The 115343-nt window shown below is 37.9% G+C and carries 128 protein-coding genes and 1 other annotated feature (2 of these 129 cut by a window edge); of the genes, 104 read left to right on the forward strand and 24 right to left on the reverse strand.

Annotated features, from left to right (window positions below):
- Window positions 1–1180 carry the 5' portion of an ATP-dependent Clp protease ATP-binding subunit gene (locus tag ACI3K6_RS06030; RefSeq protein WP_435554127.1) on the reverse strand. The gene continues 971 nt to the left of window position 1, outside the view, so only the first 1180 of its 2151 coding nucleotides appear in the window; its start codon is at window positions 1178–1180; its stop codon lies beyond the left edge, outside the window.
- A gap of 187 nt (window positions 1181–1367) precedes the next feature.
- Here ACI3K6_RS06030 and ACI3K6_RS06035 point away from each other — a divergent pair, with 187 nt between their 5' ends.
- The gene (locus ACI3K6_RS06035) at window positions 1368–2420 is read left to right on the forward strand and encodes a YkvI family membrane protein (protein ID WP_435554128.1); all 1053 of its coding nucleotides are present in this window, start codon (window positions 1368–1370) and stop codon (window positions 2418–2420) included.
- Between the two features lie 32 nt (window positions 2421–2452).
- Here the strand turns inward: ACI3K6_RS06035 and ACI3K6_RS06040 are convergent, their stop codons facing one another.
- Window positions 2453–3064 (reverse strand): CPBP family intramembrane glutamic endopeptidase, encoded by a 612-nt coding sequence (locus tag ACI3K6_RS06040; RefSeq protein WP_435554129.1) that lies wholly within the window; start codon window positions 3062–3064, stop codon window positions 2453–2455.
- A 113-nt stretch (window positions 3065–3177) separates the two neighbouring features.
- Between ACI3K6_RS06040 and ACI3K6_RS06045 the strand changes: the two genes are divergently transcribed.
- Entirely contained in the window at window positions 3178–3297 is a 120-nt protein-coding gene (locus ACI3K6_RS06045; protein WP_335475924.1) for a DUF6254 family protein, read from the forward strand.
- A gap of 67 nt (window positions 3298–3364) precedes the next feature.
- Here ACI3K6_RS06045 and ACI3K6_RS06050 read toward each other — a convergent pair whose 3' ends face one another.
- A complete protein-coding gene (locus ACI3K6_RS06050; protein WP_335476034.1) occupies window positions 3365–3553 on the reverse strand; it encodes a YkvS family protein in 189 nt (62 codons plus the stop codon).
- 217 nt (window positions 3554–3770) lie between these two features.
- Here ACI3K6_RS06050 and ACI3K6_RS06055 point away from each other — a divergent pair, with 217 nt between their 5' ends.
- From ACI3K6_RS06055 to ACI3K6_RS06105, 11 genes are all read left to right on the forward strand, one after another.
- Complete coding sequence (locus ACI3K6_RS06055; RefSeq protein WP_335482355.1) at window positions 3771–3965, forward strand: hypothetical protein; 195 nt, start codon at window positions 3771–3773, stop codon at window positions 3963–3965.
- Between the two features lie 19 nt (window positions 3966–3984).
- Window positions 3985–4530 (forward strand): glycerol-3-phosphate responsive antiterminator, encoded by a 546-nt coding sequence (locus ACI3K6_RS06060; RefSeq protein WP_335482353.1) that lies wholly within the window; start codon window positions 3985–3987, stop codon window positions 4528–4530.
- Window positions 4531–4811: 281 nt separating this feature from the next.
- Window positions 4812–5636 carry an MIP/aquaporin family protein gene (locus ACI3K6_RS06065; protein WP_435554130.1) on the forward strand — a complete coding sequence of 275 codons (825 nt, stop codon included), beginning with the start codon at window positions 4812–4814 and terminating at the stop codon, window positions 5634–5636.
- A gap of 33 nt (window positions 5637–5669) precedes the next feature.
- A complete protein-coding gene (glpK, locus tag ACI3K6_RS06070; RefSeq protein ID WP_435554131.1) occupies window positions 5670–7160 on the forward strand; it encodes a glycerol kinase GlpK in 1491 nt (496 codons plus the stop codon).
- A 183-nt stretch (window positions 7161–7343) separates the two neighbouring features.
- Complete coding sequence (locus ACI3K6_RS06075) at window positions 7344–9032, forward strand: glycerol-3-phosphate dehydrogenase/oxidase (RefSeq protein WP_435554132.1); 1689 nt, start codon at window positions 7344–7346, stop codon at window positions 9030–9032.
- 277 nt (window positions 9033–9309) lie between these two features.
- A complete protein-coding gene (locus ACI3K6_RS06080) occupies window positions 9310–9576 on the forward strand; it encodes a phosphocarrier protein HPr (protein ID WP_335482546.1) in 267 nt (88 codons plus the stop codon).
- On the forward strand, window positions 9576–11288 hold the full coding sequence (gene ptsP / locus ACI3K6_RS06085; protein ID WP_435554133.1) for a phosphoenolpyruvate--protein phosphotransferase: 1713 nt from the start codon (window positions 9576–9578) through the stop codon (window positions 11286–11288). Before ACI3K6_RS06080 ends, ptsP begins: the two co-directional genes overlap by 1 nt.
- 113 nt (window positions 11289–11401) lie before the next feature.
- Complete coding sequence (locus ACI3K6_RS06090; RefSeq protein ID WP_335481463.1) at window positions 11402–12187, forward strand: SDR family oxidoreductase; 786 nt, start codon at window positions 11402–11404, stop codon at window positions 12185–12187.
- 82 nt (window positions 12188–12269) lie between these two features.
- Window positions 12270–12734: a hypothetical protein gene (locus ACI3K6_RS06095; protein WP_435554134.1), complete on the forward strand. Its 465-nt coding sequence runs from the start codon at window positions 12270–12272 to the stop codon at window positions 12732–12734.
- A 359-nt stretch (window positions 12735–13093) separates the two neighbouring features.
- Complete coding sequence (locus tag ACI3K6_RS06100) at window positions 13094–13972, forward strand: NAD(P)-dependent oxidoreductase (protein ID WP_435554135.1); 879 nt, start codon at window positions 13094–13096, stop codon at window positions 13970–13972.
- A gap of 74 nt (window positions 13973–14046) precedes the next feature.
- On the forward strand, window positions 14047–14226 hold the full coding sequence (locus ACI3K6_RS06105; protein ID WP_335481469.1) for a hypothetical protein: 180 nt from the start codon (window positions 14047–14049) through the stop codon (window positions 14224–14226).
- Window positions 14227–14251: 25 nt separating this feature from the next.
- Here ACI3K6_RS06105 and ACI3K6_RS06110 read toward each other — a convergent pair whose 3' ends face one another.
- The 4 genes from ACI3K6_RS06110 to ACI3K6_RS06125 form a co-directional block, all read right to left on the reverse strand.
- Complete coding sequence (locus ACI3K6_RS06110; RefSeq protein ID WP_435554136.1) at window positions 14252–15409, reverse strand: aminotransferase A; 1158 nt, start codon at window positions 15407–15409, stop codon at window positions 14252–14254.
- A gap of 29 nt (window positions 15410–15438) precedes the next feature.
- The gene (locus ACI3K6_RS06115; protein ID WP_435554137.1) at window positions 15439–15918 is read right to left on the reverse strand and encodes a YkyB family protein; all 480 of its coding nucleotides are present in this window, start codon (window positions 15916–15918) and stop codon (window positions 15439–15441) included.
- 117 nt (window positions 15919–16035) lie between these two features.
- The gene (locus tag ACI3K6_RS06120; protein ID WP_435554138.1) at window positions 16036–16905 is read right to left on the reverse strand and encodes a metallophosphoesterase; all 870 of its coding nucleotides are present in this window, start codon (window positions 16903–16905) and stop codon (window positions 16036–16038) included.
- A gap of 156 nt (window positions 16906–17061) precedes the next feature.
- On the reverse strand, window positions 17062–17895 hold the full coding sequence (locus tag ACI3K6_RS06125; protein ID WP_435554139.1) for a C39 family peptidase: 834 nt from the start codon (window positions 17893–17895) through the stop codon (window positions 17062–17064).
- A 142-nt stretch (window positions 17896–18037) separates the two neighbouring features.
- On the opposite strand from ACI3K6_RS06125, the gene ACI3K6_RS06130 reads away from it, so the two are divergent.
- The 11 genes from ACI3K6_RS06130 to ACI3K6_RS06180 all read left to right on the forward strand — a co-directional run bounded on the left by ACI3K6_RS06130 (window position 18038) and on the right by ACI3K6_RS06180 (window position 27266).
- A complete protein-coding gene (locus ACI3K6_RS06130; RefSeq protein ID WP_335481479.1) occupies window positions 18038–19249 on the forward strand; it encodes an EAL domain-containing protein in 1212 nt (403 codons plus the stop codon).
- 75 nt (window positions 19250–19324) lie between these two features.
- On the forward strand, window positions 19325–19561 hold the full coding sequence (locus ACI3K6_RS06135) for a hypothetical protein (RefSeq protein ID WP_335481481.1): 237 nt from the start codon (window positions 19325–19327) through the stop codon (window positions 19559–19561).
- Between the two features lie 226 nt (window positions 19562–19787).
- Window positions 19788–20024, forward strand: a complete 237-nt coding sequence (locus ACI3K6_RS06140; protein ID WP_335481483.1) for a YkuJ family protein — start codon at window positions 19788–19790, stop codon at window positions 20022–20024.
- A 103-nt stretch (window positions 20025–20127) separates the two neighbouring features.
- Complete coding sequence (cbpB, locus tag ACI3K6_RS06145; protein ID WP_335481485.1) at window positions 20128–20574, forward strand: cyclic-di-AMP-binding protein CbpB; 447 nt, start codon at window positions 20128–20130, stop codon at window positions 20572–20574.
- Window positions 20575–20637: 63 nt separating this feature from the next.
- Window positions 20638–22146 (forward strand): MDR family MFS transporter, encoded by a 1509-nt coding sequence (locus tag ACI3K6_RS06150; protein ID WP_435554140.1) that lies wholly within the window; start codon window positions 20638–20640, stop codon window positions 22144–22146.
- Window positions 22147–22177: 31 nt separating this feature from the next.
- Window positions 22178–23059 carry a LysR family transcriptional regulator gene (locus ACI3K6_RS06155; protein ID WP_335481489.1) on the forward strand — a complete coding sequence of 294 codons (882 nt, stop codon included), beginning with the start codon at window positions 22178–22180 and terminating at the stop codon, window positions 23057–23059.
- A gap of 69 nt (window positions 23060–23128) precedes the next feature.
- Window positions 23129–23839, forward strand: a complete 711-nt coding sequence (gene dapD / locus ACI3K6_RS06160) for a 2,3,4,5-tetrahydropyridine-2,6-dicarboxylate N-acetyltransferase (protein ID WP_435554253.1) — start codon at window positions 23129–23131, stop codon at window positions 23837–23839.
- A gap of 49 nt (window positions 23840–23888) precedes the next feature.
- Entirely contained in the window at window positions 23889–25019 is a 1131-nt protein-coding gene (locus ACI3K6_RS06165) for an N-acetyldiaminopimelate deacetylase (RefSeq protein ID WP_435554254.1), read from the forward strand.
- Between the two features lie 21 nt (window positions 25020–25040).
- Window positions 25041–25490, forward strand: a complete 450-nt coding sequence (locus tag ACI3K6_RS06170; protein WP_435554141.1) for a TlpA disulfide reductase family protein — start codon at window positions 25041–25043, stop codon at window positions 25488–25490.
- Window positions 25491–25625: 135 nt separating this feature from the next.
- A complete protein-coding gene (locus ACI3K6_RS06175; RefSeq protein WP_435554142.1) occupies window positions 25626–26516 on the forward strand; it encodes a DUF4349 domain-containing protein in 891 nt (296 codons plus the stop codon).
- Between the two features lie 90 nt (window positions 26517–26606).
- Window positions 26607–27266 (forward strand): potassium channel family protein, encoded by a 660-nt coding sequence (locus ACI3K6_RS06180; RefSeq protein WP_335477320.1) that lies wholly within the window; start codon window positions 26607–26609, stop codon window positions 27264–27266.
- A 33-nt stretch (window positions 27267–27299) separates the two neighbouring features.
- Here ACI3K6_RS06180 and rnjA read toward each other — a convergent pair whose 3' ends face one another.
- From rnjA to def, 3 genes are all read right to left on the reverse strand, one after another.
- Complete coding sequence (rnjA, locus tag ACI3K6_RS06185; RefSeq protein WP_335477319.1) at window positions 27300–28967, reverse strand: ribonuclease J1; 1668 nt, start codon at window positions 28965–28967, stop codon at window positions 27300–27302.
- A 6-nt stretch (window positions 28968–28973) separates the two neighbouring features.
- Window positions 28974–29183: a DNA-dependent RNA polymerase subunit epsilon gene (locus ACI3K6_RS06190; protein WP_335477318.1), complete on the reverse strand. Its 210-nt coding sequence runs from the start codon at window positions 29181–29183 to the stop codon at window positions 28974–28976.
- A gap of 445 nt (window positions 29184–29628) precedes the next feature.
- Window positions 29629–30183, reverse strand: coding sequence for a peptide deformylase (def, locus tag ACI3K6_RS06195; RefSeq protein WP_435554143.1), 555 nt, complete (start codon window positions 30181–30183; stop codon window positions 29629–29631).
- Between the two features lie 160 nt (window positions 30184–30343).
- Here def and ACI3K6_RS06200 point away from each other — a divergent pair, with 160 nt between their 5' ends.
- The 6 genes from ACI3K6_RS06200 (at window position 30344) to ACI3K6_RS06225 (ending at window position 36744) form a co-directional block, all read left to right on the forward strand.
- Window positions 30344–30994, forward strand: a complete 651-nt coding sequence (locus ACI3K6_RS06200; RefSeq protein WP_435554144.1) for a YkyA family protein — start codon at window positions 30344–30346, stop codon at window positions 30992–30994.
- Window positions 30995–31367: 373 nt separating this feature from the next.
- Window positions 31368–32483: a pyruvate dehydrogenase (acetyl-transferring) E1 component subunit alpha gene (gene pdhA / locus ACI3K6_RS06205; protein WP_435554145.1), complete on the forward strand. Its 1116-nt coding sequence runs from the start codon at window positions 31368–31370 to the stop codon at window positions 32481–32483.
- A gap of 3 nt (window positions 32484–32486) precedes the next feature.
- Window positions 32487–33464, forward strand: coding sequence for an alpha-ketoacid dehydrogenase subunit beta (locus ACI3K6_RS06210; protein ID WP_335477314.1), 978 nt, complete (start codon window positions 32487–32489; stop codon window positions 33462–33464).
- Window positions 33465–33576: 112 nt separating this feature from the next.
- Entirely contained in the window at window positions 33577–34905 is a 1329-nt protein-coding gene (locus ACI3K6_RS06215) for a dihydrolipoamide acetyltransferase family protein (protein WP_435554146.1), read from the forward strand.
- A 4-nt stretch (window positions 34906–34909) separates the two neighbouring features.
- The gene (lpdA, locus tag ACI3K6_RS06220; protein WP_435554147.1) at window positions 34910–36325 is read left to right on the forward strand and encodes a dihydrolipoyl dehydrogenase; all 1416 of its coding nucleotides are present in this window, start codon (window positions 34910–34912) and stop codon (window positions 36323–36325) included.
- Between the two features lie 176 nt (window positions 36326–36501).
- The gene (locus tag ACI3K6_RS06225; RefSeq protein ID WP_335477311.1) at window positions 36502–36744 is read left to right on the forward strand and encodes a hypothetical protein; all 243 of its coding nucleotides are present in this window, start codon (window positions 36502–36504) and stop codon (window positions 36742–36744) included.
- A 223-nt stretch (window positions 36745–36967) separates the two neighbouring features.
- Here ACI3K6_RS06225 and ACI3K6_RS06230 read toward each other — a convergent pair whose 3' ends face one another.
- Complete coding sequence (locus tag ACI3K6_RS06230; RefSeq protein ID WP_435554148.1) at window positions 36968–37402, reverse strand: DUF1885 family protein; 435 nt, start codon at window positions 37400–37402, stop codon at window positions 36968–36970.
- Window positions 37403–37559: 157 nt separating this feature from the next.
- Here ACI3K6_RS06230 and ACI3K6_RS06235 point away from each other — a divergent pair, with 157 nt between their 5' ends.
- Together ACI3K6_RS06235 and ACI3K6_RS06240 are read left to right on the forward strand one after the other, a co-directional pair.
- Window positions 37560–37859 (forward strand): DUF3055 domain-containing protein, encoded by a 300-nt coding sequence (locus ACI3K6_RS06235; RefSeq protein WP_435554149.1) that lies wholly within the window; start codon window positions 37560–37562, stop codon window positions 37857–37859.
- Window positions 37860–38017: 158 nt separating this feature from the next.
- A complete protein-coding gene (locus tag ACI3K6_RS06240) occupies window positions 38018–38140 on the forward strand; it encodes a GapA-binding peptide SR1P (RefSeq protein ID WP_335477308.1) in 123 nt (40 codons plus the stop codon).
- A 54-nt stretch (window positions 38141–38194) separates the two neighbouring features.
- Here ACI3K6_RS06240 and ACI3K6_RS06245 read toward each other — a convergent pair whose 3' ends face one another.
- On the reverse strand, window positions 38195–39667 hold the full coding sequence (locus tag ACI3K6_RS06245; protein WP_435554150.1) for an aminotransferase class I/II-fold pyridoxal phosphate-dependent enzyme: 1473 nt from the start codon (window positions 39665–39667) through the stop codon (window positions 38195–38197).
- A 203-nt stretch (window positions 39668–39870) separates the two neighbouring features.
- Between ACI3K6_RS06245 and ACI3K6_RS06250 the strand changes: the two genes are divergently transcribed.
- Complete coding sequence (locus tag ACI3K6_RS06250) at window positions 39871–40830, forward strand: NAD(P)H-dependent flavin oxidoreductase (RefSeq protein ID WP_435554151.1); 960 nt, start codon at window positions 39871–39873, stop codon at window positions 40828–40830.
- Window positions 40831–40859: 29 nt separating this feature from the next.
- The gene (locus ACI3K6_RS06255) at window positions 40860–41135 is read left to right on the forward strand and encodes a UPF0223 family protein (RefSeq protein WP_435554152.1); all 276 of its coding nucleotides are present in this window, start codon (window positions 40860–40862) and stop codon (window positions 41133–41135) included.
- A 20-nt stretch (window positions 41136–41155) separates the two neighbouring features.
- Here the strand turns inward: ACI3K6_RS06255 and ACI3K6_RS06260 are convergent, their stop codons facing one another.
- Window positions 41156–41785, reverse strand: a complete 630-nt coding sequence (locus ACI3K6_RS06260) for a YktB family protein (protein ID WP_435554153.1) — start codon at window positions 41783–41785, stop codon at window positions 41156–41158.
- A 178-nt stretch (window positions 41786–41963) separates the two neighbouring features.
- Here ACI3K6_RS06260 and ACI3K6_RS06265 point away from each other — a divergent pair, with 178 nt between their 5' ends.
- Window positions 41964–42158: a hypothetical protein gene (locus ACI3K6_RS06265; protein ID WP_335477303.1), complete on the forward strand. Its 195-nt coding sequence runs from the start codon at window positions 41964–41966 to the stop codon at window positions 42156–42158.
- 259 nt (window positions 42159–42417) lie between these two features.
- Window positions 42418–43215 carry an inositol monophosphatase family protein gene (locus ACI3K6_RS06270; RefSeq protein WP_335477302.1) on the forward strand — a complete coding sequence of 266 codons (798 nt, stop codon included), beginning with the start codon at window positions 42418–42420 and terminating at the stop codon, window positions 43213–43215.
- A 30-nt stretch (window positions 43216–43245) separates the two neighbouring features.
- On the opposite strand, the gene ACI3K6_RS06275 is transcribed toward ACI3K6_RS06270, so the two are convergent.
- On the reverse strand, window positions 43246–43431 hold the full coding sequence (locus tag ACI3K6_RS06275) for a YlaF family protein (protein WP_435554154.1): 186 nt from the start codon (window positions 43429–43431) through the stop codon (window positions 43246–43248).
- Window positions 43432–43584: 153 nt separating this feature from the next.
- Between ACI3K6_RS06275 and typA the strand changes: the two genes are divergently transcribed.
- Genes typA through ACI3K6_RS06290 form a run of 3 tightly spaced genes read left to right on the forward strand, consistent with a single transcriptional unit; the run spans window position 43585 to window position 46079 of the window.
- A complete protein-coding gene (gene typA / locus ACI3K6_RS06280) occupies window positions 43585–45423 on the forward strand; it encodes a translational GTPase TypA (protein ID WP_335477300.1) in 1839 nt (612 codons plus the stop codon).
- 34 nt (window positions 45424–45457) lie between these two features.
- Window positions 45458–45772, forward strand: coding sequence for a YlaH-like family protein (locus ACI3K6_RS06285; RefSeq protein WP_335477299.1), 315 nt, complete (start codon window positions 45458–45460; stop codon window positions 45770–45772).
- Window positions 45773–45785: 13 nt separating this feature from the next.
- A complete protein-coding gene (locus tag ACI3K6_RS06290; RefSeq protein WP_435554155.1) occupies window positions 45786–46079 on the forward strand; it encodes a hypothetical protein in 294 nt (97 codons plus the stop codon).
- A 58-nt stretch (window positions 46080–46137) separates the two neighbouring features.
- Here the strand turns inward: ACI3K6_RS06290 and ACI3K6_RS06295 are convergent, their stop codons facing one another.
- Entirely contained in the window at window positions 46138–46338 is a 201-nt protein-coding gene (locus ACI3K6_RS06295) for a YlaI family protein (protein ID WP_335477297.1), read from the reverse strand.
- Window positions 46339–46507: 169 nt separating this feature from the next.
- Here ACI3K6_RS06295 and ACI3K6_RS06300 point away from each other — a divergent pair, with 169 nt between their 5' ends.
- Window positions 46508–46963, forward strand: a complete 456-nt coding sequence (locus ACI3K6_RS06300; RefSeq protein ID WP_435554156.1) for a pyridoxamine 5'-phosphate oxidase family protein — start codon at window positions 46508–46510, stop codon at window positions 46961–46963.
- Window positions 46964–46984: 21 nt separating this feature from the next.
- On the opposite strand, the gene ACI3K6_RS06305 is transcribed toward ACI3K6_RS06300, so the two are convergent.
- Window positions 46985–47575 (reverse strand): YhcN/YlaJ family sporulation lipoprotein, encoded by a 591-nt coding sequence (locus ACI3K6_RS06305; protein WP_435554157.1) that lies wholly within the window; start codon window positions 47573–47575, stop codon window positions 46985–46987.
- A gap of 148 nt (window positions 47576–47723) precedes the next feature.
- Here ACI3K6_RS06305 and ACI3K6_RS06310 point away from each other — a divergent pair, with 148 nt between their 5' ends.
- Window positions 47724–49106, forward strand: coding sequence for a PhoH family protein (locus ACI3K6_RS06310; RefSeq protein WP_435554158.1), 1383 nt, complete (start codon window positions 47724–47726; stop codon window positions 49104–49106).
- Window positions 49107–49144: 38 nt separating this feature from the next.
- Here ACI3K6_RS06310 and ACI3K6_RS06315 read toward each other — a convergent pair whose 3' ends face one another.
- Window positions 49145–49642, reverse strand: coding sequence for a peptidyl-prolyl cis-trans isomerase (locus tag ACI3K6_RS06315; protein WP_335477293.1), 498 nt, complete (start codon window positions 49640–49642; stop codon window positions 49145–49147).
- Window positions 49643–49811: 169 nt separating this feature from the next.
- Between ACI3K6_RS06315 and ACI3K6_RS06320 the strand changes: the two genes are divergently transcribed.
- The 3 genes from ACI3K6_RS06320 (at window position 49812) to pyc (ending at window position 54994) form a co-directional block, all read left to right on the forward strand.
- Window positions 49812–50093, forward strand: coding sequence for an Fpa/YlaN family protein (locus tag ACI3K6_RS06320; protein WP_435554159.1), 282 nt, complete (start codon window positions 49812–49814; stop codon window positions 50091–50093).
- A gap of 194 nt (window positions 50094–50287) precedes the next feature.
- Window positions 50288–51490 carry an FtsW/RodA/SpoVE family cell cycle protein gene (locus tag ACI3K6_RS06325; protein WP_335477291.1) on the forward strand — a complete coding sequence of 401 codons (1203 nt, stop codon included), beginning with the start codon at window positions 50288–50290 and terminating at the stop codon, window positions 51488–51490.
- A 60-nt stretch (window positions 51491–51550) separates the two neighbouring features.
- A complete protein-coding gene (gene pyc / locus ACI3K6_RS06330; RefSeq protein WP_335477290.1) occupies window positions 51551–54994 on the forward strand; it encodes a pyruvate carboxylase in 3444 nt (1147 codons plus the stop codon).
- A 38-nt stretch (window positions 54995–55032) separates the two neighbouring features.
- Here pyc and ACI3K6_RS06335 read toward each other — a convergent pair whose 3' ends face one another.
- Complete coding sequence (locus ACI3K6_RS06335; protein ID WP_435554160.1) at window positions 55033–55941, reverse strand: COX15/CtaA family protein; 909 nt, start codon at window positions 55939–55941, stop codon at window positions 55033–55035.
- Between the two features lie 559 nt (window positions 55942–56500).
- Between ACI3K6_RS06335 and cyoE the strand changes: the two genes are divergently transcribed.
- From cyoE to ACI3K6_RS06370, 7 genes are all read left to right on the forward strand, one after another.
- Entirely contained in the window at window positions 56501–57418 is a 918-nt protein-coding gene (gene cyoE, locus ACI3K6_RS06340; RefSeq protein WP_435554161.1) for a heme o synthase, read from the forward strand.
- Between the two features lie 177 nt (window positions 57419–57595).
- The gene (gene coxB, locus ACI3K6_RS06345) at window positions 57596–58651 is read left to right on the forward strand and encodes a cytochrome c oxidase subunit II (RefSeq protein WP_435554162.1); all 1056 of its coding nucleotides are present in this window, start codon (window positions 57596–57598) and stop codon (window positions 58649–58651) included.
- Between the two features lie 34 nt (window positions 58652–58685).
- On the forward strand, window positions 58686–60557 hold the full coding sequence (gene ctaD / locus ACI3K6_RS06350; RefSeq protein WP_435554163.1) for a cytochrome c oxidase subunit I: 1872 nt from the start codon (window positions 58686–58688) through the stop codon (window positions 60555–60557).
- A complete protein-coding gene (locus tag ACI3K6_RS06355; RefSeq protein WP_335477285.1) occupies window positions 60557–61189 on the forward strand; it encodes a cytochrome (ubi)quinol oxidase subunit III in 633 nt (210 codons plus the stop codon). The genes ctaD and ACI3K6_RS06355 overlap by 1 nt, the downstream gene beginning before the upstream one ends.
- A 4-nt stretch (window positions 61190–61193) precedes the next feature.
- On the forward strand, window positions 61194–61529 hold the full coding sequence (gene ctaF / locus ACI3K6_RS06360; protein WP_335477284.1) for a cytochrome c oxidase subunit IVB: 336 nt from the start codon (window positions 61194–61196) through the stop codon (window positions 61527–61529).
- A gap of 141 nt (window positions 61530–61670) precedes the next feature.
- Window positions 61671–62576: a cytochrome c oxidase assembly factor CtaG gene (ctaG, locus tag ACI3K6_RS06365; RefSeq protein ID WP_335477283.1), complete on the forward strand. Its 906-nt coding sequence runs from the start codon at window positions 61671–61673 to the stop codon at window positions 62574–62576.
- 352 nt (window positions 62577–62928) lie between these two features.
- On the forward strand, window positions 62929–63393 hold the full coding sequence (locus ACI3K6_RS06370; RefSeq protein ID WP_335477282.1) for a DUF420 domain-containing protein: 465 nt from the start codon (window positions 62929–62931) through the stop codon (window positions 63391–63393).
- 42 nt (window positions 63394–63435) lie between these two features.
- Here the strand turns inward: ACI3K6_RS06370 and ACI3K6_RS06375 are convergent, their stop codons facing one another.
- Window positions 63436–63795 carry a YugN family protein gene (locus tag ACI3K6_RS06375; protein ID WP_435554164.1) on the reverse strand — a complete coding sequence of 120 codons (360 nt, stop codon included), beginning with the start codon at window positions 63793–63795 and terminating at the stop codon, window positions 63436–63438.
- A gap of 176 nt (window positions 63796–63971) precedes the next feature.
- Between ACI3K6_RS06375 and ACI3K6_RS06380 the strand changes: the two genes are divergently transcribed.
- Both ACI3K6_RS06380 and ACI3K6_RS06385 read left to right on the forward strand, forming a co-directional pair.
- Complete coding sequence (locus tag ACI3K6_RS06380) at window positions 63972–64406, forward strand: CBS domain-containing protein (protein ID WP_435554165.1); 435 nt, start codon at window positions 63972–63974, stop codon at window positions 64404–64406.
- Window positions 64407–64580: 174 nt separating this feature from the next.
- A complete protein-coding gene (locus ACI3K6_RS06385; protein ID WP_435554166.1) occupies window positions 64581–65654 on the forward strand; it encodes a CAP domain-containing protein in 1074 nt (357 codons plus the stop codon).
- A gap of 35 nt (window positions 65655–65689) precedes the next feature.
- Here the strand turns inward: ACI3K6_RS06385 and ACI3K6_RS06390 are convergent, their stop codons facing one another.
- Complete coding sequence (locus tag ACI3K6_RS06390; protein ID WP_435554167.1) at window positions 65690–66049, reverse strand: hypothetical protein; 360 nt, start codon at window positions 66047–66049, stop codon at window positions 65690–65692.
- A gap of 19 nt (window positions 66050–66068) precedes the next feature.
- Window positions 66069–66551 carry a PaaI family thioesterase gene (locus tag ACI3K6_RS06395; RefSeq protein ID WP_335477277.1) on the reverse strand — a complete coding sequence of 161 codons (483 nt, stop codon included), beginning with the start codon at window positions 66549–66551 and terminating at the stop codon, window positions 66069–66071.
- A gap of 145 nt (window positions 66552–66696) precedes the next feature.
- Between ACI3K6_RS06395 and ACI3K6_RS06400 the strand changes: the two genes are divergently transcribed.
- The 7 genes from ACI3K6_RS06400 to coaD all read left to right on the forward strand — a co-directional run bounded on the left by ACI3K6_RS06400 (window position 66697) and on the right by coaD (window position 70207).
- Entirely contained in the window at window positions 66697–67101 is a 405-nt protein-coding gene (locus ACI3K6_RS06400; protein WP_435554168.1) for a YlbD family protein, read from the forward strand.
- A 16-nt stretch (window positions 67102–67117) separates the two neighbouring features.
- Window positions 67118–67357 (forward strand): YlbE-like family protein, encoded by a 240-nt coding sequence (locus tag ACI3K6_RS06405; protein WP_335477275.1) that lies wholly within the window; start codon window positions 67118–67120, stop codon window positions 67355–67357.
- A gap of 90 nt (window positions 67358–67447) precedes the next feature.
- The gene (locus ACI3K6_RS06410; RefSeq protein ID WP_435554169.1) at window positions 67448–67873 is read left to right on the forward strand and encodes a hypothetical protein; all 426 of its coding nucleotides are present in this window, start codon (window positions 67448–67450) and stop codon (window positions 67871–67873) included.
- A 58-nt stretch (window positions 67874–67931) separates the two neighbouring features.
- Window positions 67932–68369, forward strand: a complete 438-nt coding sequence (locus ACI3K6_RS06415) for a YlbF/YmcA family competence regulator (protein ID WP_435554170.1) — start codon at window positions 67932–67934, stop codon at window positions 68367–68369.
- Between the two features lie 104 nt (window positions 68370–68473).
- Window positions 68474–68749: a YlbG family protein gene (locus ACI3K6_RS06420; RefSeq protein ID WP_335475538.1), complete on the forward strand. Its 276-nt coding sequence runs from the start codon at window positions 68474–68476 to the stop codon at window positions 68747–68749.
- Window positions 68750–69149: 400 nt separating this feature from the next.
- Entirely contained in the window at window positions 69150–69719 is a 570-nt protein-coding gene (gene rsmD, locus ACI3K6_RS06425) for a 16S rRNA (guanine(966)-N(2))-methyltransferase RsmD (RefSeq protein ID WP_435554171.1), read from the forward strand.
- 2 nt (window positions 69720–69721) lie between these two features.
- The gene (gene coaD, locus ACI3K6_RS06430; RefSeq protein WP_335475518.1) at window positions 69722–70207 is read left to right on the forward strand and encodes a pantetheine-phosphate adenylyltransferase; all 486 of its coding nucleotides are present in this window, start codon (window positions 69722–69724) and stop codon (window positions 70205–70207) included.
- A 22-nt stretch (window positions 70208–70229) separates the two neighbouring features.
- On the opposite strand, the gene ylbJ is transcribed toward coaD, so the two are convergent.
- Window positions 70230–71456, reverse strand: a complete 1227-nt coding sequence (gene ylbJ, locus ACI3K6_RS06435) for a sporulation integral membrane protein YlbJ (RefSeq protein ID WP_435554172.1) — start codon at window positions 71454–71456, stop codon at window positions 70230–70232.
- 219 nt (window positions 71457–71675) lie between these two features.
- Between ylbJ and ACI3K6_RS06440 the strand changes: the two genes are divergently transcribed.
- Together ACI3K6_RS06440 and ACI3K6_RS06445 are read left to right on the forward strand one after the other, a co-directional pair.
- Window positions 71676–72461, forward strand: coding sequence for a patatin-like phospholipase family protein (locus ACI3K6_RS06440; protein WP_435554173.1), 786 nt, complete (start codon window positions 71676–71678; stop codon window positions 72459–72461).
- Window positions 72462–72523: 62 nt separating this feature from the next.
- Complete coding sequence (locus ACI3K6_RS06445) at window positions 72524–73492, forward strand: SepM family pheromone-processing serine protease (protein ID WP_435554174.1); 969 nt, start codon at window positions 72524–72526, stop codon at window positions 73490–73492.
- Between the two features lie 10 nt (window positions 73493–73502).
- Here the strand turns inward: ACI3K6_RS06445 and ACI3K6_RS06450 are convergent, their stop codons facing one another.
- Window positions 73503–74723 (reverse strand): nucleotidyltransferase, encoded by a 1221-nt coding sequence (locus tag ACI3K6_RS06450; protein ID WP_435554175.1) that lies wholly within the window; start codon window positions 74721–74723, stop codon window positions 73503–73505.
- A gap of 221 nt (window positions 74724–74944) precedes the next feature.
- Here ACI3K6_RS06450 and ACI3K6_RS06455 point away from each other — a divergent pair, with 221 nt between their 5' ends.
- The 4 genes from ACI3K6_RS06455 (at window position 74945) to ACI3K6_RS06470 (ending at window position 77291) form a co-directional block, all read left to right on the forward strand.
- Window positions 74945–75472: a YceD family protein gene (locus ACI3K6_RS06455; RefSeq protein ID WP_435554176.1), complete on the forward strand. Its 528-nt coding sequence runs from the start codon at window positions 74945–74947 to the stop codon at window positions 75470–75472.
- Window positions 75473–75546: 74 nt separating this feature from the next.
- The gene (gene rpmF, locus ACI3K6_RS06460; protein ID WP_066368365.1) at window positions 75547–75720 is read left to right on the forward strand and encodes a 50S ribosomal protein L32; all 174 of its coding nucleotides are present in this window, start codon (window positions 75547–75549) and stop codon (window positions 75718–75720) included.
- A 97-nt stretch (window positions 75721–75817) separates the two neighbouring features.
- The gene (locus ACI3K6_RS06465; RefSeq protein WP_435554177.1) at window positions 75818–76597 is read left to right on the forward strand and encodes an enoyl-CoA hydratase/isomerase family protein; all 780 of its coding nucleotides are present in this window, start codon (window positions 75818–75820) and stop codon (window positions 76595–76597) included.
- Window positions 76598–76661: 64 nt separating this feature from the next.
- Window positions 76662–77291: an RsfA family transcriptional regulator gene (locus ACI3K6_RS06470; protein WP_435554178.1), complete on the forward strand. Its 630-nt coding sequence runs from the start codon at window positions 76662–76664 to the stop codon at window positions 77289–77291.
- Window positions 77292–77583: 292 nt separating this feature from the next.
- On the opposite strand, the gene ACI3K6_RS06475 is transcribed toward ACI3K6_RS06470, so the two are convergent.
- Complete coding sequence (locus ACI3K6_RS06475; RefSeq protein ID WP_435554179.1) at window positions 77584–78057, reverse strand: N-acetyltransferase; 474 nt, start codon at window positions 78055–78057, stop codon at window positions 77584–77586.
- A 327-nt stretch (window positions 78058–78384) separates the two neighbouring features.
- On the opposite strand from ACI3K6_RS06475, the gene ACI3K6_RS06480 reads away from it, so the two are divergent.
- The 38 genes from ACI3K6_RS06480 to pyrR form a co-directional block, all read left to right on the forward strand.
- Window positions 78385–78597, forward strand: coding sequence for an acetyl-CoA carboxylase biotin carboxyl carrier protein subunit (locus tag ACI3K6_RS06480; RefSeq protein WP_335475503.1), 213 nt, complete (start codon window positions 78385–78387; stop codon window positions 78595–78597).
- 12 nt (window positions 78598–78609) lie between these two features.
- Complete coding sequence (locus ACI3K6_RS06485; protein WP_435554180.1) at window positions 78610–80151, forward strand: acyl-CoA carboxylase subunit beta; 1542 nt, start codon at window positions 78610–78612, stop codon at window positions 80149–80151.
- Window positions 80152–80432: 281 nt separating this feature from the next.
- On the forward strand, window positions 80433–81338 hold the full coding sequence (locus ACI3K6_RS06490) for a 2-dehydropantoate 2-reductase (protein WP_435554181.1): 906 nt from the start codon (window positions 80433–80435) through the stop codon (window positions 81336–81338).
- A gap of 38 nt (window positions 81339–81376) precedes the next feature.
- Entirely contained in the window at window positions 81377–81727 is a 351-nt protein-coding gene (locus ACI3K6_RS06495) for a DUF3397 domain-containing protein (RefSeq protein WP_335475530.1), read from the forward strand.
- Window positions 81728–81815: 88 nt separating this feature from the next.
- Window positions 81816–83450, forward strand: coding sequence for a bacillithiol biosynthesis cysteine-adding enzyme BshC (gene bshC, locus ACI3K6_RS06500; RefSeq protein WP_435554182.1), 1635 nt, complete (start codon window positions 81816–81818; stop codon window positions 83448–83450).
- Window positions 83451–83602: 152 nt separating this feature from the next.
- Window positions 83603–84034 carry a division/cell wall cluster transcriptional repressor MraZ gene (mraZ, locus tag ACI3K6_RS06505; RefSeq protein WP_335475494.1) on the forward strand — a complete coding sequence of 144 codons (432 nt, stop codon included), beginning with the start codon at window positions 83603–83605 and terminating at the stop codon, window positions 84032–84034.
- A 72-nt stretch (window positions 84035–84106) separates the two neighbouring features.
- On the forward strand, window positions 84107–85039 hold the full coding sequence (rsmH, locus tag ACI3K6_RS06510) for a 16S rRNA (cytosine(1402)-N(4))-methyltransferase RsmH (protein WP_335475491.1): 933 nt from the start codon (window positions 84107–84109) through the stop codon (window positions 85037–85039).
- A 55-nt stretch (window positions 85040–85094) separates the two neighbouring features.
- Window positions 85095–85457 carry a cell division protein FtsL gene (gene ftsL, locus ACI3K6_RS06515; protein WP_435554183.1) on the forward strand — a complete coding sequence of 121 codons (363 nt, stop codon included), beginning with the start codon at window positions 85095–85097 and terminating at the stop codon, window positions 85455–85457.
- Window positions 85454–87688: a penicillin-binding protein gene (locus ACI3K6_RS06520; protein WP_435554184.1), complete on the forward strand. Its 2235-nt coding sequence runs from the start codon at window positions 85454–85456 to the stop codon at window positions 87686–87688. Before ftsL ends, ACI3K6_RS06520 begins: the two co-directional genes overlap by 4 nt.
- 118 nt (window positions 87689–87806) lie before the next feature.
- Window positions 87807–89726: a stage V sporulation protein D gene (locus ACI3K6_RS06525; protein ID WP_435554255.1), complete on the forward strand. Its 1920-nt coding sequence runs from the start codon at window positions 87807–87809 to the stop codon at window positions 89724–89726.
- A gap of 159 nt (window positions 89727–89885) precedes the next feature.
- A complete protein-coding gene (locus ACI3K6_RS06530; protein ID WP_435554185.1) occupies window positions 89886–91349 on the forward strand; it encodes a UDP-N-acetylmuramoyl-L-alanyl-D-glutamate--2,6-diaminopimelate ligase in 1464 nt (487 codons plus the stop codon).
- The gene (locus ACI3K6_RS06535) at window positions 91349–91798 is read left to right on the forward strand and encodes a hypothetical protein (protein WP_335475481.1); all 450 of its coding nucleotides are present in this window, start codon (window positions 91349–91351) and stop codon (window positions 91796–91798) included. Before ACI3K6_RS06530 ends, ACI3K6_RS06535 begins: the two co-directional genes overlap by 1 nt.
- A gap of 1 nt (window position 91799) precedes the next feature.
- Complete coding sequence (gene mraY / locus ACI3K6_RS06540; protein WP_335475479.1) at window positions 91800–92774, forward strand: phospho-N-acetylmuramoyl-pentapeptide-transferase; 975 nt, start codon at window positions 91800–91802, stop codon at window positions 92772–92774.
- Window positions 92775–94127, forward strand: a complete 1353-nt coding sequence (murD, locus tag ACI3K6_RS06545) for a UDP-N-acetylmuramoyl-L-alanine--D-glutamate ligase (RefSeq protein ID WP_435554186.1) — start codon at window positions 92775–92777, stop codon at window positions 94125–94127.
- 68 nt (window positions 94128–94195) lie between these two features.
- Window positions 94196–95296 carry a stage V sporulation protein E gene (gene spoVE, locus ACI3K6_RS06550; RefSeq protein ID WP_335475475.1) on the forward strand — a complete coding sequence of 367 codons (1101 nt, stop codon included), beginning with the start codon at window positions 94196–94198 and terminating at the stop codon, window positions 95294–95296.
- A 160-nt stretch (window positions 95297–95456) separates the two neighbouring features.
- Window positions 95457–96560 carry an undecaprenyldiphospho-muramoylpentapeptide beta-N-acetylglucosaminyltransferase gene (murG, locus tag ACI3K6_RS06555; protein WP_435554187.1) on the forward strand — a complete coding sequence of 368 codons (1104 nt, stop codon included), beginning with the start codon at window positions 95457–95459 and terminating at the stop codon, window positions 96558–96560.
- A 61-nt stretch (window positions 96561–96621) separates the two neighbouring features.
- On the forward strand, window positions 96622–97530 hold the full coding sequence (gene murB / locus ACI3K6_RS06560) for a UDP-N-acetylmuramate dehydrogenase (protein ID WP_435554188.1): 909 nt from the start codon (window positions 96622–96624) through the stop codon (window positions 97528–97530).
- A gap of 231 nt (window positions 97531–97761) precedes the next feature.
- A complete protein-coding gene (locus ACI3K6_RS06565; RefSeq protein ID WP_435554189.1) occupies window positions 97762–98553 on the forward strand; it encodes a cell division protein FtsQ/DivIB in 792 nt (263 codons plus the stop codon).
- On the forward strand, window positions 98537–99232 hold the full coding sequence (locus ACI3K6_RS06570) for a DUF881 domain-containing protein (protein ID WP_335475528.1): 696 nt from the start codon (window positions 98537–98539) through the stop codon (window positions 99230–99232). The genes ACI3K6_RS06565 and ACI3K6_RS06570 overlap by 17 nt, the downstream gene beginning before the upstream one ends.
- Window positions 99233–99278: 46 nt before the next feature.
- Window positions 99279–100001 carry a DUF881 domain-containing protein gene (locus ACI3K6_RS06575; RefSeq protein WP_435554256.1) on the forward strand — a complete coding sequence of 241 codons (723 nt, stop codon included), beginning with the start codon at window positions 99279–99281 and terminating at the stop codon, window positions 99999–100001.
- Between the two features lie 5 nt (window positions 100002–100006).
- Complete coding sequence (locus tag ACI3K6_RS06580; RefSeq protein ID WP_223596025.1) at window positions 100007–100369, forward strand: small basic family protein; 363 nt, start codon at window positions 100007–100009, stop codon at window positions 100367–100369.
- Window positions 100370–100492: 123 nt separating this feature from the next.
- Window positions 100493–101791, forward strand: a complete 1299-nt coding sequence (gene ftsA / locus ACI3K6_RS06585; protein WP_335475464.1) for a cell division protein FtsA — start codon at window positions 100493–100495, stop codon at window positions 101789–101791.
- A gap of 43 nt (window positions 101792–101834) precedes the next feature.
- Window positions 101835–102971, forward strand: a complete 1137-nt coding sequence (gene ftsZ, locus ACI3K6_RS06590) for a cell division protein FtsZ (RefSeq protein WP_335475462.1) — start codon at window positions 101835–101837, stop codon at window positions 102969–102971.
- 199 nt (window positions 102972–103170) lie between these two features.
- A complete protein-coding gene (spoIIGA, locus tag ACI3K6_RS06595; protein WP_435554190.1) occupies window positions 103171–104109 on the forward strand; it encodes a sigma-E processing peptidase SpoIIGA in 939 nt (312 codons plus the stop codon).
- Window positions 104110–104153: 44 nt separating this feature from the next.
- On the forward strand, window positions 104154–104873 hold the full coding sequence (gene sigE / locus ACI3K6_RS06600; protein ID WP_335475458.1) for an RNA polymerase sporulation sigma factor SigE: 720 nt from the start codon (window positions 104154–104156) through the stop codon (window positions 104871–104873).
- Between the two features lie 166 nt (window positions 104874–105039).
- Window positions 105040–105819, forward strand: a complete 780-nt coding sequence (gene sigG / locus ACI3K6_RS06605) for an RNA polymerase sporulation sigma factor SigG (RefSeq protein WP_335475456.1) — start codon at window positions 105040–105042, stop codon at window positions 105817–105819.
- A gap of 88 nt (window positions 105820–105907) precedes the next feature.
- Window positions 105908–106171: a YlmC/YmxH family sporulation protein gene (locus tag ACI3K6_RS06610; protein ID WP_435554191.1), complete on the forward strand. Its 264-nt coding sequence runs from the start codon at window positions 105908–105910 to the stop codon at window positions 106169–106171.
- Between the two features lie 77 nt (window positions 106172–106248).
- A complete protein-coding gene (gene pgeF, locus ACI3K6_RS06615) occupies window positions 106249–107067 on the forward strand; it encodes a peptidoglycan editing factor PgeF (protein ID WP_435554192.1) in 819 nt (272 codons plus the stop codon).
- 8 nt (window positions 107068–107075) lie between these two features.
- Complete coding sequence (locus ACI3K6_RS06620; RefSeq protein WP_435554257.1) at window positions 107076–107753, forward strand: YggS family pyridoxal phosphate-dependent enzyme; 678 nt, start codon at window positions 107076–107078, stop codon at window positions 107751–107753.
- Window positions 107754–107764: 11 nt separating this feature from the next.
- Window positions 107765–108205 carry a cell division protein SepF gene (locus ACI3K6_RS06625; RefSeq protein ID WP_435554193.1) on the forward strand — a complete coding sequence of 147 codons (441 nt, stop codon included), beginning with the start codon at window positions 107765–107767 and terminating at the stop codon, window positions 108203–108205.
- Between the two features lie 4 nt (window positions 108206–108209).
- Window positions 108210–108470: a YggT family protein gene (locus ACI3K6_RS06630; RefSeq protein ID WP_335475445.1), complete on the forward strand. Its 261-nt coding sequence runs from the start codon at window positions 108210–108212 to the stop codon at window positions 108468–108470.
- An 18-nt stretch (window positions 108471–108488) separates the two neighbouring features.
- A complete protein-coding gene (locus tag ACI3K6_RS06635) occupies window positions 108489–109262 on the forward strand; it encodes a YlmH family RNA-binding protein (RefSeq protein WP_435554194.1) in 774 nt (257 codons plus the stop codon).
- Between the two features lie 82 nt (window positions 109263–109344).
- Complete coding sequence (locus ACI3K6_RS06640; RefSeq protein WP_335475441.1) at window positions 109345–109860, forward strand: DivIVA domain-containing protein; 516 nt, start codon at window positions 109345–109347, stop codon at window positions 109858–109860.
- A 54-nt stretch (window positions 109861–109914) separates the two neighbouring features.
- Window positions 109915–110157, forward strand: a binding site (T-box leader).
- 73 nt (window positions 110158–110230) lie between these two features.
- Window positions 110231–113002 carry an isoleucine--tRNA ligase gene (gene ileS, locus ACI3K6_RS06645; RefSeq protein ID WP_435554195.1) on the forward strand — a complete coding sequence of 924 codons (2772 nt, stop codon included), beginning with the start codon at window positions 110231–110233 and terminating at the stop codon, window positions 113000–113002.
- A gap of 129 nt (window positions 113003–113131) precedes the next feature.
- Window positions 113132–113425 (forward strand): hypothetical protein, encoded by a 294-nt coding sequence (locus ACI3K6_RS06650; RefSeq protein ID WP_435554196.1) that lies wholly within the window; start codon window positions 113132–113134, stop codon window positions 113423–113425.
- Window positions 113426–113508: 83 nt separating this feature from the next.
- A complete protein-coding gene (gene lspA, locus ACI3K6_RS06655) occupies window positions 113509–114000 on the forward strand; it encodes a signal peptidase II (protein WP_335475435.1) in 492 nt (163 codons plus the stop codon).
- Window positions 113972–114883 (forward strand): RluA family pseudouridine synthase, encoded by a 912-nt coding sequence (locus tag ACI3K6_RS06660; RefSeq protein WP_335475433.1) that lies wholly within the window; start codon window positions 113972–113974, stop codon window positions 114881–114883. The genes lspA and ACI3K6_RS06660 overlap by 29 nt, the downstream gene beginning before the upstream one ends.
- Before the next feature lie 180 nt (window positions 114884–115063).
- A protein-coding gene (gene pyrR / locus ACI3K6_RS06665; RefSeq protein ID WP_335475431.1) for a bifunctional pyr operon transcriptional regulator/uracil phosphoribosyltransferase PyrR crosses the window boundary here: on the forward strand, window positions 115064–115343 show its 5' portion. The gene runs 263 nt beyond the window's last position; only the first 280 of its 543 coding nucleotides appear in the window; it begins with the start codon at window positions 115064–115066; its stop codon lies off the right edge, out of view.

Consider the following 115343-nt stretch of genomic DNA (forward strand, 5'->3'; position numbering starts at 1 on the left):
TTATTTCCTGAATATGAGCGACAGTTACAACTGGACGATTAATACCCGATACCTGATTTAGTGATTTTTCCAATTTGACTTCCTCATCGCGAAGTTTTGCCGCCTTTTCATAATGTTCTTGTTTAAGAGCTTCTTCCTTCTCTTTAGCAATTTCCGCTAAACGGGCCTCAAGATCTTCACTATCCTTATATTCGGAAGAAAGATTTAATTTTGATCCAGCTTCATCAAGTAAATCTATCGCTTTATCAGGGAGGAAGCGGTCTTGGATATAGCGCTGTGATAAGTTTACACAGGCTATAATGGCTTCTTCTGAGTAGGTTACTTCATGATAATCCTCATACTTTTTCTGCAAGCCTGTTAAGATAGCAATGGCAGCCTCTGTAGTAGGCTCCAAGACATGTACTGGCTGAAAGCGGCGTTCTAATGCAGAATCTTTTTCAATTTGTCGATATTCTTTTAATGTGGTGGCACCTACCACTTGGAGTTCGCCACGGGCTAGTGCCGGTTTTAAAAGGTTTCCAGCATCCATGGAGCCTTCAGCAGAACCTGCCCCAACAAGCAGATGAATTTCATCGATGAACAGGATGATATTTTTTCTTTCTTGTAACTCGGAAATTAATTGCTTCATCCGTTCCTCAAATTGTCCGCGAATGCCGGTGTTCGCTACCAATGAAGCAACGTCGAGCAAATAGACTTCTTTGTTTAAAAGCTTGCTCGGAACGTCTGAATCAGCGATTTTCTGTGCAAGGGCTTCAGCAATAGCTGTTTTACCCACGCCGGGCTCCCCGATTAAAACTGGATTATTTTTATTTCTTCGGTTAAGAATTTCGATCACTCTTTTGACTTCTTCATCACGCCCAATCACAGGATCAAGTAAACCCGCTTTAGCCATTTGCGTTAAGTTTCGGCCAAACTGATCAATAATTCCACCATGTCCTTGTTTTCCTTCTTTATGTGGTGCAAACTGACCAGATTGATTTGGATTATTATTTTTTTCCTTAAAAAGCTCTTCAAAAGGGAATCCCTGAAAAGGATTCGTATTCATGGAAAAACCTGTGCCCAGTGCTTGTTTTTCCTTTACATAACAATCATGACATAGTTTTAATTCTTTTCGTTGTCCATTCACGCTTATATTTAATTGGATATTTGCTTGATTTTGATTGCATCTTTGGCAAAGCATTACTCAAAACCTCCTTAGTTATTTACTTGATCAATTTGACTTTGACTATCTTTGACCTTGTGAACCTAGTATACTCTGACCTTTTTTGACTTTCAAGAACTTTGCTTATAGTAATTCTTGCCAAGATGGAAAATGCTCGTCATTGTTTGTCCCTTCATTCATATATTTGTGTTAAGGGGGAGATGATGTGAAAAGAAAATGGAATCAGGCCTTTCAAATTGCAGCAGTTTATGTTGGGACTGTTGTAGGCGCAGGATTTGCAACCGGAAAGGAAATCGTAGAATTTTTTTCTCGATTTGGTTTCTTTGGTTTTATAAGTATATTAATGAGTGGTTACCTTTTTGTGGTGATCGGTTCAAAAATGATGCGAATGGCAGCACAAATAGAAGCTAGGTCTTATCAGGAATTTAATGAGTACCTATTTGGAAGATGGCCTGGGAGAATTATCAACTTTTTCATGTTGATTATGCTTGTAGGGGTGAGTGCTGTTATGCTTTCCGGGGCAGGGGCCGTTTTTGAGGAGCAGCTGGGGCTACCTAAAAATGCTGGTATTGTTTTGACAATTTTCCTTTCTTATTTTGTCATGCTAGTTGGGTCAAGAGGCCTGTTTGCAGTCAATACCTTCGTAGTCCCGTTAATGATTACCTTTAGCTTAATTTTGATGGTATTATCGGTTCAAAACCCGCAGTTTGTTTCTAAGTTTTTATATATTCCTTATGTTGATGATGGTTGGAAAAGTGTCATTGCCCCTTTTTCCTATGCTGCTTTGAATCTGGGACTTGCCCAAGCTGTTTTAGTTCCAATCGCAACAGAGGTTAAAGACGACTGGACCATCAAATGGGGCGGAATCATGGGGGGATTGGCGTTAACCTTAATATTAATGGCGAGTCATTTTACATTAATAATGCTGCCCAACCTAGAGTTTTATGAAATACCAATGGCCATCATAATGAAGAATTTGGCCCCTTTTTTGTATGGGATATATGTTTTAATTATTTATGGAGAAATCTTTACTTCAGTAATAGGAAATGTTTTTGGGCTGGACAGACAAATTCAGCAATTGTTTCCGGTTCATACAATCTTATCAGTTTCAGTCATTTTTGCTTTGTCCTATCTTGTAAGTTTAGTAAATTATGGAACATTATTGTCTTATTTATATCCATCTTTTGGTTATGTTTGTATGACGTTTTTTATTTTATTGTGGATGAAGCCGTTTCACCCTATAAGCAACAGGAAATAATAAGGCAGCTGTGATGATGAACAGCTGCTTGTTCATTTAAAGGGAAGGATAATAAAAATCATTAAATCAAATATAATATGCGAAATGATAACTAGCGGCATGCTCTTCTTGCGAAAATAGAGAAATCCCCAAACTAATCCAGAGATAAACGATGAAAAAACCAGAAGGATTGAACCTGAGTATATTTGGACAGAGGCATATAGGATAGAAGCAGCCAGAATGCTCAGTGATGGTTTCCGGTAGTTCATCAGCCTTTTCTGGACAAATCCTCTCCAAAAGATTTCTTCACCGGGGGCAGCAACCAAAACCAAAGCTAAATACTCCCAGAAAAGGACCGGAGCATATGACTTATACAACTTTTTAATTTCTTTTGTTATAGGGATGTTTAACAAGTCAATGAGTTGATCTCCCAACCAGAAAATGATAAAAAGCAAAGCCCCTGATAGTATGCCGAAAAAAATATATTTAAAAAATGGCAGCTGGTCATCTACTTCTCCTTGAAACATAGTGAAAGCAATTAGTAAGAGGATAGATCCTGAGAAGATATACCAAAAAATTGTATTATCATGGAAGGAAAAATAGATAAGGATATGAGCCAATAACAAACCGATAATTAGACGAAAATCCAAGATGAGCTGTTTCATAATTAGTACTCCTTTATCTAAAGCAATTCAAAGATTCATTTATCATTTTGTCCAAATTCTTTGATAAGAACATAGGAAATTGAAAAAAATAAATGCGGAAGGGAGTGAAAATCATGAGTAAATCAAAAAGCCAGCAAGAGCGGGAGTGGACAGTTAGAAAACAAGATCAAAACCCACATGGAAAAATTAAATCATTAAAGCAGATATCGAAGGAAACTGGACAAAATCCATAAATTTGGAAAAATAGTATAAATAGAAAAAGGCGGATAACAATTATCAGCCTTTTTCTATAAAAATGTATTAATAAGCGCTTTCTTTTATAATTCTATAATTTTTATGATTAACAACAGTGCGTTGGTCTAGTTCTAAATCACGGTAATTATCCATGTATGTGAGGTCAACGATTACTGAATTTTCATTCACTTTTTCAACTATTCCTTGCAGGCCGCCGCGGAATTCGATGATATTCCCTACATCTGCTTTTTTCAAATTGCCTCTCTCCTTTTTTAGATAACTATTAAACTATTTAAATAACAGTTTGCACCAATTTTTGTATTTCGTAAAGGCTTTAATATTACAATTTTGTTAAAAACAGTGTAATATTAATGAAAATTTACTTCTGTACACGATAAACCGTTTTTTATAGAATATGTTAATGAAGCAAAGTTGGCATTGACAAGCATGCCCAAAAGAAGGGGTTGGTAAAATGAATGCGGACCATATAAATGATATTTTGAATAGGTTGATGTCAGGGGAACTGTCTGAGTATTATGTGAAAAACGAAGATTTTATGGTGTTTCGTGAGGTTCTTGTGAAAAGAGAGGACTTTAAGCATTTTCGCGGAATCGGACAACGAGGCGGAGATGTTTTGTACAAATATTTAAAAGAGCCCAGAAGTTAATGGAAAGGGGGCTAAAAACATGGAACAAAAGATATTACCTGCATCCGCAGATATGAAAGATTTTGAGAGGTTCTTGAAAAGTCCCTATGAAATTGGTGTATTCCTGGACATGCACATTGCCCAGTTGAAAAATGTCCATATGCTGGCAAAAATCCATGGTAAGAAAATGATTTATCATGTGGATTTGATTCATGGTATAAAAAATGATGAATACGCCACAGAATATATCTGTCAGGAATATAAACCATATGGGTTAATTTCCACCAAAAGTGGAGTTATTCAAAAGGCAAAGCAAAAAGGAGTAATGGCTGTCCAACGTTTTTTCTTAATTGACAGTCATGCCCTTGAAAAAAGCTATAAACTGATCGAGAAAACGAGACCGGATTATATCGAAGTACTGCCAGGGGCCATGCCATGGATGATAAAAGAGGTCAAAGAAAGAGTCAACATCCCTATTTTTGCAGGAGGGCTAATTAGAACTGAAGCTGAGGTCCGTAATGCATTAGATGCCGGAGCAGCGGCCATAACCACATCAAAACGCGATCTATGGGACCTTTTTCTGTGATTAAATAAATTTTTACTATAATTATATTTAAAAACTTGTTGACAACGTTTTCATGAGTTTCTATACTAGAATTAACAAGTTAATAGTTTAGTGACGGAGATAAGGAGATTCACGCAAAAAATCCAAATGAATGGATTGTTTTGCTATGAATCTCTTTTTTTTGTTGGAAATTAGCTACTATTTCCAACTGTGTCGCCAGATTTTGCTTAGAGGGCGCGCTAATAGGCAAATCCGTTAACTTGAAGTGGAGTAATCATTTTAAAAGGGGAGAGGTAAAAAAGATGACACCATTTTGGGGAGAACTGATTGGAACGATGATTCTTATAGTCTTCGGTGCAGGGATTGGCGCAGGAGCTTCGCTTAAAAAATCCTATGCCAATAATCCTGGTTGGATTGTGATTACGATTGCATGGGGGCTAGCTGTTACGATGGGCGTTTTTGCTGTAGGTTCAATAAGTGGGGCGCATTTAAATCCTGCAGTAACCGTAGCACTGGCATTAAACGGAGATTTCCCATGGGCTGATGTTCCAAGCTATATTGCAGCCCAAATGTTTGGAGCGATCCTTGGATCTGTTCTGGTATACTTACATTATTTGCCTCATTGGAAAGAGACAAATGATCCTGCCGTAAAGCTTGGTGTTTTTGCAACAAGTCCGGCGATTCCACATACGTTTTCAAATTTATTAAGTGAAATTTTTGGAACATTTATCCTTGTATTAGGATTAAACTTTATTGGGGCCAATAAGTTTACAGAAGGGTTAAATCCACTTGCAGTAGGTACGTTAATTGTTGTAATCGGTATGTCTTTGGGAGGGACAACTGGATATGCCATTAATCCGGCAAGGGATCTTGGCCCACGAATAGCACATTTCTTATTGCCAATCCCTGGTAAGGGAGGTTCCAATTGGGGATATTCCTGGATTCCAGTGGTAGGTCCTATCCTTGGGGGATGCTTAGGAGCAGTCTTCTATAAGGCAGTTTTTGTTGGAAAAATAAACGGATCACTTTGGAGTGTTGTGGGGGTCACTCTGCTTGTACTGATTCTAGCCTATTTTATTGGAAAAAAACAGACTGTAAGCGTAGACCAATCACAAAACGCGGCTTAATATAAGGTTATCAAGTTAAATGGGGGAATGTTTATGGAAAAGTATATTTTATCTCTAGATCAGGGGACAACCAGTTCTCGTGCGATCCTTTTTAATAAAAATGGGGAAATTGTTCATACAGCTCAAAAGGAATTTACGCAACTCTTTCCAAAACCAGGTTGGGTAGAGCACAATGCAAATGAAATTTGGGGTTCTATTTTATCGGTTATTGCCGAAGTGTTATCTGAAGCCGGTATAAAGCCGGATCAAATTGCTGGAATCGGTATTACCAATCAACGTGAAACAACTGTTGTTTGGGATAAGGAAACAGGAAATCCTGTCTATAATGCCATTGTGTGGCAATCCAGACAAACCAGTGAAATTTGTGATGAATTAAAAGAAAAAGGATATGATCAGCTTTTCCGGGACAAAACCGGATTGTTAATTGATGCCTATTTTTCGGGCACAAAAGTGAAATGGATCCTTGATCATGTTGAAGGCGCACGGGAGCAGGCTGAAGCTGGTAAACTATTATTCGGAACGATCGATACATGGTTAATTTGGAAGCTATCAGGTGGCAGGGCACATGTTACTGACTACTCGAATGCATCAAGGACACTAATGTTTAATATTTATGATCTAAAATGGGACGAAGAGCTACTGGATATTCTTGGGGTTCCAACATCCATGCTTCCTGAAGTTCGTCCATCCTCTGAAATCTATGCCAATACGGTTGATTACCATTTCTTTGGGAGAGAGGTTCCGATTGCCGGAGTAGCTGGAGACCAGCAGGCAGCATTATTTGGTCAGGCTTGCTTTGAAAAAGGAATGGCTAAAAATACGTACGGTACAGGCTGCTTTATGTTAATGAATACTGGTGAAAAGGCTGTCAAATCTGAACATGGTCTGTTAACAACCATTGCCTGGGGGATCAATGGCAGGGTTGAATATGCCCTTGAAGGAAGTATTTTTGTGGCAGGTTCGGCCGTTCAATGGCTTCGTGACGGGCTAAGATTAATTAAGGACGCTCCGCATACCGAAAGACTGGCTAAAAAAGTTGAATCTACAGAGGGTGTATATGTAGTACCAGCTTTTGTTGGCTTAGGTACTCCTTATTGGGATAGCGATGTTAGAGGGGCTGTATTTGGATTAACACGTGGAACATCGAAAGAACATTTTGTCCGTGCTACCCTGGAATCTTTGGCCTATCAGACCAAAGATGTGTTATCGTCCATGGAGGCAGATTCTGGAATTGAGCTAAAGACACTTCGTGTTGACGGGGGAGCCGTAAAGAATAATTTCTTAATGGATTTCCAAAGCGATATTCTTAATGTTCCAGTTGAAAGACCAATCATCAATGAAACAACTGCGCTGGGAGCAGCCTATCTAGCTGGATTGGCGGTCGGTTTTTGGCAAAGCCAAGAAGAAATTTCTCAGCAATGGGCCATTGATCAACAGTTTAATCCAAAAATGATCGAGGAAGACCGAACCAAATTATATGACGGCTGGAAAAAGGCCGTTAAAGCGGCTATGGTATTTAAATAAATATATTCAAATCGGAATACTTATGATATTATAATGATAAGTTAATATTTTGGCAGGAGATTAGGAGAGACCACAAAAACATTACCGAAGAAGGTAGTGTCTTTTGTGGTCTCTTTTTATTTGCCCTGATAAATAAATTTGCATATTAAATAATATGTTCTTTAAAACTGGGAGGAAGAGACCATGAAATTTTCAAACTTAAACCGCAATGAAATCGTTCAACAACTAAAAACTGAAGCATTTGATGTGTTAGTCATTGGAGGAGGAATCACTGGAGCCGGAATTGCCCTAGATGGACAGACAAGAGGAATGAAAATGGCTTTAGTAGAAATGCAGGATTTTGCAGCAGGAACGTCCAGCAGGTCGACAAAATTGGTTCATGGCGGACTAAGATATTTAAAACAATTCGAAGTAAAAATGGTAGCGGAAGTCGGCAAAGAAAGAGCCATTGTTTTTGAAAATGGTCCTCACGTCACTACACCAGAATGGATGCTGCTTCCTATGCATAAAGGTGGTACATTCGGCAAGTTTAGTACATCAATTGGCTTAAGAGTTTATGATTTTTTGGCAGGTGTCAAAAAATCAGAAAGACGCACCATGTTATCTATTCCAGAGACCTTAAATAAGGAGCCGTTAATCAAAAAAAATGGGCTGAAAGGCGGAGGTTATTATGTAGAATATCGAACTGATGACGCTAGATTAACAATTGAGGTTATGAAGGCTGCAGTAGAGCAAGGTACAATCGCAGCAAATTATACAAAGGTACTGAATCTTATGTATGAAAATGGCAAGGTTGTAGGTGTTTTAGTGCAGGATCTGTTGTCTGGAGAAAAATACGAAGTGCGAGCGAAAAAAATTGTAAATGCTGCAGGCCCGTGGGTTGATTCCATCCGCGAAATGGATCAATCAAAAAAAGGGAAAACCTTACAGCTTTCCAAAGGAGTCCATCTTGTAATCGATCAGTCCCGCTTCCCGCTTAAGCAGGCCGTTTATTTTGATACTCCAGATGGAAGAATGGTTTTTGCCATTCCAAGAGAAGGCAAAACATATGTAGGTACAACCGATACATTCTATAATCAAGATGCCATCAATCCAATGATGACTATAAGTGATCGAAGCTATATTATCAATGCGATTAATTACATGTTCCCGGATGTGAAAATCAATGAAAAGGATATTGAATCAAGCTGGGCAGGAGTTCGCCCACTCATCTATGAAGAAGGGAAAAATCCATCGGAAATTTCTCGGAAAGATGAAATCTGGGAATCACATTCAGGCTTAATTACCATTGCAGGTGGAAAATTAACCGGTTATCGGAAAATGGCCGAAACGGTTATAGATCTAATCGCCGGTAATTTTAATGTAGAAGATGGGAGACATTTTCCTGCTAGCAAAACCAAAAAAATGCCAATTTCTGGAGGAAATGTAGGGGGATCATCGAACTACCGGAACTTTGTTTCGAAGAATATAAATAAGGGCGTTGAATTAGGGCTAACCAATGAACAAGCTGAGCTGCTAGCTGGAACCTATGGTTCCAATATCGACCGAGTGTACCAATTGGTAAAAAACAATAAAAAAGATGCACAGTCCTTCGGAATTCCATTAGATTTATTTGCTAAACTGATCTATGGAATTGAAGAAGAAATGGTAATGACTCCAATAGATTTCTTTAATCGACGAACTGGTGCCATTTTATTCGACATTCAGACAGTAAAGAAGTCAAAGGTTCAGGTCATTAATTATTTAGCTCATAAACTAAATTGGACGGACACAGAAAAGAAAAACTATTTCAACGCACTCGAAGAGGCATTATTAGCCGCTACCATCCCGGCTGATGATCAAAAAAGTATTCCAGACGCCGTCAATGAATAAACTGCCGCTTGGCAGTTTTTTTCATATTTCATGAAAGTTTGACAATATTGTGAACAAATAGTTTGAAGTAACGACATTTCTTGTGAAATCAGTCATAATACCAAAATGAAATATTTTTTCGTTCGATATTTCACAAATAGTGATATTTTTAGTTGTCTACTAAGGACGAAAAGTGCTATTCTATCAATTGTATGAATGGAAAAACAACAACAAAGCCAAAATATGAGAAAAGCCTCCTATATTGGCTTATTTTAATTTTAAAGGAGTTTGATTTATCATGGCAGAAAAGCAATACAAAGTAATTGCCGACACAGGAATACACGCAAGACCCGCAACATTACTAGTACAAACGGCCAGTAAATTTGATTCTGAAATTAATTTAGAATATAAAGGAAAAACCGTTAACCTAAAGTCAATCATGGGCGTTATGTCACTGGGAATTGGCCAAGGTGCGGAAATTAAGATTACTGCAGAAGGCAGTGATGCTGACACAGCTCTAAGCAGCTTAGATGAAACTATGAAAAAAGAAGGACTGGCAAAATAATGGCATTCTTAAATGGGATAGCAGCTTCTAATGGTATCGCGATCGCAAAGGCATATCGGCTTGTAGAGCCAAATTTAACTTTTGATAAAAAATCTGTTGATGATGTGACAGCAGAGGTAGAACGCTTCCGTCAAGCAATCTCTAAATCCAAAACTGAACTGGAAGCAATTCGTGACCGTGCCCGTGTTGAGCTCGGTGAAGATAAAGCAGCTATTTTTGAAGCGCATCTTCTTGTCTTAAGTGACCCTGAATTAAATTCCCCAATCGAGGATAAAATCCAATCCGAAAAAGTAAATGCAGAATCAGCGTTAAAAGAAACAGCAGATATGTTTGTTATGATGTTTGAACAAATGGACAATGAGTATATGAAGGAACGTGCAGCTGATATTCGTGATGTCACAAAGCGCGTGTTATCTCACTTACTAGGCGTCCAATTACCGAACCCAAGCATGATCGCTGAAGAGGTTATTATTGTGGCAGAGGATTTAACTCCATCAGATACTGCACAATTAAACCGAGATTTTGTGAAAGGTTTTACAACTAATATTGGAGGCCGTACTTCACATTCTGCCATCATGGCACGTTCGTTGGAAATCCCTGCTGTTGTAGGAACGAAATCAGCTACTGAGGAAATCAATAATGGTGACCTTGTCATTGTTGACGGATTAAAGGGAGAAGTACATATCAATCCGACACCTGAAGTAGTGGCACAATATCGTAAAATCCATGAAGATTATGAAACTCAAAAAGCAGAATGGGCAAAATTAGTGAATGAGCCTACTGTATCTGCAGACGGTCACCATGTTGAACTAGCTGCAAACATCGGGACTCCAAATGATTTAAAAGGTGTTATTGCCAATGGTGGCGAAGCAGTTGGATTATATCGTACCGAGTTCCTTTATATGGGCAGAGACCAGCTTCCAACAGAAGAGGAACAGTTTGAGGCGTATAAAGCTGTTTTAGAAGGAATGAACGGTAAACCAGTTGTTGTCCGTACACTGGATATTGGCGGAGACAAAGAGCTCCCATATTTGGAATTACCTAAAGAAATGAATCCTTTCTTAGGCTTCCGTGCGATTCGTTTATGTTTAGAAGAGCAGGGAATCTTCAGAACACAACTGCGTGCATTGCTGCGTGCAAGCATCTATGGTAACTTAAAAATTATGTTCCCAATGATTGCAACTCTAGATGAGTTCAGGGATGCAAAAGCCATTCTTGAAGAAGAAAAACAAAACCTTCAAGCAGAAGGTCAAAAAGTATCTGACAAGATTGAACTCGGAATCATGGTAGAAATCCCTTCAACTGCGATACTTGCTGACCAATTTGCTAAAGAAGTTGACTTCTTCAGTATTGGTACCAATGATTTAATTCAATATACTATGGCTGCTGACCGTATGAATCAACGTGTATCCTATTTATATCAGCCTTACAGCCCATCTATATTAAGATTGGTTAAAATGGTTATTGATGCGGCCCATGCTGAAGGAAAATGGGCAGGAATGTGTGGAGAAATGGCAGGAGATGAAACAGCTATTCCTGTTTTACTAGGATTAGGACTTGATGAATTTTCCATGAGTGCTACTTCTATCTTAAAAGCACGTTCTTTAATCAAGAACTTGAACAAAGCAGATATGGAATCATTAGCACAAAAGGTGTTAAATATGCAAACGACTGGACAAGTTGTTGAAGCTGTTAATGCAGCAATTAAATAACGTTTTTACCTATTAAAGAACCGATTTCAATTATCGGTTCTTTTTTTCTAAGTTTTCACTCTATTTATTGTATAATATAGAATAGTGCTAAGTAGAGAGGGGTTATTATACTTATGGATTTGAATTTAAAAGGTAAAACAGCTTTAGTTGCCGCATCAAGCCAGGGATTAGGCTTTGCGATTGCCGAACAATTAGTGAGAGAAGGGGCAAACGTCATGATTTCTGGACGTGAAGAGGACAAGCTCCTGAAAAAGGTAAAGGAATTAGAAGCGATTGGACCAGGAAAGGCTGCCTTTCAGACAGCAAACATAACAAAGGTAGAGGATCTTAAACAGCTTGTTACCAAAACTGTAGAAAGATTTGGTAGTATTCAGTTACTGGTTAATAATGCAGGTGGGCCGCCCGCTGGTTCATTTGAGGACTTGAACGATGAGGCATGGCAGGCATCGTTTGAATTAAATTTATTATCCTATGTTCGCTTAATAAGAGAAGCATTACCCTACTTAAAGCAGCACGGCGGTAAAATCCTAAATATCGCTTCCTCTTCTATTAAAGAACCGATTCCGGGATTAATCCTATCGAATACTTTCCGGACTGGTATTATCGGTCTTTCCAAGACTCTTGCTTCTGAATTGGCTTCCTATAATATTTTGATAAATACTTTAGCACCTGGCAGAATTGCCACGGATCGCGTTAAACACTTAGATCAAATTAATGCTGACAGACAAGGTGTCTCCATTGAGGCCATTGAAGCACAGGTTAAAGCAGGAATACCGTTAAAGCGATATGGAACACCAGAGGAATTTGCGAGTGTCGCTGTTTTCTTATTGTCAGATGCCAATTCCTATATGACAGGAAGTGCATTTCTCGTCGACGGAGGAATGGTAAAGTCAATCTAGAACTTTTCCCCTCAATTAACCTCCATTAACGTTTATTACCAATATTTTTTGTCTATGGTAAACATATAAGGGAGGGTTAAACATGCAAAAAAATATTCGAGTAGCGTTGGTTTTGACTGTTACAATGTTAATGAGTGGCTGTGGAATGTTGATTTCAAATGAGTTAATTGTAAATAGGTATGCAGATACCTTACTAACAAAAAATAATGAACTTCAATTTCGGTTTCGGATTAATGATGAACTTTTAGAAGGAACCCAATCATTATACAAAGTAAAGATCACCATCCATGATGAAAAATTAGCTGCCGCAATTGGTAAGTCGGAAATCATTTATGGTGAAGACCAAGTACGCAACGGCGAATATTTGGATGTGGGTGAAAAAGAAGAAAAATATATTTTTATGGACCCGATACCATTAAAAAAAGATTTACACATTCATGAACTTGAGACGATGATTGAGAAGAACCATGCGGTTTCGATTGAAGTCTTTAATAATGAAGAGGTATTTGGCCGAGTTTATCTCACTAATTTTTCATCAGAACTATAGAAGAATCTTGTTGACCGGGGCCACAAGTGGTTCCGGTATTTTTTATAAAATTAGAATTATTTTTAGTGCTAAAATAAAGGCTGTGTTAGAGAGCAGTGTTGATTTTTTACACTCTGTTGATTGTAGTGGAAGGTGCGAAGACTCCTAGAAAATGCTAACGCATTTCCTTCGTGCGTGGGAGATTTCCAAGAAGAAAATCAATGTCCTGTGGGAGTACGGTTCTGGAGAGACCCCGCAGGCGGAAGCGCCGAGGAGGCTCACCGAAACGCCCACGGAAAGCGAAGCACTAGAGCGAAAATCAACAGACAAGTTTAACACAGCCAAAATAAAAAAGATTATATATATAGGGAGGATGCAAGATGCTTACGAAAGAGAATACTGTTATTGGGTTTATCGGCACAGGTGTAATGGGGAAAAGCATGGCGGAACATTTATTGAAAGCTGGATACCCGTTGGTGATTTATTCAAGAACTAAAGAAAAGGCAAATAGTTTATTGGAAAGTGGCGCGAAATGGGCCGATACTCCGAAAAAGGTTGCAGAGGAAGCAAACGTTGTATTTACCATTGTGGGTTATCCGGCAGATGTGGAAGAAGTGTATCTTGGTGAAAATGGACTAATCACAAATGGGAAAACTGGGAGTATTTTCATTGATATGACTACTTCTTCACCGACTTTAGCTATTAAAATCCATGAGGAAGCGAAAAAAAATGGTATTCAGACACTGGACGCTCCTGTTTCAGGTGGTGACATAGGGGCAAGAAATGCAACACTCTCTATTATGGTTGGTGGTGAAGAGGAAACGTTTGTTGCTGTTCAGCCACTTCTTGAGTTGCTGGGAAGTAATATCGTTCATCAAGGGAAGCCAGGCGCTGGACAGCATACAAAAATGTCAAACCAAATTGCCATTGCAACCAATATGATTGGGGTTTGTGAGGCAATCATCTATGCAGAAAAAGCTGGACTGGATCCTGAAAAAGTGCTCAAAAGTATCACCTCAGGGGCTGCCGGCAGCTGGTCATTAAGTAACCTTGCACCTAGAATGCTGCAAGGAAATTTTGAACCGGGCTTTTATATTAAGCATTTTATTAAAGATATGAAGATTGCCCTAGACGAGGCTGAACAAATGGGGATGGAGGTTCCAGGGTTAGAGCTGGCCAAATCACTTTACAGCCAGTTAGCGGAAAATGGTGAAGAAAATAGCGGCACCCAGGCACTATATAAATATTGGAAAAATTAAGTGCAACCCCTCTAGAATAAATTTCTCCTATCAAAAGGAAACTATGATTGTTACTTAGATAGGAGGAGTTTTTTATGGCAAAAAGGACTAAAAAAAATGATGCAAAACAAAAAAATAAAAAAGGTTTTGATTCTGCGGTATTAAATGAAGAATTTGCCCATGAAATGGGTTCGGCTGCAACCAATAAAATCCACAAAGACAAGGCCAAAAAGGTTAAAGCAGCAAAAAATAATGGGAAGTACGAAGGACAATAGAACCCTCACATTGTGAGGGTTCGTTTTAACTGTCTATATTTTTTATAAACTGTTCAATTCGATTAAGTCCAAGTTCAAGAGTTTCCATGGAACAGGCAAAGGAAAGGCGGAAATACCCTTCTCCATATTCAGAAAATGCGCTGCCAGGAACAACAGCCACTTTGGTTTCATGAACCAGCTTTAGGGCAAAATCAAAGCTATTTAATGAAATAGTATGTGGAATTTTAACAAAGAAATAAAAAGCGCCATCCGGTTTGACTGCTTCAAGTCCCATTGAACGTAAGCGATCATCCACATAATCTCTTCGCGATTGATACTCTTTTTTCATGGAGAGGGCATCATCAATTCCAATCGTCAAGGCTTCCAAGGCTGCTTTTTGAGCAATAGAAGTCGCGCAAGAAACATTATATTGGTGAACCTTTAACATATGTTTCGAAATGCCTTCTGGAGCAAACAAAAAGCCGATTCTCCATCCTGTCATAGAATGAGACTTTGAAAGACCGTTAATAACGATGGTCTTACTTTTTAAAAATGTGGCAATGGATTGATGTGGGCGATCATAGGTGAGCTCACTATAAATCTCATCTGCAAGAACAAATATATCTCTTTCTTGTAAATAATCGGCAATTTCTTTTAACTCTTCACCGGTAAGGCTAACCCCTGTAGGGTTTGATGGATAGGGAAGTACGATACATCGGGTCTTTTCGGTAATATAGGGTTTCATTGCTTCCAATGTAAAACGGAACTTAGTTTGGCGTATATCAACATGGATCGGAACAGCTCCCATCATACGGATAATCGGTTCATATCCAGGATAGATAGGCCCTGGCAGGATCACCTCCACCCCTTCCGACAAAATGGTTCTAAAGGCTATATCGATGGCTTCACTTGCTCCTACCGTAACAATTACTTCTGATTCGGCTTTATAATGCAAATTATATTTTTTTGCAACGAAATCACATGCAGCTTGTCTTAATTCCATGGTGCCTGCATTATGGGTATAAGAAGTAAAATCCTCATTAATAGCGTTAATTCCTGCTAGTTTTACATGTTCAGGTGTAGGGAAATCCGGTTGACCAATTGTAAATGAAATGAGGCCATCGAGGTCGGCCACCATATTAAAAAATTTACGAATTCCTGATATTTCAATCTCTTTTATTCGTTGATTAATGAAATGCTCCAACTCTTGTCCTTCCTCTCTATGCTGGTAAATTAACTATAGCGTTCTCCTAATTTTTTGAAAACTGGCTTTTGGTATCGCTGTTGATTTTTCTGATTAGGTGCCGATTGTTTTTCCAATTCGGTAAAACCTGTATATCTTTGTAATAAGGTTTTAGCTGTATTTAAAGATAGAACCGCTTTTGGATTCCTTACATGCTCATCCAATTTCCCAAGATGAGGAAGATCATGAAAATCCGATTTAGCGGGCGGGATATGGAATAAGTAGTTGCCGCATTCAACTAATACATCAGATTGCTGTTGACTGTTCCGTGGATTTTCTGAAAAATGGAGACCTATTTTTCGAGCTTTACCTTCTTCAATTAATTTTTTTAATGCTTCTTGTTTTAATTTGTATAAAAACTTGGGGTTTGGTGCCGTTTTGGCATGCCGATTCACAATAAAGACGGCTTGTGAGAGGTTATCGATGGTTAAATTCAGGTTTTTATGGGGATATTTCTGGTCGGGATTCAAAATAGAAACTCCTTTCAAATTTATAAGAATTAATTTTTATTATACCTTTTTTTCTTGAAAATAGAAACAAAGTCGCAGGAATTGAAAAATCCTTATCATTTTCGGAAGATAAGGATTTTAAAAACTCCTAAGGGTGAAGACGGTTAATTCCGGTTTTGCCATAAAGCGAAATGGAAGACGTGTTGTCCCTAACCCCCTATTGACATAAAGCATCAATGGTTTATTATTGCCGATCTTATACAGACCTTCCTGATAAATTCTTGCAAATGGCGGAATCACAAGGGCACCCAAAAAGGGAATTTTCACTTGTCCACCATGACTGTGTCCGCTCAACTGCCATTGAACCGGATATTGTGAAGCGTCATCAGCTACATCGGGAGCATGGGATAAAAGAATAGAAAATGTATTAGAAGGCACATTTTTTAATGCTAAAGGCAAATCAGGCCTACCAAGCATTCGATCATCAATTCCAGTCAAATAAATTTTACTGCTACTATCAAAGTGAATTGGAACTGATTGATTTAACAGAACAGTAAATCCAGCAGACTCCATAATGTCACGATAGATTTCTGAACCATAGCCGCCATGATCGTGATTTCCATAAATACAGTACTTTCCAAGGGGAGCATGTAATTTTTGTAAAATGGACCTCAGCTGATTAATCTGCATGAATTTGTTTGGCTCGTCCATTAAATCTCCAGTAAATAGAATAATATCTGGTGCAAAATCATTTATAGTACTCACTAATTCGTTCAATTGATGCAAATTATATTGAAAACCTAAATGGGTATCACTAAATTGAACGATTTTTTTGCCATTGAACCCAAAAGGAATGAGAGAATGGGACATCTCCAAGTGGTTGATCTCAAGCATTGAAGGCTCGATTCGATGAGCATACACATACCCTACGGAACTAATCCCCAGAAGGGTAAACATGGTACCGGCTATTCGTTTTATAAATTTTCTCCTCGTTAATGGTTTAGTCATTTTTATAATCATTCCTAATTTTATTTAGCCCAATTGTAATTGTCGTTAATTTATCTCATGTTTGCAAGAGAAAAAGGAACTTTATTAGTGTTTATTCAAAAAAAAAGGATTGATACCTAAAAAAGCAGCCTAAAATCGGCTGCAAAAAAGGAACTTTTACTTATAACTGACTGCTCTGGACTGTAAAGCATGCCAGGATGAGATGAATCGCCTTTTATCAACCTTAACATGTTTTCGTCCTGAAAGCGGGTCATTGAGATACACATAATCGGCATCATAACCAACCAGTAACACTACATGAAGATCCAGCGGTGTTTTAATTTGCTCCTTTCCGTGATTCCAAGCTTCCCAACGATCAGGAAGTCGAAAATCACCGGTGGTCCAAACAACTACAGGGAAGCCATTTGAAACATGCTGCAAAATCTGCTCAAATGGCTGTCCGGTTAAGTTGACCGCACGGCCTGGAAGCTTTTGATTAATTAAATTAATCATCGGTTTATCGAAAACAGCATATCCTGGGCGCCTCCCCGTCATATCACCGACAAAGCCACTTGCTGGATTGCCCCAATGCAGAATATCACCAGTTGGTGATTTTATAAGAGGATCCGGATCCTTTTCAATGGCGTGGTACAGATCCATTTTGTTTGTCGGTACTCCAGCATAGTGAAGCATCATTGCAAGACTGGTCACTTCACAGCCAAACTTTAATTCAGGATTTTGACTTATTAAAACCACATCAAGTAAGGTATGCCCCTTAACAGGTGACTTGGTGGAATTCTCTATTTGCTCATTAGGAACCTCTTTGTTAATCCGATGATTTAATGGTTGATCTAAACCACGTTGAGTATAACTCTTTTCTGAAGCAGTTTCATTTTTTCTATCATCCCTGAAAGGGCTTTCTACTGTAACATTTTCTAAAGGCTCCTTTGCTTCGAAATGATTACAACCAAACACAGGCAGAATGGAAGCAATTAAGCAAAGTTTTTTCAAATGAAGTACCCTCCTTAAGAAGAGCTTTCTTTATTGTGCGACGGTTTCATCCGCTCTATATTGGTATCCTGTTGGCAAATAATAAGCAGTGGTTAGGAGGGGTATGGTATAATGAGATAAATTTGAAAATGGAGGTACTTAAATGGATGCATTGGAAATCTTATCAGATTTACAGAATGTTTTTCCTTATTTCCAGCCGATTTTTAGTGCCGATGAACAGCGTGTTATAGCCTATGAGGTTTTGGGAAGATATCAATCTGATGAGGAGATCATTAGTCTAGGTCCTTTTTTTCTGGATGACCAAATTCCGGATGAATATAAATATGAGGTAGACTTAATTATCGTTAAAAGTGCTTTAGAAAAAGCATTATTGACTGATGAAGATGTTTGTTTTTTTCTGAATCGAAATGCTGAACTTCTTATGTATGAACACGGGGAGCCATTTTTACAGGAATTACTGGCATTTGAAAAAAGAGGATTGAATTTAAGTCGGATTGTATTAGAGATCTCAGAGCAAAAGTACAGTGGAAATTTGGGTCAATTCGATAATCTTTTGCAATATTACCGAACATATGGAATGAAGATTGCGATAGCTAGACTGGATAGTGAAAGCCGTATTTTTGAGCGGATTGGCAAATTGGAACCTGATATCCTTAAAATTAATTTGGAGGCACTAAAATCAACCTCAACAAGAACGAACTTTAATGATATATTATATTCACTTTCTTTACTGGCCAGAAAAATCGGTGCAACCTTGTTATTTGAGAATATTGAAATGAGTTATCAACTGCAATTTGCTTGGAAGAATGGTGGCCGCTATTATCAAGGTTTTTATTTACACCCGCCAGAGGCTGATTTTATTGATCGTGATTTTTTAAAATGTCGATTAAAGGAAAAGTATCATGATTTTATTTCCTATGAGAAAAAAAAGCTGGAAACCGTTTATCTAACTGCTGAATTTTTTCAAAATAAAGTCCAGGAAATTATTATGAAAAACAAAAAGGCTAATTATGAAGACTTGCTTCAAGTTATTGGAAAGGAAATGGATCAAATAGCCTTTCGAATGTATATATGTGATGAGGATGGGTTTCAAAAATCAGCAAACTTGTATAAGGGAAAAGAAGGTTGGTATTCACAAGAGGAATATCTCCATAAAAATTGGAGTTGGCGTCCCTATTTTTTAGAGAATATTATAAAGATGCGAAATGAACGTAAGGGTATTTTATCTGATTTATACTGCGATATTGAAACGGGAGAAAACATCCGGACATTTTCATTCCCGATTAATGGAGAGGATTATCTCTTTTTTGATATTTCCTATCAATATCTTTTTGAACATGATCAGTTATTGTAATAATTCACCTGTATAGAATATGGATGCCCGTGGCAATTTAAGGGTAACTTTTTGATGTTGAGAGGAGTTATACTCATGAATCTTTTTGAAATGACTATTGCCATTCTCATTGCAGGCATTCTTGCGATTTCGCTTATCTATACTCTTGCTGTTGGCAGACAACAAAAAACAGTTGAAGGTGAGATGGATACCCAATTGGCAAAGCCAATTCAGAAAAATGTTTATATAAAAAATCCAATTTTCCTGTCTTATGGAATCTTTTTTGCCTTGGTTTTATTTATCATCCTGTTTATTGCGGTTACTTTTTATTAATGGTCTCGAGCGTAATTGGAGGCCATTTTTTGTTTTTTGATGAAAAAAAAAGGCTTTTTCTTAAATTTTGTTTGGACAAATAGATACTGTTAATTTATTCTTTTTATATTGGCATCTAAACGAATGGTGTTTCCATATGGTGGAAATGCTCCTTTTGGATAGAATATTGCCAAATAGGAAACCTAAAAGTAGAAAGCTTGTTTTTGGTTGAAAGGAGTAGGAGCAAATGTCACAGCTTCAAGGAATATTAACAAGGTTAAAAAACCTTCAAGAACAATCTAATAATGGTGAACCCACTCAGCGGTATTTCGAGGTTAATGGAGATAGAAAATGTCAGGTAACTTATCATCCAAAAACTGAGACATATGAGTTAGAAGTGTATTTCGAAAAAGAAAAACCAAAACGTTATCAATTTGATAATATTGATATGATTACCATTGAAATTTTTGACTTAATCCAATAGGGACCTTTTAGGTTCCTTTTTTTCATATCATTACATTATACATACCAACTTGAACTATGATAGAATAATCATGAAATAAATCATACATGAGGAGTTTTCGGAGATGATCAATCTTCCAAGCGGGGAATTTTTGAAATTAACGATTAAAGAACTAATGATTCCATCTGAGCGGGTTGCACATGTACAAGTGGGGAATAATCTTGAGCATGCCTTATTGGTATTAACAAAAAGCGGATATACAGCCATACCTGTCTTAGATCCTCACTATAAGCTACATGGGTTAATAAGCACTCCAATCATAATGGATTCCATTCTCGGGCTTGAAAGAATTGAGTTTGAGCAGCTTGAAAAAAAACGAGTGGAAGAGGTTATGAAACAATCTATACCTCGGGTCACTTTGTCTACTCCCATTAATAAGTGCTTAGAATTATTAGTTTCTCAACCTTTTCTTTGTGTGGAAACGGATGATGGATTTTTTGAAGGTATTTTACCAAGAAGTACTGTGCTAAACCAGATCAATGGATTGTTGAGAAGAATGAATGGTAAATAAATCTAAGCAGCTCCCGTTATGGGGGCTGTATTTTTGAACAAAAGGTTCTGAGGGGGTGGATGTATGGTAGAAGTAAGCAATCAAGGAGCAATGGGAGCACCCAGAAAGCAAACAAAAAGGCCTTTTGTATTGGCTGCAGTTATGTTGGCTATGTTTATGGGCGCCATTGAAGCAACCATCGTTTCGACGGCTATGCCAGCCATTGTTGCAGATTTAGGGGGATTTAAACTTTATAGTTGGGTCTTTTCAGCCTACCTTTTAATGAACTCTGTTACAGTATTGATATACGGAAAACTTTCAGACCTTTTTGGAAGGAAGCCTATTCTTACAATTGGAATCAGTTTCTTTTTAATAGGATCCATTCTTTGCGGGTTTGCCTCTTCCATGAAAATGCTGATTGTTTTTCGGTTAATTCAAGGATTTGGGGCAGGGGCGGTTACCCCAATTGCCACTACGATTGTTGGTGACATATACAATACGGAGGAAAGAGCCAAGATTCAAGGTTATTTATCGAGTGTGTGGGGAATTTCTGCAGTTACAGGGCCTGCAATTGGAGGGTTGCTTGTTCAATACGTTAGCTGGAGATATGTGTTTTGGATTAATGTCCCGTTAGGAATATTATCTTTAATTGGCTTATGGATGTTTTTACATGAAAATATCAGAAAGAAGCTGCATGAAATAGATTATATAGGGGCAGTGCTGATCACGATTGCCATTTCTTCAATCATGTTTGTCCTGGTCGAAGGGGGAGTTCACTGGTCGTGGGGCTCTTGGCAGATCATAGGTTTACTTGCAGCAGTGGTTCTTTCATTAATTGGGTTTATTTATCAAGAGGGTCGGGCAAAAGAGCCGATTATGCCGTTTTCAATCTGGAGACAGAAATCTATTTTTATTGCGAACATAACCTCGTTAACAACAGGTATCATGTTAATTGGTATTTCTAGCTTTTTACCAACGTTTGTACAGGGAGTAATGGAGCAACCCCCTATCATTGCTGGTTTTACTTTAACAACTATGTCAATTGGTTGGCCAATTGCCTCGGCACTCTCCGGGAAAATGCTTAACACAATTGGATATCGAAAAACTTCCTTGATTGGTGGCGTATTCTTAATCATTGGCAGTGTAACGTTCGTAACAATGACCGCTTCGGTTGGTCCGGTCTGGGCAGCGACTGGTTCTTTTTTCATAGGTGTTGGTATGGGACTAACCTCTACTGCTTTTATTGTTTCAATTCAGAGCACGGTTAGCTGGGAGCAGCGGGGAATTGCCACCGCAGCTAATATGTTTATGCGAAATTTGGGAAATACCATTGGTGCAGCTTTGCTTGGAGGAATATTAAATAATCGATTAACTCAATATTTAAGTCAGCATGATCGGTCACTGACCGTCAATGACACAAATCTTCTCCTAAAAGTAGCTGATCGGGAAAAACTGTCAAATGCAATCCGAAATATCTTGCAGGACGGTTTGACCCTTTCCTTGCATTATGTATATGACGTAGTCCTTGCTTTTTCTGTTTTAAGCTTATTTCTAATCTTATTTATACCGAAATCAAACAACAGCTCTGTGTGATGATCACAGGGCTTATTTAGAAGGTGTCAACATGTCCTCGCTATCTGAATTTCAATTATTATCTGTTTTGGCTCAGGAAATGAATATGAGAAAGGCTTCTGAGCGTTTATTTGTATCACAGCCCGCCCTTTCTCAACGGCTTCAAACAATAGAGAAAGAATGGGGAGCAAAATTGTTTATTCGCTCACAAAAAGGGCTATCTCTTACCCCTGCGGGAGAGCATGTAATCGGTTTTGTTAATGAAGTGCTTAAAAAGCAAGAAAAAGTCCGTGAAACAATTTATTCCCTGCATGAAGGCGTTTCAGGTACGTTAAAAATAGCTGTTGCTTCTATTGTTGGACAAAACTGGCTGCCACAAGTGTTGAAAAAATTTATTGATAAATATCCACAGGTGAAAATATCATTAGTAACAGGTTGGAGCAGTGAAATTTTGCATTCCTTATATGAGGATCAAGTACATGTTGGTATTATTCGTGGTACTCCAGATTGGAAGGGGGTAAAGGTCCATTTATTTCATGACCCGCTTTATTTGGTGGATCGGGAAATTACCCGCCCTGAGGAGGTATTGGAAATAGATCGGCCGTTTATCCAATTTAAAAGTGATTCAAGCTATTATCAGGAGATACAGGATTGGTGGATGATGAACTTTCACACATCACCAAAACGTACAGTTGTGGTTGACCAAATTGAAACATGCAAACAAATGGCATTTAACGGAATTGGCTATGCGATCCTGCCTGGCATAACCATAACGAAGGCAGAAAAAGGGATTTTTAAGATTCCGTTGGTTAATGAAAAAAATGAGCCACTTAAACGTGATACATGGCTGCTTGGTTATGAATCTGCATTCCAATTAAAACAGGTACAAGCCTTTGTTGAGGTGGTGAAAGAGCATATATCCGATTCTGATTAATCCAGTGCTTTTTCTCTTGTTTTCATTGCTTTTGTCTGATAAAGTATTTTTTAGTACATAATAGGGGGTATTTATATAATGGATGCATACGAAATTATTTCCTTTATCCAAAATAGTAAAAAAACAACTCCGGTTAAGGTATATGTAAAAGGCGACCTATCAGGGATTGACTTTGGTGCCGATACAAAAACCTTCATAAATGGCTCTACTGGCGTTGTTTTTGGAGAATGGTCTGAGATTCATGCAATTCTAGAAGAGAATAAAGCGAAAATTGAAGATTATGTGATTGAAAATGATCGTCGTAATTCTGCCATTCCTTTATTGGATACAAAAAATATTAATGCTCGTATTGAGCCGGGTGTCATCATTCGTGACCAGGTAGAAATCGGTGATAATGCTGTCATTATGATGGGGGCAGTTATCAATATTGGTGCCGTTATCGGTGAAAAAACAATGATCGATATGGGCGTCGTACTTGGTGGAAGAGCAACTGTAGGAAACAACTGTCATATCGGGGCTGGAACTGTCTTAGCAGGTGTGATTGAGCCTCCTTCAGCTAAGCCGGTTATTGTGGAGGATGATGTTTTGATTGGAGCTAATGCAGTCGTTCTTGAAGGGGTTACGATCGGAAAAGGTTCGGTTGTTGCAGCTGGAGCAGTTGTAACTCAAGATGTAGCTCCTTACACAGTTGTGGCTGGTACACCGGCTAGAAAAATTAAAGACATTGATGAAAAAACCAAGTCTAAAACTGAAATCATGCAGGAACTTAGACAATTATAAGATCGTAGAAGCGTGGCATTGTCCACGCTTCTTTAATATAAAGGAGAAAATCAAGATGAATCCATTTATTAAAATACGCCGTGACCTTCATCAAATTCCAGAGCTGGGCTTTAAGGAATTTAAGACACAGAGTTATTTATTAGAGTACATCCAATCATTGTCACAGGATCGTCTTTCGATAAAAAAATGGAAAACGGGTCTTCTTGTAAAGGTAAACGGGTTAAATCCCATACAAATCATTGGCTATAGAACAGATATTGATGGTCTTCCGATAACCGAAGAAACCGGACTGCCGTTCTCCTCTGAAGATGATTCAAGGATGCATGCGTGTGGTCATGATGTTCATATGAGTATTGCATTGGGTATTTTGACGCACTTGGTTGAGAATCCAATTGATGATGATGTACTGTTTATTTTTCAACCGGCAGAGGAAGGCCCAGGTGGTGCAGAACCAATGCTAAGATCGGCAGAAATGCAAGACTGGATGCCCGATCTAATATTTGCGCTGCACATTGCTCCGGAATACCCAGTGGGTACAATTGCCATAAAAGAAGGATTGTTATTTGCGAACACATCCGAGCTATTCATTGATTTAAAAGGAAAAGGTGGACATGCTGCCTACCCCCATCAGACCAATGATATGGTTATTGCTGCCTGTACATTAGTGAATCAATTGCAGACAGTCATTTCCCGGAATGTGAATCCCCTTGATAGTGCCGTTATAACGATTGGAAAAATTACCGGAGGAACAGTACAAAATATTATTGCTGAAAAGGCGAGATTAGAGGGGACCATACGAACCTTATCTCCTGAATCAATGGCTAAGGTAAAACACCGGATTGAGGCACTAGTTAAAGGCATCGAGACAGGGTTTGAGTGTGAAACAATTATTGATTATGGTTGTATGTATTATCAAGTCTATAACTCAGAACCTATTACGAAGGAATTCATGGAGTTTATTAGACATGAAACGGACTTCGAGCTGATTGAATGTACGGAAGCTATGACTGGTGAGGATTTCGGATATATGCTAAAAGAAATTCCAGGATTTATGTTTTGGTTAGGTGTTGATTCTCCTTTTGGATTACACCATTCCAAACTAACCCCGGATGAAAAATCAATAGATGTTGCTATAACCGTCATGACCAAATTTATGTCTATTAAAGGGAAACGTGTTTAAGTTCTTAGGAGGGAAAAACGGGTGAAATTGCGTGAATCTATGCCTGAATTAACCGGTGCTACTGAATGGCTAAATGGTGAGGTGACCAGAGATCAATTAGTGGGGGAAAAGCCTACTCTTTTTCATTTTTGGTCCATCAGCTGCCATCTTTGTAAAAAAGACATGCCTCAAATAAATCAGTTTCGGGACAATTTTAAAGACCGATTACAGGTAGTGGCAGTTCATATGCCAAGATCAGAGCAGGATTTAAATATGGAAGAAATCAAACAAGTAGCTGACGAGCATGATCTTACTCAGCCTATTTTTATTGATAATGAACGGAGATTAACTGCTGCTTTTGAAAATCAATACGTACCAGCTTACTATCTCTTTGATAAAGATGGGAATCTTCGTCATTATCAAGTTGGTAGCTGTGGGAAAATGCTGGAAAAGCGTGTATTACGGGTTATCGATGAAATGGAAAAGGCATAAAGAATAATGAAAACTGTCCGTACACTTTGACGGGCGGTTTTTTTAATATCAAGATTTCCTGCTTTTTTGTAACCTTATACCCTTATAGTCGTCCGTATAAATAAATATGGAAATTTATTCAAGGGGTGATTGAGGATGTGGAAACAGAGAAATTTTATCATAATGTCTATATTGATTTTTGTACTGGTCTTAACAGGTTGCAGTTCAACAAAAAATGAGGAAAGTAAAGTCGCTATGGATTCTGCAAAAAGTGAGAGCAGTGGAAAAATAGCTTTAAATTCAAAAGAATTGGACAATACAAAAAACGATTCAGACTCCGTAAAAATAGACCTTCCTACTAAAAAGGTGATCTATCAAGCACAGTTACACCTACGGGTAAAAAGGTTTGATCGGACGATCAGCAATTTAGAAGAAAAAGCTCAATCTTACGGCGGATACATTGCTGAATCAACTGTAGCCAGAGAAGGGAAGGAACAAATAACAGGCAGTATGACAATCAGAATTCCCCAGAAAAACTTTCAAAGCTTTTTACATGATGCAGAAGGTCAATCGGCCGAAGTACTTTCACGGAATATTACCGGGCAGGATGTAACCGAGGAATTTGTCGATCTGGAATCGCGCTTAAAATCAAAACGAACAGTAGAAGAACGTTTACTTTCGTTTATGAAAAATGCCACAAAAACTGAAGATTTATTAAAAATTTCTGCAGATCTGGCAGCCGTTCAAGAGGAAATTGAAACAATTGAAGGAAGAATGAAATTTCTTGAAAATCAAACGGACTTTTCGACCATTACCATAACTTTATACGAAAACAAAGTGGTTGTGCCAAATCTAGATGATGATCAACTTAACACATGGGATAAGACGAAAAAACAATTTATGAAAAGTACAAACCTGTTATTAGTCGGAATGTCCGATATAGTCGTTTTTATTTTCGGCAATTTGCCTATCCTGGCGATATTGATCTTTATTGCAGTATGGGTGATTCTTTATTATAAAAAAAAGAAACGAAAACAGCACGAATAATAATACAATTAAACTCTATATATTTAGACATTAAAAAATGCTAAAATGGAATTCATATTAGTGGAAATGATATGGTTGGGGGAATAGTTAGTGAAGAAAAGTTTTGCAGTAATTGGTCTCGGTCGTTTTGGGGGTAGTATTTGCCGTACCTTAACAGATGAAGGAATGGAAGTATTGGCAATTGATGTTAATGAAGAACGAGTCAATGAGTTTGCGATGATTGCCTCCCATGCAGCGGTAGGAGATACTACAGACGAATCGGTATTAAAAAGTTTAGGGATTCGTAACTTTGACCATGTTATAGTGGCTATTGGAGATGATATCCAATCGAGCATTCTGACGACCTTAATTCTCAAGGAACTTGGTGTGAGCAGGGTAACGGCCAAGGCACAGAATGATTATCATGAGAAGGTTTTACGAAAGATTGGGGCAGACCATGTTGTTCATCCGGAACGCGACATGGGCAGGAGAATTGCTCATAATATGGCATCTAGCAATGTGGTTGATTATCTGGAGCTTTCTGAAGAACATAGTATCGTCGAGATCGTTGCGAATGGGAAAATTGGTGGACATACCATCATGGATTTAGATATCCGTAAAAAATATGGGCTAAATATCGTAGCGATCAAAAGAGGGGAGGATATTATCGTATCCCCGCTAGCTTCAGAAATGATCCTGGTCAAGGATGTATTAATTGTAATCGGGACAGACAGTGATATCGATCGATTTGAAAAGAAGGTAATGGAATAAAAAATAGAGAAGCAATTTGCTTCTCTGTTTTTTTTATACTTCCATGATAATAGGCAGAATCATAGGTCTTCGCTTTGTTTTTTCATAAAGGAATGGAGCCAATGTTTCGGTAATTTCATTCTTAATTTCAGACCATTGACTGGTTTTTCGCTCCATAATTTTATTTAAGTGCTTCGTGATAAGATTTTGTGCATCATTAATCAAATCCCCTGATTCGCGCATGTAGACAAAGCCTCTTGAAATAAGATCAGGACCGGATGCAATTTTAAATTCTTTCATATTAATGCTTACCACTACGACCACTAATCCTTCTTCAGAAAGAATTCTGCGATCCCTTAGAACGATGTTTCCAATGTCGCCAACACCGCTGCCATCAATATATACATTACCTGAAGGGATTTTACCAGCAACTTGTGCAGTACTGTCTGACAGGGCTAAGACTTCCCCATTTTCCATGATGAAACAATTTTCTTCCTCTACTCCACAATCTACAGCAAGCTTTGAATGCATTTTCTGCATTCTGTACTCGCCATGGATTGGCATAAAGAATTTTGGTTTAATGAGCCTTAGCATTAGTTTTTGCTCTTCTTGTCCGCCATGTCCAGAGGTGTGAATGTTGCTTAATTTACCATGGATCACTTCAGCCCCTGCTTTGTACAGCATATTAATGGTTCTGCTGACACTGATTGTATTACCAGGGATCGGTGAAGACGAGAATACAACCGTATCTCCAGGGATAATTTGAATTTGCCTGTGTGTACCATTGGCAATTCTTGAAAGTGCTGCCATGGGTTCTCCTTGGCTGCCCGTACATAAAATGGTTACCTTATCTGCTGGAAGTCGGTTGATTTGACTAGCATCGACAAAGGTGTCTTTCGGCGCTCTTATATATCCTAAATCAAGACCTATATTAATTGCAGCTTCCATACTGCGGCCAAATACTGCAACTTTACGTCCATTCGTTATGGCTGCCTCCGTTACTTGCTGGAGGCGATGGATATTTGATGCAAATGTCGCAAAAATAATCCGACCATCCACTTTTCGAAAAATGTCCTGTATGCTTTCACCGACGCGACGTTCTGACATCGTGAATTCTGGAATCTCACTATTAGTACTGTCTGATAGTAAACACAGAACGCCTTCTTTTCCGATTTCTGCCATTTTTGTTAAATTGGCAGGTTCACCAACAGGTGTAAAGTCAAACTTAAAGTCACCGGTATGGACGATTTGACCAGGAGGGGTCTTCACAACGATTCCATAGGAATCCGGGATACTATGAGTGGTACGGAAGAACGAGACAGAGGTTTTTCTAAATTTAATAATGTCGTCTTCTTTAATTTCGATTAATTTTGTGTTTCTTAAAAGTCCGTGCTCTTCTAGTTTATTTTTTATTAATCCCAGTGCAAGCTTACCGCCATAGATTGGAATATTCACTTCTCTTAATAGATAGGGAATTCCGCCAATATGATCTTCGTGGCCATGGGTAACAAATAATCCCTTTATTTTTTCAATGTTTTTTACTAAATAGCTATAATCGGGAATTACATAGTCAATACCCAAAAGCTCGTCTTCCGGAAATTTAATCCCAGCGTCAATTAAGATAATTTCGTCCTGGAATTGAACTCCGTATGTGTTTTTGCCAATTTCCCCTAAACCTCCAAGGGCAAAAACGGCGGCTTGGTCATTTTTTACAAATTTCATAAATTATCATATCTCCAATACTTTATAGTCTTCATTTTGTTGTTCATATTCTAAATGGGCTCCTTTAACCTCTTGAACATATTCGACATTAAATTTGCGTTCTGCAATTTTTGAAAGGACATCTCTGACAGATTCCCCTTTAATGAATATGGTTTTTGTGTTTTCTCTAACTGGAACTTCAGAAATGCTTTCTTGAAAGTATACTTTAAATATCACGTGACCTCGCTCCTAACTCATCATAAATAACTTTTTTTATTATATAAAACATTTTCTACATTTTCATTCATTTTCTTTTTTTAACTTTATCTGGTGAAAATACAATTATATAAAAAATATCACTATTTTTCAATTTACAATAAGGAAGGAGCCCTTCGCAAGTTTGAAGGGCTCATGAATATCAGGCAATGGTTTTTTTACGTAATAAATCTTTCCACTGTTTTAAGAGCTTCTTTCTCAGCTTCTTTAACATAGTGGATCATCTCCTTACTTCTTATTTTAAACCATCCTTGTCCAATGTAAAGCAAGCAATGGTAGATTATTGAAATATTTTTACAAAAGTAGATTTTTTATTATTATTATATGAGGAAAATGCGGAAATTTTCATGGATAATGTTGGATGTATGAAAAAAGGGAAAACCGGTCCTTTTTGGCTCCGGTTTTATTATCTTTCTATGACAATTGCGCCCTCAATCGGTTTGAAAGGATCTTCTTTATTGATATGATCGTAAAACATGACTCCGTTAATATGGTCTATTTCATGCTGGAAGCAGATTGCGGGTAATCCTTTTAGACGAAGTTTAACTTCATTTCCATTGAGATCGTAACCTTTAACGGTAACTCGTGCATGTCTTGGAACATAACCCTCTATCGGTTCATCCACGGAAAGACAGCCTTCTCCTGATTTTAAATAAGACTTTTCAACAGAATGGCTGATAATTTTGGGGTTAAACAAGGCATAGCTATATAGTTCACCCTTTTCATCCGTTAAGTGAACAGCTATCATTCGTTTTGATACATTGATTTGTGGTGCAGCTAAACCAATCCCTGGCCTCAATCCGTATCGCTCAGCTATTTCGCTGTTTTGGCTATTGATTACATATTCTAACAGGTTTGCAAGTATTTGCTTATCGTCATCTGAAGGCGGCATTGAAACTTCTTCAGCCACCATTCTAAGTGTTGGATGTCCATCACGAACAATATTCTCCATCATTAACATTATGTACACCTCCAATTAAGTTAAAAATTATTATGCTGAACCTAGCATATCAAACAATAGGTAAAATGTTAATCATCCTTTTCCCTGTACCTTTTCCTATCTTAATTGTCAAAAGAAACAAGTAAATATATTATAGAGTTATCGGATAGGAGGAACCTAAGTGAAGATTTTCAACCGCATAGCCATAATCATATCCATCATTATTATTGTGATTTTATCAGGATGTGTCAATAAAAAGACCCCTGTAGAGAAAATGAATGGTGTATTGGAAGAAGTTGTCACCAAAGAAAAAAACTTTGAGGAACAGCAAGAGCCTTTAGTTACTTCAGAAAAAAATGAAAAAGAAATATATAACAAAATTATTGGGTTAGGTATGAAGGAATATAATCAAATAGTAAAACTTTCTGATCAGGCCATCGTATCCGCAAATAACAGAAAGAATTATATGGAGAAGGAAACAAATAGTTTAAAGGAATCAGAAAAGGAATTTAAAAAGATCAAATCCATTAAGGGGGAATTTGATAATCCTGACCTTAAGAGAATAATAGATGAACTTTACGAAATTATGATGCAACGCTATCGAGCACATGATGCTCTTTATCAAGCATATTCAGAAGGAATAAATAATGATCAACAACTGTATGAAATGTTTAAAAATAAAAATGTCATGTTAAATGATCTTCAATTGCAAGTCAATAAAATAAATGAATCCTATAAAAAGGTCAATGAGGCAAATGAAAACTTTAATAAACTGACAGAAGAGTATAATAAGAAAAAGAGCATGTTTTATAAAAAATCGGGGCTAAAATAAGAAGCTACATACATCTTTTGAAATCGACTGACGGTACAGTCGATTTTTTCTATATTATAACAATTATAAAAATGTAGCTAATTTTATATAACAGATACAAATTTAATTATGGTACAGTTTAATTTTTATTTATAACGTGCAAATAATAAAAAATTATAAGCGTAGTATTTGACGACCTAAAATTAATGATGTAAACTCTTAAATGAAATTAATTATTGTATCAATATAATAGCAAGAAGCATTGATACAGACATAATGTTAATTTGATTTTGAATCATGTATTTAGAATCATACTTTTTAAAGTGTTTTGGGTAACCTAACTTAAGGAATTTATTATTTTATAAGGGTTAAAAAGAAAGGAAGATGTGACCAGATGGCTTCTAAAACTCAAAATGCCAAGTTGGATGCAATGAAGGTACTCAACGAAGTGGAAAATCAATATCAAACACTTCAAATTCTTAACGAAGAAGGCGAAATCGTAAATGAAGCTGCGATGCCTGATTTAACAGATGAACAGCTTCAAGAATTAATGCGTCGAATGGTTTATACACGTATCCTTGATCAACGCTCCATTTCATTAAATCGACAAGGAAGATTAGGGTTCTACGCACCAACTGCAGGACAAGAAGCTTCACAGTTAGCTTCACAATTTGCTTTGGAAAAAGAGGATTTTATCTTACCTGGTTATCGTGATGTTCCACAAATCGTATGGCATGGACTACCGTTGTCCCAAGCCTTCTTGTGGTCAAGAGGACATTTCCATGGAATGCAGATTCCTGAGGGTGTAAATGTCCTTCATCCACAAATTATCATCGGTGCTCAGTATGTTCAAACTGCAGGTGTGGCACTTGGGCTACAAAAACGTGGAGCAAAAGCTGTTGCCATTACTTATACCGGTGACGGAGGTACTTCACAAGGGGATTTCTACGAAGGAATGAACTTTGCAGGTGCTTATAAATCACCAGCAATTTTTATTGCGCAAAACAACCAATTTGCAATCTCTACACCTCGTGAAAAACAAACTGCTGCTAAAACGTTAGCACAAAAAGCAATTGCTGCTGGTATTCCTGGTGTTCAAGTAGATGGTATGGATCCTTTGGCTGTTTACGCAGCGGTTCGGGAAGCTAGAGAGCGTGCAATAAATGGAGAAGGTCCAACATTCATTGAAACATTAACATACCGATATGGTCCACATACAATGGCTGGTGATGATCCAACTCGCTATCGTACATCTGAACTTGACAATGAGTGGGAAAAGAAAGATCCACTTGTACGTTTCCGCAAATTCCTTGAAAAGAAAGGTCTATGGAGTGAGGAAAAGGAAACAGAAGTAATTGAACAAGCTAAAGAAGATATTAAAGAAGCGATTAAACAAGCGGATGCTGCACCAAAACAAAAGGTAACTGATTTAATGGAGATTACCTATTCAGATATGCCAAGCAACCTAAAAGAACAATTTGAAATATTTAAAGCAAAGGAGTCGAAGTAAGTCATGGCTCAAATGACAATGATTCAAGCAATTACTGATGCACTTCGTACTGAATTACGTAATGATCCTAATGTATTGGTTTTCGGAGAAGACGTAGGAGTAAATGGCGGAGTATTCCGTGCAACAGAAGGACTTCAAAAAGAATTCGGAGAAGATCGAGTATTTGATACACCACTTGCTGAATCAGGAATTGGCGGTTTAGCGTCCGGTTTAGTATTACAAGGTTTCCGTCCAGTACCAGAAATTCAGTTTTTTGGTTTTGTATTTGAAGTATTTGACCAAATTGCTGGTCAGTTAGCTCGTTTGCGTTTTCGCTCAGGTGGTACATTTAATGCACCTGTTACTTTTCGCTCACCATTCGGCGGAGGGGTACATACTCCAGATATGCACGCAGACAGTTTAGAAGGGCTTATGGCGCAAACTCCTGGTGTAAAGGTAGTTATTCCTTCAACTCCTTATGATGCAAAAGGCCTTCTGATTTCAGCAATCCGTGACAATGATCCTGTTATTTTCCTAGAGCATATGAAATTGTACCGTTCATTCCGTCAAGAAGTTCCTGAAGGTGAATATACGATCCCACTAGGTAAAGCTGACGTGAAGCGAGAAGGAACAGACGTGTCCATTATTACTTACGGTGCAATGGTTCATGAATCATTAAAGGCAGCCGAAGAATTAGAAAAAGAAGGATATTCTGCAGAGGTTATTGACTTGCGGACAGTTAGTCCAATTGATATTGAAACAATTATTGCCTCTGTTGAAAAAACAGGTCGTGCAATTGTGGTTCAAGAAGCACAAAAACAAGCAGGTATTGCAGCAAATGTTGTTGCTGAAATTAATGAGCGAGCAATTTTAAGTCTGGAAGCTCCTGTTTTACGGGTAGCTGCTCCTGATACGATTTTCCCGTTCCCTCAAGCAGAATCTGTATGGCTTCCTAACTATAAAGATGTTCTTGAGACTGCTAAAAAAGTATTAACTTTCTAATAGTTACTTATAAAGAATATGGATTTATCATAAATGATTGGGAAAAGTCATCTTTTCCCAATATTACTTAAGTTTGATTAAAAATTACATGAAAAATAGGAGATGAATCTCTGTGTCATTTCAATTTAAAATGCCTGATATCGGCGAAGGTATTCACGAAGGTGAAATCGTCAAATGGTTTGTAAAGCCAGGGGATAAAGTCAAAGAAGATGATGTTCTTTGTGAAATTCAAAATGATAAAGCAGTAGTTGAAATTCCATCGCCTGTTGAAGGTACTGTTCAAGAAGTGCTAGTTGGCGAAGGAACTGTTGCAACTGTTGGTCAAGTTCTTGTCACTTTTGATGCGCCAGGATATGAGAACCTACAATTTAAAGGCGATGAACATGCTGAAGAAGCTCCAAAACAAGCTGAAGTACCTGCAGCTCCGGCACAAGACACTGCGGCACCTGCAGCAGCCCAACCATCTGCTCCTGCAGCACCTGCGCCACAAGTTGAAGTGGACCCAAATCGTCGTGTGATTGCAATGCCTTCTGTACGTAAATATGCTCGTGAAAAAGGTGTAGAAATTGCATTAGTTGCTGGTTCAGGTAAAAATGGACGTATTATGAAGAATGATATTGATGCATTCTTAAATGGCGGCGGAGCAGCAATTGCAACGCAGGCAGCAGCAGTTGTGGAAAATGTAGAAGAAACATCTAAGGCAGCAGCTCCAGTACCTGTTCCAATTCCACAAGGCGAATATCCAGAAACACGTGAAAAAATGAGCGGTATCCGTAAGGCTATTGCAAAGGCAATGGTTAACTCTAAGCACACTGCTCCTCACGTGACATTAATGGATGAAATTGATGTAACCAAGCTTGTAGCCCATCGCAAGAAGTTCAAGGAAGTGGCTGCTGCTAAAGGCATCAAGCTAACCTTCTTACCATACATTGTTAAAGCACTCACAAGCGCTTTAAGAGAGTTTCCTGTGTTAAATACATCTCTTGATGATGCTACAAATGAGATCATTCATAAACATTATTACAACATAGGTATCGCTGCTGATACTGATAAAGGTCTTTTAGTTCCTGTTGTAAAGGATGCCGACAGAAAGTCAGTATTTACTATCTCTAATGAAATTAATGAATTAGCTGGTAAAGCGCGTGAAGGAAAATTGGCTCCAAACGAAATGAAGGGTGCATCTTGCACGATTTCTAATATTGGATCAGCAGGCGGTCAATGGTTCACTCCAGTTATTAATCATCCGGAAGTAGCTATTTTGGGTGTAGGCCGTATTGCTGAAAAACCGATCGTTCGCGACGGTGAAATTGTGGCTGCTCCTGTATTAGCATTATCTTTAAGTTTCGATCATCGTATGATTGACGGTGCAACCGCACAAAATGCAATGAATCATATTAAGCGTTTATTGAACGATCCAGAACTATTGTTAATGGAGGCGTAAGAAAATGGTAGTTGGAGATTTCCCAATTGAAACAGATACTATAGTCATCGGTGCCGGTCCTGGGGGATATGTTGCAGCTATTCGTGCTGCACAACTTGGCCAAAAAGTCACAATTGTTGAGAAGGAATACGTTGGCGGTGTCTGCCTGAATGTTGGTTGTATCCCTTCAAAAGCATTAATTGCTGCTGGTCATCGTTATGAAACAGCTATGCATTCCGATGCATTTGGAATAACAGCTGAAAATGTAAAGGTTGATTTTTCAAAAGTTCAAGAATTTAAAGCTGGTATTGTTAAAAAATTAACTGGCGGCGTTGAAGGGCTTTTAAAAGGAAATAAAGTAAATATTGTCCGCGGTGAAGCATATTTTGTTGATGCGAATACCCTTCGAGTCATGGACGAAAATTCTGCTCAAACATATACGTTTAAAAATGCGATTATTGCAACGGGCTCTCGTCCAATCGAGTTGCCTACGTTTAAATATTCAAAACGTGTCCTTAATTCAACAGGTGCTCTTAATTTGCCTGAAATTCCAAAAAGCATCGTTGTAATTGGTGGAGGTGTCATTGGGGTCGAACTTGGCGGAGCGTATGCTAACTTTGGCACCAAAGTAACCATTTTAGAAGGTGCTGAGGAAATTTTAGGACTTGGTGTCTTTGATAAACAAATGGCTGCATTAGTTAAAAAGGCGCTGAAGAAAAAAGGCGCTGAATTCTATACAAAAGCACTTGCTAAAGGTGTTGAGGAAACCGAGAACGGCGTAACTGTAACATTTGAAACAAATGGTGAAGAGCAGAAACTCGAAGCAGATTATGTTTTCGTCATGGTAGGACGTCGTCCAAACACAGATGAAATGGGCTTGGAACAAGTTGGCGTGAAACTTAGCGAACGTGGTCTAATCGAAATCGACAAACAATGCCGTACCAATATCAGCAATATTTACGCTATTGGTGATGTTGTTCAGGGACCGCAGCTTGCTCATAAAGCATCATATGAAGCAAAAATTGCGGCAGAAGCAATCGCTGGACATCCTTCTGAAATAGATTATTTAGGAATTCCTGCTGTTGTATTCTCTGAGCCTGAATTAGCCTCAGTAGGATATACAGAAGAACAAGCTAAAGCAGAAGGACTTGCGGTAACAGCTGCTAAATTCCCATTTGCAGCTAATGGTCGTGCTTTATCACTTGATAGCGCTGATGGTTTCTTAAAGTTAATTACTCGTAAAGAAGACGGTCTTGTTATTGGAGCGCAAATTGCCGGCACAAGCGCCTCTGATATGATTGCAGAGTTAGGGCTTGCCATTGAAGCAGGTATGACGGCAGAAGACTTGGCAATGACAATACATGCTCACCCAACTCTCGGTGAAATTACAATGGAAGCTGCCGAAGTTGCCCTCGGCAGTCCGATTCACATCTTAAAGTAATAACTGATACAAAAGTCCTTTCTATAAAAAATAGAGAGGACTTTTCTTTTTTATTAGCGAATGTATAGATAACATTTTAAATCAAATCGTTCATTGGGGAGCAAATAACTGTTTCCTTTTCTTCATATATATGTAATATTCTTTACAAAATATATGTATTTTGCGTGGTGATAATAATGAGGGTTTATATTGTCATGATGCTGCAATTTATCATTTGGAGCGGATATACATTTATTGAGTGGCTGTCGAGGCATGATCAGCTTGTTTATAAGGTAATCATGTTTTTTGTGTTTTTTTACTTAGCGTTTATCATCGGCAACAAAATTACGAAATCATCACGAAAAACATTGTTTATTACGACCTTAAGTTTGGTGGTATATACATCATTGCACTATACGATGACCCAATTTTTACATTAGGCTCTCTGTTATACTTGTCTGTTGATTTCCGCTCCAGGTACTTCGCTTTCCGTGGGCGTTTCGGCGAGCCTCCTCGGCGCTAACGCCTGCGGGGTCTCCCTAGAACCGTACTCCCACAGGAGTCTTCGTACCTTCCACTACAATCAACAGAGTGTTAAAAACCAACACTGTTATTTAACACTAACACTGCCTTACATTAAAAAAGCCCCAAATTTGGGGCTTTTTACTTTCGAGGATAGAAATACATGACTCGGTCGTTAAACAAATGAAGTTCGCCTTGAAGTTTATTGGCAAGAAATTTACAAAATTCATTTGCTTTTCCTTTATCTCCATATGTAGATTGTTCGGGTAAAGTGACCTGAATATAGGTTTGGTCTCTCATTTTTCCATTCTCTAGGGAAACGGTTTCTTGATCTATTCCAATCAAAATGACATTATATCGCTCATGGTCGGATTGTAAGTAAAACCATTTATCTTTTCCTTCTGAGGTTTCTTTTATTTCATATGGGAATGCCGCATGATCATATTCCCAATCTAATTGAGCTCCTGTTTTGTTCAGAATGCTTTTATAATAATGGAATAATTCTTTTAATTCATCTATTGTAATTGTTTGTTTTGCGGATGAAGGCACCAGCTTAATATACGCATTTATAGCCATCATCTTTCCCCCTTTATTCAGCCGTAATTGTTATCTCTCTTATTCTAGCATTGATTAAAAATAAATGACAACAATATTAAATATTTCAACAATTCCTTGTTAATTAATGGGAAGTAAATTATAATAATATTCTAACTATTTATAAAGGAGGAGTATTATGGAGTTATTTTACAAGCTCTATGATGAGCATGAAAAGGTTAAGGTTAGGTTTATTGGGTTTACTACAGAGGATACACGATATGATTTTGGAATTATTTATACCAACATGTTTTTTGGAAAGCCTCTTGTTGTCTGCATGCAAACAGGCCGTTCAACTCTCCTCGACCCTAAAGACATTGAAGATATCGAACACCTTCAAACCGTATTCCGAATCCAAGATCAGCAGCAAGCCTTAGATTTAGCTGAGTTTTTTAAAAGCGCTTTACCAGAAATGCCGTTTGTTACAGAGTATGATTAATATGCGTTCGTGAAGGGGCTTTTAGGCCCTTTTTTTATATGAAAAAAATTAAATGTGACATACAAATTGGGCTTGAAATTTTAAATGTGATATATTATTATTAATTCAAGGATGTTTTAAACGCTTTCATAAAATCATTTGAAATGGGGCTAGAACAGATGGGTACAATTGTATGTCAATCTTGCAACTCAACAATCGATCATTTTGAAGATGAAAAAGTATCAGTACTTTATTCAAAATGTAATTGCTGTTGCGATGACCATTCAAAAGATGAAAAATAACTAGTACATGATAGAAATAAATAAACAGGATTCCGAAACGGAATCCTGTATTTTTTATTTGATTGCTTTATATTCTTTTATGACTCGAATGAATTTAATTTCGTCATCTTCTGGACCTTGAACAGGTAACCCTGCTTCTAAGTTTTCCTTAATATAGTGGAGATTTTCTTTTGAAATAATCTCTCCTGGTATTAAGATTGGAATTCCTGGTGGATAAACCATCACAAACTCGGCAATAATTCTTCCCACCGAATCTTCGAAAGGAATAACCTCAGTTTCAGAATAGAATGCATCTCTTGGTGTAAGTGCCAGCAATGGGATTTCAGGAAGCAATACTTCGACTGGTTCAGTTTTCTCGGCGCGGTGCTCACATTCGTCAGCTAGCTCCTTTAAAGCATTTACCAACAAATCTCCTTCATAATCAGTATCACCAAATGTAACGATGCAAAGGATATTATATAGGTCCGATAACTCTACTTCAATATTATGTCTTTGTCTAAGCCATTTTTCCACTTCGTAGCCAGTAAGGCCTAAATCTTTGACAGAAATAATTAGCTTTGTTGGATCATAATCAAAGATTGCCTCTGAAGTAAGAATTTCTTCACCCGCACAATGCAGATGTTCAATTTGATTTATTCTTTTCCGTATGGATTGAGCTAATTCGATTGTACTGCTGATTAATTCTTTTCCTTTTTGCACTAGCTGTTTTCGTGAAACATCAAGTGATGCTAGGAGTAGATAGGAAGTTGATGTTGTCGTTAGCATGCTTAAAATGGATTGAATATGATTAACAGATACTAGACCCTCTTTGACATTAAGTATAGAGCTCTGAGTCATGGATCCGCCAAGTTTATGAACGCTTGTTGCAGCCATATCGGCACCGGCCTGCATAGCAGACAAAGGTAATTCATCATGGAAATGAATATGCACGCCGTGGGCCTCATCGACAAGAACTGGTACTTTATATGAATGGGCGATTTCAACAATTTTCTTTAAATCTGCTGAGATGCCAAAATAGGTTGGGTTAATAACCAAAACCCCTTTAGCATCTGGATGCTCTATTAAAGCTCTTTCAACTGCTTCGGGTGTAATACCATGGGAAATGCCCAATTCCTTATCAATTTCAGGATGAATGAAAACGGGAATCGCACCTGAAAAAACAATTGCCGACATAACCGATTTGTGAACATTCCTAGGAACAATAATTTTATCCTCTGGTCCACAGACAGCCATCACCATAGTCATGATGGCACCGCTTGTACCTTGGACCGAAAAGAATGTATGATCAGCGCCAAATGCTTCTGCTGCAAGGTCTTGAGCTCTCTTAATCATTCCTTTTGGATGATGGAGGTCATCCAATGGTCCGATATTGATTAAATCAATGGATAAAGCATTATCACCAATAAATTGGCGAAATTCAGGATCCATTCCAGCACCTTTTTTATGACCTGGAATATGAAATTGTACGGGATTGCGTTTCGCATGTTCTACTAAACCGCTAAATAACGGTGTTTCCTGCTGGGACAATTTATAACCACACCTCTTTATTTATTAATTACATTGTATAATTAAGCAAAACAAAAAAGATTATAGCACTTTTATATCTAAAATGTATAGGTGTTTACGCTAATAATCATGAATTTTTTTAGTTACTTTAGTTTCCCAGAAAAAAAGGAAAATTAACCTTAAAAGCCGAAATAACAAATATCTATTATTAAGGGGGATATGGTATGAATTGGGAAACCCGTGTTACAAAACTCTTAAATATTCGCTATCCCGTTATTCAAGGGGGATTAGCTTATTTAGCTTATTCAGAACTGGCCGCTGCGGTGTCAAATGCAGGGGGTCTTGGTCAAATAACAGCCATGTCATTGGGAAGCCCGGAATTATTGAGACAAGAAATTCATAAGGTTAAACAATTGACGACAAAGCCATTTGGTGTTAATTTTGCTATTGGTCAACATGGAAGACCGTTTTTAGATCTTTTACAGGCTGCAATGGAAGAGGAAGTACCTGTCATTTCGATGACTGGGGGAAATCCTGCCCCAATTCTTGAACAATTAAAGGGAACATCTATTAAAAAGCTTGTATTAGTTGCGGCTAGAAGGCAGGCTGTAAAAGCAGAGGAGCTTGGGGCGGATGCCGTAATGGTCGTTGGTCAAGAGGGTGGGGGCCATCTTGGTCGAGATGATATTGGAACGATGGTGTTAGTTCCGCAGGTAGTTGACTCAGTTTCAATCCCTGTCATTGCATCTGGAGGCATTGGAGATGGCCGGGGATTGATGGCGGCCCTCGGTTTAGGGGCTGAGGGTATTGAAATGGGCACGAGGTTCATTGCGACGAAAGAATGTATCCATGCCAATGAACTATATAAAAAAGCCATAGTTGAGGGCTCGGAAGCAGGAACGGTGGTTATAAAAAGATCTCTCGGTGCTCCAGCCAGGGCAATTTCTAATAATTGGACTGAAAAAATACTTGAAATTGAGCAAAATTCCGGTGGTTTTGAAGAACTAAAGGATTTTATCAGTGGAAGTGCCAATAAACGGTACATTTATGATGGAGTTGCCGAAGAAGGTTTTGCCTGGGCCGGACAAGTCATGGGACTCATTAAGGATGTCCCATCAGTTGCAGAATTGTTTGAGCGAATCATACATGTGGCGGAGAATATCCGTGAAAAATGGGGAAAATAGAATCTAAATGAAGTAAAGTCGGTGAAATGATGGAATATCAATACCCAATTGATTACAGTTGGTCCACCCAAGAGATTGTCGATGTGATTACATTTTTTGAGGCAGTAGAAAAGGCTTATGAAACAGGGATAGAACGGGATCAGATGTTGGCTGCCTATCGACGTTTTAAAGAAATCGTGCCAAGTAAAGCGGAGGAAAAATCTATTTGCAATGAGTTTGAAGATATAAGTGGATACTCTGCTTATAGGACAATTAAAAAATCAAAAGAGTCTGCTTCAGGTGATCGAATTGTAATGAAAAAGTAAAGCTCCCAATTTAGGGAGCTTTACTTTTTGACCGCTAGATTAAAAAGAGGGGTTAAACTCTCAAATACTTTTTGGATTTTACTAATTAATTGCTCAGAATTTAATTGTATGGCATCATTTCGATCGATCACATAGCCACATAATAATTCCGCTTTTTTTACTGTTTGCAGGCGATCAAACATTGCTTGCAGCTCTTCTTTTGATAAAGTTTCATTTTGAATTGTCTCAGGTTTTGTATGATCCATAGACCAGACAAAATTCTTTGGAATATCCTTGTGAATCTTAGCGAGTTTTTCTGATAGACGTTTACCAATTTCTGCTTTATGTGGTGCCTCATAAATGACAGCGAACCAAATAAATAAATGAGTTTCCCAAAGACCAATTTGAAAATGAGGCAGCATTTTATATCCACGTGGATTATTAGCAAATGCGACCCATGTATCCTTTGGAGGATGAACGGTCCTTCGGGCATGTTTGGCAACATGTACAAACATTTCGTCACCTGTTAGTGTGGTAAGAGTTGGAGCAAAGTATTGTCCTAAACTTTCCAATTTTGGTCGGATTTTCATTTTAAGTGCTTCCATCCGTGGATCAAGTCCATCTATTGTAAATACGTCAAAATCTTCATTTGTAAATCTCGTGACTTCCATTCCAGTGTTACCTCCACTATTCAATTCCTTCATATTTTAACATATCAAGATAAGCTCAAGAAAATAAGCTGCTTTCTAGGTAAGAGCACATATTTGTTCCAATATTTCAAATTGGCTCATATGATACAGTAAAAAATATCTGAAAAGTAAGTTTAATTAACGGATGGGAGGAGAGCAAGTGAAACAATTGATGAATACTTCATTAAAAAAAGTAGGCGAAAAAGAAAAAAAGGCTGTCTTACGTTTGGAAATGGATTATGAGCTTGCTGTATTATTCGAGGCAATAGAAGAAAATGATGAAAAGAAAATTAAAGATTGCAAGCAAAAACTCGAAAAGATTCGATTGGAATTATTACGATTAAAGGCATTTTAACTACATTGGGTACAGGACTAATTTCTAAGGGGTAAAAATTTAGAATGAAACGAAATAAAAATGATTACTTTTAAAACGAACTCCAATGGTATGGGGGAGTTCGTTTATTATTGCGTCCTAATTATTTCTCTACATAAAATTGCAAAAAGTTGCTGGAGGAGTAAATTTGCATTAAGCTAAGATTACATTAGAAGGATTTTGCAAGTGAATACTACATACATTGAGAACATAAAAGAATCAAGATGACGGGAGGAACGATATGATTTGGGAAGAGATTTATTCCCATGCGAAGGAATGGGTGAAAGAGGCGGGGAACCGAATAAAAGCATCCTTCGATCAGACCTTGAATATTGAAACAAAGACAAATCCAAATGACCTAGTAACCAATATTGATCGAGAAACAGAGCAGTTCTTCATTCAAAAAATTAAAAAGGCCTATCCCGAACACAGAATCATGGGGGAAGAGGGATTTGGGGACGAAATAAATGATTTAAACGGTGTTGTCTGGTTAATCGACCCTATTGACGGGACGATGAATTTTATCCATCAACAAAGGAATTTTGCCATATCTGTAGGGATTTATGAGAATGGGATAGGCAAAATCGGATTGGTATATGATGTGGTTCATGATGAATTGTACCATGCTCAAGTTGGTAAAGGTGCCTACTTAAACGATAAACCATTACCGCGGCTTCAAGAGACTTCGGTACAAGAATCGATCCTTGCTCTAAATGCAACCTGGGTAATGGAAAATCATCGAATTGATCATAATTTATTAATTCCATTAGTAAGAGCTGCTCGAGGGACCAGGTCATATGGAACAGCTGCCCTTGAAATGATTTTTGTAGCAACAGGAAGAGTGGACGCCTATATTTCGTTGCGATTATCTCCTTGGGATTATGGTGGTGGGACCGTTATTGTGGAGGAACTGGGCGGAGTGGTTACAAACTTAAGAGGAAGAAAGCTCGACTTTTTGACGAAAGATTCTTTATTTGTCGCAAAACCTGGACTGCACGAAACCATTTTATCCGAGTATTTAAAAAATGGTGAATGGTAAAAAAAGGGCTTCAGCATTTGCTGAAGCTTATTATAATTCTCCTCGTCCACGCATTTTCTTTTTGGTTGTGAACCCAAGACCCATTATGGAAATTAAAGCAAGAATACATCCAATTATTCCTAAAATACTTTCTTCGGCAATTGCCACGCCTATTCCCATAATGGCTGCCGCTGCCATTACGGCATAGATAAGTAAAACCCATTTAATTTGCTTCATTATTCATCCCCCTTATCTAAACTTTTACCCATTATTTTATATAATACATAAAATGCTTTTAGGTTTCCACATGAACTGTGGTATAATGTTTTAGTTGTCTATGAGAAACTATAAATAACCTTCTTTATTGAATATAGTCAGGAGTGGAAATTTTTGAATACAAGAAACGATATCCGTAATATTGCAATCATTGCTCACGTTGACCATGGTAAAACAACCTTGGTAGACCAATTATTAAAACAAGCAGGAACATTTAGGACCAATGAACATGTTGAAGAACGCGCGATGGATTCTAATGATTTAGAAAGAGAACGCGGAATCACGATCTTAGCAAAGAATACGGCAATCCAATACAAGGATACCAGAATCAATATTTTAGACACGCCAGGACATGCCGACTTTGGCGGTGAAGTGGAACGAATCATGAAAATGGTTGACGGTGTATTGTTGGTTGTAGACGCATATGAAGGTTGTATGCCGCAAACCCGTTTTGTTCTGAAAAAAGCGCTGGAGCAAAATTTAACTCCAATTGTGGTGGTTAATAAAATTGACCGTGATTTTGCTCGTCCTGCTGAAGTAATTGATGAAGTAATTGATTTATTTATCGAACTTGATGCGACAGAGGATCAATTGGAATTCCCTGTAATTTATGCATCTGCCATCAACGGTACAGCAAGTATGAATCCTGAACAGCAGGATGAAAATATGCAATGTCTATATGAATCAATTATCGAGCATATTCCTTCACCAATTGATAATCATGACGAACCTCTTCAATTCCAAGTTGCTCTTCTCGACTATAATGAATATGTTGGAAGAATTGGAATAGGCCGTGTCTTCCGTGGAACGATGAAGGTTGGCCAACAGGTCGCCTTAATGAAACTGGATGGTTCAGTTAAGCAATTCCGTGTAACAAAGATCTTTGGCTTCTTTGGCCTAAAGAGGGAAGAAGTAGAAGAAGCAAAAGCTGGCGATTTAGTTGCAGTATCAGGTATGGAAGATATTAATGTCGGAGAAACCGTTTGTCCGATTGAGCAGCAAGAGGCTCTTCCTGTCTTAAGAATTGATGAACCAACCCTACAAATGACATTTGTTGTTAATAACAGTCCTTTTGCTGGTCGTGAAGGGAAATATTTAACTGCTAGAAAAATCGAAGAGCGGCTTCGTGCTCAATTACAAACGGACGTCAGCCTCCGTGTTGAAAATACAGATTCACCTGATATGTGGATTGTTTCCGGACGTGGAGAACTTCACTTGTCGATCCTTATTGAAAATATGCGTCGTGAAGGATACGAATTGCAGGTTTCAAAACCTGAGGTTATCGTAAAAGAAATTGACGGAGTTCGTAGTGAGCCAGTTGAACGGGTGCAAATTGATGTACCTGAAGAGCATACAGGTGCAGTTATGGAATCCATCGGGGCTCGTAAAGGTGAAATGCTTGACATGGTTAATAATGGAAATGGTCAAGTTCGTCTTATTTTTAACGTTCCGGCGCGTGGGCTTATCGGTTATACAACTGAATTCTTAACACTTACTCGTGGATATGGAATTATTAACCACAGCTTTGACAGCTATCAACCAATGACACCAGGTCAGGTTGGCGGCAGACGTCAAGGTGTTCTAGTGTCAATGGAAACCGGGAAAGCATCTACCTATGGTATTATGCAGGTAGAAGATCGTGGGACTATCTTCGTTGACCCAGGTACGGAAATTTATGAAGGTATGATTGTCGGTGAACATACACGTGAAAATGATATCACCGTAAATATTACGAAAGTAAAGCATGCCACTAACGTACGTTCAGCTACCAAGGATCAAACCTCGGTGATTAAAAAGCCACGTATCATGACATTAGAAGAATCTCTTGAGTATTTAAATGAAGATGAATATTGTGAGGTTACTCCACAATCCATCCGCTTAAGAAAGAAAATCTTAGATAAGAGTGAACGTGAAAGAGTAGCTAAAAAGAAAAAAGTTGCAGAAATGAGCTAATCAAGCCTGGTTAAAGGATAGAGGAGGTTTTGACGTGAACGTAGCAGAAAGACTTTCATTCTTTGCTGCACTTTATAAGGTATCGGAACAGCCGAAAATAGGGATGTGGCTTCTTTATATAACAATCGTGATTTTATCCATCATTGTATATAAACTGGGTTTTGCCAAAAAGCTTCCTCTTGGAAAGTCGATTGTCATTTATATCTTTTTATGTCTAGGCTGTACCATTTTAACCTTTCTTGGGGCCTTTTTGCCAATTGCTGAAGGATTAGTTGTTGCAGCTCTAGTATTAATTATTTATAAAATTCGTTTACATCAATCGAAAAAACAACAAACGGAAGCAAAGTAGCGGGGGATAGAACATGAATTCCTTACAAGATGTCTTATATAATTGGCTAACCATTAAGGTAGTGTGCGATGCACGCCCTGATGATACCGCAGCACAGGAAACAAAGGCTCATTTTGATGAGATGCTAAAGTCTGAACGTCATGTTTCCAACATCGAAATCTCAACAGATGATTCTCTTTATTATGTATCTTATCAACATGAAGGAGAGACAAAAAAAACACGTTTCCCACGTGAATTAATCGAAGTCATGTTAGATCAAATTAATAAAGAACCGGAAAAATACGTGAATTGTCCGGCAAAAGACTAAAAAACCACAAGTTCCTTCATTCGAATTTTTGAAGGGACTTGTGGTTTTTACTTTCTGCTCACCATTCATCTTTTTCAGGACGTGTACGATAAAGCTTAAAGTTACCTGTGGAAATCCTGGCATTCGTTCTTTCAGTAATTCGTTCGCTGCAGTTATTGCACATATATGTATGGATAGGCCGATTTCGCAGGCGTTTGGCAACCGGGGACTCATCGGCAATCGATTCGATTTTATCGCAAATTACACATTTTACTCTCATGAAGTCACCTCATCTTTTTCAAATTCACACTGAATAAATATATTATACTATAGCAGCAGGTAATCTGATAGGTAATCAAAATATTTGTTAATTTGATGAATGAAAGTAATAATAGTAATATTAGAATAGCTGTTTTTAATTAATATAAGATGCAAAGGGGATTTAAAAAGTGGTAAATCAAGTAGAGCCAGGGCTTATTCAGCCTCTATATGATGAATTACAAAAAGAAAGATTTGTGACAGTAGCTACAATTGACCATGAAACAGGGTGGCCAAATGTAAGTGCAATTTCATGGGTGTTGGCAAAGGATGAAAAAACCATCTATTTTGCGGTAGATGGACGTTCTCGAATTATCCAGAATATAAACCAAAACAATCGGATTGTGATTAATCTAATTGCTAACGAGTCTACCTATTCCATTCAAGGTGAGGCATCGATAAAAGAAGAGCGTCTAGAGGATGTTCCATTGAAGCTTGCATTAGTGGAAATGGAAATTAAAGAAGTCAGAGATGTGATGTTCTATGGCTCCAAAATTGTTTCCGAAGTTCAATACGATAAAACATATGATAAAAATGCTGCTGAAAAATTAGATAGGCAAGTGATGGAAGCAATGAGAAAAGCTTAGTGATAACTAAGCTTTTCTCATTTATTTGTGATAATTTGATTGTTTTTCCTGTTCTTTTCGTAACTCTTTCTCTTGTTCGTTGGGCAGTTTTTTTGCAGGTTTATCAGGTGCATTTTTGGGAGTAGGTGTGACCAAATCCCCCGGTATTTCAGGCATTAACCGACCAGCAACATCTGCGAGTTCCTCCATGATTCCCCTTATCGGTCTTCCTCTTTTTATATCACCCTGGATCTCCTTTAATCTTTCGGTTGTGTCTGCATCTGCTACAACAACAGCGTTGGCTCCATAGGGGTCTTTTTTTAGACTTTCAGCAACGGAGTATTTGATGGTACCTACTTGGGACCGATCAATTTTTGAATTGACATCAATGCCGACAATTGCGTATTTCCCTAAAACAACTGCGGTTGCGTCATTTACATTAGGGACGCTTGTAGCTAGAGTTACCAAACGTTTGGAAATTTCTTGTCCTGTTTTCCGGTCAACACTTTCAATATAACTATTTTTTACCTTCACTAAAGATGAATCTTTACTTTCAGTGATGTCATTACGATTGTTGTTATTGCACCCTGCTAACAGTAAACAGATGAATGCAGCTGTTAAGGTCCTTTTCATAAAAAACCTCCTAAAAGTATAATAAAAAAAGGGGTTAAATACGCTTAATCCTATCAATAGAAAGCGTTCTTACTAACATTTATTGTGTGGAACGCCTTCTATCTTTATTCCAAGAAACATATATTTTACCAAAGTTCTTACAATAGGCATGTTTGATATTTTTAAACAAGCCGTACACCAACTACAAGCGGGAGGCGTACCTTTGAGTAAAATATACGTGTTAGATACAAATGTCTTACTACAAGACCCGTATTCCATTTTTTCCTTTGAAGATAATGAAGTTGTAATACCTGCAGTAGTACTTGAGGAAGTGGACTCAAAGAAAAGGTATATGGATGAGGTAGGAAGAAATGCTAGGCAAGTATCCAGATTAATTGATGGTCTAAGGGCCTCAGGGAAACTTCATGAAAAGATCCCACTGGAAAACGGGGGGTCAATCAGAATTGAACTGAATCATCGAAGTTTTCATGAACTTCAAGATATTTTTATCGAAAAAACAAATGATAACCGCATTTTGGCGGTAGCTAAAAATTTATTCTTAGAAGAGCAAACTAAGGAAAATGGGAAACCGGTGATCCTGGTAAGTAAGGATGCATTAGTAAGAGTAAAGGCAGATGCGATTGGACTGGATGCTGAAGATTTTTTAAATGATCGTGTGGTTGAAATTGACCATATTTATACAGGTTTTCTCGAGGTGTATATTCCAATTGATTTATTAAGCCGCTTTTATGAAAAAGGTGAGCTGTTTCTTTCTGAAATTGCTAACCATCCTTTTTATCCAAATCAATTTTTGATCATGAAGGATGCCCTTGGAAGTTCGGCCTCAGCCATAGGGATGGTGAATCGAACAAGCAAAAAGGTAAATAAGTTAGTGCTAAATCAGGAACATATATGGGGAATTCACTCGAGAAATGTTCAGCAGACAATGGCCATTGAATTGCTGCTTCGAAAGGATATCCCACTAGTGACCTTAATTGGGAAGGCAGGGACAGGTAAAACATTATTGGCCCTAGCTGCAGGGTTAATGCAAACAGAGGACTTTCATGAATATAAAAAGCTATTAGTTGCACGTCCAATTGTCCCAGTAGGTAAAGACTTAGGATTTTTGCCTGGGGAGAAGCAGGAGAAATTACGGCCATGGATGCAGCCAATTTATGATAATCTGGAATACCTGTTTAATACAAAGAAGCCGGGTGAATTGGATGCTATTTTGGCAGGTATGGGTTCCATTGAAGTGGAAGCATTGACCTATATCAGGGGAAGAAGCCTTCCAAAACAATTTATTATAATAGATGAGGCTCAGAATCTGACAAAGCACGAGGTGAAAACAATCCTAACCCGTGTGGGAGAAGATAGTAAAATTGTCTTAATGGGAGATCCTGAACAAATAGATCATCCTTATTTGGATGCATATAATAACGGCCTTACCTATGTAGTAGAAAAGTTTAAAGACCAAGTCATGTCCGGGCATGTGAAATTATTAAAAGGTGAAAGGTCTGGATTAGCAAGAATTGCTGCGGATCTACTATAGCCGCGAATCGAAAAAACGGGCGCCAAAATGGCCCCCGTCTATTTTAAAGAGAAACCAATTACATTTTTAATAGGATTATCCTTATTAGAACCATCACCAAAGTAAGCATGAACAGGACCGTCTTCGTTAAGGGGCTTACCGTTTAGAGAGAACCCGCAAATGACCTCAATACCTTGTGTTAAAGGCATCTCCGTGTCACCCGATTTCGTGTGGATGACCAAAACCGTTGCGTCGGCGTTAGGCTGGGCATTATGTAAAAAAGGCTTTAAGGGCATCCCAAATGTTCCCGTCAACAATTTTACTTTTTCAAATTTTTTTTCAGTCTTTAGTGTTGGCGGGAAAATGGCTCCTTCCATAATTTCGCGGTCCCAGTGCTTTGAAACAGCTTTTGTGTATTCCTCAAGTTCATTTGCTGACTTTTTTTCCTCGGTAAAATAGGTTGTTAAATCAAGTTTACGATCATCAAAAATCCAAGTACCAGGATCTAACGTGATCTGAAAGGTTACTTTTCCTCGAATCATAATGATATTTTCCATTTTGCATACCCCCTTATGTCTCACAATCATTAGTATAGCTTTTTTCTGAAAGAAAGTCATAAAACTTAAATTGCCATGATAATAAGCTTATTGTTCTTGCATTTTTCGGTGGTTAACGGTAAAATTTATAGATAAGTTGAATAATCGCTCTGAAATGGGGGGATCAATGTTGGCGTCTGAAATGATCGTGAATCACCATGAAAAAGCCTATGCCTTATTACAGGCTGACGCTGAAAAAATATTAAAGCTTATCAAAGTGCAAATGGACAATCTCACGATGCCTCAATGTCCTCTTTATGAAGAGGTGTTGGATACACAGATGTTTGGCCTATCTAGAGAAATAGACTTTGCTGTACGATTAGGCTTAATAGATAGTAAGGATGGGAAAGCGATTTTAGATCAATTAGAAAGAGAATTGTCTGCGCTTCACGATGCATCCATAAGAAAATAATATTAGAAGAACTCAAACAATATTTTGTATTGTTTGGGTTTTTTATTATAGGATAGGGTCCTTTTTTCGTTCTAACTTTCAAAATTTTCTATATTAAATTGATATAACAATTTTACATTTCAACAAGTCAATACAACCATTTTCTATTATAATAGAATCGTAATAAATTAATTTTGAAAATGAGGACGCATTACATGATTAAAAAAATCTTGAAATCCTATGATTATTCCTTAATCATTGCCATTATTCTTTTATGCGCTTTTGGTTTAGTGATGATATACAGTGCCAGTATGGCATCAGCGGTACAGCGATATGGTGTGTCAAGTGACTTCTTTTACCAAAAGCAAAAATTATGGTTACTTATGTTTGCTGTTATTTTCATATTTATGGCGATTATTCCGTATAAAATTATGGAGTTTAAAAAGGTACTAATATCCATAGTACTTGTATCATTTCTAGCTCTATTTGGCTTGTTTGTCTTTGGGTCGATTGCTGGTGGTGCCCAAAGTTGGTATTCGTTTGGGTCATTTAAATTTCAGCCGTCAGAATTTGTGAAACTGGCAGTTATCATTTACCTCGCTGCAGTTTATGCTAAGAAGCAGAATTATATTAATCAATTTAATACCGGTGTACTGCCGCCATTAGTATACCTGTTTATCGTTTGCTTTTTAATTATTCTTCAACCTGATTTTGGTACTGCAAGTATTATCATCTTTATCGCAGCTACTGTTATTTTCTGTTCAGGCATGAGTTTTAAAAATATCTTAAAATTGGTTTTGTCCATTCTGATTATGATCCTTCCGTTGGCTTTAGTCATGAAGGATCACATTCTCTCAGAAAAGAGAATGAGTCGTTTTGAAGTATTAGGAAATCCTTTTGATGAAAAATATGTAAACGATGCAGGTTTTCATCTGGCGAACTCCTATATTGCCATTGGTTCCGGAGGAGTTAATGGGTTGGGACTGGGAAAAAGTATTCAAAAGCTTGGCTATTTGCCGGAATCTCATACAGATTTTATCATGGCTGTTATTGCTGAAGAATTAGGTGTTTGGGGCGTTGGCTTTGTTATTATTCTATTAACTTATATAGTTCTAAGGGGAATATATATTGGTTTACAATGTAAAGACCCATTTGGAAGCCTCCTTGCGATTGGGATATCCAGTATGATTGGAATTCAAACCTTCATCAATTTAGCAGGTGTATCAGGAATTATGCCATTGACCGGTGTGCCGCTTCCTTTCATTAGTTATGGTGGTTCCTCCCTTTTGTCACTCGCTGCAGCAACAGGTATACTAGTAAATGTTTCGATGTTTGTTAAATATGAAAAAAAATATAAACACAAAAATGAAACAAATAAAAAACAACAAAGTAGTGACGGTAAAGTATACTATATTTAAACGAAACGCGAGGGTTTCCTTCGCGTTTTAAAAATACATAGAAGTTGAGGTGTTTTCACATTGGCTAGGCAGATTAATAAAATTTTAGTTGCTAACAGAGGAGAAATCGCAATCAGGGTTTTTCGTGCCTGTACTGAACTGAATATTCGAACTGTTGCGATCTACTCAAAAGAGGATTCAGGATCCTACCATCGCTATAAAGCGGATGAAGCATATTTAGTTGGTGAAGGAAAAAAGCCAATCGATGCCTATTTGGATATCGACGGGATTATTGCCATCGCTATTAAAAGCGGTGCCGATGCGATTCATCCAGGATATGGATTTTTATCAGAGAATATTCATTTTGCAAAACGTTGTGAAGAAGAGGGCATTATCTTTATCGGCCCGGAATCTAAACATCTGGATATGTTTGGTGATAAAGTAAAAGCCCGACATCAAGCAGTTTTGGCTGGTATTCCCGTCATCCCGGGCAGTGATGGTCCTGTTAACAGCTTAAATGATGTATTAGAATTTACTGAAGTAAATGCATTTCCAGTCATTATTAAAGCTTCTCTAGGTGGCGGCGGCCGGGGAATGAGAATTGTCAGAAGTCATGAAGAATTAGCCGAAGCGTTTGAAAGAGCTAAATCGGAGGCAAAGGCTGCTTTTGGAAATGATGAAGTGTATGTCGAAAAATTAATTGAAAATCCAAAACATATCGAGGTCCAAATTATTGGTGATAAACATGGAAATATCGTGCACCTTTATGACCGTGATTGTTCTGTGCAACGCCGTCACCAAAAAGTTGTAGAGGTTGCTCCAAGTGTTTCTATATCAGCGGAACTCCGAAAGAGTATCTGCGATGCAGCAGTAAAATTGATGAAAAATGTTAGTTATCTCAATGCTGGCACAGTGGAGTTTTTAGTTTCTGGGAATGATTTTTATTTTATTGAGGTAAATCCCCGAGTACAGGTTGAACATACCGTTACCGAAATGGTAACCGGGATTGACATCGTCCAAACACAAATTTTTGTTTCTGAGGGTCATGAGTTGCACGGACCAATTGTTGGCATCCCGTCACAAGAAAAAATTCAGCTTAATGGATTTGCGATTCAATCCAGGGTAACAACAGAAGATCCGCTTAATAACTTTATGCCGGATACTGGGAAAATTATGGCATATCGTTCAGGAGGAGGCTTTGGGGTACGCCTTGATACAGGAAACAGTTTTATGGGGGCGGTCATTACTCCTTATTATGATTCTTTACTTGTTAAGCTCACTACATGGGCATTAACATTTGAACAAGCTGCCTCCAAAATGGTGAGAAATTTACAAGAGTTTAGAATCAGAGGAATAAAAACGAATATTCCCTTTTTAGAAAATGTCGTAAAACATGAAAAATTCCTAAACGGTGAGTACGATACTTCTTTTATTGATACAACACCGGAGTTGTTCATCTTCCCTGTTCGTAAGGATAGAGGAACGAAAATGTTATCTTACATTGGAAACATTACGGTGAATGGATTCCCAGGTATCGAGAAGAAAAAACGTCCAGTTTTTTCTAAGCCAAGAATACCGTCTTTGCCAGTACATGCAACTTATCAAGAAGGGACTAAACAAATCTTAGATCAGAATGGACCTGATGGGCTGGTTAATTGGGTTAAGAACCAAAAACAGGTGCTTTTAACCGATACTACCTTCAGAGATGCTCATCAATCATTACTGGCTACGCGAATGAGAACGACTGATATTGCGCATATAGCGGAGCCGACAGCCAAACTTTTACCTGATTTATTCTCATATGAAATGTGGGGAGGTGCCACTTTTGATGTCGCTTATCGTTTCCTTAAAGAGGATCCGTGGGATCGGCTTTTAACACTAAGAGAAAAAATACCTAATGTCCTGTTCCAAATGTTGTTCAGGGGAGCAAATGCCGTTGGCTATAAAAATTATCCAGACAACTTAATAAGAGAATTCGTTCAACAATCCGCATTGGCCGGAATTGATGTATTCCGGATTTTTGATAGTTTAAACTGGGTAAAAGGAATGGAAACGGCCATTGATGCAGTCAGACAAACTGGAAAGATTGCCGAAGCGGCTATCTGTTATACAGGCGATATTCTTGATTTGACAAGGACAAAATATAATCTCAATTACTATAAAGAACTTGCCAAGGAATTGGAACAGCAAGGTGCGCATATTTTAGCTATTAAAGATATGGCAGGCCTATTAAAGCCGGAAGCAGCTTATCGTTTAATTTCCGAATTAAAAGAAACAGTTGATATTCCGATCCATCTTCATACCCATGATACGAGTGGAAATGGGATTTATACGTATGCCCGTGCCATTGATGGTGGTGTTGATATTGTTGATGTTGCCTTAAGTACAATGGCTGGATTGACTTCCCAACCAAGTGCCAATTCACTCTACTATGCCCTTGAAGGGTCAGAAAGAAAACCAAATGTTGATATTCAATCACTAGAAAAACTGTCCTACTATTGGGAAGATGTTCGTAAATATTATCAAGATTTTGAGTCCGGAATGATGTCACCTCATTCCGAAGTATATGAACATGAAATGCCTGGCGGTCAGTACAGCAATCTTCAGCAACAGGCGAAAGCAGTTGGTTTGGGAGAACATTGGGAAGAAGTCAAAAATATGTATGCAAGGGTAAATCAAATGTTTGGCGATATTGTCAAGGTTACTCCATCCTCAAAAGTAGTTGGCGATATGGCTCTCTTTATGGTACAAAATGATTTAACCGAGGAAGATGTGCTATTAAAAGGTCAATCGCTTGATTTCCCTGATTCAGTTGTTGAATTATTTGAAGGATATCTTGGACAGCCATATGGCGGATTTCCTGAAGAACTACAACGAGTCATCTTAAAAGGGAAAAAGCCGCTTGAGGTAAGACCAGGTGAATTACTTGAGCCGATAGACTTTGAAAAACTGAAAGAAGAGCTTTTTGAAGTTCTTGGCAGACAAGTTACCGATTTTGAAATTATTTCATATGCTTTATATCCAAAAGTATTTATGGATTATACCAAGACGGTTGAGCAATTTGGAAAAGTTTCCGTATTAGATACTCCTACTTTCCTTTATGGCTTGCGTTTAGGAGAAGAAGTGGAAGTAGAAATTGAAACAGGAAAAACACTAATTGTTAAACTTGTTTCAATTAGTCAGCCACAGGCGGATGGTACAAGAGTGGTTTACTTTGAACTCAATGGTCAACCTCGTGAAGTGGTCATTAAAGATGAAAGTATCAAATCAACAGTTGCTTCCAGACTGAAAGCTGATCCAAAAAATGAACAGCAAATTGGTGCTTCTATGCCAGGAACAGTTATTAAGACACTAGTAGAAAAAGGAGAAAAAGTGGAGCGTGGCGATCATTTAATGATTACCGAAGCCATGAAAATGGAAACGACAGTTCAAGCACCTTTTTCAGGCGTGGTTAAAGATATCTATGTAAGAAGCGGCGATGCTATCCAAACTGGTGATTTATTAATTGAACTAAGTAGAGACTAATAAAAAAAGTTGCCGGTTACTTTTACCGGCAACTTTTTTTATGGGTGATATTTTCTTGATCTTGAATATAAAAGAAGAAAATAACTAAGAACTCCAAATAAACAAGTGATAAAAAATGCATGCATAAGTGCAACATAAAGGTTTAATCTAGTTATGATGATGAAGGCTCCCGCAGTAACTTGCAGACAGACGAGAATAAAGGAAATGATCCATCCCCAGTATAAAACCCTTTGATGCTTATAATGGCGAATCGATAGATACGTTATATACCCAATCCATATAAAAATGAATCCAGCCGCAGCACGATGCCCCATTTGCACCCATTCATACATATTGGAAGGAAGTATGGGTCCGTCATTTAAACAAAGAGGCCAATCACGACAAACAAGACTTGATTTAGTATGGCGAACTAATGCGCCGGTATAGATTACTAAATAACTGTATATGGATACTCCGATGATATGAAATCCCATTCTCTTGTCAATGATAAGCTTTTCAGCGTCGAATTTTTTATCAATCTCAAAAATAAGTAAAGTAAGTAAAAAAACAGCTGCAAATGAAATAAGTGAGATTCCAAAGTGCAAGGCCAGAACAAATCCAGATTGTCCCCAAACTACTGCAGCAGCACCAATTAACCCTTGTAGGATTAGAAAGAAAAGGGAAATAAAAGAAAGAAATTTCGTCTCTCTTATATGGCCAATCTCCTTCCAAGACCAAATCGAAAGAATTAATACTAGAAAGCCTACCACACCGGAAACAAGACGGTGAGCTAACTCTATCACTAATTCTATTGTTATATCTGTGGGTAGAAATTGTCCGTTGCACAGTGGCCATGATCTGCCGCAGCCCATACCGGAATTTGTTTTTGTCACTAAAGCTCCGCCGAGTAAAATAAGTATCATTCCAATTGTAGTGGCTACAGCCAGCCACTTTAAAGAACGTCGCAAAAAAAATTCACCTCTTACAAAGTTCAATAATTTGTCAAAAAAAAATCTTGACAGTATAATGAGATAAAGTAGAAAGATTCAAAGTATCTTATTCATCATATCTAATTCCTAAGAAAAAGAACAGAATTTCGGTTTAATTTCTGGAAACATTTTCAGCGAAAGAAATAGATGAAATCATAATGTTTATTTATTACTATTATTATAGTGGAAAACATAAAAATTAGGGTGAAATATTTTTTTAAATTAGAAAATTCTTGATTTAATAGAATTTCGCTAGATAAAATTGATTTATACATATATTTAAATAACGTGTTTTACATAAAATGGAGTATAATAATGATAAATTATTACGGGTCATAAAATGTTCAAAAATTATTCAAAAAAAGTTCACAAAAACTACTTAAAGTGTGATTTAATATACAGAGAAAGTGTTTTAAAAATCAAAGTGTTTATTGGCTATTTAGTGCTACTAATCATAGCTGCGAATATATTGAAACAATTTTTGTATTGTTGAGCCTAATTGTGAATATTAGGGACAAAGGATCGGAGGAGAAGGTAAATGTCTAACTCAAAGGCTGCCATTGGCACTGGCATGGAGGCTTCTGCGGAAAAAACGTCTGCATGGAAAGATTTAATGGCCCTTATAAAAATTGGAATTGTTAACTCCAATCTTATAACAACATTTACAGGGTTGTGGCTCGCCCTTCATTTTACAGGACAAAGTTTTCTAAATAATTTAGATATCGTCTTTTTTACAGTTGCTGGTTCCTCATTAATAATTGCAGGGTCATGCGCTATTAATAATTATGTCGATCGTGATATTGATCATTTGATGGACAGGACGAAAACAAGACCAACGGTTACCGGAAAAATTGTTCCGGCCAAGGTTCTAGCATTAGGTATTTTACTGGTTGGACTGGGAACATTGTTATTATTCTTTACTACCATAACTGCAACAGTAATTGGACTGCTTGGAGTTTTTAGTTATGTCGTATTGTATACGCTATGGTCAAAACGTCAACTAGTCTCGAATACCATTATCGGGAGTATTTCTGGTGCTGTGCCTCCGTTAATCGGCTGGGCTGCGGTTGATGCCAACCTGGATATCATGGCATGGTCGTTATTTCTTCTCATGTTTATTTGGCAACCACCACATTTCTATGCTCTCGCTATGAGACGAGTGAATGAATACCGCGCTGCAAAAATACCAATGCTGCCTGTAGTAAAGGGGTTTAAAACAACCAAAGTTCACATTCTTCTTTGGTTAGTGGCATTGTTGCCCATTCCATTTTTACTTATTAAATTAGGAATCCCATTTCTAATTCTAGCAATGCTTCTGAATATAGGGTGGCTGGCATTAGGGATTTATGGATATAAGATCAAAGATGACATTAAGTGGGCAAAACTCATGTTTGTTTACTCCATCCAATATTTAACGATAATTTTTGTGGCAATGGTTTTTGTTACATTAATTTAGTCTTATTGGACGATTCTTTACCAATATACTTCAAACATAAAATTATTAGGGATGCGGTCAGTGTTCACGAACACCGGCCGCACCTAGGTTTGATGGGAAGAATCAATTACATACTTCTTTGATCAACAATCATTATTATCTAAGAACTCATATGCGAAAGAGGGGATTGATTAAATTATGAAAAGGCTTGCAAAATGGCGTTTAATATCGTTGTTTGCGATTTTAGCGCTGATTCTCTCCGGATGTGGCGAACCATTTTTATCTACTTTAAAGCCAGCCGGTGAAGTTGCAGACATGCAATATGATTTAATGAAGCTTAGTACGCTCATTATGGTTGGCGTGATCATTATCGTAATGATTATCTTTGTTATTGTATTCTTTCGATTTAGAAGAAAAGATGACAGGATTCCGAAGCAAGTTGAGGGTAGTCATAAACTAGAAATTATTTGGACTGTTATACCGATCCTTCTACTCTTGATTCTTGCTGTTCCAACTGTGGCTGCAACATTCAAACTTGCAGATGTTTCAGATATGGATAAGAAAAACTCAAAAGCAATTGTGGTAAATGTTCGTTCTCATTTATATTGGTGGGACTTTGAATATCCGAAGCAAAAAATTGTAACCAGCCAAGAGTTAGTTGTACCAACAAATGAAAAAGTTTATTTTAATCTTAAATCTGTTGACGTTAAACACTCATTCTGGATTCCGGCTGTAGGCGGAAAAATGGATACAAATACTGATAATATCAACAAATTTTGGCTTAAGTTTGATGCGAAAAGAGCTAACGAAGCAGGGAACCTGTTCTATGGTAAATGCGCTGAGCTTTGTGGTCCTTCTCATGCTTTAATGGACTTTAAAGTTAAGGCCATGAACCGAGATCAGTTTAATTCTTGGGTTAAATCTATGCAGAGTGTGAAAAAAGCACAAAAAGCCGGTTCTGACTTAGCTGCTGAAGGGCAAGCGATTTTTAATAAAAGTTGTATTGGCTGTCATGCTGTAACACCTGGTAATTCAATGCCGGATACAGCAAGATTGGCACCAAACTTGACAAATTTTGGTGACCGTTCACGTGTTGCAGGTATTTTAGAACATAATAAAGAAGAACTGAAAAATTGGATCCGAAATCCTGAAACGTATAAGCCAGGTAATGAAATGACTGGTAAATATCCAAAAATGGATGAAAAACAACTGGATGCCCTGGCAGAGTATTTAATGGGCTTAAAGGTTCAGTAATAAAAGGGGAATTGGTAAAAAGGGAGGTAAAAAAGTGAGTACCTATGCTCAAAAAAAGGGGTTTGGGGCGACTTTATGGGACTATTTAACAACGGTCGACCATAAAAAAATCGCCATCCTATATCTAATTGCAGGTGGATTTTTCTTCGTAGTCGGAGGATTAGAAGCCGTTTTTATTCGAATCCAGCTTGCAGTACCTAATAATGATTTTGTCAGTGCCGGTGCATTTAATGAAATTATAACCATGCACGGAACAACCATGATTTTTCTTGCTGCAATGCCGCTTTTATTCGCATTTATGAACGCGGTTATGCCGTTACAAATCGGAGCTCGGGACGTTGCCTTTCCATTTGTCAATGCACTAGGATTTTGGTTATTTTTCTTTGGTGGAGTATTCTTAAATCTTTCCTGGTTCTTGGGAGGCGCTCCAGATGCGGGATGGACATCTTATGCTTCATTGGCTGTTCATTCTAAAGGCCATGGAATCGATTTTTATGTTCTTGGTTTACAGATTTCTGGTCTTGGGACACTAATAGGAGGTATTAACTTCCTTGTAACAATCATTAATATGCGTGCACCTGGTATGACGTATATGAGAATGCCGTTATTTACATGGACAACATTTGTAGCTTCAGCATTAATTCTATTTGCATTCCCTCCATTAACAGTTGGTTTAGTGTTAATGATGTTTGATCGTTTATTTGGAGCAAATTTCTTTGAAGTTTCAATGGGTGGTAACACAGTAATTTGGGAACACTTATTCTGGATTTTCGGTCACCCAGAGGTTTACATTCTTATTCTTCCAGCGTTTGGTATTTTCTCGGAAATTTTCTCGATTTTCTCAAGAAAACGTTTGTTTGGATATTCATCAATGGTATTTGCTACCGTATTAATTGGTTTCTTAGGTTTCATGGTTTGGGCTCACCATATGTTTACAACTGGTTTAGGTCCTGTTGCTAACGCAATATTTGCGGTTGCAACGATGGCAATTGGTGTCCCAACAGGTATCAAAATTTTTAACTGGCTGTTAACGATGTGGGGAGGTAGTGTGAAATTCACTACTCCAATGTATTACGCATTTGCGTTTATTCCATCATTCGTAATCGGTGGGGTAACGGGGGTAATGCTAGCTTCAGCGGCAGCGGATTATCAATATCATGATAGTTATTTCGTTGTTGCCCACTTCCACTATGTTATTGTAGGTGGAGTTGTATTTGCCATATTGGCTGCCACTCACCTGTACTGGCCAAAAATGTTTGGTACTATGTTAAATGAGGCAATGGGTAAAATAACTTTCTGGTTATTCTTTATCGGTTTCCATTTAACTTTCTTTATCCAGCACTTCCTTGGATTATGGGGAATGCCACGTCGTGTATTTACCTACTTACCAGGGCAAGGTTTTGACACAGCTAACATGATCAGTTCTGTCGGTGCAGCATTTATGGGTGTTGGTGTCATCATACTGGTAATAAACATCATCATAACTTCTGTTAAAAATGAGAAAGTTGGCAATGACCCATGGGGAGATGGAAGAACACTTGAGTGGTCTATCCCATCACCTCCACCTTTCTACAACTTCAAGCAACTTCCACTTGTTCGTGGCTTAGATGCGTACTGGTTAGAGAAAATAGAAGGTAAAACGGGCATGACCCCTGCTGAACCGCTGGGAGATATCCATATGCCAAATTCTTCCTTCTTGCCATTTGTTATGTCACTAGGTTTATTCATTGCCGCATTCGGTGCCTTATACCATGTTGATGACAAGGCTTGGGCATTACCTGTTATGATTATTGGTTTACTCGTAACTTTTGCTGCAATGTTTGCACGTTCGGTTAAAGATGATCATGGATTCCATATTCATAAAGAAGAATTAATGGATGACGAAGATAAGGGGGTTAAGGCATAATGCATGTCGAAGAAAAATTAACCTATGAAACATGGCCTGCAGAGCCTGAAAAATCGACCCTTGATGCGAAAAATAAATTCCTTGGTTTTTGGTTATTCTTAGGAGGAGAGACTGTTCTTTTTGCCTCTCTTTTTGCCACCTATCTAGCACTTAAGGATAAGGTACCAAACCCTGGAGAAGCACATTTAGCAAAAGATTTGTTTGAGCTTCCACTAACATTCGTAGCAACTATGCTGCTATTAACAAGTTCGTTAACCAGTGTATATGCAATGTATCATATGAAAAACTTTAATTTTAGAAAGATGATGCTTTGGCTTGGTTTGACGGTTTTATTAGGTGCAGGGTTCTTGGGGCTTGAAGTATATGAGTTTAACCATTATGTGCATGAGTTTCATCATACCTTCACCAGCAGCGCGTTTGGTTCAGCCTTCTATACACTAGTTGGCTTCCACGGTGCACACGTAACCTTTGGGCTGGCTTGGATTTTGACATTAATGATTCGCAATAGCAAACGTGGTTTAAGTCTTTATAATGCACCAAAGTTCTATGTAGCGAGCCTTTATTGGCACTTTATCGACGTAGTTTGGGTATTTATCTTTACAGTTGTATATCTTATGGGAATGGTGGGATAAACAAATGGCAAATCCACAAGTAAATTCAGGAAATCCACGTGTTGATATTGAATACCGCCGCCGAAAAAGTGCTGAAGAAATGAGATATCAGGTTGTTTCCTTTACAATCATGATTTTCTTTACTCTTATCGCCTTTGCTGCAGTAGCCCTAAAAGGATTTACAGCTTGGTTTACAGTTCCGTTTATTGTTCTTTTGGCTTTTGTTCAAGTGATTTTTCAGCTTTACTATTTCATGCATATGAGCCATAAAGGACACGAGGCACCATCACTATTCTTATTTTCCGGTTTATTTATCGGCTTAGTTACAGTTCTCACGTTTATGACGATCATTTGGTGGTAATTCATATTATAGAAAATCGGCGTTATTAGCCGATTTTCTTTTTTAGGCCAATAGTCAATATAAAGGTTCATCTTTTGCGTTAGTCTTTGGGCAAGGATATAATATAGGTAATGGTTTTTATTGATATCGAGGTGATAAGCAGTGCTTACTTTGGACATTTTTGGTTTTAAAGCACTATGGAGCCCTTATTTTTTGTTACTATTAATACTCTTTACAATTGGATATTTTCTGTTGACGACTAAATACAGAGGAAAGATTTCAGATAGTGAACCATTAACTGTAAAACAAGGGTCATTATTTGTCATATCGATTATCCTTTTATATGCCATCAAAGGTTCACCCTTAGATATAATGGCCCATCTCATGTTTTATGTCCATATGATGCAAATGGCTGCTCTAGTTTTGCTTGTACCGCCATTATTTATTTTGGGTGTCCCAACATGGGTTTGGAGAAAAGTTCTCAATTTTCCTATTGTTTCTAGGGTTTTTGGCCTTTGTACAAAGCCATTAATCGCGTTAATTGTTTTCAATGGACTATTTTCGTTTTATCATGTACCCATTATTTTTGATCATGTGATGCAAAATATTTGGCTGCATGCAGGGTATTCCATTTTGTTATTTCTAGTGGCAATATTTATGTGGTGGCCTTTAACCAACCAATTGCCTGAGCAGCAAACTCTAAATGGTTTAAAAAAAGTTGGCTATATATTTGCTGATGGCATCCTTTTAACTCCTGCTTGTGCATTAATTATTTTTGCTGACACACCACTTTATGCTACCTATTCTGATCCCTCAGTTTGGGGAAATGTTATGAGTCTATGTGTTGGAACCGCTAATTTCAATAGTTTAAATTTGAGCGGGCCAGAGTTATTCAGTTCTATGTCGTTAATTCATGATCAACAGCTTGGCGGTGTACTGATGAAGGTGCTGCAAGAGATTATTTACGGTGTATTTTTGTTCCGTGTTTTCTTTGAATGGTATCAAAAGGATCAGGCTGATTCTGAGAAAGAAAGGCAACAGCCCTTAAATCCTTCTCTGATTAAATAATCTCCCGCTTTTGGGAGATTATTTTCTTTTATATTTGGTTGTGTTAGAGAAAAGTGTAGATTTTTTACACTCTGTTGATTGTATCGGAAGGTGCGAAGACTCCTCGAAAATGCTAACGCATTTCCTTCGTGCGTGGGCGAATTCCAGGAAAGAAAATCAATGTCCTGTGGGAGTACGGTTCTGGAGAGACCCCGCAGGCGCAAGCGCCGAGGAGGCTCGCCGAAACGCCCACGGAAAGCGAAGCACCTTGAGCGAAAATCAACAGACAAGTTTAACAGAGCCTTATATTTGAAAAACAGGAAATTTTACACTACTATTAATGGTAGAATATACGAAAAGAGAGGATATTTGGATGAATTCTTTACCGGTATTACCAACGATTAGCACATCATTCATTATTTTAAGTGCTCTAACTGTTGCAATTGGCTGGTGGCAAATCAAGCAAAGAAAGATTGATGCACATAAAAAAACGATGTTAGTGGCTGCAGTATTTGCTCTTATTTTCTTTATTATTTATGCTTCGAGGACACTTTTTATCGGAAATACCTCGTTTGGCGGGCCTGAAAGTATTAAAATTTATTATACTATTTTTTTAATCTTTCATATCACATTAGCTACGGTTGGGGCAGTTTTGGGAATTGTGTCACTTTATTCAGGATATAAAGACAAATTGAACATTCATAGAAAACTAGGACCCATTACCAGTATTGTTTGGTTTTTTACAGCGCCAACAGGTGTGGTAGTGTATCTACTACTATATGTGTTTTATCGAGGCGGGGAAACGACCTCATTGATTAAGGCTATACTTGGATTTTAGACAGAAAAGGCGCATGGAATCATCCATGCGCCGATTTTTATTCTATAGTGCAAACTGACTTATGTCATGATTAATTTGTTCTAGAAGTTTATTGCATTGATTTACTAGTGAAGCCGGGAAGTTTTCTCCTTCACCGTATTCAACGCCATGAGGGTAATAATGCTTTCCTAACAGCGGTTTCATTAATTGGACTGTTGCTTTAAAGGTATCGACATCACCTTCAATTGCATATCCCTGAACACGAAGGTAGAATACGCCTTCTCGTAATTCAAATTTACGGTCATATGTAACACGTTCGTAATCCCATTGACCTGCACGTACCAGGCCGAAGTTTTCCATTACATCATCAATTCTGTTTAAATCTGCTTTAAGCTTTTCAATTCCCGTGTTTTCAAATCTCATGTTAAAATCCCTCCTAAAGCCTTTACCCCTAAGTTCATTTTTTGGCTATATAGCAACTTTAATTCATTTTAATAATAGATGAAATTGTTTGAACTTGCAATGAATACATTCGCTGAATAAAATAAACTCTTTTGGAAATGTTAAGATATGTGAAAAAAATTCAATGAGGTGAAACTATGGAAAAAATACGTGATATTATGACTGATGAAATTGAATGTTGTACGTTATTAGATAATATTTATGAGGTTGCTGTGAAAATGAAAGAGTTAAATGTCGGAGCCATTCCAATTGTGGATAACGAGAAGTTAGTAGGAATGATTACTGACCGTGATATTGTAATTAGATGTGTGGCTGAAAAACACCCGGCTTCATCGAAAGTGGAGGAGATCATGAGCCATGAGATGATTACTATTTCTCCGGATTCATCCTCTAGAGAAGCAGTTCAATTAATGGCTAAGCATCAAATTCGTCGTTTGCCGGTTGTTGAGGGCGATAAACTAATTGGGATTGTGTCTCTTGGTGACTTTGCTGTCCGTGAATTGACTGATGATCAGGCAAAAGAAGCCCTTACTCAAATATCGGAACAAAACTATAATGGTGTACAGCATTAAACTAATTAATGACATCAAGTAAATTCAATTTTGTCAGCAGGTGCCCTAGAGTGCCTGTTTTTCTTTGGTTTTCATTAAGTTTTTAGGCATGTTAGATAACAGCTATTAATATTTTTTATAAATGATATAATACTTTTAACTTGATAGTAAAATATAGACGGAATAGAAAGGGTGTTGGCGCTGCGAACACTTTTAAGAATAATGGTTCTTTCAGCTGTGTTTCTTACCATTGGTTTTTACCTTGGGACAAATGATAAAAATCCAGAAAAAGTATTAATCAAGGAAGACCATACATCAGAAATGGATAATACTAAGACTTCTGCCCCAGAAAATAATCAAAATGAAAAAATAGGTTTGGATAAACCAAAGGAAGGTTTGTCCCTATTAATAGGGAAAGATATAACACAATTAGAACAAGATTATGGGGCACCACAGAGAATAGATGAAACGCTATACGGTTATCAATGGTATATTTATAATCAGAATGACCAACATTATCTGCAAGTTGGGGTTCAAAATAATAGGATTGTAACCATCTTTGTTTTAGGAGAAAGTTTAGATGTAACACCATTTGAAATAGGACAGCCAATGGAGGAAATTTTTAATACTGCCTTCTTTGATACAAATATTAAAATTGATTTAAATGGCAACTCCTATCGTTTTGAATTAAATGACACTGATTTAAATTTAAGACCTCTGATCCAATTAGGAGATGTTTATGCACAGCTTTATATCGATAAGTTCACTGGAAATCTATCTAGTGTTCGTTTTTTGGATGCGGAGACGATTATTAAACAACGTCCATATGAGCTTGTTTATCGCGGGGATTTACTGGATACTGCGGCGCCGAGTGAGGAGATGTGGAAAACCATTGAAACTGGCGCTCAGCAGGAAATTTTTGATATCACGAATGTATTGAGAAAAAGATATAGTGTAAAAACGTTAAAATGGGATGACGCTACTGCTGAAGTTGCCTACAACCATAGTAAAGATATGGCTGAAAATAATGATTTCTCGCATATCTCTAAAAAATTTGGGGGCTTAACAGATCGACTAAACAAGGCTGAAGTCGAATATCAGTCAGCTGGAGAAAATATAGCAGCTAACTATACCGATGGACCGGCTGTCGTCGAGGGGTGGTTAAATAGTAAAAGTCACCGAGAGTCGTTATTAAATAAGGACTTTACTCATCTGGGGGTCGGAGTTTTTCAAAAGTATTATACGCAAAACTTTATTCAGAAACCGTAAAAGAAGTAAAGGTGGCAGAATGTCTGTCACCTTTTTTACTGATGCTCAATCCTAAAATCACTAAATAAAAAATGATGATTTGTCCAGCTTCCATAAAGTAGAATCACGTCACCAGGGTTAAAAACATCCTTCTTCATATTTTTATGAATCGGCGAAGTTTTTTTTGCTGTTATTGTTTTAGCATTTGTTTGAAGTTGGAGGATTTGTACTAATATATATCGATGATAATAATACCGCTGTTTCTCTTCCCTAACATTTAGTATTTTTCCTTTCACAATCGCCTCATGAGGCACCTCAGCAGTTGCTAGCCATTTAGCGTCGTGCTCCTTCATTTCTTTTTTGGTTAACCAATAAAAATAAATTAAAACGATTGGGATTATAATGGCTGTCACCATTACCGCCAGCTCCTTGCCCTTATTTCTCGATGATAAAGAAAGTACCGGTTGCGTAGGCAATCTTTTTTCCATCACTGCGGAAGGCTTCTCCAGAGATGACCATCGTTTTAGTCCCCCTATGAATCATTTCCGCTTTACAGATTAGGTAATCGCCAATACCTGGCGCAATATAATGAATATTAAGCTGATTTGTCACAGCACCTTGTCCTTCCGGGAGAGAATAATTAGCGAAAAAGCCCATTGCTGTGTCCAAAACAGTTGCTGTAATGCCTCCATGGACGATTTGTAAGTTATTATGGATTAAAGGAGTGATTGGAATCTTAATTTCAAGTGAATTTTCATTCACCTTCGGTTCCATATGCAGGATGTTCCCAATATAAGTAGTTCTGTTTTGTGTAATTTTATTCTGAACACCTTGCAATAAGGAATGAAGAATTTCCAGATCCGTTTCAGACCCTTGTTCAATGCAGGTATTCAAAAGCTGTTTTAGTTTATCTTTCATGACTTAACCTCTTTCTTTACTTTTTCTGTTCACATCTTACCATGTAGTACAGGATAAATAAATCAATTGACATACAACACTCCTCACCATTTTCTTTTCATTGCATACTTTATTAACGGGATGATTTTGGGCAGAGGTGATAAAAGTGACACAAAAAAAATTACACCCATCCGTTCTTAAATTTAAAGAGTTTGTTAAAAATAATCCAAAGCTCATTCAAGAAGTAAGAAAAGGAAATTCCAACTGGCAGGAACTTTATGAGGATTGGTATTTATTAGGCGAAGATGATCCAAGATGGGAAAAAGTCGGGGAAGAAACCGAAGAGGATCATTCGGATCAATCGGAAAAGAAAAGCGATCTTATGTCTAATATTATGGGAATGGTAAAGAAAATGGATCCCAATCAAATGCAGGGCCATATTACGAACCTTAGTCAGGCCTTAGGAGCGATTCAAGGTTTGCTTTCACAATTTCAAGGTAATAATACTGGAGCAGGACCTGCTAAGCCATCGGAGGGTCCGAAGCACCCATTTTCGTTTAGACAGGACTAATGGATGGTGAAACAAATTGAGAAGTGAAGTATTAGAGTATATTAAACGACAAAAAGATTTAAGTCAATTCGTCCGGGAACAACCGCTTTGGTATCGAAAATTGTCCAGAAATCCATACGATTTACAGGCATTTGAAGCGGCATCATTACAATTTTATAAAAAGACTATTCCTGACCAGGTAGATAAGTTTACTAATGGTGTACAAATGGCATCTATGATGTATTCCATGTTCCAGGCTATGAAAAATCAAAGCTGACAAGGCACAAAATTTGGTGCCTTTTTATTTTTGCATCAGATTAAAATACAATCTGGGAGCGAACACTACTCCTATAAGGAGTGGTTACTGGTGAACAAAAAAATCCTAATAGGCTTCGTAATGCTGTTAACAGGAATCATCATGGTATCACAGGAACAAGTCATCAGAAATGACACAATTGTGGCAAAAAATAAAGAAGTAGAAACACGATCCGTCTTTAAGCTTGTTTCAACCGAACTGCCAACTTTAAATGTAAAACATGAAACAAAGGGAAACCAAGTATTTGTAGAAACTATTCTTACTGGCATCAGTTTTAGGGAAGATGATAATCTTGGGCAAAAAAATGTTAAAATGGTTGTTTGGATCGATGGTAAAAAGTATTTAGAAGTCAAAAGTGCAGCCTTTATTATAAAAAGATTACCAGCTGGGAGCCACCAAATTAAGTTAGAAATCTATTCTTTAGAAAATCAACCTGTGGGGCTTGCTAAGGAGTTTATGGTAAATATCCCTAAGTAACGGAAATTTTCGCTTTCTTAAAGTATTCATGGTAAAATGACTTTGGAGGTGGGCATGAGTGCTTGCAACAACAGAAAGTGTAGAATTAGTAGAATTTGCAGAAGCGATTGGTAAAATGGTCTTAGAGTCTGATATCGTCCAGCACTATCGAACCTGCTTAAATAAATTAAAACGCAGCTCTGAAGCACAGCGTAAAATAGATCAGTTTGTTAAGACGAAGGAACTTTATGAGGAAGCCCAACGATTTGGTAGATATCATCCTGACTATAAAAGAGTCATGATTGAGGTTCGTCAATTTAAACGCGAAATGGATTTAGACCCAGATGTAGCGGAGTTTAAATTGGCTGAGATGGATTTACAAAGTCTATTGGATGAAATCAGTCTTATGATAGGTGGGGCTGTTTCTGAGAATATTAAAGTTCCCACTGGAAATCCATTTTTTGACTCTGGCCATGGAAGCGGCTGCGGCAGCGGCGGGAGTTGCGGCTGCGGATGAAAAATCAGCTGAAAGCTGATTTTTTTTACTATATAATTGAAATAGATGGTTTTTCTATGCTAGACTTATTTAAAAATGAACGTATAATCGAAGGGGAAAAAATGATGTTTGTTCAAAGACAAGGATTAGTTGTTTGGCTATATTCCTTAAAACAAGCGAAAATGTTAAGACGGTTTGGGAATGTACACTATGTCTCCAAAAAATTAAAATATGTATTTTTATATTGTAATCAAGACGAAGTAGAAGAAATTATCGAAAAATTGAAATCCTTTTCGTATGTAAAAAGAGTAGAACCCTCCTATAAACCATTCTTAAAAATGGAATTTGAGAATTCTGCACCGGATAAAGCAAAAGAGTACGACTATAAAATGGGCATCTAAACGAGGGAGATTCACCCTCGTTTTTTTATTCAAAGGCTAATGTTAAAGAATAGGGTTGATCTTATACCCTGATTGAACAGAATATATTCAATAAAAAAACCCTGCAGTCACCTGCAGGGTCCTTCTAAATCCTTTAACAGGATAGAAGGCAAAGGGAGAGGAGAAACCGGAGGAAGAACTTATGGGGAAACGTAAGTCTTCTCCGCGGTTGGCAACAACATCCTCGAATTGATGTTGTTAGTAACATTATCCCCACAACAAACAAGCTTATACGTCATTTTAAAAATTTCCGCCTCAAATAATTTTTTTGAATAATAATAAAATGATATGTGATTTGTCTGGTTTTCAATAATTATGGTAGGATGTATAATGAAATATTTCTAAATGTGGTGATTAATTCGTGAGAGTGGTTTCAGGCATTTGTAAGGGAAGACCTCTAAAAGCGGTACCGGGAAATACAACCAGGCCAACAACAGATAAAGTGAAAGAAGCAGTATTTAATATGATAGGTCCCTATTTTGATGGGGGAATTGGGCTGGATTTGTTTGCAGGCAGTGGGGGCTTAGGTTTAGAAGGACTTAGCAGAGGGTTGGATAGAGTGATTTTTGTGGATCGCGAACCCAAAGCCATTCAAGTTATTCATGAAAATATAAAGAGCTGTCGAATGGAAGAGAAAACAGAAGTTTACCGAAACGATGCTGACAGAGCGTTAAAAGCATTAATCAAACGTGAAATCCAATTTGATGTGCTTTTTTTAGATCCTCCTTATAAAAAACAGCAGCTCGTTTCGCTTATGGAGAAAATGAGTCAGCAGGATTTGCTTAAATGGAATGGATTAGTTGTCTGTGAACATAGTTTTGACGTATCATTACCTCAAAAGGTTGGTGGATTTTCTCAAGTTAAACATGAGAATTATGGAATAATTAGTATTACGATTTATCAAAAGTCGTTGGAGAATAAGGAGGAGTAAGTTTGGCAAGTATCGCTGTTTGTCCGGGAAGTTTTGATCCTATTACATATGGTCACCTTGACATCATTCGTCGAGGGGCAAAAGTATTTGATAAAGTGAATGTTGTTGTACTAAATAATTCAGCAAAAAATCCACTGTTTACAGTGGAGGAACGAATTACTTTAATAAAAGAGGTAACCAAAGAAATGCCCAACGTCGAAGTGGATCAATTTTCCGGACTACTTGTTGATTATGCTAAAAGTGTGAATGCAACAGCGATTCTTAGAGGTTTAAGAGCTGTATCTGACTTTGAGTATGAAATGCAAATTACCTCAATGAACCGTTATTTAAATGATCAGCTTGAGACGTTTTTTATGATGACGAACAATCAATATTCCTTCCTGAGCTCAAGCATAGTAAAAGAAGCGGCAAAATATAACGGGAATATCTCTGGGCTGGTTCCACCAATCGTAGAATCAGAACTTCACAAAAAATATGGAAGAGAATAAATGAAAAAGAGCTTGGGGTTACCTAGCTCTTTTTCACATTCTGCTTGTTAATTCGATAAAAAAGAATCATAACATAAAAAGCAAGAGTCAATATCGTGATTTGCGGACCGATTTCGACTATTTTGTTAAATAAATCATTCGTCCATAATACACCCTCACCGAATACAGGGAGAGCGTTGGAAGGCTGCTCATGGTTTTGAATTCGGAGATATACAGGCTTCCATAAGATCAGAGTGAACACACTGGCAAAAAAACCTTGAAGGATTCTGCCAAAAAAGAATGGCTTAAAACGGATATCGGTTTGTGCCAAAATACTTGCCACTTGAGCTTGGACACTTAATCCGCTAAATCCTAAAATGAAGCTCGTGATGATCGCTTTTTGTAATAAGGTTGAATCAAGATCAAGGCTTGTCAATTGGCTCCCCAAGGTAATTTCAAAAATCCCCGAGATTAATGGAACACTTAACATATCAGGGAATGACATAGCAGAAAGAATAATTCCTATTACCTTTCCTAAAGCATCAGTAATATGTAAGTGGTAAAGTAGCTTATTGATGACAGAAAAAAGAATGATAAAACCGCCAACCATCAATAGAGTTTGGATGGAGGAAGTGACAGCATCACCTAATAATTTCCCAATAGGTCTGTTGTCCTTTAGTCTGGTTTGGTGCAAAGCGGACAAAGCTGCTCGAAAATGAAACTTTTTACGCCGTTCATCGGATCTAACAGATTGATCCCTTCCATAAAACCGCATCACGATCCCTACACAAATATTACTCATATAATGGGCTAATGCCAAAAGGAATCCTAGTTGAGCATTGTGGAAAAAGCCAACAGAAACCGCACCAAAAATAAATAGAGGATTAGATGAATTAGTGAAGGAAACGAGTCTTTCTGCCTCAATTCTTGTTAATTGTCCTTCTTCCCTTAATCGTGCCGTAAACTTAGCTCCAGCCGGAAATCCTGAAGCCAACCCCATAGCCCATACAAACCCACCGACACCCGGAACCTTGAACAGCGGTCTCATAAGGGGTTCAAGTAATACGCCAATGAATTTAACTACACCGAAGCCAATGAGCATTTCTGAAACAATGAAAAAAGGTAAGAGGGAAGGGAACACGATTTTCCACCACATATTAAGACCGCGAACGGATCCTTCTAATGATTCCTGGGGAAAAGAGATGAGAGATAATGCAAGGGCTGTAACCATTACCGATAAAAAGATGGTTTTGAGCTTTGATTGAAACATTTGATCAAGTCTCCTCCTTAATAGAGGTGAATACGCCAGAATTGTTTAGACGGGAACCTGAATGATAAAATGGTAATAATAAGTCTTTTACCATCCAATTACTTGTCCTCATATATAAATCAAATATACTCATAGAACGAAAATTTAGACCATAAGATTGAATGAGTTTATCATGCATTTTTTGTGTGTTTATCAGATTATAATGGGAGGATACATTGTATGGAGCAACCTAAAATTGGCTTGGCACTGGGGAGTGGTGGTGCACGGGGGTTTGCTCATCTAGGGGTTATTAAAGTATTACAAGAATCTGGAATCCCCATTCATTTAATTGCCGGCAGCAGTATGGGAGCTTTAGTTGCAAGTTTTTATGGTGCCGGGATCGATTTTGACAATCTATATAAATACTCTACTGTCTTTAAGCGGAAGTATTTTTTAGATTTTACCATTCCCAAAATGGGCTTCATTGCGGGAAAAAAGGTAAAGGAATTTATCCAAATCTTTACCCATGGAAAAAATATAGAAGATTTATCGATCCCCATCGGAATTGTCGCAACAGATTTAATTACTGGGGAAAAAGTCATCTTCAGAAAGGGCCCCATTGCTGATGCAGTAAGGGCTAGCATTTCCATTCCGGGTATTTTCGTTCCGGTAAAATCCAATGGAAGAATCCTGGTCGATGGTGGAGTGACAGATCGGGTTCCAGTGAGTGTAGCAAAGGAGATGGGAGCCGACATCGTGATTGCAGTGGACGTATCGCGAGTTAAAAGGAATGCAGAAATTACCTCGATCTACGATGTTATCATGCAGAGTATTGATATTATGCAAAATGAAATCGTGTTAAACAGTGAAATTGCAGCGAATGTAATGATTCGTCCACCCGTTGAAAGCTATAGTTCACGTGCTTTTACAAATATTGATGAAATTATTAAATCAGGCGAAGAAGAAGCAAAAAAACATCTCGAGCAGATTCATTTAGAAATTAGCCGCTGGAAGGGAAGAAATTAGTGTTGCGCAAAAAAATATCTATAGGTATTTTAAGTTTACTTATTATCGTACTAATTGGAGGAATGAATTATCCATTACCTTATTTTGTTTCAAAACCAGGTATGGCTAAGGAACTGGCCCCTATTATTAAAGTTGAAAACGGGTATAAAGATAAAGGCAATTTCATGTTAACGACAGTGCGCATGGGCAGAGCCAATATTTTTTCATATCTAGAAGCAAAGGTCAAAAAATATGAAGAAATTTACCCTGTGGACATGATATTGGATAAGAAAGAAACAGAAGAAGAATATGATTTGCGGCAGCTACATCTAATGGCTGGGTCCAAACAAAATGCCATTGAGGTAGCCTATCGTAAGGCGGGCCTACCTGTAAAATACAATTATAAGGGAATCTATGTCATGCAGGTACTTCAGGATATGCCTGCAGCAGGAAGATTAGAGCCAGGGGATCGTATTTTTAAAGTCGATGGACATTCATTTCCTTCATCAAAGGAATTTATCGACTTTGTTAGCCAAAAGCACGCTGGAGATACCATTACATTAACCTTTATGAGAAAAAAGGTGGAAAAAACCGTTCCTCTCCAATTAAAGGCATTTAAGGATGATCCTAAAAAAGTAGGAATTGGAATTTCTTTAGTTGATGACAAAGAAATTGAGGTCAAACCAAAGGTAAAGGTGAATACAGCTGATATTGGCGGTCCATCTGCCGGTTTAATGTTTTCATTGGAAATCTATAATCAATTAACAAAAGACGATCTTACGAAAGGTTACCAAATTGCTGGTACGGGTACCATTGATGCTGAGGGTAATGTGGGACCTATTGGTGGAATAGAACAAAAAATTGTGGCGGCGGACAAAGCTGGGGCTGAAATCTTTTTCGCTCCAAATGAAAAGGGAGCAAAGAATTCCAACTATAAGGCCGCTGTTAAAACAGCAAAGGATATTAACACAAAGATGAAAATCATTCCTGTTGATACCTTTGATGATCCTGTAAAATACCTGAAACAGTTACCGGAAAAGAAAAGCAGCTAGGCCGAAAGGCTTAGCTGCTTTTTTCAATAACGATCGGTGGTTGTTTGTATTCTTGTTGAATCATCATCTTCTTATGTGGTTCGTCAAGACACATTCCGTATATTCTTGCTGCTCTGACATCAAGCTGAATGTCATTTTCTTTATAGGATGGAATCCTCGAAACAAGGGGAAGATTAAAATGTTTCTTTGTTTTATTTAAATATTCTTTACCTAAATCACTCATCCCTAAAAGCCTTAAATAACTGGCATTTTCAAGATGGTTCATTTCCGATTTTTTCGTATTTGTTAGAATATGGACACATAATCTTTGCAATCTCGTCCATGTATATCTTTTGGTTTTTATTTTTTGCATGAACTCCTGAAAATTTTGCGCTTCCAATGCTGCTTGGATTAGACGGTTTTCTAACCCCTCTTCCATCTCATAAATATCTCTTAACTCATTTGGATTAGTTTGAAGCAGCCGAAATTGCAGCAATTGCCAATAGAGTTCCCAGTGATGAAAGGTTCCATAACGCTCTAAATATTCTTCTAACAGATCTTTTGTACGGTCTGGAACATATTGGCCGATCCCCATTTTTTCATGGTCATTAGAAAAAATGGCTTTGCGAATGCTGGTTGCACTGGCAATTGTATCCGAAGCAAAATGTTCATCATGGTAGTTCGCACTTTTCCTTGAAACGGTTAAGGGCTCTATCGAACTCCTTAGTTGTTTGATAGCTTTTATGTACTGAAAACCAAGGATATTATTAGGTTTGGATAAATCAAGAACATGTTCAGAGCCTGATAACTGTTGAAAAGCTAGAGATAATGCTTTAGGGTAACTGACACCGGTTTGGATAAAAGTTTTGATTTGTTCATCATATTCGGCTGATCGGGATGTTAAGAATTCTAACGTTTGCTTAAAGGCTCCCAAATCACCGCTTTCACTGCCAAAACATAAAGAATCACAACCGGCAGCATCTAGAATCGATACTGCACCAGTGGCAAAAATTTCGGCTTTTTGAACAGCAAAACGATAAGGCAATTCAAAAACAATATCTACTCCATTTACTAAAGCCATTTGGGTTCGGACCCATTTGGAAACAAGTGCAGGTTCTCCACGCTGAAGAAAATTCCCGCTCATTACGGCAATCACGACATCAGCATTGGCGGCTTCTTTAGATGCCTGTAAGTGAAAGGCATGACCATTATGGAACGGATTATACTCAACGATGACACCAACTGCTTTCATAGATCTACTCCTTCATAAAAAATTATTAACATTATCGGAAATTTGTAAGGAAACTAATCTAATAATATGATAAGATGGAAAAGATGTTTGTAAAAGCCTTAATTGGATACACTAGTATGGAAAATCACTAATGATTCTACTTAATACTACTGTAAAGAAAAAATATTGACAAAAATATTATCGAAGGCTATAATTACCTTTGTTGCCTTGGGGTGATTCATTTGAAATGGACATTAAGTCAATTGCAGAAATATCGGAATAAGGAATTTTTGATTGATGATGTTTTTCGGTTTGATGAAATCAAGCAGGACGATCCAACAATCAGGGAAGTCTCTCCGATGCATATTACAGGTCGTGGGGATATTGATTCATCAAAAGTTACCTTTCACTTAAAAATTGAAGGTTATCTAATCCTTCCTTGTTCACGGACTTTAGTAGATGTTAAGTACCCAATTAATGTCGAAGCATCTGAAACATTCCTATTGCAAAATTCTGTTTATCAAACTGAAGAGGAAATTCATCAAGTAAAAGGGGATGTCATTGACTTAAACCCAATTATCAGGGAGATTCTTTTACTTGAAGTTCCAATGCAGGTCTTTTGCGATGATGTGTTTTCTGAGGGTGCTGCTCCTCAATCCGGTAAGGATTGGGAAGTCTTACAAGAAGAAACGGATTCAAAGAAGATTGACCCTAGATTGGCGGGACTTGCTAAATTTTTTGACAAAAATGATCCTTCTTCCGAATCATAATCGGAAATAAAAGAAGCAAATTGAAAAAACAGCGAGGCAATGCCTTACGCTTTTCTTATAAGGAGGTGGGAAGAATGGCTGTACCTTTTAGAAGAACTTCTAAAACTGTTAAAAGAAAACGTCGTACACATTTCAAATTAAGCGTTCCTGGTATGGTAGAATGCCCAAATTGTGGTGAAATGAAATTAGCTCACCGCGTATGTAAAGCTTGCGGAACATACAAAGGAAAAGACGTAGTTAACGATTAATAACTACTTAGATAAAAAGCACAAGGAATAATTCCTTGTGCTTTTGTCATTTTATTTACATAGTGAAGCAAATAATGTGCATGGAAGGCGGAGAATCATGTCATATTTGATAGAAAAGCAAAAAAATGGTGTATTGCTATTTACTATTGCCAGGGAAGAAAAACGCAATGCCATCAATTATGAGGTAATGGAGGGATTGTCCCAAGCTATTAAATTGGCTGAAGAATCAGGGGCAAAAGCACTCATTATTACCGGAGAAGGGAATCGGGCTTTTTGTTCAGGTGGTGATTTGTCTGTCTTTCACTCCCTACATACAAAAGAAGAGGCATATGCAATGCTTTCAAAAATGTCTAAGATTCTTTATTCTCTACTAGTATTGCCGATTCCAACTGTAGCATTGTTAAATGGACCGGCGATTGGCGGCGGTTGCGAACTAGCGATTGCATGTGATTATCGACTAGCTAAAAAAGGAGTAAAAGTAGGGTTTGTACAAGGGAAGCAGGCTATTACAACTGGTTGGGGCGGAGGCACCATTCTTTCGGAAAAATTGCCTCAACCCATGGCCATGAAACTTTTGATGGAAGCTGAGCCTAAGCGGGTTGAAGATCTTGAGAAAATAGGATATATTGATCAAACTTTTGAAGGTGATCCTAATTTGGCCAGTGATGTTTTTCTTGAAAACATTCTTTTAAAAGAAGTGTCAGTCTTACAAGCCTATAAAAAGATATGGATCCGCAAGTGGGAAGCGCAAAATCTTTTAAGGAGAATGGAAGAAGAGGTTAAGACCTGTTCCGTACTCTGGGAAAGTGATGTCCACCATGAATATGTAAATAAATTTATGAATAAAACATTGAATATTTCAAAACGAGAAACCTGATTAAGTCTATCTTTTCTAGTAGATGCATATGTTTATAAAAACACTGCTAGGAGGGGAAATTCTAATGTCACCGACTCGACAGGATGCTTGGTCACAAGATGAAGATTTACTGCTTGCGGAAGTTGTTCTGAGACAAATACGCGAAGGTGGGACACAACTTCAGGCCTTTGAGGAAGTTGGCAAGCAACTAACGCGTACTGCTGCAGCTTGTGGTTTTCGCTGGAATTCGTATGTAAGGAAGCAATACAAAAGCGGTATTGAACTGGCAAAGAAACAGCGTAAGGAATTGAAAAAACAACAACCTTCTTCCAGAAACAATCAAATTCCGCTAGAAGATGACGTAGAAACAATCTCATCACCGCCCAGCTTTGAGCAAGGGGATACGATAACCTTTCCGCTGGTCATTCGCTATCTGGAAGAACTCTACAACAAGGTAAATAGCCATCTGACCCTAGAGGAAGATCGCGAAAAAGCTTATGAAAAAATAAAAGAATTGGAGAAGCAAACATATTACTTGTCCTCTGAGAATGAAAGACTTGCTACTAGTTTAAAATCCATTGAGGAAGATTACCTTTCATTATTAGAAATTATGGAAAAGGCCCGTAAAATGGTAGTCCTTCAAGAGGAAGACCGGCAGCAAAAGGTAAAATTCCAAATGGACAAAAATGGTAATCTTGAAAGAGTGGAAAAATAGGAAAAGCGGGCTCGTGGAGAGTCCGCTTTTTAAATAGGCTCTGTTCAACTTGTATGTTGATTTCCGCTCCAGGCACTTCGCTTTCCGTGGGCCTTTCGGCGAGCCTCCTCGGCGCTTGCACCTGCGGGGTCTCTCCAGAACCGTACTTCCACAGGACATTGAATTGCTTCCTTGACTCCGCCCACGCACGAAGGAAATGCGTTAGCATTTTCGAGGAGTCTTCGTGCCTTCCGCTCCTATCAACAGGTTTTAAAATCAACAGTATTCTTTACATAGCCTTTAAATAAATAAATTAATGTTGTTGTGCCTCGACGCCTTCTGGGTACCATACTAATGGGTTTTCGCCGCGGTCTCTGTCCATTTCATAGTCAACATTAGAAAAACCTATCTTTTCCCAAAATCCACGAGATTGCATTCTAGGGTTCGCTTTAATAGGTAATCCGAAATTCTTGGCGAATTCTACAAGCTGTTTTCCGAAACCTTTCTCTTGATAGTCTGGTAGCACTTCTAGCTTCCATAATTCCAAATAATTTTGAGGTGGATAAAAATACCGGTCAAATTTGGCGTCAATTTGATACAGACTCATACGCGCAACTAGTTTATCGCCAAAATAGATTCCATAAAACGGTGATTCATTGTCATTATCCACCATATTGGCTTCTAAATCCTCCAACATGGATAATTCCTGGATTCCATATTCTTTAAATTTTTTAAATTCCTCTAAAGTCTTAAAATTTATTTTTAATTTCTCCACTTTTGTCCCCATTGTTGTCCTCCTGGAATATGAATTTTTTTACTTATATAATCATACGTCCTTGAATATCATAAATTGAATAATTTTTGCATTATTCAAAAATGAAGCACTTTCATTATATAACATAATAATAAAAATTTCTTCTTCTAAACACTGAAAGCGTTTTCGAAATTAGCAGGAAATTCTGATAATGATGTAGAAAGAACAATATTACAACCTTTTTATTTTATTGGTTCTTTAAACTTGTATGTTGGTAACTGCTCCAATCAACAGGAGTGAAAATCAACAGTATTCTTTAACATAGCCATTTTATTAAAACGGAATAGGGAGTGGAAAGAAATGAAAGAAATTACTGCATCCATGGCAGGAACAGTGCTAAATGTATTTGTCTCAACAGGGGAGTCAGTAAGTCCTGGGCAAGAAGTGATTATGCTGGAGTCAATGAAAATGGAAATCCCAATTGAGAGTGAAAGGGAAGGAATGGTCAAGGAAGTGAGAGTGAAGATTGGTGATTTCGTCAATGAGGGCGATGTTTTATTGGTACTAGTTTAAGGAGGGACTTTAATGGTAACAACTGATAGATTGAATGTGCAGCTCGAAGCTAACCGTAACAAAATTGAGGCGGGTGGCCATCCAAAATACCACGAAAAGGCTAAAGAACAAAAAAAACTTTTTGTCAGAGATCGATTGGCTTTATTATTTGATGAAGGAAAATATGAAGAAGATGGAAAGTTTGCTAACTTTTTAGCGGGAGATTTGCCAGCAGATGGAGTGGTAACAGCGATAGGGAAAATAAATGGCCAAACCGTTTGTGCAATGGCTAATGATTCAACCATAAAGGCGGGGTCCTGGGGTGCAAGAACAGTTGAAAAAATAATTCGCATTCAAGAGGTTGCTGAAAAATTAATGGTCCCTTTACTTTATTTGGTTGATTCAGCTGGAGCAAGAATTACTGATCAATTAGAGATGTTTCCGAACCGTCGTGGGGCAGGTAAAATATTTCATAATCAGGTAAGGCTTTCTGGAAAAATTCCGCAGGTTTGTCTGTTATTCGGTCCTTCAGCGGCAGGAGGTGCTTACATACCGGCGTTTTGTGATCTTGTCATCATGGTAGATAAAAATGCTTCCATGTATTTAGGGTCTCCTCGGATGGCAGAAAAGGTCATTGGTGAAAAGGTTTCCCTTGAAGAAATGGGAGGAGCCCGGATGCACTGTACTGTAAGTGGCTGTGGCGATCTCTTAGCCTTTAGCGAGGAGGAAGCCATTGAATCCGCTAAACTATATTTAAGTTATTTTCCGGCTAATTACAAAGAAAAGACAGCTCAATTGTCAGGAGTTGCTCCAAAACAAGGGCGTGAATTGGAATCCATTATTCCAGAAAACCAGAATGCCCCTTTTGACATGTATGAGTGCATTGACCGATTAATGGATGAAGGGAGTTTTTTTGAAATAAAAAAATTATTTGCCCCGGAAGTTATTACCGGTTTAGCACGATTGAATGGAAGAGCAATCGGGATTATTGCCAACCAGCCTAAAGTAAAGGGCGGGGTATTGTTTGTTGATTCCAGTGATAAAGCGGCAAAATTTATTCAGCTATGCGATGCCTTCCACATACCATTATTGTTCCTAGCTGATGTACCTGGTTTCATGATCGGAACAAAGGTGGAGCGAGCAGGAATTATCCGTCACGGTGCAAAGTTAATTGCCGCAATGAGTTCGGCAACAGTTCCGAAAATCTCCGTTATTGTCAGGAAGGCTTATGGTGCGGGTCTTTATGCCATGGCTGGTCCAGCATTTGAACCGGATTGCTGTATTGCCTTACCTACTGCTCAGATTGCAGTTATGGGCCCTGAAGCAGCGGTAAATGCGGTGTATTCAAATAAAATTAACGAGATCACCGATCCTAAAGAAAAAATTGCCTTTGTCCAAGAAAAGCAAAAGGAATATAAGGAACATATTGATATATATCGACTTGCTTCAGAATTGATTGTGGATGAGATTGTCGCACCATCCGAATTAAGAAACGTACTGACGAAACGTTTTGCCTACTATGAGACAAAAGAAATACCATTAAGTGAACGGAAACATCCTGTCTATCCTGTATAATAAAAAGTAAAAGCCATACTGATATTATCCAAGAGCGTAAGGCACGAAGACTCTCCTATAGGAGAACGGGGCAGGGGAGACCACGCAGGCTCTTAATCTCCGAGGAAGATCTCCCGGAACACCCATGGAAAAAGGAGTGCCTAGAGCGGAAATTAACAGACTTTTATAAAGAACAATTCATAAGGGTGCCCAAAGGGACACTCTTTTTTTCATTGCTTACTTACAAGTGAGGGGGTTAGCTGATAAAATACAGATATAGTTTAATAAAGAAGGGATCAATCATGAAGGTTGGAATTATTGGAGCAGGCTCAATTGGATTATTATTTGCCTCCTACCTAAACAGAGCAGTTGAAGTAACTATTTATACGAGGACAGCCGAACAGGCAGTGGAGATAAATAAACATGGAATTCTCCTTTATAAGGGAGAAATATGTAAAAAGTCATCAGTCAGGGCACTCCCTATCTCGCAGTGGGAGGGCGATGAAAACGTAACAATAATTACTGTTAAACAATATCAACTGGAGCCAATAATCGATAAAATATCGAATTTGTCTGCATCCGCTAACAACATATTATTTTTGCAAAATGGTATGGGACACTTAAAGCAGCTTGAATCCATTCAATCAGAAAATATTTTTGTGGGGTCCATTGAACATGGTGCAGCAAAAGAAAACAACTTTACAGTCAGTCATAATGGGGCAGGAATTACGAAGGTAGCTGTTTTTAAAGGGAATGAGGGAAAATTAAAAGAGTTTATAACGGCTATGCCTGATGATTTTCCGTTTGTTTTCCACGAAAACTTCTATAGCATGTTGCTGGGAAAACTAGTCGTGAATGCAGTCATTAACCCGTTAACTTCACTGCTTAGTGTTAAGAACGGTGCATTGATTGAGAATCCCTACTATTTTAATGAAGTGCAAAAGGTTTATTCTGAAATAGCTTCCATTTTGCTTCTGGAAGATTCTGCTTGGCACTTTGAACAAGTGGTTCAGGTTTGCCGGAAAACAGCCGATAATCGCTCTTCTATGCTGAAGGATTTGGAAGCAGGGAGACCAACTGAAGTAGATGCCATATTAGGTTATTTAATAAATGAGGCCAAAATTCAACATAAAGAGGCACCATTGATCAGTCAGTTATTTAACCTGATCAAAGGTAAAGAGCAAGTTGATGGGAGTGAGTTGGTGTGAGCGCCTTCCTTTCAACGCTCTTATCAATATTTTTTATCATGCCCTTCTTTGGGTTTGTGTTAATTCTAGTAATCTTTCAATATATTTATAAAAACCCAAAAAAATCGTTTCATAAAGCTATTGATTACTCAACGATTCTTTTCATTATTTCTGTCTACTTTTTAATGGAAACGATATGGGGAAAATCATTTTTTTGGCTAATACTATTAGTATTAATCGTGACGGCAATGTTTTTTGTGATTATCCATTGGAAAGTTAAGGAAGAAGTTATCATTCATAAAGTTCTTAAGGGGTTCTGGCGATTTACGTTTTTGATGTTTTTTGTGGTGTATATTTCCTTGACTCTTTTTGGTTTAATCCATCGTGCATTAGTTTTTTCTCTCTCCTGAAAAAGTTAGTGCATATATTTTTTGATATTTAGTGGGGAATGGTATACTCATTAAAGGACAATTAGGTGATCAGAAAGGGAGTAACTAAATGGAGATGTTAAATCTCTCCTTGCCTGCAACGAATCGGTTTGCTTCTAATTATTTGGAACAATCTTCAGACATCATGCCTTTTTTTCACTATCGCTACAATGATGTACATGAGGACCAAAATCGATTGGCAGAATTAAAGGAAAGAAGATTTCTTCGCGAGCAAGTGGCAAATCATATTGAAAGATTTATGCAAAAATTTCCCTCTTCCATAGAGGTGGAACATTCCATTCGTAAGTTAAAAAACGAAAATAGTGTAGTTGTCATTGGTGGACAACAGGCAGGAATCTTAACCGGCCCTCTTTATTCCATCCATAAAGTCATCTCCATTATCAAATTGGCACAACAAAAGGAACAGCAGCTGGGAGTACCGGTTATTCCTGTTTTTTGGATAGCTGGGGAGGATCATGATTATCAAGAAGTGAATCATGTATTTGTTCCGGTTGGTGAAAAAGCGGATAAATGGATATATCCAGAAAAAGTTCTGCAAAAGAAAATGGTTTCAGATATTGAAATTGACCGAAATATTTGTAGAGAATGGGTCTACAACTTAGTCGAGAATTTGGGCGAGACGGAATACACGAATCAGTTATTGGAATTTAGTCATGTCCTCATTGAAAAATCAACAACATTCGTCGATTTTTTTGCTGGGATCGTAATGGAGTTGTTTAAGGATTATGGACTATTGGTCGTGGATTCAGGGAATAGTGAGTTCCGTCAACTACAAAAGGAATTTTTGATGGAGCAAATTAACAACCATCAAGGGATTACCTTAACTTTATTAGAGCAGCAGCAGCAAATAAGAGAAAAAGGGTTCCCTACAACGATTGAAGCAACTGAACAATCTGCTAATTTGTTTTTTTATGATCAAATTAGAAACGAACGTATTTTACTTGAATATGACAATGAAGATCATCATTTTGTGGGGAAAAATGGTACAGTTTCCTTTACAAAAGAGGAATTAGTGGAGATTGTTGCCAATCATCCCGAAAAACTAAGTAATAATGTAGTAACAAGGCCATTAATGCAGGAATGGCTTTTTCCAACCATCGCCTTTATTGCTGGTCCTGGAGAAATTGCATATTGGGCAGAACTTAAACTGGTTTTTGAATCATTTAATATCAAAATGCCGCCAATTGTTCCGCGATTAAATATTACTTTGCTTGATCGGTCGATTGAGGGAGAGTTGGAAGAAATACAATTAAGTCTTGATCATGTTTTACAACAGGGAACAACAGGAAAACGAGAGCAATTTTTAGCCTCTATCAAGGATCACGAAATAGATGATTTATTTCAAGTCATGAAGGACCAATTAAAGGAACAATACCGGTTGGTTGAGGCAAAAACATCAGAAATAGAACGGGGACTCATCCCGCTAGTAAGGAAAAATGAATCATTCTTACTAAAAGATCTGAACTTTATGCAGACAAAGCTTCAAGATGCTGTCACTAAGAAACACGATATCCGTTTAAAGAAGTTTACCCGCATTGATTTAGCTTTAAGACCAAACGGAATCCCTCAAGAAAGAGTATGGAATATTTATTATTACTTAAATCACTACGGACTAGATATCATAAATAGAATCATGGCACTTTCCTTCGAATTTGACGGAACGCATAAGGTAATCAAACTATAAAAACTCCACCATCTCCGGTGGGGTTTTTCTTTTTTACAAAAAAACAGCTTTCAAAAAAGGATTTTTCGTTTTTTCAAAGAATTAGTTAAAAAATAGGTGGTGGAAAGTGGGGGATTGTGGTACATTTTTAATAGAAAGTGGGGGTAATGGGTATGTTCATGGGTGAGTACCATCACAGCATTGATAATAAAGGCCGCCTAATTGTGCCCTCCAAATTTCGAGATGATCTTGGTGAAATGTTCATCATCACAAGAGGTTTGGATCAGTGTTTATTTGGTTACCCATTATCGGAGTGGGCTCAGATCGAAGAAAAGCTCAAGGGTCTCCCGCTGACAAAAAAAGATGCCCGTGCATTTACCCGTTTTTTCTTCTCAGGTGCTACAGAGAGTGAATTGGATAAACAAGGAAGAATCAATATTCCAGCACCACTTTTGCAGTATGCAAAGCTGGAAAAAGAATGTGTTATTTTAGGAGTTTCCAATCGAATTGAAATTTGGAGCAAACAAATTTGGGAAGAATATTTTTCGCAATCTGAAGAATCTTTTGCGGATATTGCAGAAAATATGATTGGCTTTGATATATAATGGACAAGTTATATTAATATATTTTCTGTAAAAAATTCTTATTTTTTAACCGATTGGAAAAGGTGGTAAAAAATGTTTAATCATACAACTGTGTTATTAGCTGAAGCTGTTGAAGGACTTTCCATTAAGCCTGATGGAATTTATGTCGATTGTACTCTAGGAGGAGCAGGGCATAGTTCCCTGATTCTATCAAAGCTTGGAGATCGCGGAAAACTGTTTGCGTTTGATCAGGATGAAACAGCTATTGCTAATGCAAAAGAAAAATTAAAAGAATATGGTGACAAGTTAACAATTGTAAAAAGTAATTTTTTATTTTTGCAAGAAGAACTTGAAAAATTAGGTATTACCAAAGTTGATGGAGTCCTTTATGATCTTGGTGTTTCATCACCACAATTGGATACGCCGGAGCGAGGGTTTAGTTACCATCATGATGCCCCATTGGATATGAGAATGGACCATGATGCACCGGTTTCAGCATATGATGTAATTAATGATTGGTCATATGAGGATCTGGTCCGAATATTTTTTAGATATGGCGAGGAGAAATTCTCTAAACAGATTGCCAGGAAAATTGAAGCGGCCAGAGAAAAGAAACCTATTGAATCGACAGGGGAATTAGTAGACTTAATTAAGGAGGCTATTCCTGCACCTGCCCGCAGAAAAGGTGGACATCCAGCCAAGCGGATTTTTCAAGCAATCCGCATTGCCGTAAATGATGAATTAGCAGTCTTTGAAAAATCACTGAACCAAGCAATCGAATTGTTAAATCAAGAGGGAAGAATTAGTGTTATTACCTTCCATTCACTAGAGGATCGGATTTGTAAGGCCACATTCAAAAAAGCCAGTGAAACACCTGACTTGCCTCCAGGTTTACCAATGATTCCTGATGAATACAAACCAACATTAAAACTCATAACGAGAAAGCCGATACTACCATCAGAAGATGAACTTGAACAAAATAATCGTGCACGTTCTGCAAAGTTGCGAGTTGCTGAGAAATTATAGAATGAGGGAACATTTAAGTAAGTCCCGTTAAAAAATGAATCCGGAGGGGAAACGTGTGAGTAATCTTGCCAGGAATTTTAAACAACAACAGCAGCAAGAGGAACAAATTGTCCAAGACAGGAAACCATTAAAAATTAAAAAGTCCTGGCTTACTCCAGGTGAAAAAATTATTGGAGTAGCTTTCGCTGGCTTAGTTTGCTTTGGTGCTGTTCATCTTATCTCAAATCAGTCACAGATCTATCAAATTAACAAAGACATCCAGAAAATGGACGATCAAGTAAAGGAACAGCAAAAGGTTAATGAAGACCTAAAGGGTCAAGTCAGCGAACTGAGCAGATATGAGCGGATTTATGAAAAAGCAAAAAGCATGGGGCTCATGTTAAATGAAAATAACGTCAAGGTTGTGCAGGAGAAATGATTAAAAAACAGCCAAATATGAATGTGGGAGCAGCGATATTATTTGCAATATTCGGCCTGCTCTTTTTTGTCTTAATCGTCAGGTATTATACGATTCAAATCACAGGTGAGGTTGGAGGTCAGCCGCTTGCTGCTAAGGCACAGCAAAAATACAGCAAGGAAGGCATTTTACCTGCGCAGCGAGGCGAGATTTTAGATCGTACCGGTGAAGTAATTGCTGAAGATACCGTTTCATATAAGTTAGTTGCTATTCTCGATAAAAAAATGACAACGGATCCCAAGAAGCCGAGACATGTTACGAATCCAAGGGAAACCGCAGAAAAACTGGCAAAGTATATTGATATGGATGAATCTGATATTTATAAACGATTAACCAGAAAAGGATTGTTTCAAGTCGAATTCGGTAAGGCAGGCAGGGATATTTCTCATGAAACTAAGATAAAAATTGAAAGTCTGAAGCTTCCTGGCATTACCTTTCTTAGAGATTCCAAACGTTTTTACCCAAATGGAACTTTTGCGTCACATTTAATTGGCTATGCGGATAAGATTGAACAAAAGGACAGTTCTTTTAAAACAATTGGAAAGATGGGCATCGAGAAGTCATTTAATAATCAGTTAACTGGAACAAATGGAAAACTTGATTATGAAAGTGACCTGTGGGGATATATTCTTCCAGACGGGAAGCAAAAAGTGACACCAGCTAAGGACGGTCAAGATATCTATTTAACCATTGATAAAAAAATCCAGACCTTCTTAGAGGATGCCATGGATAAGGTGGCCAAACAGTACAAGCCGAAGAAAATCATAGCCATTGTCGCAGACCCGAAAACAGGAAATATATTAGCGATGGGACAGCGACCATCCTTTGATCCGGATACGAAAGAAGGTATTACTAAGAGTTGGCATAATGAAGCGATTGAGACATCTTATGAACCAGGATCAACGATGAAAATCTTTACTCTAGCTGCCGCTGTTCAGGAGGGTGTTTTTAATCCTAATGAAACCTATCAATCTGGTTCTTACAGGGTTACCAATAGAGATAAAGCGATTCATGACCACAACTACTCCGGTTGGGGGACTATCACCTATTTAGAAGGTGTTCAACGGTCATCAAACGTAGCTTTTGCGAAAATTGCCAACGAGAAATTAGGCTTTGAAAGACTTAGAGAGTATTTAACAAAGTTTGGCTTTGATAAACCAACAGGAATTGAATTGCCTGACGAAACAGCCGGAAAAATCAGATATACCTACCCTATTGAAAAAATTACCACAGCTTATGGACAAGGGACTGCTATTACACCGATTGAACAAATTCAAGCTGCAACCGCTATTGCAAATGATGGGAAAATGCTCAAGCCGCATGTTGTGGATAAAATTGTCGATCATGATACCGGAAAAGTAATAGAAGAAACCAAACCTGAAGTAGTATCTCAGCCAATATCTGCTAAAACTGCAAGTACGGTGCGCGACTACCTAGAAACGGTTGTTACTTCCCCAAACGGGACGGGCGGCAGGTATAAAATTGAAGGCTATAGTGTTGCAGGGAAAACGGGAACTGCTAATATTCCTGGACCAGGTGGGTATTTAAAGGGAGCAAACAATTATATTTTTTCCTTTCTAGGTATGGCTCCCAAGGATGATCCAAAGTTAATTGTTTATGTAGCTGTTCAACAACCTCAATTAGCAGGAATGGAAACCGGTCAGGGGGCAATTCCTGTTTCCGGTGTTTTTAATCCCGTTATGCAAAATAGCTTGCACTATTTAAATATTCAACCGTCTGTCATTGAAAAAGCTACAGTTAATAAATTGCCAAATCTTAAGGGGAACTCCGTGGAAGAAACGGAGAAAGACCTAAAAGAAAAAGGGTATGAGACTGTCATAGTTGGAAATGGAACAGATGTAGTGGACCAGCTTCCAAAAGCTAATACGCCGGTACTAGAAGGTGAAAAGGTAATCATTAAAACGAATGGAGAGTTAACAGCACCTGACTTAACAGGTTGGTCATTAAGAGATGTTATGAAATTTGCCAATCTTACAGGATTAAAGCTAAATTCTAAAGGGAACGGTTATGTCGTTGGACAAAATATAAAGCCAAAGGCACCTTTAAATAAAGGAGATTTCCTTATCGTTGATTTAAAAACCGCTGAGGAACAGTGGAATCAGCAGCAATCTGACCAAAAAGAAGATAGCACCTCAAAAAAAGAGACAAGTAAGAAAACAGTCCAAGATTAGGTCTAAATCCCGCTTTCTATAGCGGGATTTTAACTGTTTAGGGTAGTGACTATCGTTCTATTAAAACCAGTACAAGCATATTTATGAATGATGATGAAAAGGAGGCATGTTCATAATTATGCGCGTTTCAAATGTAACGGTCCGTAAACGGTTAATGATTGCACTATTCGTCGGAATTCTCATTTTTTTAATCATTGATGTCAGACTAGGCTATGTACAATTTTATTTAGGAAACATGCTAACTGGCTGGGCAAAAGATTCATGGAGTAGAAATATCCCTTTTGAACCTGAACGAGGGGAAATCGTTGACAGGAACGGTGTTCCGCTGGCAACAAATATAAGTGCTCCTACCGTTTGGGTTGTTCCGCGACAAGTAAAGGATCCTGCAACAACGGCGGAAAAACTGGCAGGAGTATTAAATATGTCAAATGAAGCAGCTTACCGAGAGATTACCCAGAAAGAAAGGATAGTCAGGATTAAAGAGGGAAGAAAAATCTCACATGAAAAGGCGAAAGAAATTAGAGCGCTAGGACTTGAAGGAATCTATATCGGAGAAGATTCAAAACGATATTATCCATATAAAAGTTATCTTTCCCATGTTCTTGGTTTTGCAGGAGTGGACAACCAAGGGTTAATGGGATTGGAAAAATACTACGATAAAGAATTAAATGGAAAACGCGGCTCGGTAAAATTCTATGCCAATGCAAAGGGAGAACGTATGAATGATATGGCCGACGATTATGAAAAACCTATAAAAGGTCTTGATTTAAAGTTGACCATTGATACAAAAGTGCAAACGATTGTTGAGCGTGAGTTAGATATTGCTCAAGCTAAATACAATCCAGACGGGATCATTGCCATTGCCATGAACCCGAATAATGGTGAAATTTTGGCGATGTCAAGTCGTCCAACCTTTGATCCAACCAATTTTCGAAATGTACCTCAAGAAGTATATAACCGAAATTTGCCCGTTTGGATGACATATGAGCCCGGTTCCACTTTTAAGATTATAACCTTAGCAGCAGCTTTAAATGAGAATAAAGTTAACTTGGAAAAAGAACATTTTCATGACCCGGGTTCGGTACAAGTGGCGGGTGCAAGGCTAAAGTGCTGGAAAAGAGGCGGACATGGTGATGAGAGCTTTCTCGAAGTCGTTCAAAACTCCTGCAACCCTGGATTTGTGGAGTTAGGTCAAAGGCTAGGGAAGGAAAAACTGTTTAAATATATTAAAGACTTTGGGTTTGGACAAAAAACAGGGATTGACCTTCAAGGGGAAGGGACAGGCATCCTGTTTAACATGGATCGGGTAGGACCGGTAGAATTGGCAACAACCGCCTTTGGGCAGGGTGTATCTGTAACACCGATCCAACAGGTTACGGCTGTTTCTGCTGCCGTAAATGGCGGTATATTATATAAACCATATATTGCAAAAGAATTAATAGATCCTGTCACAAAAGAAGTTGTAATGAGGAATACGCCGGAAGAAAAACGAAGAGTCGTTTCCGAGAAAACCTCCCAAGAAATTCGTCATGCCTTGGAAACTGTTGTTGCTCAGGGGACAGGAGGCAAGGCTTTTGTTGATTCCTATCGTATTGGTGGAAAAACCGGTACAGCTCAAAAGGCAGTTGGTGGGAGATATTTAGAAAATAACTTTATCGTATCATTTATTGGTTTTGCTCCTGCTGACGACCCGCAAATAGTTGTGTATGTAGCAGTGGATAATCCAAAAGGGGTTACGGCTTTTGGGGGAACAGTAAGTGCTCCTATTGTTGGTAATATTATGAAAGATAGTTTAAGTGCGATGGGAGTTGAACCAAGAAAAGAACAGATAGAGAAAAAGGTAAAATGGCCAGATACACCTTTAATTAAACTTCCCGATTTTGTAGGTTTAACAAGAAGTGAACTACAGGAACAGTTGGTCAACTTAACAGTTGATTCGAGCGGTGAAGGTGATGTTGTCGTCAGACAGTCGCCGGAAGCGGGTTCAAAGGTAAAAGAGGGTTCAAAGGTCAGATTATATTTTGGTAGCGGAAACTAAGGTAGATTTTTAGGAGATGCTTAATTTTTTTACAAATGTCCCCTACTAAATAGCAAAAATAAATTTTTTCATGTAAAATAAGATGGAACTTTTCTCAAAAGATAAAATGAAATATTTGTCAAAAGTCTATGTAAGGTCATGAGAGGAATTGAGGTAAACATGAAGCTACAAGAGCTGCTAAAGTCTTTGCATCTGTTGACACCATATAATGGAGTTGACTTGGAAATTACATCGCTTGAAAACGATCATCGTAAGGTGCAACCTGGGAGCTTATTTATTTGTATAAAAGGTTATACTGTGGATGGTCATGACTTTGCCGAAGCTGCTGTTAAAAACGGGTCGGTGGCAGTTATAGCACAACGTGAATTAGATATAGAGGTACCTGTTATAATCGTTAATGACACCACCCGAGCAATGGCAGTACTTGCTGATGCATTTTATAGGCATCCAACCAGAAAGTTAAAATTAATCGGGATTACAGGTACAAATGGTAAAACGACCACCAGTCATATGATTGAAAAAATTTTCGCTGACCAAGGAGAGAAAACCGGACTCATTGGTACGATGTATACAAAAATAGCTGATCAAATCATCGAAACAAAAAATACAACACCAGAAAGCTTGACACTTCAGAAAACGTTCCATGAAATGGTAGGCCATGGGGTCGAAACTGCTGTCATGGAGGTTTCGTCCCATGCCCTGGATTTAGGCCGAGTACATGGCTGCGAGTATGATATTGCAGTATTTACCAACCTAACACAGGATCACCTTGACTTCCATAAAACTATGGAAGAATATCAGCGAGCTAAGAGTTTATTATTCTCTCAGCTAGGCAATAGCTTTGATCCTCACAAGCCTAAATTTGCCATTCTAAATGCCGATGACCATGCCAGCGAGGTTTTTAAAAAAGTTACAGCGGCTCATGTTGTTACATATGGAATTGATCAACCTGCAGATATTCGTGCGATTAATATTCAAATGCAATCAACCGGTATTAAGTTTGATATTTTGATTAATGGTCTGAGCTACCCTGTTCATATTCAATTATTAGGCAAATTTAGTATTTATAATGTATTGGCAAGCTTTGCCGCTGCTTTAGTATCCGGAATAGAAATAGAAGAAATTATCTGCTCGTTGGAATCCATTAAAGGGGTGTCTGGCCGATTCGAACTTGTTCAAGCTGGCCAAGATTTTACCGTCATTGTGGATTATGCTCATACACCAGATAGCTTGGAAAACGTGTTGAAAACCATACAAACTTTCGCTAAACAAAAAATCTTTGTCGTGGTTGGCTGTGGCGGTGACAGAGATCGGACAAAACGGCCTATAATGGCACAAATAGCGTGCCGTTACGCTACGAATCCTATTTTTACATCTGATAATCCTAGAAGTGAAGATCCTGTAGCGATTTTAGATGAAATGGAGACCGGTGTTAAGGGAGAAGTGTATCAGGTCATACCGGATCGTAAAGATGCCATTTATTCCGCGATTGAGCAGGCTTCATCGGGGGATGTCATTTTGATTGCCGGTAAAGGGCATGAAACCTATCAAATTATTGGCAGCGTCGTACATGATTTTGATGATCGGATTGTGGCACTGAAAGCAATCAAGGAGAGATCATAATGCAGTTCGTCTATGAAGATTTATTACAATTATTTCCTGACGCCCAGGGAATTCGAGAAGATTTTATCTTTTTAACTATTTCTGACCAAGCCAATGTAAATCAACCTAAAGGATTGTTCATTCCTACGAGTGAGAGATCTGGGGAACTTTCAAAAGCAATAGAAAACGGCGCAATTGCTGCCATATGGGAAAAAGGAAAAGCATTGCCTCATTATACACCCAATCATTTTCCAGTTTTTTTTGTAAATGACGTGGTGGAAGCGATGATGAGCCTTTTGCAGTGCTATATAGATAAAGTAAATGGAGAAACTGACATTAAAATGGGGATTACTAATTTTATCATTTCAAATAAAGAACTTCTTAATAAAAAAATAGAGACATATGATATAGCTGTAATGCTAAAAAAAATTAACGACATACAAAATAACCTAATGGAAAGGAGGGGATAAAATGCTTGAGCAAGTTATATTTTTCACAATCGTCATGTCATTTTTAATTTCTGTCCTTCTGTCTCCTGTATTTATTCCCTTCTTGAGAAGGTTGAAATTTGGACAAAGCATTCGTGAAGAAGGACCAAAATCTCATCAGAAGAAATCAGGTACACCAACAATGGGTGGAATCATGATTTTATTTTCTATTGTCATTACAACCATAGTTATGGCAGGTAAATTTTCGGAGCCAACAGTTAAAACCTATCTGCTTCTTTTAGTGACTTTAGGATTTGGCTTACTTGGGTTTTTAGATGATTTCATTAAAGTCGTATTAAAACGAAATCTTGGATTAACGTCCAAACAAAAGTTTTTGGGGCAAATTATCATTTCGGTCATTTTTTATTTAGTGTACCGACAACAAGGATTTTCCACTGAAATTCATATTCCTTTTACCGATACCTCCTTTGATTTAGGCTGGTTTTTCGTGTTGTTTATCGTATTTTGGCTGGTTGGCTTTTCGAATGCCGTTAATTTGACAGATGGTCTTGATGGATTGCTGTCAGGCACAGCAGCCATTGCCTTTGGAGCATTTGCTGTTCTGGCATGGAATCAATCACAAATGGAGATTGCTATTTTTTCGGTTGCTGTTGTTGGTGCAGTATTAGGTTTCTTAGTATTTAATGCCCATCCAGCAAAGGTATTTATGGGAGATACAGGTTCACTAGCATTAGGAGGGGCGATTGCAACGATTTCGATCCTGACAAAGCTTGAAATCCTCCTGCTTCTAATTGGTGGTGTTTTTGTAATAGAAACCTTATCGGTTATCCTTCAAGTTGCCTCATTTAAAACAACTGGAAAACGAATTTTCCGGATGAGCCCACTGCACCACCACTATGAGCTTGTAGGTTGGTCTGAATGGAGAGTAGTGGTAACCTTTTGGAGTGTAGGTTTAATATTGGCAGTACTAGGAATCTATATAGAGGTGTGGTTGTAATTGAAGCAGATAGAATCGTATCGTCATAAAAAAATACTCGTTTTAGGTCTTGCCAAAAGCGGTGTCAGTGCATCCGTACTTTTACATAAGTTAGGAGCTTTTGTGACAGTAAATGACCAAAAGCCATTATCTGATAATCCTGAGGCACAGGGATTATTGGAACAGGGAATTAAAGTTATTTGTGGTGAGCACCCAATTGAACTTCTTGATGAAGGATTTGAATTAATTGTAAAAAATCCGGGGATTCCTTATAAAAACCCTATGGTTATTGCGGCAATTGATAAAGGGATTCCTGTTATAACGGAAGTCGAACTTGCTTATCAAATTTCTGAAGCTCCTTTTATTGGTATTACCGGAACAAATGGAAAAACCACTACAACAACATTAATTTATGAAATGCTAAAATCGGGTAATAAACAGCCGTTAATTGCCGGAAATATCGGTACCGTTGCTTCCGGAGTTGCTGAAGAAGCAACAAGGGAAAATACAATTGTTATTGAACTATCTTCGTTTCAGCTTATGGGTATCCAAACATTTAACCCGAAAATTGCGATCGTCACCAATATTTATGACGCCCATTTGGATTACCATGGATCAAAAGAAGATTATATGAAAGCAAAAGCAAGTATTACTAAAAATCAAACAGAGCATGAATGCTTAATTATTAACGCTGATCAGGAAGAAACTATGGCAATTGCGAGTCATTCCAAAGCAAAGATTATTCCTTTTTCAACAAAGAAGGATTTAAAGGATGGTGCCTGCCTAAAAGATGGCTGGTTATGCTTTAATCAAGAACCGATCATGGAGATCAAAAACATTGCATTGCCGGGCGTGCATAATCTTGAAAATATTCTTTCCGCTGTTTCGGCTGCAAAGCTATCAGGTGTAGCTAATGAGGCGATTCAGGAGGTGCTTTCAACCTTTACGGGTGTCAGGCACCGTTTGCAATATGTCGATGAAGTATTGGGCAGAAGATTTTATAATGATTCAAAAGCAACTAATATTTTAGCAACGATAAAGGCTTTGACTGCGTTTGAGACTCCTGTCATTCTATTGGCAGGTGGATTGGACCGGGGAAATGAGTTTGATGAGTTGATTCCATATTTGAAAAATGTAAAAGCATTAATTTCATTTGGTCAAACTGCACCTAAGATTGAAAGGGTTGGAATGGAGGCTGGAATAAAAAATTTCCGGCGTGTCGATAATGTTGACAAGGCCGTACCTGCTGCGTTTGAATACTCAGAACCAGGTGACGTGATTTTGTTATCTCCTGCATGTGCAAGCTGGGATCAATATAAAACTTTTGAAGTCAGGGGAGACATTTTTATCGAAGCGGTGCATAAGCTTAAGTAGGGGCTTGGCCTACTTTGTTCTTGCGTGGTACTCCGAAGCCCTAAATCTTGTTGTTGAGGTGTAAAGCGGTGCCGACGAAGAGAACAACTCCCGATTTTATTTTAATGCTTGTTACGTTTACCCTATTGGCTGTAGGACTCATCATGGTTTATAGCGCAAGTGCGATTTGGGCTGAATATAAATTTCAGGACTCCTTTTTCTTTGCTAAACGGCAGACGTTATTTGCTGCGGTTGGGATTATGGCCATGTTTTTTATCATGAATATTAACTATTGGACATGGAGAACATGGGCGAAAACCATTTTAATTGTATGTTTCATCTTATTGGTGTTGGTGCTCATCCCCGGGATCGGTAATGTTCGAAATGGTTCAAGAAGCTGGATTGGTGTTGGTGCTTTTTCGATACAGCCTTCAGAATTTATGAAACTCGCCATGATTGCTTTCTTAGCTAAATTCCTATCCGAGCGGCAAAAGTACATTACTTCCTTTAAAAAAGGTCTCGCTCCTTCTCTGGGGCTAGCATTTATTGCTTTTGCCATGATTATGCTACAGCCGGACTTAGGCACTGGAACTGTCATGATGGGAACCTGTGTCGTGATGATTTTTATTGCTGGTGCAAGGGTTAGTCACTTTGTTTTTTTAGGATTAATTGGAGTAGCCGGATTTATTGGTTTAATTGCTTCAGCCCCCTATCGGATTAAACGGATTACCTCCTTTCTTGATCCATGGTCAGACCCACTTGGTAGTGGCTTTCAAATCATCCAATCGCTTTATGCAATTGGACCAGGCGGCTTATTTGGCCTTGGATTGGGTGAAAGCAGGCAAAAGTTCTTCTACTTGCCTGAACCGCAAACAGATTTTATTTTTGCGATTCTATCTGAAGAACTGGGGTTTATAGGCGGATCTTTTATTATTCTGTTATTTGCGCTGTTGTTATGGAGGGGTATACGTATTGCGCTTGGGGCACCAGATTTGTACGGAAGTTTTCTTGCAGTGGGAATTATCGCCATGGTGGCAATCCAAGTAATGATCAATATTGGTGTTGTAACTGGGTTAATGCCGGTAACTGGAATTACCTTACCGTTTTTAAGTTATGGAGGTTCTTCCTTAACACTTATGTTGATGGCAATTGGAGTCCTTCTCAATATCAGTCGTTATTCAAGATACTGATGACTCACCCTGTGATAGGCAGGGTTCTTTTTGTTTACTAGGACTTTAAACATTGTATGTTGTTTTAATTACAATTCAATAACAATCTTTTATTATTATCATTGTATCTTATATTTTTGTAGTAGAATGTGTGTAGCAACTTTTTAGAGGTGAGAAATCGATGAAGATCGTAGTGAGTGGCGGGGGAACCGGAGGACATATTTATCCGGCATTGGCCCTGATAAGAGAAATTCAGAAAGAACATAAGGATGCAGAATTCTTATACATAGGTACTTTAACAGGGCTGGAGAGCAAAATTGTCCCTAGAGAAGGGATCGACTTCCAATCTATTCATATTACAGGATTTAAAAGAAAACTATCCTTCGATAATATTAAGACTGTATATCGTTTTTTAAAAGGTGTCCGCGACAGCAAAAAAATTCTAAATCAATTTAATCCCGATATTGTAATTGGAACGGGAGGTTATGTATGCGGACCGGTTGTATATGCTGCGTCGAAGCTCCGGATCCCGACAATTGTTCATGAACAGAACAGTGTTCCAGGATTGACAAACAAATTTTTAAGCAGATATGTAGATAAAGTTGCCATCTGTTTTGAAGAGGCAAAAGAATTTTTCCCTCCGTCAAAAGTGGTTTTTACAGGAAATCCTAGAGCTTCGGAAGTAATCGGCAAGGACGGAATAAAAGGTAGGCTTTCAGTGGGACTAAGCACGACTAAACCTGCTGTTTTAATATTCGGAGGAAGCCGTGGTGCAAGACCAATTAATGAAGCCGTTGTAAAAGGGCTACCGGATTTCTCTGAAAAACCCTATCAAGTTCTTTATGTTACCGGTGATGTTCATTTTGAAGCCGTTAGTAAGGAAGTGGAATTAGTAGGAAATCCGCAAAATGTTGTCATTAAACCTTTTATTCATAATATGCCGGAAGTTCTTGCTGGAATTGATCTCGTTGTTTCACGAGCAGGTGCAACATCAATAGCAGAAATTACTTCCTTGGGAATTCCAAGTATATTAATTCCCAGCCCATATGTAACCAATAATCATCAAGAAAAAAATGCAAGATCATTAAGTGATCACGGGGCAGCTAGTGTCTTGTTAGAAAAAGAATTAACCGGGCATAGCCTTGTTCAACATATTGACCAGATCCTGTTAGATAGTAAAATTTTGCACGATATGAAGCAAAAATCGAAGAAAATGGGTGTTCCGGATTCTGCATCTCGACTATTTAAAGTGATGACTGAGTTGGTAAATACGAAACGTAAGTAGCCCAAATAAACTCTTTGCATAAACTATAATTAACGCAATTTTGGAAAGTCAGGTGATACAAATGGACGATATCATGAAAGAATTACAAGATTTGAATATCGGCAAGATAAAACAAAATGAGTTACTTGCCCATCACACCACTATTAAAATTGGTGGTCCGGCAGATCTCTTTATCGAACCATCGTCAGTTGAAAATTTGGCAAAAGTTATGGAAGTTATAAATAGACATAAGATTCCATGGCGTGCCATTGGCAGGGGATCCAATCTGTTAGTCTCCGATAAAGGAATTGAAGGGGCTATAATAAAGCTCGGTGCAGGAATGGACAGTTTAGAAATTAATGAAACGACCATTACCGTCGGCGGAGGCCACTCACTTGTCAGTTTATCTACATTGATAAGTAAAAGAGGGCTCTCAGGACTTGAATTTGCCAGTGGTATTCCAGGTTCAGTAGGTGGAGCTGTTTACATGAATGCCGGTGCTCATGGATCTGATATAAGCAATATATTAACGAGAGCGCATGTTCTGTTTGATGATGGCGTAATGGAATGGTTATCAAATGAGGAAATGGCGTTTTCTTATCGTACATCTATTCTTCAAAAGCAGCGCCCGGGTATTGTGGTTGAAGCCGTTTTTCAGCTTGAATCGGGAGATAAGAAGTTGATTGTGAGTCAAATGCAGAAAAATAAAGACTATCGCAAGGAAACTCAACCATGGAATTACCCTTGTGCTGGAAGTATTTTTAGGAATCCTACCCCAAATTATGCTGGTAAATTAATTGAGTCTGCCGGACTGAAAGGGTTTAGTATCGGCGGTGCAAAAATATCAGAAATGCATGGGAATTTCATTGTCAATGCTGGAAATGCTACTGCAGGTGATGTTCTTGCATTAATTCAACATGTAAAGGATACCATTTTCAATTTATACAAAATAAAAATGGAAACAGAAGTTGAAATTATTGGAAGACGCTAATCGTGCAATATCCTAGAAATTCCAATTGCAAACATAATTTTCTAATAAGAAATCTCTTTCGAATGACAAATTTTGTGATATAATTACTGATAATATGATAGATAAATCCAAATGTAAATGAATGACGGCATGATTATTCGTGCCGTTGTTTTAGCTTTTAAGGTCTCTAAATGAAGATCAGCTTCTGAAAGAATCCATAGAAAGCCGCTTAAAAATGTGGGGGAATCATGAATGGAAAATGGTAAAATCGTTGCTCTTGAAGACCGGATTCCTAAATTGAAGGAACAGAGACGGCGAAAAGCAAATAAACGGCTTATTATTTTGCTGATTATGTTTTTTGCGATGATTGCCATTATTGCGTATTCTCAATCTCCGTTAAGTCATGTTAAATCAATTACCGTAATTGGAAACGAAATTTATTCCAAAGGTGAAATTATCCGTAAAAGTGGTCTTTCAACGGCAACAAATATATGGGAAGTAAGACGGAGCACTGTGGCTGCTAAAATATCACAGTTATCCGAAGTGAAAAATGCTGAGGTTAAGGTTAATTGGCCAAATTCAATACTCATTAAAGTAAAAGAGCATAAGAAGATTGCCTATCTTAAACAAGAAAATTCTTATTTACCGGTAATGGAGAACGGTAAAATTATTAATGATAAAAAAACAAATATCATTCCAGTAAACTCTCCGATTCTATTCGATTTCAAAGAAGGACAAGTCCTTAATGAAATGGTAAAAGGGCTGGCAAGCCTTCCAGGAGAAATCGTAAACTCCATTTCGGAAATTCATTATACTCCCAAAAAAACTGACAAGTATCATATCTATCTATATATGAACGATGGTTTTGAGGTAAGTGCAACATTAAGAAGCTTTTCGGAAAAAATGTCGCATTATCCTTCCATTATCAGCCAATTAGATCCAACTAAAAAAGGAATAATTGATTTGGAAGTAGGGTCATATTTTAAGGCTTTTGACACAGAAGCGGAGGAAACTAAAGGTGAAACTGATGAAGGTGAAGGGTAATCATGTTATATTGTCCCTGGTATGCCTTGTATTAGGGTTTATTCTGGCTTTCTCCTATCATTTAACACAAACCCAAAACCAAAAGCCTAAAATGTCTGATAAACAGTATGAAAAAACCCTTGCATTAAGGGACCAATTGATTGCTCAAGAGGAAAAAAACCGTGAGCTTCAAAAAGAGTTAAAGCAGAAGCAGGATAAAGTTCAAGATAATGAAAAGGATTTAGCCAAAGAGGCACAAGTTTTTCAAAATATGGCTGAAGATGCTGAAAAATACAGGATGTTCTTAGGAAAAGTAAAAGTTAAAGGAAAGGGGATAAAAATTACTCTTTCTGACGGCGCATACGATCCGACCGAGAACAATGTAAATAATTATTTGGTCCATGAACATCATGTGTTTAAAGTGGTTAATGAACTGTACATATCAGGGGCTTCAGCAGTTGCGATTAATGGTCAGAGACTGACCAGTCATTCCTATATTGTGTGCAATGGCCCAGTCATAACGGTTGACGGAGTTCAACACCCTGCACCTTTTGTCATAACCGCCATTGGAGATTCGGATGTCCTGGCATCATCTATCAATTTAACAGGTGGTGTTAAGGATCAGCTGATTAACGATAATATTGTGGTTGCTTTGGAAAAAGATAATGACATTGTTTTAAATCCTATTTTGGGTAATTAACCGGATGTCCACGAAAATGATGAAGTTAAAGGGTAAGGTGAAAAATGTGGACAAGAAAATCAACTTAAGTTTTACGCTAATTGCTGGGATTGTGGGCTTTATGGTTGCAATTCAATTTCAAACGGTAAAAAAACCTGCAGAACGTGACACTAGAGACATTTGGCAGTTACGGGAAGCTCTGCTTAAAGAAAAAGAATTGCAATACAACTTATTAACTGAAATCCGATCTAACGAGGATAAACTATCTGCCTATGAATCTAAGCGAAAACAAAGCAAAGAAAAGGCATTAAAGGATACATTCCAAGAACTTAAATCCGAAGCAGGCCTGACGGATCTTACTGGTCCAGGGGTTAGCTTGCAAATTGAAGCTGCAATGGAAGATATTCAAGACGGAGCACCCGCTACCCGAACAGTTTCTCCGGAATTATTGCAAAGGTTGTTAAACGAGCTTAATATGTATGAAGCTAAAGCAACAGCGATTGATGGTCAGAGAATAATTAATACAACAGTCATTCGTGATATAAACCGAGAAACGAAAGTCGATGGACATTCTATAAAAAAATTGCCCATTGAAGTGAAGGTGATAGCTGCGGATTTTACGACTGCAGAAAAACTGTATAACCGGATGAAAGTATCAAAGGCCAGAGATGAATTCTATACCGAAGGGTTAAAGTTAAATGTTTCACCCCCCACCCAAAATGTCACTCTTCCGGCATATGATAATCCACTTCGGGTCCGATATTTGGAACCGATTAAAGAAGGGGGCTGAGCCTAATGTGGCTACCTTTTATGGGGCTGGTAATTGGTATAATTCTAGGATTGCTTACTGAAATACGTATTCCTGAAGAATATTCGAATTATTTGTCGATTGCTGTCTTGGCGGCTTTCGACACATTATTCGGAGGAATTCGCGCTTATCTGCAAAATATCTATGATGAAAAGGTTTTTGTATCGGGATTCTTTTTTAATATCTTACTAGCTGCAAGTTTAGCTTTTCTCGGTGTGCATCTTGGTGTAGACTTGTATTTAGCGGCAGTTTTTGCGTTTGGGGTAAGGTTATTTCAGAATATTGCCGTAATTCGTCGAATATTATTGACAAAATGGTCAACAAACAAAGAAAAATTAGAAAAAAGTTGAAAATTTTTAAAGGGAATCATTTAGTTGTGACGAATATTTTTATAAGATATGACTATAGGATATTTACATTTGAACAAAGAAAATTGTTGTTCGATTAAGTGAAACTAAAGGAGGTGCCAAAGAATGAACAGCAATGAAATATATGTTAGTCTTGACATCGGTACATCCAGTGTAAAAGTAATCATTGGTGAAATGGTCAATGACTCCGGAAAAGGCATATTAAATATAATAGGTGTAGGCAATGTAGAATCTGAAGGTCTTCGCAAAGGTTCCATTGTCGACATGGATGATACAGTTCATTCCATTAGAAGGGCAGTAGAACAAGCGGAGCGAATGGTAGGAATGGAAATCCATGAAGTAGTAGTTGGGATTCCTGGACATAATATTATGCTACAGCCATGTCATGGAATTGTGGCCGTTTCAGGTCAAAACCGCGAGATTACAAATGAAGACGTAACACGTGTTATTGAAGCTTCCTATGTCGGATCAATTGCTCCGGAAAGAGTCAATATGGGTGTTATTCAAAAACAATTTATCCTTGACGGTAAAGACGAGATCAATGATCCGCGCGGGATGATTGGAGTGCGTCTAGAAATGGAAGGCACTTTGGTAACCGGATCCAATTCAGTTGTTGCCAATATCATCCGCTGTGTGGAACGAGCCGGCTTGAGCTTTTCTGATATTATTTTGCAGCCATTGGCAGCAGGTGATTACGCCTTATCTAGAGACGAGAAGAACCTTGGAGTAGCCTTGGTGGATATTGGTGGGGGCTCGACAACAATTGCTGTCTATGAAGAAGGATATTTAAAGGAGTCAAGTGTGATTCCGGTAGGTGGAGACTTGATTACAAATGACCTTTCAAAGGTCCTCCACACCTCTACGGAGGATGCCGAGAATATCAAAATAAAGCATGGACATGCCTTTTATGACCATGCCTCCGAAGATGAGTTTTTCAGTGTCCCTATTATTGGCAGTGACCAGCATCAACAATTTAATCAGCTTTATGTTTCTGAAATTATTGAAGCAAGAATGGAAGAAATCTTTGAATTAATTGCTAAGGAATTAAAAAGATTAGGTGTAACAGATTTACCTGGAGGTTTCGTTCTAACGGGCGGAACAACTAAAATGCAGGGTGTTTTAGAGCTTGCCCAAGATTTATTTAAGAGCCCTGTGCGCAAGGCAATTCCAGACTATATTGGTGTGAGAGAACCTCAGTATACGGCAGCGGTTGGCTTAATCAAATATGCCTACAAGAATGCTAGATTACCAGGGGGTAACATTAGCTCCTCATCAAGTGTTTCTGAGCCAATTGAAAAAAGAGCAGTACCAACAAAACAGCAGCCGAAACCAAAAGTAGAAAAGCAGCCCGAGGAAAAAATGTCATCAAAAGTAAAAAAATTCCTAGGTTACTTTTTCGAATAGGCTAATCGAAAAAGGAATATCGACGAATTAGGAGGATTTTTTCATGTTAGAATTCGATACAAATCTAGATTCTCTTGCAACAATAAAAGTAATTGGAGTCGGAGGCGGCGGTAATAACGCTGTAAACCGAATGATTGAGCATGGTGTTCAAGGGGTTGAGTTTATTGCCGTTAATACAGATGCTCAAGCATTGAATTTATCAAAAGCAGAAGTAAAAATGCAAATTGGTGCCAAACTTACACGTGGTCTTGGTGCAGGAGCAAATCCTGAGGTCGGAAAAAAAGCTGCTGAAGAAAGTAAGGAGCAGATTGAAGAAGCATTACGCGGTGCTGATATGGTATTCGTTACAGCAGGTATGGGTGGAGGAACTGGTACAGGTGCAGCACCAGTAATCGCACAAATCGCACGTGATCTTGGTGCTTTAACAGTGGGCGTAGTAACTCGTCCATTTACTTTTGAAGGCAAAAAGCGTGCAACCCAGGCTTCTGGTGGTATTTCATCAATGAAAGAGGCTGTTGACACTCTAATTGTTATTCCAAATGATCGTCTTTTGGAAATTGTTGATAAGAGTACTCCGATGCTTGAAGCATTCCGAGAAGCTGATAATGTTCTTCGCCAAGGTGTATCCGGTATTTCAGATTTGATCGCTACACCAGGGTTAATTAACCTTGACTTTGCAGACGTTAAAACGATCATGTCAAATAAAGGGTCTGCTTTAATGGGGATTGGTGTTGCTGCAGGTGAAAATCGTGCAGCGGAAGCAGCTAAAAAGGCAATTAACTCACCATTACTTGAAACTTCCATTGATGGAGCACAAGGTGTCCTAATGAACATTACAGGCGGATCCAACTTAAGTCTTTATGAAGTGCAGGAGGCTGCGGACATCGTTGCATCTGCTTCTGACCAAGAAGTAAATATGATCTTTGGTTCTGTAATAAACGAAAACCTTAAAGATGAAATTGTTGTTACCGTCATTGCAACAGGATTTAAGGAAGAAGTGTTGCAACCTAAACCTGCTCGCCCTACTTTTGGGCAGCCAAAACCAGTAGTAAATAACGTGAAACGGGAACAAAAGCGTGAAGAAGCACCACAAGAGCCGGTTCGAAACACAAACAGCAACATCCAGGAAGATACATTAGATATTCCAACCTTCCTACGAAACCGTAACCGCAAAAGATAATATTTAAAAGGAACAATCCTAACAGGATTGCTCCTTTTTTTTTATGCCAAATTTTTCTAGACAAATTCCGTTTTAGATAGGGAAAATTTCTGATTTTTTGATTACAGAAAGTGACACACTTCTGCGATACAAGTAGGATATACTTTTCCATAAACAAGATAGTAGAAATATGGAGGCATCTAACAAAGGGGGAGGCTTGTTGGTTGTTTATTTAGATGTTATTTGGGCATTAAATTTGTTATTTGATAGTCTTCTCCTCTATTTAACAGCAATCATCCTTAAAAGAAAAATTAACTTTTTGAGGCTGTTAGCAGGTGGCTTTATTGGTTCATTGATTATTTTATTATCATTTACACCGATAAATGTCTATTCTGGTCATCCAATTTCAAAACTGTTATTTTCCCTAGTAATGGTTTACATCGTCTTTGGTTATAAACGGCTGTCATTTTTTATAAAGGCTTTAATGACCTTTTACTTGGCAACGTTCCTAATTGGTGGTGCATTGATGGGTGTTCATTACTTTATCCAGTACGATCCAACCCTGACGGCAGAAGTTTTAAAGTCCAGTGTAATGGGCTTAGGTGACCCTGTAAGCTGGTTATTCGTAATGATTGGCTTTCCTGTCGCATGGCATTATGCAAGTAAAAACATTGAAAATATGGAAATGACAAAAATTCAATACGAAAAGATTGTTCGCGTTACGATAAAACTCAGTGGTGAATCCTTACATTTTAGTGGATTAGTAGACAGTGGAAATCAACTGTATGATCCAATTTCAAAGCTTCCTGTCATGTTTGTATCAATAAAAAATCAACTTGAATGCATCCCCGAACCAATAAGAAAGTTAGCAACCATCACAGACCCGTTGATGATTAATCATGATGAACTACCCATTGACTGGCAGCCACGCTTAAGAATCGTTCCTTACAAAGTGGTTGGACAAGAGCATCAGTTCGTATTGGCAATTAAACCTGACATGATCATGATCGAACAGGATAGGGTGAAATATTTTTGTGATAAAGGCTTGGTGACATTCACCAACCAACAGCTTTCTTCAGATGATTCCTTTGAATGTATTGTCCATCCAAAGATGCTGACCGGAACGAAACAAACTGGAGAAACAGTTAAGGTAAGTTAATATACTATACTCTGTAAAACAATTTTTTAGAAGGAGGAAAACAGATGAAAAAATGGAGACTTCGCTTATCCTATTATTGGTATAAATTATTAATAAAATTAGGTCTTAAAACAGATGAAGTTTATTATATTGGCGGAAGCGAAGCACTGCCGCCTCCTCTAAGTAAAGATGAGGAAGAGATTCTATTAAAAAAGCTTCCGGGAGGAGACAAGGCTGCCAGGTCCATTTTGATCGAAAGAAACCTACGCCTAGTCGTTTATATCGCAAGAAAGTTTGAAAACACCGGTATCAATATCGAGGACCTTATCAGTATTGGAACCATTGGCTTAATTAAAGCCGTAAATACATTTAATCCTGAAAAGAAGATTAAGCTGGCTACATATGCGTCAAGATGTATTGAAAATGAGATTCTGATGTATTTGCGTAGAAATAATAAAATTAGATCGGAAGTATCCTTTGATGAACCACTGAACATTGATTGGGATGGCAATGAACTGCTGTTATCCGATGTATTAGGAACAGATGATGATATCATTACGAAGGACTTGGAAGCGAATGTGGATCGCAAATTATTGATAAAAGCGCTGCATCAACTTTCTGATCGTGAAAAACAAATAATGGAACTTAGATTCGGCCTAACAAATGGGGAAGAGAAGACACAGAAGGATGTTGCAGACATGCTTGGGATCTCTCAATCCTATATTTCGAGGTTAGAAAAGCGAATTATCAAACGACTGCGAAAGGAATTTAATAAAATGGTGTAAAGATTTCTAGAAAAAATTTTCCAAGCGTAAAATGGTGAAAATCTCTTGATTCAATTGGATTTTTTGGTATAGCTCACCATTTTCATCAAGTTGGAGAGGTGCATATTTTTCCTTCTCAAGGAGATACTGTTTTTTGTACAGCAACCCCTGTGAGGAGGGAAAAGAATTGACTCGAAATAAAGTTGAAATCTGCGGTGTAGACACATCAAAACTTCCTGTACTAAAGAATGAAGAAATGCGAATACTCTTCAAGCAAATGCAAGAAGGTGATTTATCCGCCAGGGAGAAGCTGGTGAATGGCAATTTACGACTTGTTCTAAGTGTAATCCAACGGTTTAATAACCGTGGCGAGTTTGTTGATGACTTATTTCAGGTTGGCTGTATCGGACTTATGAAATCGATTGATAACTTTGACTTAGGTCAAAATGTCAAGTTTTCCACATACGCAGTTCCCATGATTATCGGGGAAATCCGACGGTATTTGCGTGATAATAATCCGATTCGAGTTTCTCGTTCTTTAAGGGATATTGCTTATAAAGCACTTCAGGTTAGAGAACGATTAATGAGTGAAACTTCAAGAGAACCGACGGCCGAAGAAATTGCTAAAGTGTTAGAAGTACCACATGAAGAAATCGTTTTTGCTCTAGATGCTATTCAAGATCCAGTGTCTTTATTTGAGCCGATTTATAATGACGGCGGTGATCCGATTTATGTAATGGATCAACTAAGCGATGAGAAAAATAAAGATATCCAATGGATTGAAGAAATTGCCTTAAAAGAAGGTATGCGTCGGTTGAATGAGCGTGAAAAATTAATTCTAAGAAAACGATTCTTCCAGGGAAAGACACAGATGGAGGTTGCTGATGAAATTGGTATTTCACAAGCTCAGGTTTCCCGCCTCGAAAAGGCCGCCATTAGACAAATGAATAAAAATATCCAAAGTTAAAGCTGTCCAACCGGTCAGCTTTTTTTCTTTCTAAATTACTGCTTTCATTCATATATTTATTACAAGTATGTTTTTGGGAGTGGTGATGATGATTAAAATTTCAGAATTCCAAATAAAAGATGTTGTTAATGTTGCAGATGGAAAACGGTTAGGAAATATTGGTGATATAGAGATCAATTTAAATACTGGAAGAATTGAGGCCGTAGTGATTTCCGTAAGTGGTAGGGTATTGGGTATTTTTGGAAAAGAAGAAGATATAGTAATACCCTGGAAGAATATTATAAAAATCGGCCAAGATGTTGTTTTGGTTCGCTATAAAGGCTTTGAAGACAGGATTTCTGAAGACGTATAACGATTCATAAAGTATTTGCGGTGACCATTTTTTCTTTTCATGGTAAACTATAGAAAAACTCTGGAAGAGGTATAGTAATGGAACCCTTTATTTTAAAAAATGAGTCCTTTCTCTCATTAGACCCTTGGGTAAAGGCAAATCCAGGGTTAGTGGCCGGTATGACTACAAAACATGGCGGAGTAAGTAAAGGGTCGTTTGATTCTTTAAATCTTGGCTTTCATGTGGGAGATAAGCTAGAAGATGTACAGGAAAATAGAAAAAGGGTTGCAAATCTACTTGATTTCCCTTTAAATAATTGGGTCGGCGCAGAACAAACTCATGGCATTGTCCTTAAGAAAATTACAAAATTAGACAGGGGCAAAGGGGCACGATATTATGAACAATCCTTTAAGGGAACGGATGGATTTTATTCAAATGATAAAGGCGTGTTGCTAAGCTTATGCTTTGCCGATTGTGTTCCGCTTTTTTTTATTTCACCGGAGGTTGGAATGATTGGTACTGCTCATGCAGGCTGGAAAGGCACGGTTCATCAAATTGCTGCTCGCATGATTGAGGCATGGGGAAAAGAAGGGATAAGCCCTGAGCAAATTTATGTCACAATTGGGCCATCCATTTGCGAAAAATGTTACATTGTGGACAATCATGTCATTAACTTGGTTCAAAATATACTAGAAGATGTCGATATAAAACCATATAATTTAATTAGTGCCGGTCAGTATACGTTAGACCTGCGCAAATTAAATAAACTGATCTTATTGAAATCCGGCGTGCCTGCAAAAAATATTATGGTTACCAAGTTTTGTTCAAGCTGCGATCATGAATTATTTTATTCTCACCGTCATGGTCAAGGTAAAACGGGAAGAATGGTCAGCATTATTGGCTGGAAGGAGTCTTAGAAATGGTTATGACAGTAAAAGCAAACTTAGAGATGATTAAACAGCAAATCAATGAAGCGTGCCAGAAGGTCAATCGAAAGCCTGAAGAAGTATCCATTATCGCTGTAACAAAATATGTCAGTACTGAACGAGCTAAAGAAGCCTTGGAAGCTGGGATTGTAAACCTGGGTGAGAATCGCGATGAGGGATTATTGGAAAAGTGGAAGGTTATAGGGGACAAGCCTGTCTGGCATTTTATTGGTACCCTTCAAACGCGTAAAGTAAAGAATATAATTGATAAAGTTAAATATATCCATTCCTTAGATCGTATTTCTTTAGCCGAGGAAATTGACAAACGGGCAAACGGGCTAATTCATTGTCTTGTTCAAGTGAATGTGTCTGGAGAAGAATCAAAGCATGGGTTAGCTCCAGAAGAAGTAATCGCTTTTGTTGAATCCCTTCGACAGTTTAAACATATTTCTGTTGCAGGATTAATGACAATGGCACCGTTAACTAATGATGAAAATTTCCTCCGCAGCTGCTTTAGTAAGCTAAGAACATTGCGAAACCAACTACAGGAGTTTCAGTGGGAACATGCCCCGTGCACTGAATTATCAATGGGTATGTCCAATGATTATAAGCTGGCGATTGAAGAAGGCGCAACAATGGTAAGAATAGGTACTGCCCTTGTTGGTGAAGATGGTTAGGAGAGAAGAAAATGACTATTAAATCAAAATTAAAAACGTTTTTCTTTTTGGAAGATGATTTTGATGATCACAACGAAAGTTACCAGGAGCCTATTGAACCGGTCAAACAGAAAAAACAGCCGGTAAAAACGCAAAATGTGGTCAGTTTGCAAACCGTCCAAAAAACGTCTAATTCTAAAGTTATCCTTGTGGAACCACGTACTTATTCAGAAGCATCTGATATTGCCGATCATTTAAAAAATCGTCGTGCAGTGGTGATTAACCTGCAGCGCATTGATAATGAACAAGCCAGACAAATTGTCGATTTTATCAGTGGTGTGGTCTATGCCATAAATGGTGAAATTCAAAAAATTGGCTCAAGTATCTTTTTATGTACACCTGATAATGTAGAGGTTTCGGGAAATATTTCCGATCTTTTTCCAGATCAGGATCATTCTAATGTAAGGTGGTAAGGTAATGGGATTTGTGATTGCTTTAATTAAACAGATCATTGGGATCTATTCTTGGGCATTAATAATATATATCTTAATGTCATGGTTTCCGAATGCAAGGGATACTTCGGTTGGTCGATTTTTGGCGAGGATTTGTGAGCCTTATTTAGAGCCTTTTAGAAAAATCATACCTCCTTTGGGTATGATTGACATCTCACCAATTGTTGCTTTTCTTGTGTTAAACTTTGCAACACGGGGATTAAATTATTTATATTATTTTCTGTAAGCTGCAATAGGAGACAATATGAACATATATCAGCATTTTCGCCCTGAAGAGCGGGAATTCATTGATCAAGTCATCAATTGGAAGACTATGGTCGAGCAAAATTATTCAGCAAAGTTAACAGATTTTCTTGATCCACGTGAACAACATATCGTAAAGATGATTACCGGAGAATCCGGTGATGTTAAATATTCTTTTTTTGGTGGCAGTGAGGGTGTCGAAAGAAAAAGGGCATTCATATATCCGGATTATTTAATACCTGCTAAAGATGATTTTCAAATTACTTTGTTAAACATCGAGTATCCCAAAAAATTTGTCAAAATAGAACATCCACAAGTGTTAGGCACTCTTATGTCATTGGGGCTGAAAAGAGGAAAATTTGGTGATATCCTGATAAAGAACGATACAATTCAGTTTTTTTCTGCGTTAGAGGTTAGTGAATATATTAAAAGTAATATTGAATCTATCGGCAAAGCGGGTGTAAAATTAGTTGAGGCTCCGCTTGAGACTGCTGTCTCTGTTTTGGATTTATGGGAAGAACTAGAACTGACAGTATCTTCATTGAGACTTGATACTGTTATTTCTGCTATACATCATATTTCCAGGCAGAAATCCCTTGTATTGATTAAGCAAGGTCTGGTAAAGGTAAACTGGGCTACTATCGAAAATTCTTCCTTTTTATGCGATGAAGGAGATATGGTTTCGGTACGGGGGTTTGGCAGAGTAAAAATATTGAATTTAGAAGGGAAAACTAAAAAGGATAAATGGCGAATTAAGATTGGTATACAAAAATAATTCATTTTTTGCAGGATTTTTAGAAATATTGTCGAATTGTACTAAGTACATAATGTAGCACAAGTTGTATGGAGGTGGCAGCATGCCGTTAACGCCGTTAGATATTCATAATAAAGAATTTAATAAAGGGTTTCGAGGGTATGATGAGGATGAAGTAAATGAATTTCTTGATCAGGTTATCAAGGATTATGAATTAATTCTCAGAGAGAAGAAGGATTTAGAAGAACGCTTGAATGATATGCAATCTCGTTTAAGCCATTTCAACAATATTGAAGAAACCCTTAATAAATCCATCGTCATTGCTCAAGAAGCCGCTGAAGAAGTGAAACGGAATGCTCAGAAAGAAGCAAAATTAATAATAAAAGAAGCAGAAAAAAATGCTGATCGAATTGTAAATGAATCCTTGTCGAAAGCTAGAAAAATTGCTTTGGAAATTGAGGATTTAAAGAAACAATCAAAAATTTTCCGTACACGCTTCAAAATGCTGGTCGAGGCCCAGCTTGATATGTTGAATACAGATGATTGGGATCATTTATTAGAATATGAAGTAGATGCTACTGAATTAAAATTACATGAAGAAGAAGATTCATTAGCTTGACGAATCGTATTTAGATAGCATATAATTTTTTAACAGATTATTACGAATAAAATAGAATTGACGATGACAGGGACAGTACAATTTTTGTCAAAAGGCTATAATAGCGAGTCGGGGATAGTGAAAGCCTGACATGGCTTTAAAAATTGGAAAATCACCCTTGAGTTCTCAGGTCGAAATCCTTTTTAATCGAGAGTAGACCTTAGCGTATTATTCACGTTACGAATCGTAAGAGGATGGAATTTAATAATTCCATCTATCAGGGTGGTACCGCGGGAATCAAACCTTCTCGTCCCTATTTAGGGATGAGAGGGTTTTTTTATTGAGTTTTTTGGTCATTCTGTTTTATAGAAAGGTAATTGGAGGAAGAAAAATGGAATATAAAGATACGTTATTAATGATGCAAACTGATTTTCCTATGCGTGGAAACCTTCCACAAAGAGAGCCAGATATTCAGGCCAAATGGGAGGAAATGAATATTTATCAAAAAGTGCAGGAGCGGACAAAAGGCCGTCCGATGTTCATCCTACATGATGGACCTCCATATGCAAATGGTGATATTCATATGGGGCATGCCCTTAATAAAATTTTAAAAGACTTTATCGTACGTTATAAATCCATGAGCGGTTATCATGCTCCATATGTTCCGGGTTGGGATACACATGGTCTTCCAATTGAACAGGCACTGACAAATAAAGGAGTAAAGCGCAAAGAAATGACGGTTGCTGAATTCCGTAAATTATGTACAGAATATGCACTTGAACAAATTGATAACCAGAGGAGTCAGTTTAAACGCCTAGGTGTTCGAGGTGATTGGGAGAATCCTTATATCACATTAAAACCTGAGTATGAGGCACAGCAAATAAAAGTATTTGGAGAAATGGCTAAAAAGGGCTATATTTACAAGGGCAAAAAGCCGGTTTACTGGTCTCCATCAAGTGAATCAGCCCTTGCAGAGGCTGAAATTGAATATAATGACAAACGTTCACCATCCATTTATGTTGCATTTAAGGTCAAGGATGGAAAAGGTGTTCTTGACCATGATACCGAGATTGTTATTTGGACGACAACACCTTGGACCATTCCTGCCAATTTGGGTATCTCGGTTCATCCTGATCTCACCTATGTAGTGGTTTCCACAAATGGGCACAAATACGTTGTTGCTGAAAGCCTATTAGAAGCCGTTACTAAGGAAATTGGTTGGGAAGAGGCCACTGTTGTTCAAAAAGTTAAAGGTTCTGACCTAGAGAATATTGTAGCCCTACATCCACTGTATAATCGTGATTCATTAGTCATGTTGGGTGAGCATGTTACCACTGATGCAGGTACTGGCTGTGTGCATACAGCCCCGGGACATGGGGAAGACGACTTTTTAATTGGCCAGAAATATGGTCTTGATGTGTTATGCCCTGTTGACGATAAAGGGTATATGACTAGTGAGGCAGAGGGATTTGCAGGATTATTTTATGATGAGGCAAACAAACCAATTTCACAAGCATTAGAAGCAGCGGGTGCATTATTAAAGCTGTCATTTATCACCCACTCCTACCCACACGATTGGCGTACAAAAAAACCAGTCATTTTCCGGGCAACTGCACAATGGTTTGCTTCTATTAAGGACTTTAGAAATGAACTCCTTGAAGCAATCAAAGAAACAAAATGGGTTCCTGCTTGGGGTGAAACTCGTCTATTTAATATGGTACGTGACCGTGGCGACTGGTGTATTTCTCGTCAACGTGTATGGGGTGTTCCGATTCCGGTATTTTATGCGGAAAATGGTCAGGAAATCATTACTGATGAAACCATTAACCATGTTTCTGAATTATTCCGTCAACATGGTTCAAATATTTGGTTTGAGAGGGATGTGAAGGAATTACTTCCTGAAGGTTTCACGCATCCTGGAAGTCCAAATGGCATTTTTACAAAAGAAACAGATATCATGGATGTATGGTTTGATTCAGGCTCTTCTCATCAAGCTGTACTGGTCGAAAGAGAAGATTTAGTTCGCCCTGCCGATCTCTATCTTGAAGGTTCTGACCAATATCGTGGTTGGTTTAACTCATCCTTGTCAACGGGTGTGGCAGTAACAGGAAAAGCCCCATATAAAGGTGTGCTAAGCCACGGTTTCGCACTTGATGGTGAAGGTAGAAAGATGAGTAAGTCACTTGGTAACACTGTTGTTCCAGCAAAAGTGATGAATCAGTTGGGGGCAGATATTTTACGTCTATGGGTTGCTTCCGTTGATTATCAGGCGGATGTACGTGTCTCCGATGCAATTCTAAAACAGGTTGCCGAAGTATATCGTAAAATTCGCAACACTTTCCGTTTCCTACTTGGAAACCTTGCCGATTTTGATCCATCAGCAGATAAGGTAGTTTACGAAAACTTACGTGAAGTCGATCAATTTATGTTGGTAAAATTAAATAACCTAATTAAAAATGTTCGTGATGCGTATGAAAATTACGAGTTTGCTGCTATTTACCATTTAGTAAATAATTTCTGTACATTAGATCTAAGTGCTTTCTATCTTGATTTTGCAAAAGACGTTCTTTATATTGAAGCAGTAAATAATTCAGAGCGCCGAGCAATCCAAACTGTTTTGTATGATTCACTTTTAGCCTTGACTAAATTGGTTTCACCGATTCTTTCTCATACGGCAGATGAAGTATGGAAATTCATTCCTAATGTAACAGGGGAAAGTGTACAATTAACGGACCTTCCCGAATATCAAGAGCTTCCTAATGCTAAGGCGTTAGAAGATAAGTGGACGTCATTTATGAAATTACGTGATGATGTATTAAAGGCGCTTGAAGAAGCACGTAATGCAAAAGTAATTGGTAAATCTCTAACAGCAAAAGTTACTTTGTATGTAAATGATCAAACAAAAGCCTTATTAGATTCAATTCAAGAAAATCTAAAGCAATTATTCATTGTCTCAGGCTTTGAAGTAGCTGGTTCCTATGAACAAGCGCCAGAACAGGCCCTTAAATTGGAAACAGCAGCAATCCTTATTACAAAAGCAGAGGGAGAAACATGTGAACGCTGCTGGATTGTCACACCTGAAGTAGGCAGTGATCATGACCATCCAACATTATGCTCTCGCTGTGCAAGTGTAGTGAAGGAGAATTATTCACACCTGGCATAAATGATTAGCTCCGTCTCTGACGGGGCTATTTTTTTACCAATAGTTGTTCCTGATGTCAAATGTTTTCCTGTGTCAAGTCATCTCTCCGGGTAATAATAAAACAAATAAGTAAACGGAGGTATCAACACTATGAATGCGATGCAGGAAAAGCTGTTTTTGGAACTCCGTCAAACAAAATGGGAAATTGAACAATCATTATCAGCAAAACAAAATCAAGATTGGTTAACAGAAATTCTAACAGAGGAGCTAAATGACATATCAGAAGCTCTCCAAAAAATACAACAAGGCAAGTTTGGTCAATGTGAAATATCAGGTGAATTAATTCCTGATGAACTTTTAAAAATGATCCCAACCTTAAAATCAGTACATGATGCCAAAAGCTTGGGAGAATTCTTTAAAAAACCAATTTCAACACTATATTAAGGATGTTTCATTGTCGTGGTGCGATCAAGTATGCTAAAATGCTTAAGAAGTGTGTATAAAGCAGAGTGTGGAGGTATTTCTTAGTGTTTTATTACTTAATCGCAGTTTTTGTTATTGTTTTGGATCAATTTACGAAATGGTTAATTGAGCACAATATGTATTTAGGTGAAAGCATTCCAATCATTGATAATGTGTTATATATTACCTCTCACCGGAATCGTGGGGCAGCATGGGGGATTCTTCAAGGTCAAATGTGGCTTTTTTACGTCATTACCATTGTTGTTATTTTTGCTATCACGTATTATATTCAAAAAGCTGCAAAAGGAAAAAGGCTGTTGGGCGTTTCATTGGCTTTTATGCTAGGTGGCGCAATCGGGAACTTCATTGACCGCGTAATTCGGAAAGAAGTTGTGGATTTTATTCATACTTATATCTTTGGTTACAATTTTCCGGTCTTCAATATTGCCGACTCCGCACTCGTAATAGGAGTAATTTTACTCATGATTCAAATGTTTCTAGAAGAGAGAGGTTCAAAGGAGAAAACATATGGAGAAAATGGAACACACCATTCTTGAAGAACAAAAGGGTGACCGTATTGATAAGGTCCTATCCGGTTTAAATCCAGAATGGTCAAGAACACAAGTCCAGCAGTGGATTAAAGATGGACATATACTGGTTAATGGTAAAACGATCAAAACTAATTATAAATGCAGTCCTCAGGATCAGATTGACATCACTATTCCCGATCCGGAAGATCTGGATGTGATCCCGGAGGAAATGGATTTAGATATTTATTTTGAAGATAAAGATGTACTTGTAGTCAATAAGCCGAAAGGGATGGTCGTTCATCCAGCTCCTGGGCATTTGACAGGTACATTAGTGAATGGATTAATGGCCCATTGTAAAGATCTATCTGGAATAAATGGGGTTTTAAGACCTGGTATCGTCCATCGAATTGATAAAGACACATCTGGTTTATTAATGGTAGCCAAAAATGATATGGCTCATGAAAGTCTTGTAAATCAACTAGTTGAAAAAACAGTTACTCGAAAATATAAAGCCATTGTTCATGGAGAAATTCCTCACGAATATGGAACAATCGATGCACCTCTCGGAAGGGACCCTAAGGATCGTCAGAGTATGACGGTCGTGGATAATGGCAAACATGCAGTCACCCATTTTCATCTGCTTGAACGTTTTAAAGACTTTTCGTTTATTGAATGCCAGTTAGAAACAGGTAGAACTCATCAAATTCGCGTTCATATGAAATATATTGGTTATCCATTGGCAGGGGATCCGAAATATGGACCAAGAAAAACCCTTGATCTTAACGGGCAGGCATTGCATGCAGGAGTACTGGGTTTTGTTCATCCTAGGACCAAGGAGTATATCGAATTTGAAGCTCCGCTCCCTAAAGAATTTGACGAATTACTGGACATTTTAAGAAATAATCGTTGACAACCAGGAAGTATTAAAGTACACTAACTATAGTTTAATAAGCCTTTAAATCAGTCCTGTGAGGCTGAGAAGGAACGGATTCGAACATGAGTGATTCATGTTCAAATGTGACATAAATTCTGTGCCTCTCGCCATCAAAGGATGAGAGGCTTTTTTATTACATAAAAAGTAGGTGAAGAGATGAGCCAAAAAGCTCTAGTCCTTGATGAACAGGCGGTAAGTCGAGCTCTGACCAGAATTGCCCACCAAATCATCGAAAAAAACAAGGGTATAGAGGAATGTGTTCTCATTGGTATTCGTACCAGAGGAATTTACTTGGCAAAGCGACTTGCCGATAAGATTGAACAAATTGAAGGAAATCCTATAAGAGTGGGAGAATTGGATATCACCTTATATCGAGATGACCTAACGATCAAAACAGAAACCCAAGAACCAATTGTTAAAGGATCAGACATTCCGT

Origin of the sequence: Neobacillus solisequens (genome assembly GCF_051233465.1) — a bacterium.
Lineage (GTDB): Bacteria > Bacillota > Bacilli > Bacillales > Cytobacillaceae > Neobacillus.

Excerpts from the sequence above, each read along its gene's own strand:
- lpdA (WP_435554147.1), top strand. The coding sequence starts at position 34,910 with ATGGTAGTTGGAGATTTCCCAATTGAAACAGATACTATAGTCATCGGT.
- ACI3K6_RS06635 (WP_435554194.1), top strand. The coding sequence starts at position 108,489 with ATGAACATATATCAGCATTTTCGCCCTGAAGAGCGGGAATTCATTGAT.
- def (WP_435554143.1), bottom strand. The coding sequence starts at position 30,183 with ATGTTAATGATGGAGAATATTGTTCGTGATGGACATCCAACACTTAGA.
- ACI3K6_RS06055 (WP_335482355.1), top strand. The coding sequence starts at position 3,771 with ATGAATGCGGACCATATAAATGATATTTTGAATAGGTTGATGTCAGGG.
- ACI3K6_RS06130 (WP_335481479.1), top strand. The coding sequence starts at position 18,038 with ATGGATGCATTGGAAATCTTATCAGATTTACAGAATGTTTTTCCTTAT.
- bshC (WP_435554182.1), top strand. The coding sequence starts at position 81,816 with ATGGAGATGTTAAATCTCTCCTTGCCTGCAACGAATCGGTTTGCTTCT.
- ctaF (WP_335477284.1), top strand. The coding sequence starts at position 61,194 with ATGGCAAATCCACAAGTAAATTCAGGAAATCCACGTGTTGATATTGAA.
- ACI3K6_RS06535 (WP_335475481.1), top strand. The coding sequence starts at position 91,349 with ATGCAGTTCGTCTATGAAGATTTATTACAATTATTTCCTGACGCCCAG.
- ACI3K6_RS06155 (WP_335481489.1), top strand. The coding sequence starts at position 22,178 with ATGTCCTCGCTATCTGAATTTCAATTATTATCTGTTTTGGCTCAGGAA.
- ACI3K6_RS06255 (WP_435554152.1), top strand. The coding sequence starts at position 40,860 with ATGGAATATCAATACCCAATTGATTACAGTTGGTCCACCCAAGAGATT.
- ACI3K6_RS06570 (WP_335475528.1), top strand. The coding sequence starts at position 98,537 with ATGAAGGTGAAGGGTAATCATGTTATATTGTCCCTGGTATGCCTTGTA.
- ACI3K6_RS06480 (WP_335475503.1), top strand. The coding sequence starts at position 78,385 with ATGAAAGAAATTACTGCATCCATGGCAGGAACAGTGCTAAATGTATTT.
- ACI3K6_RS06090 (WP_335481463.1), top strand. The coding sequence starts at position 11,402 with ATGGATTTGAATTTAAAAGGTAAAACAGCTTTAGTTGCCGCATCAAGC.
- coxB (WP_435554162.1), top strand. The coding sequence starts at position 57,596 with ATGAAAAGGCTTGCAAAATGGCGTTTAATATCGTTGTTTGCGATTTTA.
- ACI3K6_RS06150 (WP_435554140.1), top strand. The coding sequence starts at position 20,638 with ATGGTAGAAGTAAGCAATCAAGGAGCAATGGGAGCACCCAGAAAGCAA.
- ACI3K6_RS06275 (WP_435554154.1), bottom strand. The coding sequence starts at position 43,431 with ATGAAGCAAATTAAATGGGTTTTACTTATCTATGCCGTAATGGCAGCG.
- ACI3K6_RS06630 (WP_335475445.1), top strand. The coding sequence starts at position 108,210 with ATGGGATTTGTGATTGCTTTAATTAAACAGATCATTGGGATCTATTCT.
- glpK (WP_435554131.1), top strand. The coding sequence starts at position 5,670 with ATGGAAAAGTATATTTTATCTCTAGATCAGGGGACAACCAGTTCTCGT.
- ACI3K6_RS06175 (WP_435554142.1), top strand. The coding sequence starts at position 25,626 with ATGTGGAAACAGAGAAATTTTATCATAATGTCTATATTGATTTTTGTA.
- ACI3K6_RS06440 (WP_435554173.1), top strand. The coding sequence starts at position 71,676 with ATGGAGCAACCTAAAATTGGCTTGGCACTGGGGAGTGGTGGTGCACGG.
- ylbJ (WP_435554172.1), bottom strand. The coding sequence starts at position 71,456 with ATGTTTCAATCAAAGCTCAAAACCATCTTTTTATCGGTAATGGTTACA.
- ACI3K6_RS06270 (WP_335477302.1), top strand. The coding sequence starts at position 42,418 with ATGATTTGGGAAGAGATTTATTCCCATGCGAAGGAATGGGTGAAAGAG.
- ACI3K6_RS06580 (WP_223596025.1), top strand. The coding sequence starts at position 100,007 with ATGTGGCTACCTTTTATGGGGCTGGTAATTGGTATAATTCTAGGATTG.
- ACI3K6_RS06530 (WP_435554185.1), top strand. The coding sequence starts at position 89,886 with ATGAAGCTACAAGAGCTGCTAAAGTCTTTGCATCTGTTGACACCATAT.
- ACI3K6_RS06310 (WP_435554158.1), top strand. The coding sequence starts at position 47,724 with ATGTTTGATATTTTTAAACAAGCCGTACACCAACTACAAGCGGGAGGC.
- ACI3K6_RS06625 (WP_435554193.1), top strand. The coding sequence starts at position 107,765 with ATGACTATTAAATCAAAATTAAAAACGTTTTTCTTTTTGGAAGATGAT.
- ACI3K6_RS06355 (WP_335477285.1), top strand. The coding sequence starts at position 60,557 with ATGCATGTCGAAGAAAAATTAACCTATGAAACATGGCCTGCAGAGCCT.
- ACI3K6_RS06375 (WP_435554164.1), bottom strand. The coding sequence starts at position 63,795 with ATGAGATTTGAAAACACGGGAATTGAAAAGCTTAAAGCAGATTTAAAC.
- ptsP (WP_435554133.1), top strand. The coding sequence starts at position 9,576 with ATGGCATTCTTAAATGGGATAGCAGCTTCTAATGGTATCGCGATCGCA.
- ftsZ (WP_335475462.1), top strand. The coding sequence starts at position 101,835 with ATGTTAGAATTCGATACAAATCTAGATTCTCTTGCAACAATAAAAGTA.
- ACI3K6_RS06495 (WP_335475530.1), top strand. The coding sequence starts at position 81,377 with ATGCCCTTCTTTGGGTTTGTGTTAATTCTAGTAATCTTTCAATATATT.
- ACI3K6_RS06465 (WP_435554177.1), top strand. The coding sequence starts at position 75,818 with ATGTCATATTTGATAGAAAAGCAAAAAAATGGTGTATTGCTATTTACT.
- ACI3K6_RS06520 (WP_435554184.1), top strand. The coding sequence starts at position 85,454 with ATGATTAAAAAACAGCCAAATATGAATGTGGGAGCAGCGATATTATTT.
- ACI3K6_RS06210 (WP_335477314.1), top strand. The coding sequence starts at position 32,487 with ATGGCTCAAATGACAATGATTCAAGCAATTACTGATGCACTTCGTACT.
- mraZ (WP_335475494.1), top strand. The coding sequence starts at position 83,603 with ATGTTCATGGGTGAGTACCATCACAGCATTGATAATAAAGGCCGCCTA.
- ACI3K6_RS06565 (WP_435554189.1), top strand. The coding sequence starts at position 97,762 with ATGGAAAATGGTAAAATCGTTGCTCTTGAAGACCGGATTCCTAAATTG.
- rsmH (WP_335475491.1), top strand. The coding sequence starts at position 84,107 with ATGTTTAATCATACAACTGTGTTATTAGCTGAAGCTGTTGAAGGACTT.
- rpmF (WP_066368365.1), top strand. The coding sequence starts at position 75,547 with ATGGCTGTACCTTTTAGAAGAACTTCTAAAACTGTTAAAAGAAAACGT.
- ACI3K6_RS06135 (WP_335481481.1), top strand. The coding sequence starts at position 19,325 with ATGAATCTTTTTGAAATGACTATTGCCATTCTCATTGCAGGCATTCTT.
- ileS (WP_435554195.1), top strand. The coding sequence starts at position 110,231 with ATGGAATATAAAGATACGTTATTAATGATGCAAACTGATTTTCCTATG.
- ftsA (WP_335475464.1), top strand. The coding sequence starts at position 100,493 with ATGAACAGCAATGAAATATATGTTAGTCTTGACATCGGTACATCCAGT.
- sigE (WP_335475458.1), top strand. The coding sequence starts at position 104,154 with ATGAAAAAATGGAGACTTCGCTTATCCTATTATTGGTATAAATTATTA.
- ACI3K6_RS06450 (WP_435554175.1), bottom strand. The coding sequence starts at position 74,723 with ATGAAAGCAGTTGGTGTCATCGTTGAGTATAATCCGTTCCATAATGGT.
- ACI3K6_RS06660 (WP_335475433.1), top strand. The coding sequence starts at position 113,972 with ATGGAGAAAATGGAACACACCATTCTTGAAGAACAAAAGGGTGACCGT.
- ACI3K6_RS06045 (WP_335475924.1), top strand. The coding sequence starts at position 3,178 with ATGAGTAAATCAAAAAGCCAGCAAGAGCGGGAGTGGACAGTTAGAAAA.
- ACI3K6_RS06095 (WP_435554134.1), top strand. The coding sequence starts at position 12,270 with ATGCAAAAAAATATTCGAGTAGCGTTGGTTTTGACTGTTACAATGTTA.
- ACI3K6_RS06075 (WP_435554132.1), top strand. The coding sequence starts at position 7,344 with ATGAAATTTTCAAACTTAAACCGCAATGAAATCGTTCAACAACTAAAA.
- ACI3K6_RS06120 (WP_435554138.1), bottom strand. The coding sequence starts at position 16,905 with ATGACTAAACCATTAACGAGGAGAAAATTTATAAAACGAATAGCCGGT.
- ACI3K6_RS06640 (WP_335475441.1), top strand. The coding sequence starts at position 109,345 with ATGCCGTTAACGCCGTTAGATATTCATAATAAAGAATTTAATAAAGGG.
- ACI3K6_RS06315 (WP_335477293.1), bottom strand. The coding sequence starts at position 49,642 with ATGGAAAATATCATTATGATTCGAGGAAAAGTAACCTTTCAGATCACG.
- ACI3K6_RS06100 (WP_435554135.1), top strand. The coding sequence starts at position 13,094 with ATGCTTACGAAAGAGAATACTGTTATTGGGTTTATCGGCACAGGTGTA.
- ACI3K6_RS06040 (WP_435554129.1), bottom strand. The coding sequence starts at position 3,064 with ATGAAACAGCTCATCTTGGATTTTCGTCTAATTATCGGTTTGTTATTG.
- ACI3K6_RS06325 (WP_335477291.1), top strand. The coding sequence starts at position 50,288 with ATGATTAAAAAAATCTTGAAATCCTATGATTATTCCTTAATCATTGCC.
- ACI3K6_RS06290 (WP_435554155.1), top strand. The coding sequence starts at position 45,786 with ATGAATTCCTTACAAGATGTCTTATATAATTGGCTAACCATTAAGGTA.
- ACI3K6_RS06230 (WP_435554148.1), bottom strand. The coding sequence starts at position 37,402 with ATGGCTATAAATGCGTATATTAAGCTGGTGCCTTCATCCGCAAAACAA.
- ACI3K6_RS06650 (WP_435554196.1), top strand. The coding sequence starts at position 113,132 with ATGAATGCGATGCAGGAAAAGCTGTTTTTGGAACTCCGTCAAACAAAA.
- ACI3K6_RS06620 (WP_435554257.1), top strand. The coding sequence starts at position 107,076 with ATGACAGTAAAAGCAAACTTAGAGATGATTAAACAGCAAATCAATGAA.
- ACI3K6_RS06260 (WP_435554153.1), bottom strand. The coding sequence starts at position 41,785 with ATGGAAGTCACGAGATTTACAAATGAAGATTTTGACGTATTTACAATA.
- ACI3K6_RS06065 (WP_435554130.1), top strand. The coding sequence starts at position 4,812 with ATGACACCATTTTGGGGAGAACTGATTGGAACGATGATTCTTATAGTC.
- cbpB (WP_335481485.1), top strand. The coding sequence starts at position 20,128 with ATGATCAATCTTCCAAGCGGGGAATTTTTGAAATTAACGATTAAAGAA.
- ACI3K6_RS06395 (WP_335477277.1), bottom strand. The coding sequence starts at position 66,551 with ATGAAAGATAAACTAAAACAGCTTTTGAATACCTGCATTGAACAAGGG.
- pgeF (WP_435554192.1), top strand. The coding sequence starts at position 106,249 with ATGGAACCCTTTATTTTAAAAAATGAGTCCTTTCTCTCATTAGACCCT.
- murG (WP_435554187.1), top strand. The coding sequence starts at position 95,457 with ATGAAGATCGTAGTGAGTGGCGGGGGAACCGGAGGACATATTTATCCG.
- ACI3K6_RS06525 (WP_435554255.1), top strand. The coding sequence starts at position 87,807 with ATGCGCGTTTCAAATGTAACGGTCCGTAAACGGTTAATGATTGCACTA.
- ACI3K6_RS06105 (WP_335481469.1), top strand. The coding sequence starts at position 14,047 with ATGGCAAAAAGGACTAAAAAAAATGATGCAAAACAAAAAAATAAAAAA.
- ACI3K6_RS06235 (WP_435554149.1), top strand. The coding sequence starts at position 37,560 with ATGGAGTTATTTTACAAGCTCTATGATGAGCATGAAAAGGTTAAGGTT.
- ACI3K6_RS06470 (WP_435554178.1), top strand. The coding sequence starts at position 76,662 with ATGTCACCGACTCGACAGGATGCTTGGTCACAAGATGAAGATTTACTG.
- ACI3K6_RS06485 (WP_435554180.1), top strand. The coding sequence starts at position 78,610 with ATGGTAACAACTGATAGATTGAATGTGCAGCTCGAAGCTAACCGTAAC.
- mraY (WP_335475479.1), top strand. The coding sequence starts at position 91,800 with ATGCTTGAGCAAGTTATATTTTTCACAATCGTCATGTCATTTTTAATT.
- ACI3K6_RS06445 (WP_435554174.1), top strand. The coding sequence starts at position 72,524 with ATGAATTATCCATTACCTTATTTTGTTTCAAAACCAGGTATGGCTAAG.
- pdhA (WP_435554145.1), top strand. The coding sequence starts at position 31,368 with ATGGCTTCTAAAACTCAAAATGCCAAGTTGGATGCAATGAAGGTACTC.
- ACI3K6_RS06420 (WP_335475538.1), top strand. The coding sequence starts at position 68,474 with ATGTTTGTTCAAAGACAAGGATTAGTTGTTTGGCTATATTCCTTAAAA.
- ACI3K6_RS06250 (WP_435554151.1), top strand. The coding sequence starts at position 39,871 with ATGAATTGGGAAACCCGTGTTACAAAACTCTTAAATATTCGCTATCCC.
- ACI3K6_RS06060 (WP_335482353.1), top strand. The coding sequence starts at position 3,985 with ATGGAACAAAAGATATTACCTGCATCCGCAGATATGAAAGATTTTGAG.
- ACI3K6_RS06380 (WP_435554165.1), top strand. The coding sequence starts at position 63,972 with ATGGAAAAAATACGTGATATTATGACTGATGAAATTGAATGTTGTACG.
- murB (WP_435554188.1), top strand. The coding sequence starts at position 96,622 with ATGGACGATATCATGAAAGAATTACAAGATTTGAATATCGGCAAGATA.
- ACI3K6_RS06240 (WP_335477308.1), top strand. The coding sequence starts at position 38,018 with ATGGGTACAATTGTATGTCAATCTTGCAACTCAACAATCGATCATTTT.
- ACI3K6_RS06390 (WP_435554167.1), bottom strand. The coding sequence starts at position 66,049 with ATGGTGACAGCCATTATAATCCCAATCGTTTTAATTTATTTTTATTGG.
- ACI3K6_RS06140 (WP_335481483.1), top strand. The coding sequence starts at position 19,788 with ATGTCACAGCTTCAAGGAATATTAACAAGGTTAAAAAACCTTCAAGAA.
- ACI3K6_RS06610 (WP_435554191.1), top strand. The coding sequence starts at position 105,908 with ATGATTAAAATTTCAGAATTCCAAATAAAAGATGTTGTTAATGTTGCA.
- ACI3K6_RS06305 (WP_435554157.1), bottom strand. The coding sequence starts at position 47,575 with ATGAAAAGGACCTTAACAGCTGCATTCATCTGTTTACTGTTAGCAGGG.
- ACI3K6_RS06295 (WP_335477297.1), bottom strand. The coding sequence starts at position 46,338 with ATGAGAGTAAAATGTGTAATTTGCGATAAAATCGAATCGATTGCCGAT.
- rnjA (WP_335477319.1), bottom strand. The coding sequence starts at position 28,967 with ATGAAATTTGTAAAAAATGACCAAGCCGCCGTTTTTGCCCTTGGAGGT.
- cyoE (WP_435554161.1), top strand. The coding sequence starts at position 56,501 with ATGTCTAACTCAAAGGCTGCCATTGGCACTGGCATGGAGGCTTCTGCG.
- ACI3K6_RS06225 (WP_335477311.1), top strand. The coding sequence starts at position 36,502 with ATGAGGGTTTATATTGTCATGATGCTGCAATTTATCATTTGGAGCGGA.
- ACI3K6_RS06490 (WP_435554181.1), top strand. The coding sequence starts at position 80,433 with ATGAAGGTTGGAATTATTGGAGCAGGCTCAATTGGATTATTATTTGCC.
- ACI3K6_RS06080 (WP_335482546.1), top strand. The coding sequence starts at position 9,310 with ATGGCAGAAAAGCAATACAAAGTAATTGCCGACACAGGAATACACGCA.
- ACI3K6_RS06370 (WP_335477282.1), top strand. The coding sequence starts at position 62,929 with ATGAATTCTTTACCGGTATTACCAACGATTAGCACATCATTCATTATT.
- ACI3K6_RS06475 (WP_435554179.1), bottom strand. The coding sequence starts at position 78,057 with ATGGGGACAAAAGTGGAGAAATTAAAAATAAATTTTAAGACTTTAGAG.